A 113,537-nucleotide genomic window follows, 5' to 3' on the forward strand; every position below is an offset into this window, starting at 1 on the left:
ACGGAGAAGGACCGCTCCCACGAGACATCGTCGTCCGGTGACGGGGAGCGGGGGTATGGCGGTTCTGAGTCCGGTGAGGAGGAGCCGGGCTACGGTGATTCCCAGCCCGGTGAGGAGGAGCCCGGCTACGGTGACTCCCAGCCCGGCAATGAGGAGCCCGGCTACGGTGACGGCCCCGAGGAGGACTGCGGGGGCTACGGCGACACGTGCGGCGGCGAGACGACCCCGCCTCCCGGCGGGCACACGTCCCCGCCTCCGGGACATCACACCCCGTCCCCGCCCGTTGGTCACTCCACCCCGCCTCCGCATCACGGTGAGCACCCGCCCCCGCCGCCCGGCGGGAACCGGCCGGAGCTGCCGCAGACCGGTAGTGGGGCTCTGCTCGCCGCCTCGGGGGCCAGCGCCGTGCTGATCACCGCGGGCGCCCTGCTGTACCGACGAGGTCGCGCCGCCTCCCGTCGCTGACGCCGCCGAGCGCCGGACGCCTCGCACGCGCCCGGCGCTCGTGCCGGTCCTCGGACCCGCAGGCCGAGCCCGGCGGCCACGGCACGGGACACGACCGACAGGCCGTACGGGTCGGCCGCACCACCAGCGGTCGTACATCAGCGGCTGCTCACTCTTCCGTCGTCGGTCGTTCCGGCCGACGCGTGCGGTGTGTGCGGTACCTCGGGGAGGCCGGTCGGGGATGGTGGGAACGGCGGGGGCGGCGCCGGGCGGTGGCGGGGGACGCAGCCGACCGACGAACCGGGATCTGCGGACGGGACTTTCGGTCACCTCGGCGACCGGATGGACGTCGATCCCGGCTCTGCCGAGCGAGCGCACGGCACCCAGGGTTCCGTGATGAAAGGGATTTCGGTCGATGCGCAGGAGTGCGGCGGGGCGCGGGTGTCGAGCTGCGACACGTCTCCTTCCTTCGGTTGCTTCACCGGTGCGGGCCGTCGGGACACTCGAAAGCCGTAACGGCGGTGGCGTGATTCCTTTTCCTGTGACTTTCATATGACTCAGTGTCAGCAATGCGCGTGCGCATCGGTGACAGCACGAGAGCGGAGACAAGGAGCAGGCATGGCCCCACAGCAGCGACGCGCCCGGTCCCGGCGGTTGGCCGTCGTCGCGGTGGCGGTCGCGGTGTCGGCGGCGCTGGCGTCCGGTCCCGGATTCGCCGCGGACGTGGGGGTGGCGCGGGTCGCCGGTCCTCCCGCTCCCACGCCGAGCGTCCCCGTCACCGCCGGACCGGAGGCCCCTGCGGGACCGGCACCGGCCATGACCCCCGCGAGCACCCCGGCACCGACGGCGAGCCCGGGCGTGACGGCGACTTCGGCTCCGACCCCGTCTCCGACCGCGACCGGTACCCCGGCGCCGGCGCCGACCGCGAGGTCCGGCCCCGCCTTCGGCGCCTACCTCGACTACGGTCCGCTGGGCGTGGCCCGGATGGCCCAGCTCAGCGGCTGGCTGGGCGGCACCGAACTGCGCGTCGGCCACACCTACCTGCCGGGCGACCGGTGGAGCAACATCGAGGGCCGCCCCGGCTTCCTCGACGTGTGGACCCACTGGCGGGCCGAGAAGGACGACCGGATGCTCGTCCTCAACGTCCCCATGCTGGAGCGCAACGAGGAGGGCGTACCCGACGCCGAGGTGCGACAGCTGCTGCGGCAGGGCGCGGCGGGCCGGTTCGACCACCACTTCCGCGCTCTGGCCGAGCGGCTGGTGGAGGCCGACGCGCCGGACACGGTGATCGTGCTCGGCTGGGAGATGAACGGCATCACCTACACCCACCGCTGCGGGCCGGACCCGCAGGCCTGGAAGACGTACTGGAAGCGGATCGTCACCACCATGCGGGCCGTGCCGGGCCAGAGGTTCAGGTTCGACTTCGCGCCGAGCCGTGGCCGGGACGCCGTGCCCTGGACCGAGTGCTATCCGGGGGACGACACCGTCGACATCATCGGAATGGACTCCTACGACCAACCGAGCGGGCTCTCCTTCGACGAACAGGTGACCGAGCCCTACGGACTCCAGGCACACGTGGACTTCGCCAGAAGCCACGGCAAGCCCGTCTCCTATCCGGAATGGGGTCTTTTCCGCAACGGTGACAACGCCGAGTACATGCGGCGCATGCTCGCCTGGATGGACGAGCACGAACCGCTGTACCACACGGTCACCGACTACTGCCCGCACGGTGTGTGGCAGTGCTCGGAGAACCCCGAGGCCTCGGCGGTCTACCGCGCGGTCCTCTCCGGCCGCACCGGCGGACCGGCGGCCGGGCCGACGGCCACGGTCCCGGCCGCACCGGCGACTTCCGGGCCCTCGACCGCGCCCTCGACCGCGCCCACGACCGGGCCGGCCCCGCAGCCCATGGTGGACTGCTCGCCGCTGGACCTCGGCGACTGGGCCGAGTACTGGATGGGCGGCAAGCCGTGCGTGCGCCTGAACCGGTGGCTGCGCGGCTCCTGAGTCGTCCCCGCGGAGCGCCCCCGCCGGCGGCAGGCCCACGTCAGGACCTGCCGCCACCGGCACGTTCCCGCCGGCCCCGCTCGTCGCCCCGGTCCGGATGTTCCCGCCGTTCCTCCCAGCGGCGCACCAGCTCCTTGCCCCGCCGTCGCGCGGCCACGTTCCACACCGCCGCCGACAGCAGCGGGGCGGTGCGCCGGCGGGCAAGCAGCAGCCGCTGGTTGACGACCGGTTCCGGCCGCCAGTGGTGCTTGTACGGCTCGTTGCCGCGCAGCAGGCTCAGGGTGCCGCGCGTCTCGTGCCGGGTGTGCTCCGCGCAGGCGTCGAGCAGCATCACCGCCACGTCCGCCTTGTGTTCGCGCAGCCGCGGGTGGGCGCCGTAGAGGTAGCCGCCGGCCAGGCGGCGCGAGAGCAGGGTGAGGTCGACGGCCACCACGTCGTCGTCGAGGCGGAACTCGGTGACCACCGCGTCCCCGGAGCGCACCATCGGGCCCACCGAGCGCACCAGGTGCTCGCAGAACCGGTCGCGCAGGTGCTCGTCGGTCACCTTGCGGCCCTGCCACTGCAGCCGGTGCAGCTCCAGCAGCCGCCGCAGCGCCGAGTCCACCCCGTCCGGGCGGACCACCTCGCGCCGCACACCGAGCGCGGTCAGCCGGCGCAGCTTGGCGCGCACCCGCTGCGCCTTCGCCGACGGCAGCCGCGCCACCAGCTCGTCCATCGGCACGGCGGGCAGCTCCAGGCACACCGAGTCGCTCACCCGGCGCCGCGGCCCGCTCCAGCGCTCGTAGACCCGCTCGACCGCGCCGCCCGGCCGGACCTCGCGGAAGTCGATCAGCGCGGTGCGGGCGGCCGCGGCGAGCGCCTCGGTGAGCGCGGCGACGGCCGTCTCGCCCCGCTCGTCGTCGACCAGGACGTCCCCGTAGTCGGAGATCGCCCCGCCGAGCGGCACCAGGGCGGGCAGCGGGCGGCGTACGGCCATCAGCGGGGCGACGGCGAGGAGGTCGTCGCCGGAGCGCACCACCAGCAGCCGCAGCCGGCCGCGCCCGCCGTAGGACAGCCACCACGAGTGCAGCCACGGGTGGCTCTGGAACGGGGTGGCCGTCGCGCACCGCCGGTACAGGCGCGCCCAGGCGGGTGCCAGGGCGGCGAAGTCCCGCTCGTCGGTGACGACTTCGGTGAGGTGTGCCGGCTTCACGGCGTTCCGTGGGCGTCGGCGGCGAGTGCCGGGCTCGGCACGGTGGCCGGTCTGCCCGGCTCCGGCCTGCTCCCCCTCGGCCGCACCAGCAGGAACAGACCGCCCAGCAGGCCGCCCGCGCTCGCGCCGACCAGCCCGGTCAGCGCGGGGGACGCCGAGGACGGTTCGGTGGGCTTCACCGCGCGGGCGAAGGGCTCGAGTTCGACGTTGGTGGTGGCCTTCGCCCCGGCGGCGTGCCGGGTCAGCGCGCGCGACACCGCGTTGGCCATGTCGGCGGCCAGGCCGGCGCGCGAGGAGGTCGCGGTGATCGACACCATCGGCGCGTCGGGCGAGGTCGCCGTGCGCACCGCGCCCTGGAGCGTCCGCACCGGTACGCCCGCCCACACCTGTGCGTCCCCGAGCACCGCGAGCTGGGTGGCGACCCGGCCGTAGGCCTGCGCGAAGCCGAGCGCGGACGCCGGGTCGGACTTCTCGGTGGGGACGGCGACGACGTACGCCGTGGCGCTGTACACGGGCGGCTTCAGGGCGCCGTAGGCACCGCCGAGGAGGCCGCCGGCGAGGGCGCCGACGGCGAGCAGGGACCACGGCGGGAGCCTCCTGGCGCGGCCCAGGGCGCCGGCTCGGCGGTGCGGGCGGGTGGGGTTGTCGGTCATGAGGAAGGCACTCCCTGAGGTGACGGGGCGGACGAGGGGGAGGGCAGGGGCCGGCGGGCCACCGTGGCCGCGTACACGTCCATGAGCCGGGCGGCGCTGCGGGTGATGTCGTAGTGGCGGGCGGCCTCGGGCGTGGTGCGCGGGCCGGCGGCGCGGGTCTCGGCGAGTGCCCGCACGAAGGCCCCGGGGCCGCCGGCGACGCGCCGGGCGGTGGGCGCGGTGTGCGCGGGGAGGTCCTCGATCGCCGGGCAGGACGCGTACAGCACCGGCAGTCCCGAGGCGAGGGCCTCGACGGCGGCCAGGCCGAACGCCTCCTCCGGCGAGGGGGAGGCGAGCACGTCCATCGCGCAGACGAGGGAAGGCAGGTCGGGGCCGGGGCTGCCGTCCGGGACGCAGGGCCGTTCGCCGGTGAACAGGACCCGGTCGGCGACGCCGGCCTCGTGCGCGGTGCGGCGCAGCGCGCTCTCCTCGGGGCCGCCGCCGACCAGCAGCAGGTAGTGGTCGGCCGGGAGCGCGGCGAGGGCGGTGACCAGGACGTCGAAGCGTTTGCCCGGGTGCAGGCGCCCGATACCGCCGACGACCCGGGCGTGGTCGGGCAGGCCCAGACGGCGGCGGGTGCGGTGGCGCCGGACCGGGTCGAAGCGGAACCGGGCCAGATCGATGCCGTTGGGGACGACCTCGATCCGGTCGGCCGGGACACCCCAGCGCCGCAGGCGTTCGGCGACCGTGGGGGAGACGGCGACCGTGGTGCGGCCCAGCCGCTCCCCGGCCAGGTACAGGGCGCGGACGCCCGGGGTGAGCGGGCGGCCCTCCATCTGGGAGTCGCCCAGGGAGTGTTCGGTGGCGACGACGGCGCGCACCCCGGCGAGCCGGGCGGCGAGGCGGCCGTAGAGGCAGGCGCGGTAGAGGTGGGTGTGGACGAGGTCGTAGCGGCCGGAGCGGACGATCCGGACCAGGCGGGGCAGGGCGGCCAGGTCGCGGTTGCCGGCCATGCCGAGGTGGACGACGCGCACCCCGTCCGCGGTCAGCCCGTCGGCCACCGGACCCGGGTCGGTCAGCGTCACGACGTCGCAGTCGACGGGCAGGTGGCGCAGCAGCAGCCGCAGTTGCTGCTCGGCGCCGCCGACCCCGAGCCCCGTGATGACGTGCAGCGCCCTCATCGCAGGCCTGCCACGGGACGGCGGCGCAGCCGGTGCAGCCGGTGCTTGAGGAACAGCCGGGCGGCGGTGTCGTTCTGCCCGACGTGGACGCGCGGCAGGGCGTGCGGGCCGGTCAGCGGGCCTGGGTCGATCGCGCAGGCGTACGCGTACCCGGCGTCCCGTACGGCGTCCACGGCGCGCCGGTCGACCGTCCCGTACGGGTAGCAGAAACCCGCGACGTCGGTGCCGAGCAGCTCGGCGAGCGCGGCGCGGCTGCCGGCGGTCTCGGCCTCCAGGGTGAGGCCGTCCGCCCGGGTGAGGTCGACGTGGGTCAGGCCGTGCGAGCCGATCTCGACGCCCTCGGCGGCGGCCTCGCGGATGCCGTCGGCGGTCAGCAGCGGTCTGCGCGGGCCGAGCGGGTCCCAGGCGTTGTCGCCGCCGAGCCGGTCGGGCAGCACGAAGAGGGTCGCGGTGCAGCCGTGCCGGCGCAGCACGGGCAGGGCGCCGGTGAGGAAGTCGGCGTAGCCGTCGTCGAAGGTCAGGCCGGCCAGGCCGCGGCCCTCGCCCCGCGCGCGGGCGGCGAGCAGCTCGGCCAGCGAGACGCCTCGCAGGCCCCACCGCGCCAGCAGGGTCAGTTGCCGGTCCAGCCGCTCGGGCGTGACCACGATGCGGTACGGGTCGTCGGAGCAGTCGCCCACGGAGTGGTACATCGCCACCCAGGGGGCGGGGCCGGTTGCGGTGTCAACGGGAACGGACATGCGGGAGCCTTCGGGTCGCGGAACGAACGGATCGGAGTGCGGAGGCGATGCCCCGGGCGCCCAGCGCCCGGCCCAGCAGGAAGAAGACGGCGGTCACGGTGAGCGACCCGGCGGCCAGCCCCGCCGCGGGGTCGCCGAAGCGGCCCCCGGTGAAGGCCCCGGCGGGGGCCGCGACCAGCGCGGCCAGTACCGGCCGGCTCAACTCGTGCACGACGCTCGGGACATGGAGCGGGACGCTGCGCGGCAGGCGGTGCGCGCCCCGCCGCGGGCGTGAGCCGGCCGGTCCGCCCGCGGTGCCGGCCAGCAGCACCAGGGCGGTGACGGTGATGCCGGCCGCGTTGGCGGCGGCGATCCCGTACACCCCCCAGGGCGCCACGCACAGCGCGCCCAGCCCGGAGGTCGTGAGGATCCCGACGGCCATCGCGCCGACCGGGTACCAGGAGGCGCGGCCCGTCGAGAAGTAGGAGCGGGCCAGCACCCCGACCAGCGTCTGCCCGAGCAGCCCGAGCGCGTACACCCGCATCACGCCCGCCGTCACCGCCGTGTCCCCCGCGGTGAACGCGCCCCGCTGGAAGAACAGTTCGATCATCTGCGGCGCGCAGGCGACGACCGCCGCCGCGCCGAGCAGCACCACGCACGCGGCCAGCGCCAGGTCCTGCTGCACCCGGTGGCGGGCCCGCTCGGTGTCGCCCTCGGCCAGCGCCCGCGCGACCACCGGGAAGGTGACCGTGCACACCATCACCGACAGGATCATCGGCATCTGCGCGACCTTCTGGGCGTAGTTCAGGTGCGAGATCGCCCCCGACGGCAGCTGCGAGGCGAGGAACCGCTCGACCAGGACCTGCGACTGCCGGCACAGCGCGAACAGCAGCACGGTCGCCACCACGGCCCCGCCCAGCGGCTGCGGCTCCTCGACGGCGTCGCCCACCGGCCGTGCCCCGTGTCTGCGCAACTGCTGCCACAGCGAGGGAAGTTGCACGGCCACCATCAGAAAGCCGCCGACCGCGACCCCGACCGCCGCCGACCGCACTCCCCAGTGTCCGCCGAGCACGAACATCCCCGTGACGATCCCGGTGTTGTACGCCACGTAGATCGCGGCCGGTGCCACGAACCGCCGGTGCGCGCGCAGGGCCGCGCTGCAGTACCCGGCGAGCCCGAAGCTCACCACGCAGGTCGCGGTGAGCCGGGTGCAGTCGACGGCGAGCCCGGGGTCGGGCAGGCCGGGCGCGAGGACGCCGACCAACTGCGGGGCGAGCGCCGCCACGAGGACGCCGACCGCCACGAACGCCAGCGACAGCCGCGGGAGCGTCCCGGCGACCAGGGCGCGCACCGGGTCGCCGCCGACCCCCTGGGCCCGCCGGGCCAGGGCCAGGCTGAACGCCGGGATCAGCGCGAACGCCAGCCCGTCCTCGATGAGCAGCGTGGCCGCGAACTCCGGCACCGTCCACGCGACGAGGAAGGCGTCGGTGTCCCGGCCCGCCCCGAACAGCCGGGCCAGCGCCTGGTCGCGGACCAGCCCGAGCAGCGACCCGGCCACCGACAGGACGGCGGTGACCAGGGCGGCACGGGCCAGGAACCCACCGGACGCCCGTGATTCCCGCGGTTCCCGCGACTCCAGGGGCGGCTTTCCGGCCGTCTCCCCGGGCCGCGCGGCGGGCCGGGCCGGCGGTACGGCCGTGCCGTCGGCCGCTTCGCCGTCCGCCCGCGGGGACCGGGAAGGCGTCACCGTCATCGCCCGAGCGCCTCCTCGCGCCCACCGCTCCCGAGCGCTTCCGCGCGCCCCTCGCGCCCGGCCCGCCCTTCGGCCCCGCGGGCCTGCTCGTCCCCGGCCAGCGCCCACCAGGCCGCGAGCCCCAGCACCACCGCCGTCAGCACCGTCGAGGGCCCGCCGATGTCGGCGTACAGGAAGTCGGTGAGCTGCCAGACGAGCAGGCCGCAGGCGACGAGGGCGCAGTCGAGGCCGCCCGCGCGACGGGTGCGGACCAGCCTCCGCAGCGCGCACACCAGCAGGGCCAGCCAGCTGCCCGCCAGGGCGAGCAGCCCGATCAGGCCCTGCTCGCCCAGGACCAGCAGGTACATGTTGTGCGGGGACAGCAGCGGCTGCTTGCGGAAGGCGGCGCCGGCGCCCTCGGTGTCGCTGCCGGCGGACAGCGCCAGCGAGGCGTGCGCGTCCCGGTGCTCGGGGAAACCCTTCAACCCGACTCCGGTCAGGGGTTGTTCGCGCCACATGCCGGCGGCCGCCGCCCACATCGTGTACCGGTCGGTGACCGACTGGTCGGGGGCGTCCGCGACCTGCGTGATGCTGCCGATGCGCTCCTGGAGCATCGCCGTACCGACGCCGAGGCCGCCGACCAGGACCACGCCCGCCGCCACCGCCACCGCGCCGGCCTTCAGCGCCCGCCGCGGCCCGGCCAGCACCAGCTGCGCCGAGCAGGTCACCGCCGTCGCGATCCACGCACCCCGGCTGAAGGACAGCGCGAGCGGCAGCAGCAGTCCGAGGGCGCAGGCGGTGGCGACCGCCCGCTGCCGCGCCGGGGACCGGCCCAGGGCCAGGCCGACCGCGCAGACCAGCCCGAAGGACACGACCGTCGCCATGCCCATCACGTCCTGCGCCCCGAAGGTGCCGACCGCCCGGATCTCCTCGCCCTGGTAGGAGGCCCCCGTCCCGGTGACGTACTGGTGCACGCCGACCGCGCCCTGCCAGCCCGCGAGAGCCACGAACGACCAGGCCAGCAGCCGGAAGTCGGACCGGTCGCGGATCAGCAGCAGTACCGCCGCCGGGACCAGGACGAACACCTGGAGATAGCGGCCGAGGCCCCCGATCCCCGCGCCCGGCGAGGACGCCCCCATCGCGGCGAGCGCGAGCCCGGCCACCGGCAGCCCCAGCACCACGGCCGCGGTACGGGACAGCGGGCGCCGCCGCTGCCGCAGCAGCCGGACCGCGCAGAACAGCACGACGAGCGCGGAGCACGCGTCGGCCGGTCCCGCGCCGCCCTCGCCACCGGGGGAGACCGGCAGCGCGAGCAGGGCCACCACGGCGACGACGGGCAGCACCGGCGACAGCGTCCGGGCACGGGGCGGGGGCGGGGCGAGGGTCATCGGACGGTTTCAGCTCCCGGTCGGTCGCACGAGGGCGGCCGCGGTGCGCAGCAGGATGCAGACGTCCTGCCACAGCGACCAGTTGTCGATGTAGGCGTTGTCGAACCGGGCCCGGTCCTCGATGGAGGTGTCACCGCGCAGCCCGTGGATCTGGGCGAGGCCGGTGATGCCGGTCCGCATCCGGTGCCGGGCCGCGTAACCGGGGTAGGTCTGGCTGAACTGGGCTACGAAGTAAGGGCGTTCGGGGCGCGGACCGACCAGGCTCATGTCGCCCCGCAGCACGTTCCACAGCTGGAGCAGTTCGTCCAGCGAGGTCTCGCGCAGGAAGCGGCAGAACGGGCTCATCCGCACCTCTCCCGCCACGCTCCACCTGGTCGCCGACTCGTGCTCGTCCACCGGGCGGTGGGTGCGGAACTTCAGCAGGGTGAACGGGCGGCCGTCCCGGCCGATGCGCTCCTGCCGGAACACCACGCCCGGCCCGCCGGTCAGCCGCAGCACCGTCGCGAACACCAGCAGCAGCGGGCCGACCAGCAGCAGCAGCGTCCCCGACACCGCGATGTCCAGCAGCCGCTTGCCGAGACCGCCGCCGCGCCCGCTGCCCATGTCCAGCCGTCGGCAGGGGAACCCGGCGAGCTGTTCGCGGGTCGCGTACGACGGGGTGTCGGCGTCGACCTCCCACACGGTGCAGCCCGACTCGGCGAGCGCCCGCAGCAGGGGACCCTGCGCGGTGCGCGCCGAGGGGTGGACGCACAGCACCTCGCGGACGCCGTTCTGGATGAGAGCCCGCTGCACCTCCTGACCGGTGGTCAGCACGGGCAGCCCGTCGGTCCCGTCGGGACGGCCGGGGTGTTCGGCGACGATGCCGACCGGCCGTACCCCGTAGCGGGGGTGGCGCAGCACGGCGGTGGCCACCCGCTGCGCGGTGGCCACCGGACCGACGACCAGGGCGGCGCGCGGGCGGCGCAGCAGCGCCCGGCGGCGGCGCAGATGGACGACGGCCCGACCGGTGCAGCCGGCCAGGGCCTGCGCGGCGAACCCGAGTGCCAGCGTTCGCGCGGACAGCGCGTGCGCCGGAGCGTACGCCGCCACGAGCGCCCCCAGCGTGAGCCAGGCCACCGCGATCCGCCCGCACACGGCGGGCAGTTCGTCCAGGATCCCGGCCACCGGCCGTGAGCGGTGGGGGCGCAGCAGCACCGTGGCCGCCACCAGCGCGGCGACGAGCAGCGGACGGCGTTGCGCCCCGGTCAGGGCCAGGGCGCCCGCCAGCGCGGCGAGACCGTCGGCGAGCAACAGGGGCAGTGGCGAGAGCGGCCGGGCGGCGGGCCGCCCGGCCGGGAACCGGAATCCCGCCGCGCTCTCGCGCCGCGGCATGACCGAGACGTGGGCGAACCCGGGCGGGGGGACGGTGCTTTCCGCAGCCAGCGGGGGGACGGTGCTTTCCGCAGTCACGAGTGGATGGACTCCCTGCACTCGGTGGGCACGACCCGCGCCGGGTGACCGGCGGCGGACGGCTGCCGGCCGAGCAGGTCGCGGTACACGTCCGCGACCTGCTCGGCCGTGCGCCGCACGTCGTGCGTGGACAGGACGTAACGGCGCCCCTGACGGCCGAGGGACTCCCGCAGCAGCGGGTCGAGCAGCAGACCGGTGACCGCCCGGGCCAGCGCGGCGGCGTCCTGCGGGGCGACCAGGCAGCGAGGCGTGAGCGCGGCCGGCAGGCTCTCGCGGGCACCGTCCACATCGGTCACCACCACCGGCCGCCCGCACGCCAGCGCCTCCAGCGGGGCCAGCGCCATGCCCTCCCAGCGCGAGGGCAGCACCACCAGGTCGGCGGCCTGGTACCAGGGGACCGCATCGGGGACGGACCCCGCGAACAGCACCGACCCCGGGGCGCGGGAGCGCAGCGCGTCGTGGTCCGGACCGTCGCCGACCAGGGCGAGCCGGGCCCCCGGCACCCCGGCCGCGACGGCGTCCCACGCGTCCAGCAGCACGTCCTGCCCCTTCTGCCGGCACAGCCGCCCCACGCACACCACGAGCGGGGCGGCCGGGTCGGTGTCCGGCAGGAGCGCGGCGCGCACGGCGCCGACGGGGGCCGGGTGGAAGCGCCGGGGATCGATGCCGTTGGGGACGACCACCCACCGCCCGGCGATGCCGGCCCGCACCCCGGTCGCCCGCTCCGCCTCGCTCACGCACACCAGCCGGTCGGTCCAGCGCGCCCCGAACCGCTCCCACCCGAGGGCCAGCGCGGCGGTGGTCCCGCCGACCGCCTCGAACGACCAGGCGTGCGGCTGGAACACGGTCGGGAGCCGCCCCCGTACGGCGAGCCGCCCGGCGAGCCCGGCCTTGGCGCTGTGCGCGTGCACCAGGTCGGGCCGCACCGCGTCGAGCACCCGTGCGAGCCGCCGCACCTCGCCGGGCAGCGAGGGCCCCGGTGCCCGCGACGCCTCCCACCCCCGCACGTCCGCGCCCAGGGACCGCAGGTCCTCGGCGAGGGCGCCGGCGGGGCAGGCGACGGCGACGCGCAGTCCGGCGGCGAGCTGGGCGCGCGCCAGGTCCGTCACGACGCGGGCGACCCCGCCGTCCACAGGTTGGGTGAGGTGCAGGACCCGCGGTCCGACGTCGGGTTCTGGCTGGTGCATCGCGCGGTTTCCTCGCTCACGGTGGCGCTCGGGACGGGCGGGAACGCGCCTACTGCTTCCGTGTGCCGACGGCGACGAAGAGCCCGCCGGCCCACGCCGCGCCCCGCTGGGGAACGAGCCGGAAGGCCGGCTGGTCACCGCCGCGCCGCAAACCCGCTCGCAGATCGAACACATCGGAGTCCTGACCGGGAGTGCGGGCGTACGCCGGGACACGCGCCGCCGGAGCCGCCCCCGGCCCGCTGATCGCGGAGTTCGGCAGATCGTCAGATGGGTCGACCGGGCCCGACGGTGCCGAGGCGCCCCGCGCGCCGGTCGAGAGCATGAGCGAATCACCCGAACGGCCGCAGTCCCCGTCGTGGACGACCACGAGACACCCGGTCTCCGGGACGGCCTGTGCGGGAGCGGCCGGGGCGCCGTCCGGGGCCCGGCGGGAGGCGAGGGCGACGACTCCCACCGTCGCGCGGCGCGGCAGCGAACCCGGGAAATGGCGCATGACCGGCGTGCCCTTTCAGAAAAGGTGCGATGTGGTTGGCGACAGGCGTGCGGGGGCGAACCGCCACTCTAGTCAGGAACGTGATGAATCAGGAAAAGTCGGTCACCTGTGTCTGGGGCGTGAAGACCGGCGCGGGGCCACTTCACCCGTTCGGAGGCAAAACCCCGGGCAGTGTCACGCGTTGACACACCGCCGGGCATCCCCGCCCGGGTGTATGTGTCAAAACCCCAAGGAGCACCTCTCCATGTCGCGTATCGCGAAGGGCCTGGTCCTGACCTCCGTTGCCGCCGCGGCCGTCGCCGGCGCCTCCGGCATCGCCGCCGCCGACAGTGGCGCCGAAGCGGTCGCCGCGCACTCCCCGGGCGTGCTGTCGGGCAACGTCGTCCAGCTGCCCGTCCACATCCCGGTCAACGTCTGCGGCAACACCGTCAACGTGATCGGCCTGCTGAACCCGGCGTTCGGCAACACCTGCGTCAACGACTGACGTCACCTCGACCGAGGTCACGACGTGTACGACGTCACACGGCTGCCCTTCCCCGGAAGGGCGGCCGTTCGCGTTGTCCGGCCACGTGGGCGAGCCTCGTCCTCGGTCTCGCCGCCCCCGCGCCCCGGCCGCCGGCACGGCCGTGACGCTCCCGGCCCTGCCGGTCACGCCGTCCGCGCCGCCGGCACCGGTGTCGCCGCCCACCCCGGAGGCATCGGTGCCCGCCGCCTGACGACCCCTCCTCCTTTTCCGCACCCCGGCGCTCGGGCGGGCCCGCGCCGGGGTGCGGAATTCTTCCGCCTCCGGGGTTTCCGCCGTCGCCGCACGTCGTTAGGCACGGCGTCAGAATCACCCCTGGTGACCCGAGTCGCCGGGGCGCCGAAGAAAGGTCCCCGATGAAGTCCCTGAAGGCTGCCGCCGTCGTTGCCGGATCCCTGGTGATCGCGGGTGCCGCCGCACCGGCATTCGCGAACGACACCGCCGACCTCACCCCCACCAGCCTCAACGGCGCCGTCAACACGCTCACCAAGGGCCCCGTCGACGTGATGCCGCTGAAGCACCAGTCGAACGCGCTCGACACGGAGAACGAGAACTCACCCCTCAGCACGATCAAGGACGCGACCACCGCGCTCAACGCCCCCGGCTCGCTCCTCGGCGGCCTGCCCCTGCGAGGCTGACGTACCGCCCGCAGGCCTTGCCGACGGCCGGTCCCGGTACGAACGGGACCGGCCGTGCGCGCTGTTCGAGACGGGCCGGCCGCAGCGTCCCTCGTTCGTGTGGAGCACTCGCCCGGTGTCCTCCGCCCGGGTGACAACCGTCGGGGCAGGCCCCGGGGAGGCCTTAGGGTCGCGCGGTGACCTCAACCTCCGGCGCGATCCGCCCCTTTCCCGTCGCCGACCTCGGGACCCTCGTCATGATGCCGTGGAGCGGCGAGGCCGCGGACGGCCGTGCGATGCCCTACCTCCTCGCCTGTTCCCTCGGCAACGGTCCCGGCGGCCCCGAGGGCGCGACGGCCGCTGTCGAGCGGCTGCTGGACCACAGTGGCCTGCCGGTCGGCGACATCACCGACGGCACCCAGCGGCCGAGCCTGCCCGTCAGCATGCTGGTCGTGGCCGGCCAGGCCGTCGTGACCATGCCATGGCTCAAGACCCAGTGCACGGTGCGGCCGGAGTGGCTCGAAGCGGTGGCCGAGCGCGGCTTCGCCTACTTCCTCTTCACCACCCGCCCCTGGCCCGGTGACGTGCCCGGTGCGACGGTCGCGCCCGAGGCGCTGAACGCGTTCGCGGGCGACGAGGAGACCTTGAAGGCGGCCGCGCACATCATCCTGCCCGCCCGGAGCCTGCGCGCCTGACGACGGGGACCGCCGGCCCCCGCGACGGCTGTCCGCACGGTACGACGGCTGCCCGGCCCCCGCGACGGCTGCCCGCACGGTACGACGGCTGCCGGTCCGCACGGTCGCGGGGACCCGTGGGAGCGCCGGCAGCGCCGGCCCGCCCCGGAGAACAGCCCGCACGACCCGCCACCGGATCGGCGGACGGTCCGGCCGTCCCGCGGTCGCACTACTGCGGCATCCGGGTGATTCGTGAACTGGTGCCGTTTTCCGGCTCGTTACCCGGTACGCAGGCCACCGCCCCGTCCAGAACTCCGAAAGGGCCCGTACCGAGATGAAGTCGACCACCCGAGGAACCCTCGCCGCCGTGCTCACCTGTGTGGCGGCCACGGCCGGCGCCGTCTCCGCGACCCCCGCCGCCGCGGTCGGCACCGTCCCCGTCCCCGTCCCGCTGGACGGCGTCGAGAAGTCCCTCCACGTGGAACTGCCCCGGATCGGCGGCGAGGTCCCGCTGCCGTCGCCGGGCGCCCCCGAAGGCCCGCGGTACGTCGAGGGCCGCCTCGTCCCGGAGCGGGTCCTCCCGCAACTGCCGGTCTCCGCCGGGCTTCCCGGGCTGAACACGCGCACGCCGCTGCCGGAGGTCCTCGGCGACGGGTTCCACCACGTCGGCGTCGACGCCCCCGCCTCCGACCTGCGCGCCCTGGGCCCCGGCCTGGCCCTGGACGCCCCGCTCACCGCCCCCGACCCCGACCGGTTCGGCCTGCCGGGCCTCCAGCTGCCGCGGGCCGGCGTGCTCACCCCGGTCCTGCAGACGGTGCCGGGCGCCGACCTCGGACTCGGCCGGGCCCTGTAGCCGGCCCGCCCGGCCGGCTCCCCGCTGAGCGCCGGACCCGACCACAGGCCCGGCCCCCGCCGTCCGGGCCTGTGGTCTTTCCCGGTCCGCACGGTGACCCCGCGGGCCGCCGGACGGTTACCGCTGGTGGACAACGCAACCGGACGAGGAGCACACATGGTCGTCAGCGTGGACGGAACCGCCGCCATGACCACGGTCCCGGCACAGACGCCGAGACGCACGACACGCAGGGACGCGCTGCGCGGACTGTTCGCCGCGGCCGCGGCCCTCGCGCTCACCCCGCTCGTCGCCGCCTCGCGGCCCGCCCGCCGTCGGGACGGCCCCGGGTCCGCGGAAGCCGCCTTCGACGAGACCTACCTCGGGCGCCACCTGCGCGGCCGGCTCGTCCCGCCGGCCGGCGCCGGCCGCTGGGAGATCACCGTCGACGGCCGCCCGCTGCACCTCATGCGCCGCGCCGACGGCACCTGGCTGAGCATGGTCGACCACTACCGCTCGTACGCCAGTCCGCTGGACGCGGCCCGCGCCGCCGTCGACGAACTGGGCCCCGGACAGATGCTGCGGGCCACCGCCGCCACCGGCCGTCACACACACCTGGGGGGACACCATGGCCTACATCCGTAGGGACGTCAGCACGCTCACCGCCGACGAGCGCCGACGCTTCGTCAGAGCCCTGCTGAAGCTGAAACGCCGTGGCGAGTACGACGAGTTCGTGCGCATGCACATCGACCACTACGTCTCCGACGGCGAGGGCGGCCTGCGAACGGCCCACATGGCGCCGTCCTTCCTGCCCTGGCACCGCCGGTTCCTGCTGGACCTGGAGAACGCGCTGCGCCGCGTCGATCCCTCGGTGACGGTGCCGTACTGGGACTGGACGCGGGACCGCACGGCGACCTCCGTGCCCTGGACCGCCGACCTCCTCGGCGGCAACGGGCGGCGCTCCGACCGCCAGGTGACGACGGGGCCGTTCGCCTACGCGACGGGCAACTGGACGATCAGGGAGAACGTCACCGACGTGGAGTTCCTCACCCGCGACATCGGCCGGGCCCGCGACCCCATCGCACTGCCGACGAGGGCCGACGTCGAGCGGGCGCTGAAGGACCCGGTCTACGACGTCTCCCCCTGGGACTCGACGGTCACCCGCGGCTTCCGCAACAAGCTGGAGGGCTGGGGGACCGGCCGGGGCAGCACCGCCTGGCTCAACCACAACCGGGTGCACCGGTGGGTGGGCGGGGCCATGGTCGGCGGGGCGTCCGTCAACGACCCGGTGTTCTGGCTGCACCACGCCTTCGTCGACCTGCTGTGGACCCGCTGGCAGCGACGGCACCGCGAACACCGCTACCTGCCCGCCCGGCCACCGCTGCCGGGCAGCGCCCAGCACGACCGGGTCGTCGCCCGGCACCAGACGCTGCCCCCGTGGGACGTCACCCCCGACCAGCTGGAGGACGCGGGACGGATCTACCGGTACGCCTGAGCCCGCCCCGCGGACGGGGCTGACGCCGGGGGAGGTGCGGGGAGCCCAAAAAGCCCGGAAGCGGGCGGCGCGGGGAAGCGGGCGGCGCGGGACGGCTATGGAGGAACCGCGGGAACCGCGGGAACCGTGGAGAACCGTGGAGAACCGTGAGAAAGGGGAGAGCCCCGGCGCTCGAGGTGCCGGGGCTCTCCCGCGAGGTGCTGCGGGACGACGTCAGCCGCCGTAGCCACCTGCGTCGCCACCACTGTGGTGCTCGCCGCCCTTGTCGTCGCCGCCCTTGTGCTCACCCTTGCCGTGGTCGCTGATGTTGGCGCAGGTGTTGCCGAAGGCCGGGTTGAGCAGGCCGATGACGTTGACGGTGTTGCCGCACAGGTTGACCGGCACGTGGATCGGTGCCTGGACGACGTTGCCGGACAGGACGCCCGGCGAGCCCACGGCCGCACCCTGCGCGCCCGCGTCCGCCATGGCCAGGCCGGCTCCGCCGGCCATCATGGCGCCGGCGCCGACGGCGACAGCGGCTGCCTTCGCGATGCGAGACATCACGTTCTCCTTAGTGATTCGGTTCGCACGGCAGCAGATCGCGCCGCCGCACTCCCCGTTCAACGCCGGCTTCCCGGGCAGGTCACGGCGGCACCCGCCGGATCACCCTTGTCGCACACGCGCGGGAGCGCGCGCCTCAGCCGGCGCCCCGGTGCGCGGTCACGAAGTCGGTCAGGGTGGCGATGGACTGGAGGCTGTCCAGGCTGAGGTCCAGCGCGGCGACGTCGACGCCGAACCGGGCGTCGACCGCGCCCAGCAGCGCCACCCCGGCCAGCGAGGTCAGGCCGATCTCCGGGCCGAACAGGTCGGTGTCGGCGGGGAGCCCGGCGACCAGGGCGGCGTCCAGGCGGGCGGCCTCCGCGATCATCGAGCGGAGTTCCCGCTCCACCGCCGCGGGGTCCGTGGAGGAGGTGTGGGCGTCCGTCACGCGTCGGCGTCCTTTCGGGGGGAGACATGCAGCCAGGCGGGGGGTTTCGGCAGCTCGCCGCCGCCGTCCAGGGAACGGGCCAGCACCGCCCCGGCGTCGCGGTCGTCGTCGTCCTCGGTACGGCGCAGACCCGCCTGGCGGAGCAGGATCCGCATCTCCAGGTTGGCGTCCGTCGGCCGCAGTGTCACCCGGAACTCCCCGGCACCGGATTCCCGCGCCCGCCCCATCAGCCAGAACAGGAACGCCGCGGCGGCACCCCGGCCGGCGACCCGGCAGGAGAGCGCCAGCAGCGGCACCGACCAGGAGCCGGGGGCGGTCCGGTCGACGAGGGCGGCGCCGATGACGCCGTACGCCCCGAAACGGTCGGACATGCGGGCGGTGTACAGCTCGTGCCCGTCCGTGGCGGCCAGCGCGCGCAACCGGTCGGGGGTCAGGCCGGAGGAGTTCAGACGGTGGGTGCGCGCGGCGAGTTCCAGCGCCCGCGGGACCTCGTCCAGGGTGGCCGGGCCCACCGTGAGGCGCATGTCGCACCAGCGCAGGAACTCCTCGCGGGTGCCCTGGAAGCGCTCGCCCTCGGCCCGGCGGGTCTCCTCGGTGCGGTAGCGGCGGACCCGCTCCCGCGACTCGGGGGTGACGTCGCGGTCCTCGAAGGCCGCGAGCAGCGCGGGGACCTCGCCGGGGTCGAGGGTGCGCACGCCCGGCAGCAGCGCCTCCACCTCCGCGCGCTCGTAGGGGGAGTCGTCGACCAGGACCAGCGCCTCCACGGCGATCCCGAGATCCTTCGCGATCCGCCGCAGCGACTCGCTCTTGTCCTGCCAGGACACCTGCGGGGCCAGGAAGCGCTCCCTCAGTTCCGGCACGGCGCCCATCCGGTCGAGGACGGCGGGCGCGCTGCGGCTCGCCAGGCTGCTGAGCACGCCGCGGGCCGCCAGCGCGTCGATCGCGGCCAGCATCTCGGCCCGGGGGACGGGCAGTTCGTCGGTGGGGGTCTCCACCGCGATCTCGTCCCACAGGGTGCCGTCCAGGTCCCAGACGACGCACTTGATCCGGTCGGGGTCGTAACCGGTCGGGTCGGGCGCCCCCGGCGCACCGGTCATCGGGGGTCCTCCTCCGGAAGGCGCAGCTTCATCGTCAGGGTGGCGGGGTCGAAGCCGAACTTGCGGTAGACGGTGCGCATCGGGACGTTGCCGACGTGGACGCGGCCGACGACTTCCGTGATGCCGTTCGCCAGGCAGAACTCCAGGCCCTCGGTGAGGAGGAGTTCGGCCACGTCGGCGCGGTTGTCCAGGGGCGCGACCGCGAGGGACCGGAAGTTGGCGTAGCGGTCGCCGGTCATCTGGTTCTGGTTGATGCTCACCCAGCACCAGCCGACCACCTCCCCGTCCGGCCGGTGGGCGACGATCATGCCCTCCCTGGACTTCTCCATGGAACGGCCCACGCGGGACGCGTGCCGGGCGGGGTCGTCCACGGCGTCCTCGCCGAAGGAGATGCGGGCGATCTCGGCCTCGAACTCACCGATGGCCGGCAGGTCGCCCTCGTCGGCCTGACGGGTCAGGCAGGGCCGCGCCCGCTGTTCGAGGGCGGCGCGGGCCGCGGGGTCGGGACGGTGCCAGCCGGGCTGCTGGGGGTGGGAGGGCACGGGAGCGGGGGTGGGCGCCTGCGCCTGAGCCGGGGTCTGCGCCTGGGCAGGTGCCGGTGCCGGGGGCTGCATCGGTGCGGTGGCGGGTGCCGGTGGTGCGGTGGGGGTCGTGGTTTCGGGTTCGTCCGCCGGGACCAGGCGGCCGGGGCGGAAGGGGCCCTCACCACACCGGGGGCAGCCGTCGGCGCGCAGGGCGGCGACCGACGTCCAGCGGGCACCGGGTCCGACACGGAGCTTCGTGCCGCAGGCCACGCACTCGTACTCGCGCTGCCGGGTCCGCTTGTCGCCCGTGTAGAGGGGACCCTCGTAGGCGCCCTGCCGGGAGGCCGTCGAGGTGGTGGTCAGCAGGTGCTGGAAGAAGCCGACCCCGCCGAGGATGCCGCTGCCCTCGTACTCGTTGAAGTTGCGGATGTAGCCGTTGGTGACCAGGCCGAGCGCCATGATCTCGCGCTGGACCTCGAGCATCTCGTCCGGGCTCTTGCCGCCGAAGGAGAAGAAGACGCTGTGCGCGGGGCCGAGGCGCAGGCCCTCCACGGCGCGCGACAGGAACAGCCGGGCGCCCTCCGGCGTGTACGGCGGGTCGGTCATCGCCACGTCGAAGCCGCCGTGCAGCTCGGCGGGGAGCGGCTCGCGCAGGTCGTGCTCGACCGTCTCGACACGGGTGCCCAGTCCCGCGGACACCTTCCGGACGTAGGCGAGGATCTCGGGGGAGATGTCGACGACGGTCACGCGCTCGACGATCGGGGCGCCGAGGACGTCCCCGACGACGGCGACCGCCAGTGAGACGAGGTCGTCGTCCCCGACCAGCAGCAGGGATCCGCCGGGCAGCGCGCCCGCCGCGAGCAGTGCGAGGACGCGGCGCACCTTGGTCTCGGGCGTGCAGTGGGACTGGTCGATCGCCATGTCGGCGGCGGGACCGGACTCCATCAGGGCGCGCAGCCGTCGTACGGCCTCGTCCAGGACGGACGGGATCACCAGCTCGCGGCCCTCGCAGGTGCCGCAGGTCGCGTCGAGCGTGAGGTCCATGCCCAGCTCGGCCACCAGGTCCAGGCCGGCCGGGGTCAGCCGGGAGGGGCGCTCCTTGGTGAGCAGATCGCGGCGGCGCAGTTCGTTCCCCAGCGCGGCGACGATCGGGACGGGCAGGCCGGTGGCCCGGCTGATGTCCTTCGTGGAGGCGGGTGCCAGGCGGCGCAGGGCTCGCAGCACGGAGCGCACTCCGGGCGGGCCCTCCTGAAGCCTGACGGCGTCCGCGACTTCCGTGAGCACTCGATCGGCGGGGATGCTCCGGCGGTGTCGAGGCGCGTTTTTCACAAAGCTGCTCCGGGCGGGCTGATGGAATCCAGGACTGTCGAGTATACGGGCTGGCGCGGCGTCGACCGGACCCGGCTGCCGCGCCGATGATGCGGAAAGGGAAAAGGGAAACAGGAAATCTCCTTTCCGGGTTCCTGGATAATTGTTCCGCCGGTATTCGGAAGGCGGGGAGGGGGGAGGCGTCACCGCCCTTGACAGCGTGCGTGCGCGAGCCGTAGAGCGCCCCGGATGCTAGGCTGGGCCCCGTCGGGCGCCGGTTTTCGGCCTCGGCGTCTTCCTCTTCGGACGCGCGGACCAGCGCACCTCTATGTGAAAGGAGACGGGGGCAGCGGATCGCGACCCCCGGTTCCCCATGACCAACTCCGCCAGCCTCGCCACCGAGGGTATAAACGTCGATGATTTGTGCTCCTACGCCGTAGACGTGTGGGTGAGCGACCACAGCATCCTGACCGATGAGGAGCGCCTCCTCCAGGTGTTGCGCACGGCCGCCGAAAAAGGAAACGCCCAGGTGCTCGGCGAGTCCTCGCACGTTTTCCCCAATGGTGCGGTCACTGCGATTCTGCTGCTTTCGGCATCCCACCTGAGCATTCACACCTGGCCGGAATTCAGCCTGGCCAACGTCGACCTGCTGGCCTATGGCCGGCTGAACGGCGAACGGATGATGCAGAGCGTGGAACTCGGTCTTTCGCCGACGAAGATCAATGTCACGCGCATGTTGCGTGCGGTGCACTGACCCAGGGGTGACGTGATCCGTGACGCCGTGATTCCGATTACCCGGTGCTTCGCTTTCCCTCCTGCATCGATTTCACGGCGCACCGATTTCCCGCCGAACTGACGTCACAGCCACCCCGAGAGGGAGTCGACGAACGCGTCGAACCGGTCCCGGTGGATCGCGTGCGGCGCGCCGGGCACGGTACGCACCTCGAAGCCCCGCCGCGCGAGTTCCGCCCGCGCCCGCGCGCTGACGAGCGTGCTCGGGTCCGACACCTGGACCAGCGAGGGGACGACGGCCTTCTCCGGGGTGTGGTCGGCGAGGCGGTGGGCGGACAGGGCGAGGGCCGTGCTCTCGTCCCAGGCGTCGAGGGCCTGCCGCTCGACCGCGATCCGCGCACCGCCCTCGGCGCCGTCCCGTGGGCGGGAGAAACTCGTCAGCAGGTCCGGAGAACGCTTGAACAGCGTGAAGAACGCCGGGTCCAGCCCGCCCTCCGACCCGCTCAGCCGCCAGGCCGGCTCCGAGTAGACGGCGCGGGCCGGAGCCAGTTCCTCCACCGCCAGGGCCAGGGCCAGCGCCCCCAGCGAATGGCCCAGCGCCAGTTCCGGGTGACGCGGGAGCGTGTCCACGAGGTCCTCGGCGAAGAGCGCGGGCGTGTACGCCCCGCGCCCACTGGCGCCGTGACCCCGCAGATCCACCGCGAGCACGCGGTAGCCCCGCCCGGTGAGGACCGGCGCCAGCTCGTACCAGGTGCGGTGGTCGGTCATGATGCCGTGGACGAGGACGGCGAGACGGTCGCCCGTCCCCCACTCCCGTGTGTGCAGACGCATTCGGCTGCTTTCCCTCGTGGTCGTGTGCGGCGGGCAGGAATCCGGGCCGTGGACGTACCGGCGGGTCGGCGGATTGACGGACCGGCGGGTCGGCGGATCGGCGGAAAGGGCTGAGGAGTCGTGGCAGTGGCGGAGCACGAGGTGCTGGTGTGGTGGGCTCGGACGGGTGACGCCCGCCCCGCGCTCCTCGGCCTGCTCGACGCCGTCGAGCGCGCCCGCCACCAGGCCACCGTCCGGCCGGCCGACAAGGCGCGCTTCCTGGTCGGATGCGCGCTCAGCCGCGTCGCCCTCGGCGGGCTTCTCGGCGTGCCTCCCGCCGACGTCCCCCTGCGCCGCGTGTGCCCGCGCTGCGGCGGGCCGCACGGCAAGGTGGGGCTGACGGTGCCGGAGCGGTCGCCGTACGCGGACGTCGACTTCTCCGTCACCCACAGCGGGGAGGTGGTCGGGGTCGCGGTCTGCCGGGGGGCCGCCGTGGGGCTCGACGTGGAGGACGACGGCATCGCTCTCGACGTGGACGCGGCGGCGCGCACCGCGCTCGGTGACGGCGAACTGAGGGCCCTGTACGCCGGCCCGCCCGCCGCGCGCCGTGCCGCCTTCCTGCGCACCTGGACCCGCAAGGAGGCAGTGCTGAAGGCGCTCGGCGTGGGCCTCCACGGGCCCTTGCGGGAGCTGGAGTTGTCCGCACCGGACGCCGCACCGACCGTCCTCGGCTGGCCCGGGCGGCTCGGCCGGCGTCCCGAGGTGAGCCTGGCGGACCTGACGGTCACGGGGACGCACACGGCGGCCGTCGCGGTACTGGCGGGGGGCGGCGTGCGGGTGGCCGTACAGGCGGATCCCGTCCTTTGACACCGGTCCTCCGACGGCAGCCCACTCCGGGCGCGCATCAGGGGTGGAGCAGGACGAGTGTGATGGTGGGCAAGAACGTGCCTACGCCGCTGAGCAGCCAGTAGTTCTGAGCGGCCAGTGAGGTCCGGCGGGCGAGGGTGCTGTTGACGGTCCACCACAGCAGCATGTAGAGACCGACCACGGGCGCGATGATCACCAGCCAGAGGGCCATGCCGTCGTTCTCCGTCGGCTCCGGGGCGTACCGGCTCGCTGCCAGGAACCACAGCAACCAGATCGGCACCACCCCCGGGATGCCGAGCAGCAGGTTGGCGCCCAGGGCCGTCGGCCACCGTCCGGTCATCTTTCCCCCTTCCGTCTTCCCCGTGAGCGAACGTGGGGACAGTACAGCGTGGGTCGGCGGGGCTTCGTAGCGTCCGGCGAAACGCGCTGCGAACAGCAAAAAGCCCTCCCCGGGGGGAGGGCGGAGACGGGCACCCCCGGCAGGACTCGAACCTGCGGCCGAACGCTCGGAAGGCGCTTGGCGAGATCACCGGAGCACGCCCTCTGAACTGGCGTTCTTCGGCTGACGACCGCGGACGCGCGGCGCCTTCGACACGCATTCGGCAGAGGGGTGGACGACGCGTGTCGGCTGAGGCCGCACGCCCGGGGTATCCGCATGAACATGCTTGCTCTGACTGGCCACCGCTCGTACCACGCCGCAACGACCGTGTGGGCCTTCGTCGTTGCCATCCTCATCGTGCTGGTGGCTGGTTGGTACATCCGACGCCGAAGGTAGGCGCGACCCCCGCAGACCTGCTTGCCCGGGTCCCGCAGGCCGCTACGGACGGTTGACCGGGATGTCGACAGCTACGCCTACAGCCCCCGCGGCGTGCGCGTCCTCGCGCAGTCGACGGAACCGGTCGCCCGGCCCTACCGCTTCGCCGACAACTACCAGGACTCCACCTGCCGTCCGGGGCGCACGACGTCGCGGCGTCGATTCCGGACGCTCGGCGGTCTTGCGGGTAGCAGGGCCGGGCGGCGCCGCCCGGCGGGGCCTGACCGGACTTCCACCCGCAGGATTTGATGATTCCGCAGCGAAGGCAGACGATAGAACCATAGTGACCTCGCAACTGTGGAGGTATGACTATGTTCAGACGATTCACTGCCTCGGCGATGGTGATTGCCGCCGGGATCGGCGGCGGGCTGATCGCACCGTCGGCCGCCAACGCCCAGGACTACGGGCCCAACACCTGCAGACAGGGATATGTCTGGCGGGTCGCGCGTGCCGGCGACCTCGTGTGCGTCACACCGCAGACGCGTACGAACACCGCCAACGACAACGCTCTGGCCCCCGGCCGGACCCTCCCGAACGGCTACTGCAAGCAGGGCTATGTCTGGCGTGAGGCATGGGGCTCCGGAGACCTCACCTGCGTGACCCCGCAGACCCGCGCGCAAGCGCGATACGACAACGGTCAGGCCGATGACCGGCGGTTGGCGGTACGGCTGTGGATCAATTCGGAAAGCGGCACTCTCAAGGTCAGCGGTGACCACTTCAACATAAACAGCCCGGTCCGCATCGTGTTCTCCGGCGCGGTCAACAGGTCCTGGACGGTCACTGCCACCAGGCACTCCGGACACGCCGGCGGGAGCTTCGGCTTCGTCCCCGGCTTCACCGGACCGTGCGCTCCCGGAAACCCGAACTCCCGCGTTCACGCGGTCGATCTGACGTCGGGCCGAAGCACGGCCAGCGTCCCGTTCGTCTACTGCGTCAGGATCGACTGAAATCCGTTCGGAGCCGGGTGCTTGCCGCTCCCTGGGTGAGCCTCGGGTCCGTTCGCTGCGCGGCTTCATGGGGGCGGGAGGAGAGCGGGACTCCCTGACCGCTTGATCAGCAGGAAAACCACTCAGCGGGGTGCGGCCGCTGCGCTCGCTGCCGCGGTCCTTCCGCCTGGTGCCGGTACCGCCCTCGCCGACACCCCGGTCCCCCTCCTCCGAGGTCGTTCCCGGTGTCCCCCCGTGCCCCCGTGCCCCCGTGCCCCTCCGGCCCTGGCGGTTCGACACACCCGGCCAGATGCTGCCGCCCGAGGCGCGCACGCCCAGGGCCAAGGAGGACGCCGTCGAGCCGCGGGACGTGATGCAGGGGACGTACGGCCTCATCGAGTGCGTGCCGCCTTGGTGATGCCGTCGCCGAGGCGGCGTGCAGCAAGCAGGCCGGGCCCTGCCGACGGCAGGTCGAGCAACGGTCGGAGCGGAAGGTGGACGGGAAGCGGGTCCGCGGCCGACTGCGAGGCCGTCCAGGCCTTCCGGGAACGGCACAAGACCAAGCCTGCGAGCGGTCTCGCCGGGCCCGTCACCTGGGCGCAGACGATGCTCGTATCGGCCAAGGAGACTCCCCGTGTCGGCCAAGGAGGCTCCCCGTGCGAAAAGCGCGGTCCCGTCCGGAAGTACCGGGTCGCCTGCGGCGATCTCGACCGGCGGGTGACCTGGGTGCAGAAGGGCAGTGAGGCGATCTTCGCGCCGGTGCCGATGTGCAGAGGGAAGCAGGAATACGCCACCCGGCACTTCCACGCCAACGCCGCCTGGCTGACCCCGTGGGCCATGGCCCGCAACCTGCTGCGAGCCACCGGCGCCCTGGCCTCGGCCTTCCGCACCAAAGCCACCACCGCCACACCGCGCGCCCACCTCGTCCGCGTTCCCGCCCAGATCGCCCGCTCCGCCCGGCGCATGATCCTGCGCCTACCGCAGCGATGGCACTGGCAGCACGCCTGGACACAGCTGTTCTGCACCGTCCACGCCCCCCCCGGGCCGGCCAGAGGTCACTGAACTGCCCGCGCCGCCAAGGTCCGATCGGAGCGGAACCGTGAAAATCCGGGCAGACCGGTTGATGCCCCTTGCTCGCATCCAGTCACACCCCCAAGACCCGACCCTCGAAGCCTCAAGAGATCACTTCACGAGCCGACCGGTGGATCGAGGCCAAGCACGACGTTGGAGCCATGATCTTCGAGGCTCACGCCAAAATGGCTCCGTGGCTCCGTGGAGCCGGTCGCCCTACCGTGATGTGCCTCTTCTCTGACATCGGGCGGCTGCATGCTGTGCGCGCGGCACGGGCGTCGGGCGGACTGGAGCGGGGCGGAGGCAGGAGCGCAGGCCCGGCCGGGGGCCGTGCCGCGCACGGGGAGCGGAACGATGACGGGTGCCTGATGAAGGAGGGAAGGTTTCATCCCGCTGGGATGAGGTGCTGCCCGATGGGCCGGGAACAGCGTGCCGGTGCTGCCGGCCCGCTCACGCCCGGTGCGTCGAGGGGCAGCTGCCCGGCCTGAGGCGGCGCCTGGAGGCCGCGGGTGACCTCCAGGCGCCGCCCGCCACGGGCTGAGGCTTCCCGCCGAGAGCTTCGACGCGTATTCGGCCGGGGCACCCGCGAGAGCCCGGTGACAGCCGGACGGCCCCGGACCTTCCCCGTGATCGTCGGGGGAGTGTCCGGGGATTCGTCGTTCCGGGTGAAACATGCTCTGGCCAGCAAAAATGCCCTCCCAGGGGGAGGGCGGAGACTTGCGCCCCCGGCAGGACTCGAACCTGCGGCCAAGCGCTTAGAAGGCGCCTGCTCTATCCACTGAGCTACGGGGGCCGGTTGTGGTGGCCTCGTACCAGGTGCCCGGGTGCGGGCGGATCCGTGACGTTGCCGGGGACAAGGATAGGGCTCCCGGTTCCTTGTCCTGCGCGCTTCGCCTCCGTGGCTCGATGTGGAGGTTCAGTGAAGCGGTCCTGATAATCGCAGGCAGGTGCGAATCGTGCACCGCTTTTGGCGCCTGGGGCGCCGGGTGTTGTGCACTCGTTATGCCTGCACTGCGCCTCTGTCCCGGTCGTACCTTCCGTCCCTTGTGTCCCATCGGCGCGCAGGCATGTCTATGTGCTTCATAAATCCCCCGAAATTAGGCATTCTTCGCATGTGGTGACCTTGGACGTACGGCCTCAGCTGCTCAACGCACTCTCCGCCCTGCGCGAACGTGTCGCCGCCGCACGCTTCCCGCTGCCCCTGGCGGGGGCGCCACGCGCGCGTGCCAACCGTGACGAACTCCTCGCCCAGCTCGACGACTATCTGGTGCCCCGGCTGAGACAGCCCGAAGCGCCCTTGCTGGCCGTCGTGGGCGGATCCACCGGCGCGGGCAAGTCGACCCTCGTCAACTCCCTGGTGGGGCGACGGGTCAGCGAGGCGGGAGTGCTGCGGCCGACGACTCGGACGCCGGTGCTGGTGTGCCACCCGGAGGACCATCACTGGTTCAGCGGCATGCGGGTGCTGCCCGACCTCACGCGCGTGTGGGTGCCCCATCAGGAGCCCGCGGACGACCTGTTGCTGCCAGGCGAGGACGGCAGACGCCTGCTGCGCGTCGAGACCGCGGAGACCCTTCCGCCCGGCCTCGCCCTCCTGGACGCCCCCGACGTCGACTCCCTGGTCGCCGACAACCGCGTCCTGGCAGCCGAACTCATCTGCGCCGCCGACATCTGGGTCATGGTCACCACGGCCGCACGGTACGCCGACGCCGTGCCCTGGCATCTCCTGCGCACCGCCAAGGAGTACAACGCGACGCTCGTGAGCGTCCTCGACCGCGTACCCCACCAGGTCGTCTCCGAGGTGTCCCGCCAGTACGGTGCCCTGCTCACCAAGGCCGGCCTGGGTCACGTACCGCGCTTCACCGTGCCCGAACTGCCCGAGTCCGCCTGGGGCGGAGGACTGCTTCCGGCCACAGCGGTGGCACCGTTGCGCACCTGGCTCATCCATCACGCACAGGACCGGGCCGCCCGCCACGACGTGATGGCCCGCACGGCGTACGGCGTCCTCGACTCGCTCAATTCCCGGATGCCCGAACTGGCCGGCGCCGCGGCCGCGCAGTACGCGGCCGCACTGCGGCTCACCTCGGCCGTCGACGGGGCGTACGACAGCGAATACACGCGCGTGCGAGGCCGGTTGCAGAGCGGCGCCGTGCTCGCGGGTGACGCCCTCAAGCGCTGGCGGGCCTTCCCGCTGGACTGCACCGCCGGGGAGCTGCTCGACGCCCTCGTGGAGAGCCTGGCCGCGCTCATGCTGTGCGCCGTCACCGCGGCCGACGAGCGGGTCGACGAGGCCTGGCGCCGTGAACCGGCCGCGGGCGCCCCGGAACTGCTCGACCGCGACACCTCCCTGGAGACCGCCGAACACCGCATCGGCATGGCCGTACGGCGCTGGCGGCGCGAGTTGGAGGAGTACGCCGAGGACGAGGTGCGCCACCTCGAACGCGGTGCCGCACCCGACCCCGAACTCGTCGCGGCCCTCGTCGCCACCGTCCTGCTGGGCGGCCGCAGGGCCCGCTCGGCGGGCGAGGGGCTCGCCGAGCGGATCGGCGCCCACGGCGCGCTGCGGCTGCGCGACCGGGGCGGGCGGCTGCTCACCGAACACCTCGACCGTGTCATGCACAACGAACGAGAGCGCCGGCTCGCCCCGCTCGACGGACTCGACGTCCACGCCGAACCCCAGGCCGAACTCATTGCCGCGCTGTCCGTACTGCAGAAGGAGAGGTGACCGGTGACCGCCGTCACGAACCAGGACCACACCGACCACACGGGCCGCACGGATCACGCGGGCCGCACGGATCACGCGGATCACGCGGAACTCACCGAGTGCGAGGGGCACGAGGGGCGGTCGATGCAGGCGGGATGTGAGGGGGGCGCGAGCCCGTCGCGAGCCGGCGGCGGGGGAGAGGCGCGGGAACGGGAGCGGCAGCCTGAGCGGGTCGAGGGAGACGGTGCCACGTCCTCGCGCGGTCGGGAGGACTTCCGGGACCACCAGGGCACCCGGGACGCGCAGGCGGGCGAGCGGGAACGCTCGGCGCGAGTGACCGACGCCGGCGGTTCCGCGAGCGGGGCCTGCGCCGAACGATCCGCTCACGCACTCGACGACGTGCATCCGTCGGGCGGGACCGAAGGGCGGCCCGCCCCGGGCACGGCTCAGGGGGAGCGCCCCGCTGAGGCGGCGGGAGAGACTCCCTCCGCCGGTGCGGCCGTAGCAGCCGCGTCCGAGGACAGGAGCGAAGGCGGCCCTTCCTCGAAGGCGGTGGAGGGCGGCTCCTCGACGCCCGTCGACGCGGACGACCGTCCGGCACGCGCGCACGAGACCGGCGACTCCTCGCACGACCGGTCCAGGGCCGAAGCCGTCCCTCACACGCGTGTGCGGGACAGGTCGCGGGGCGAGGACGGTCCCGCGCGTGGGCGCCAGGACAGCCCCGCGCGCGTGCCGGACGGCGAACGCTCCCGACGCTCGTCCGGCACCGGCCGCCCCGCGCACCCGCCGGAGACCGAGGCTCCCGTACGCGGCCAGGACATCCGGGGAAGGGACCGTGGCGCACACCCCCCGCAGGAGGACCCCGGTTCCGGTGAACCCTGGGGCGACGGTCTCATCGCGCGTCGCGTGAACGAGGCCACCGCCGCCGAACAGGCCGCCGCGGCCCTGGAGGTCCGGTCCGGCAACTCCCAGGCCGCCGCGGCCCCCCTGGCCTACGACGGCCACCTGCGCTCCCGCCTCGACGCGCTGCGGGAACTGGTGGGACTCTCCCGCGCGCGGCTCGACAACAGGACGCTCTCCGAGGCGGGCCGGGTTCTCGACGAGGCGGCTGCCCGGCGCAGGCTCTCCGGACAGCACACCGTGGTCGCCATCGCCGGGGCCACCGGCAGCGGCAAGTCCCAGTTGTTCAACGCCCTCGCCGGGGTGACCATCTCGGAGACGGGCGTACGGCGGCCCACCACCGCCGCCCCCATCGCGTGCAGTTGGAGCGACGGTGCGGCGACCCTGATCGACCGGCTCGGCATCCCGGGCCGGCTGCGCCGCCGCCCGGTGCAGAGCGCGGACGCGGAGGCCCAGCTGCGCGGACTCGTCCTGGTGGACCTGCCCGACCACGACTCGGCCGCCGTGCAGCACCGTGAGCAGGTCGACCGGGTCCTGGCCCTCGTGGACGCCGTCATCTGGGTCGTCGACCCGGAGAAGTACGCCGACGCCGTGCTCCACGAGCGCTACCTGCGGCCCATGGCGGGGCACGCGGAGGTCATGTTCGTCGTCCTGAACCAGATCGACCGACTGCCGGGCGAGGCAGCCGAGATGGTCCTCGACGACCTGCGGCGGCTGCTGGACGAGGACGGCGTCGCCCTCGGCGAGTACGGCGAACCGGGCGCGACCGTCCTCGCGCTGTCCGCGCTGACCGGCGACGGCATCGGGGAACTACGGGAACTGCTCGGTCAGTTCGTCGCGGAGCGCGGTGCCGCGGCGCGGCGCATCTCGGCCGATGTCGACGCCGCAGGTTGGCAGCTGCGGCCCGTCTACGCGACGACGCGGCGCGCCGGCCTGAGCGAGGAGGCGCGGGACGACTTCGCCGCCCGCCTCGCGGACGCGGTGGGCGCCACGGCCGCGGGCGAGGCCGCCGAACGCGCCTGGCTGCGCAACGCCAACCGCGCGTGCGGGACGCCGTGGCTGAGGCTGTGGCGGTGGTACCAGGACCGCAGCGATCCCCCCACCGGCAGCGTCCGGGTCCGCTCGCAGGCCGACGAGGAGGCCACCGCGCGGCAGCGCGTGGAGCAGGCGGTGCGTACGGTGTCGGAGCGGGCCTCGGCGGGGTTGCCCGCGCCGTGGGCGCAGGCGGTACGGGAGGCCGCCGTACGCGGTGCGCAGGGGCTGTCCGAGGCGCTGGACGAGCTGACCGCGCGGGCCGGGGTGCCGCAGGGGCGCCCGCCGCGGCCGGGCTGGTGGCCGGTGGCCGTGCTGGCGCAGGCCTCCATGACGGTCCTCCAGGTCCTCGGCGGCCTGTGGCTGGTCGGCCAGATCGCCGGGTTCATGTCGCCGAACCTGGGGGTGCCGGTGCTGTTGATGGTGGCCGGCATCATCGGCGGCCCGCTGGTGGAGTGGAGCTGCCGGATCGCGGCCCGCGGCCCCGCACGCAGATACGGCCAGGACGCGGAACGGCGCCTGCGCGAGGCCGCCGCCGGGTGCGGCAGAGCGAGGGTCCTGGACCCCGTGGCCGCCGAGCTGTTGCGCTACCGGGAGGTACGGGAGCAGTACGGCAGGGTGATGGGCGCACAGGCGCTGGCCAGGTGAGAAGGGGACGTGCGGGCGCGGTCCGGGGTGTCGGTCCGGGGCGGTGCGACGCGGATCCCCCGTCCGGGTGACGGCTTTTTCCACAGGCGGGTGGTGATCCACAGCGCTCGGCGGGCCCGCCCCGGCGGAGGCAGTCTGGTGTCGCGGCGATCGTGGCGAAGCGGTCGTGGCGTCGGTGGCGGTGAGCGGCTCGGGGCGTGTGCCCCGCGGCCGCCGCCGCCCCGGCAGACGCAGCCGTACGGGGCGGGCCCGTACGCGTATCCGCCCGGCGTCGACGCCCGGGTGAGGGAGGGGTCCTCGATGAACGAGACGATGGTCTGCGCGGTGGGGAACGTGGCGACGCAGCCGGTCTACCGGGAGCTGTCGGCGGGGCCGTCGGCGCGGTTCCGGCTGGCGGTGACCTCGCGCTACTGGGACCGGGAGAAGAACACCTGGGCCGACGGCCACACCAACTTCTTCACGGTGTGGGCCAACCGGCAGCTGGCGACGAACGTGGTCGCGTCGCTGAACGTGGGTGAAGCGGTGATCGTGCAGGGCCGGCTGAAGGTGCGCGCGGAAGCGCGCGAGGGCCAGAACTGGACATCGGCCGACATCGACGCCGTGGCGATCGGCCACGACCTCGCCCGCGGCACCTCGGCCTTCCGCCGCGCGGCCAGGTTGGAGCCGGCCGCCGTGGTCGCGGCGGCCGGCGCACCCGGGCAGCCGGAACCCGACTGGCGGACCCGGGCGGGGCAGTCCCCGGTGGAGCCGGAATCACCGCGGCGACGCGAGCCGGCGGCCGTGACCTGATGTCAGGGAGCGTGCCGGTACGACCGATCAGCGGCTTATCGACGGATACTGGCCGAAGTGGCGGGTTGATTTGTCGATAAGCCCTGCTCGGTCACGATCTTGGGGATAACGATTCCGAGTCGGATCACGCATCGGACGACCTGACCGGGAAGGCCGGTACGCCCGCCTCTCTAGGATGCCGAACGTGGCTCACGGGGCTTCTGATTCTGCTGGTGGGACCCGTCCCCCCACGTCAACGGGTCCTGCTGGAAGGGAAATTACGTGATTTCTTCGTTCTCCGCGCCGCTCGGGCGCGGACGGGGCGCGGTACGCCTCGCGGCAGGGACGCTCGTGTACGGGCTCGCCGCCGCCGGGGTCCTCGCCGCCGCGGGCCCGGCCGCCGCCGAGACCGCGGCGCAGCCCCAGGGCGGAGCGACGGCGACGATAGGCGGCCTCAAGACGTACGGAGCCGCCGTGCTGCGCGACGAGAGCGGGGACCAGGAGGTCTCGGCCGGCCTGTTCGAGATGTCCGTCGAGGGCGGCGGCACCCTCCAGACCTACTGCGTCGACCTCCACAACCCCACGCAGAAGGACGCCAAGTACCAGGAGGCTCCCTGGAGCGGCACCTCACTGGCCGTCAACAAGGACGCCGGCCGCATCCGCTGGATCCTGCAGAACTCTTACCCCCAGGTCAACAACCTGGCGGCGCTGGCCAAGAAGGCCGGTATCGCCGGGGGCCTCACCGAGCAGGACGCGGCGGCCGGCACCCAGGTGGCGATCTGGCGCTACTCGGACGGCGCGGACGTCGAGGCCGTCGACCCGCAGGCCGAACGGCTCGCGGACCACCTCCAGAAAGCCGCCCGTGCCGTGGCGGAACCCCAGGCCTCACTGACCCTCGACGGTGCCGCGGTCTCCGGACGCCCGGGCGAACTGCTCGGCCCGGTCACCGTTCGGACCGGTGCGAGCGCCGTGACGGTGTCACCGCCGCTGGACTCGGCCACCACCGGCGTCCGGATCGTCGGCAAGGACGGCGAGCCCGTCACCTCCGCGCAGGACGGCAGCGAGCTGTTCTTCGACGTGCCCGCCGACACCGCGGCCGGCGCCGCGGAGCTGACCGTCCAGGCCTCCACCACCGTCCCCGTCGGCCGCGCCTTCACCTCCGAGAGCCGCAGCCAGACCCAGATCCTGGCCGGCTCCAGCGAGTCGACCGTCTCCGCGACGGCGTCCGCGACCTGGGCCGGGACAGGCGCCGTACCGGCCCTTTCCGCGGCGAAGAACTGCACGGAGAACGGCGTCGATCTCACCGCGGCCAACCAGGGCGACCAGGCCTTCACCTTCGAACTGATGGGTGTGCGACACAGCATCCCCGCCGGCACGTCCAGGACGGTGACGATCCCCCTCCAGGAGGATCAGGCCTACGACTTCACCATCACGGGCCCGCAGGGCACCGAGAGCCGCTTCACCGGCGTCCTCGACTGCCGCACCAGAGCCGCCGAGTCCGGCTTGACCACCCAGACGCTCGCCGAACCGAGTCCGGCCACGGTGGGCGGCACCGCCTCCTCGGGTACCGACCTCGCCCAGACGGGCGGCTCCGACCTCACCCCCCTGATCGCGGGCACCGCGATCGGCCTGGTCGTCATCGGCGGCACGGTCCTGGTCCTCGTGGGCCGCAAGGAGAACGACGCGCGGGGCTGACCGACACCCACCGCGACACCCGCGGCCCCCTCGGGGGGCCTGCCGGTGCGGATCCCTGTCCCTGCCGGCGGACGAGGCTCCAGCCGAAGGCGACCCGTGACGACGTGTTCCGGGCCGTCCCCGGGCCCTCCGGCGTGCCCCGGAGTCACCCGATGGCGACCGACCGGGGTGGGGTGACGACCGGCCGGGACGGGGACGACGGCCGACCGGGACGGAGCAGACACCACCGTCCACGGCGAAACCCCAGGTCAGGGCCTCATGATCAAGCGGGTTTCCCCCCAGGGGTGGCCGTCCGGCAAGATGGGGTGTATCTGCCCACTGCCAGAATTCAAGCTGCCGGACGGTTTCTCTTGGCTGAGTACATCTACACCATGCGCAAGACGCGCAAGGCGCACGGCGACAAGGTCATCCTTGACGACGTGACGCTGAGCTTCCTGCCCGGCGCGAAGATCGGTGTGGTCGGTCCGAACGGTGCCGGTAAGTCCACCGTTCTCAAGATCATGGCCGGGCTGGAGCAGCCGTCCAACGGCGACGCGTTCCTGTCGCCCGGCTACTCCGTCGGGATGCTGCTGCAGGAGCCGCCGCTCGACGAGTCCAAGACGGTCCTGGAGAACGTGCAGGACGGCGCCGCCGAGATCATGGGCAAGCTCAAGCGCTTCAACGAGGTCGCCGAGCTGATGGCGACCGACTACTCGGACGCGCTCATGGAGGAGATGGGCAAGCTCCAGGACGACCTGGACCACGCCAACGCGTGGGACCTGGACGCCCAGTTGGAGCAGGCCATGGACGCCCTGGGCTGCCCGCCCGGCGACTGGCCGGTCACCAACCTCTCCGGTGGTGAGAAGCGCCGCGTCGCGCTGTGCAAGCTGCTGATCGAGGCCCCCGACCTGCTGCTGCTCGACGAGCCCACCAACCACCTGGACGCCGAGTCCGTGCAGTGGCTGGAGCAGCACCTCGCGAAGTACGCGGGCACCGTCGTCGCCGTCACCCACGACAGGTACTTCCTGGACAACGTGGCCGGCTGGATCCTCGAGCTGGACCGCGGCCGCGCCATCGGCTACGAGGGCAACTACTCCACCTACCTGGAGTCCAAGGCCTCCCGCCTCAAGGTCGAGGGCCAGAAGGACGCCAAGCGCGCCAAGCGGCTCAAGGAGGAGCTGGAGTGGGTGCGGTCCAACGCCAAGGGGCGTCAGGCCAAGTCCAAGGCGCGTCTGGCGCGCTACGAGGAGATGGCCGCCGAGGCCGACAAGATGCGGAAGCTGGACTTCGAGGAGATCCAGATCCCGCCGGGCCCGCGTCTGGGCAACGTCGTCGTCGAGGTCAACAACCTCAGCAAGGCCTTCGGTGAGAAGGTCCTCATCGACGACCTCTCCTTCACACTGCCGCGCAACGGCATCGTCGGCGTCATCGGCCCGAACGGCGCCGGCAAGACCACCCTCTTCAAGATGATCCAGGGCCTGGAGGAGCCGGACTCCGGCTCGATCAGGGTCGGCGACACCGTCAAGATCTCGTACGTCGACCAGAGCCGCGAGAGCATCGACCCGAAGAAGTCGCTGTGGGCCGTCGTCTCGGACGAGCTGGACTACATCAACGTCGGCCAGGTCGAGATGCCCTCGCGGGCGTACGTCTCCGCCTTCGGCTTCAAGGGCCCGGACCAGCAGAAGCCGGCCGGCGTCCTGTCCGGCGGTGAGCGCAACCGTCTGAACCTCGCGCTCACCCTCAAGCAGGGCGGCAACCTGCTGCTCCTCGACGAGCCGACCAACGACCTCGACGTCGAGACCCTGTCCTCCCTCGAGAACGCGCTGCTCGAATTCCCGGGTGCGGCCGTGGTCGTCTCCCACGACCGGTGGTTCCTGGACCGGGTCGCCACGCACATCCTCGCCTACGAGGGTGACTCCAAGTGGTTCTGGTTCGAGGGCAACTACGAGTCGTACGAGAAGAACAAGATCGAGCGGCTCGGTCCGGACGCGGCCCGTCCGCACCGCGCCACCTACAAGAAGCTGACCCGGGGCTGATCTTTCTTGCGGCACATCTACCGCTGCCCGCTGCGCTGGGCGGACATGGACGCGTACGGCCACGTCAACAACGTGGTGTTCCTCCGTTACCTGGAGGAAGCCCGTATCGACTTCCTGTTCCGCCCGGAGAAGGACTTCCAGCAGGGGTCCGTGGTGGCGCGCCACGAGATCGACTACAAGCGGCAGCTCGTCCACCGGCACCGGCCCGTGGACATCGAACTGTGGATCACACAGATACGCGCCGCGTCCTTCACCATCGCCTACGAGGTGAAGGACGGCGACCAGGTCTACGTCAGCGCGTCGACGGTGATCGTGCCGTTCGACTTCGCGACGCAGCGACCGCGCCGGATCACCGCCGAGGAGCGCGAGTTCCTCGAGGAGTACCGGGACGACGACAAGGAGGCCGTCGCCGCATGACGGTGCTCCACCTCGCCGACGAGGGGGAGGCGGCGGACCTCGCGGCCTTCCTCTCCCGGCTGCTCCACTACGACCGCGCGGCGGCGGTCCGGCTCCAGGCGGCCGGTACCGCGCTGGCCGTCTTCGGACGGCCGCCGTCCTTCGAGGTCCTCGCGGTCCGGGCGGTCCGGCTGGCGAAGCCGTACGAGAAGGGCCTCGACGTCACGCTGGACGTGACCGTGTCCGCGGGGGAGCTGCTGGAGAGCGTCGACGAGACGGCGGCCACGGCCGCCGTGCCCGCCGCGGTGACCGGGCCGCCCTGGGCGGGCGTGCTGCCGCCCCGCGGCGGCTGGGAGCCGCTGGCGGGCCTTCCGGCGCCGGACGGGTTGCGCGCGATGGTCGGCGCGGCGGTCGCTGAGTTCCGCCGTCGTACCGAGGAGCTGCCGGCCGAGCGGCGCACGCGCGCCGAACTCGACCGGATCGGGCGGGAGATCTGGTCCCGGACGGTCGGGGACACCGGCCTGCCCGTGCGCGCGGTGCACGCGGCCCAGTCCCTGGGCTTCCTGCGGCCGGCCACCACGGCCCGGGACACCGGGCTCTACTCCTCGGGGGCGTGGCTGCGACTGCGGACGCCGTACGGCTCGATCGCGGTACGGCGGGCGGGGCTCGGCGGCCTGGGCCTCAGCGTGCGCTGAGCGGCCGTACGCCCCGGCCCCACCTCACGCACGTCGGGCCCCTCGCACGTCGGGCCCCGTACGCCGGCCCCCGCACGCCGGTTCAGTCCGCGGTGTTCACCATGGACGCCGCCGCGTACGTCAGGTAGTTCCACAGCGTCTGCTCGTGCTCCTCGGACAGTCCCAGCTCGTCCACCGCGTCCCGCATGTGCCTGAGCCAGGCGTCGTGCGCGGCCCGGTCCACGGTGAAGGGCACGTGCCGCATCCGCAGACGGGGGTGGCCGCGGTTCTCGCTGTACGTCGTGGGGCCGCCCCAGTACTGGATCAGGAACAGCGTGAGCCGCTCCTCGGCCGGGCCCAGGTCCTCCTCGGGGTACATGGGCCGCAGGAGCGGGTCCTCGGCCACTCCCTCGTAGAAACGGTGGACCAGCCGGCGGAAGGTGTCCTCCCCGCCGACCTGCTCGTAGAAGGTCTGCTCCTGAAGCGTGCCGCGCCGAATCTCTTTCACGCCCCCATGGTCTCAGACCCGGGGACCGAGTACTCCGGTCCTAGGACCTCCGGCACGGGACCTCCGGGCCGGCCGGGCGTGGGCGCTCGCCCCGTGGACTTCCGCGCCGCACAGTGGACGTATGGCAGCGCATGCGCTCGGCAAGGAGCTGGAGGAGCTCGCCGCCTTGGAGCGGGCGGCGTTGGTGCGGGAGATCGAGGCGAGCGGAGCCTTCGCCGCCGATCCGGCCTGGCGGGAGGCCTTCGCCGTCGTACCCCGCCATCTCTTCGTGCCGTACTACTACGCCGGCGGCGCGGGCGGGTACGAGCGGCGCTGGGGTGAGAGCGCCGATCCACGGGCCCGCGAGCGGTGGGTGCGCGGCGCGTACGAGGACGTGCCGCTGGCCACCCGGCTGCGGGACGGCGAGCTCCTCTCCTCGAGCAGCCAGCCCTCGCTGATGGCCGAGATGCTGGCCGAGCTGCGGGTGCGGGAGGGGGACCGGGTGCTGGAGATCGGTGCCGGCACGGGATACAACGCGGCGCTGCTGTCGTACCGGCTCGGGGACGAGCGGGTCACCACCGTGGACCTCGATCCGGAGATCACCGAGTCCGCCCGGCGGCATCTCGCCGAGGCCGGCTACCGGCCGACCGTCGTCACCGGCGACGGCGCCCGCGGGGTTCCCGAACGCGCGCCCTTCGACCGGATCGTCGCGACCTGCGAACTGGCGTCGGTCCCACGGGCGTGGGTCGCCCAGTGCCGTCCCGGTGGCCGCATCCTGACCCCGTTGGCCACCGGGCTGCTCGCGCTGACGGTGGGAGAGACCGGGCAGGCCGAGGGGAACTTCCTGTACACCCCCGCCTACTTCGTCCCGCTGCGCGGCACCGCGCGGCCCGTGCCGGAGCCGGTCGCCCTCGGCGGGGTGCCGCCGGGGGTCAGGGAGAACGAGCTGTTCCGCTTCCTGCTGGCCCTCACCCGGGAGACCCTCGACCCCCAGGAGGCGTACGCGCTGTGGGAGCGCGAGGGCAGGCCCGGACGGCACCGGTACGGCGTCACCGTGGGCGGCGAGCAGATGTGGGCGTGGCTGGACGACCCGGAGGGACCGTACGCCTGGCCCCTCCCGGGATCGTCGGGCCCCAGCCTCGTCGGGACCTGACCCTCGTCGGGCCCCAGCCTCGTCGGGACCTGACCCTCTCGGGACCTGACCCGCCGGGACCTCAGCCCCGCCGGATCGTGATCGTCGTCCACGCGCCGACGTGGACGCGGTCGCCGTCCTGGAGGGGGACGGGCACGAAGGGCTGGATCGGCTCGTCGGAGCCGTTGACGGTGGTGCCGTTCGTCGAGTTCTGGTCGACGACCGCCCAGCTGCCGTCGGGCTGCTGCACCAGCACCGCGTGCTGGTGCGAGACGCCCGGGTCCTCCGGCGGCACCGACAGGTCGATGTCGGGGGTCTCACCGGTGGAGTGCCGGCGGCGGCCGATGGTGATCTGGTTGCCGTCGAGCGTGCGCTGCTGCTCGGGGGAGTAGGCGGGCAGGTTCAGGCCCGCGGCCTCCGGTCCCGAGCGGTGCATCATCGCCATGAAGTACTCGCGGTCCGGGCCTATCGTCGCCGTCCAGGTCTCCGGCTGCTGCGGGAAGGCCTGGCCGGGCGGGGGCGGGGCCTGGTGGCCGCCGGGCTGGGGGTAGCCGTAGCCGCCGCCCTGGTTGCCGCCGGGACCGGTGTGGGACGGCGGGGAGAGCACCCAGTCGTCGTCACCGCCGCCGAAGGGCGGGCCGGAAGGCTGCTGCGGCCGTCCGGTTCCCTGCGGGTAACCGGACGGGGCCTGCGGGCCGCCGGGCGGCTGGAAGGCCTGCGGGGCGCGTCCCCCGGGGCCGCCGTGACCACCCGGACCGCCGTGACCACCCGGACCGCCCGGCTGCGGCGGACCGCCGTAGCCGCCGCCCCGGCCGGAGGGCTCGCGTGCGAAGGGGTCGGAGGACGGGTTCGCGGGGCCGGGGCGGCGTCCGAAGGCGTCGCCGGGGGCACCCGAGGGGTCACGCCCGTAGGCGCCCGCGGGCGACCCGCCGCCGGGGCCGTTGGCCGGGCCACCCGGCGTGCCGCCAGGACCCTGTCCCTGTCCCTGCCCGTGCCCCTGCCCGTGTCCCTGCCCCTGCCCCTGAGGTCCGCCGGGCGGACCACCGAACGGCCGACCGCCGCCGGGGCCACCGGGGCCGCCGGGCGCCCCCGGTCCGCCGGCACCGCCGGAACCACCCGGCCCACCCTGGCCGCCCTGCTCATGCCCGAAGGGCCGGCCGCCCCCCTGGCCCGGAGGCCGTGAGGGGTCGCCGCCGAACGGCGGGCCCGGCGGGATCGGCTCGGCGGGACGGTTCACCTGGGACGGACGGGAGCTCTGGTAGTCGAACGCGTCGCTCCCGCCGAAGGACGGGGGCGGCGGCTGGAACCGCGCGTCCGGACCTGCTCCGGGACCACCGAACGGTCGACCGCCGCCGGGGCCGCCGGGCCCCCCCGGTCCGCCGGCACCGCCGGGTCCGCCCGGACCACCGGGACCGGGCCCACCGGGACCCGGCGTGCGCGGGGCGGCGGGCGTGTACGAGGTCGCCGTGTTGGTCAGGAAGTTCCACCGGCATTCCTCGCAGAACGGCGCGCCGCCCTCACGGGGCGTGCGGCACTGCGGGCACAGCTCCGGCTCGGCGTTCGGCCCCGCGGACAGGTGCCGGTTGTCGGGACGGCCACCGGCGCCCGGCGGGGGCGGCGGGAAGCCGTAGCCCCCGCCGGCCGGCGGCGGGGGAGGGGGCGGAGGTACGGCACCGGCCATGCGGTGACCGCAGACCTCGCACCAGTCGTCGGAACCCGACTGGTGTCCGTTCGGGCAGGTCGGCATGTCGGCGCGTCCCCCTTTCCTTCGGTGTTCCGCTAGCGTCCGCTAGGTCACTTCTTTACACGAACAGTCTTTGTGGACCTGGTCTCGAGGGTCATCTCGTCGGCCTCCGCGACCTTCGCCTTCAATCGCACAGTACCTGTCGGCGCGTCGACCACGTCCACCACCTTCGCAAGCAGTTTCGCAGTATCCGCGTTCCCGGACGCGCTCGCGAGCTGAACGGCCCGGCCCAGTTTGGCCGTTGCTCCATCCATATCGCCCGCTTTGCGAAGGTCCAGCCCCTGCTGGATGGCCTGGGCCAGTTCGGCCTGCCCGGTGTAGTGGGCGACCTGCGGGTTGATCGAGGTGGAGGCCGTCATGTCGTCGGTCCACACGGCCCGTACGAGGCCCTGCGCGCCCAGGTTCCGCACCGTGCCCCCGGGCTCCGGGATCACCAGGGAGACGCGCGCGGCCAGCATCTCCTGGCCGACGCCGGCCGCCGGGACCTCGACGCACACGTGGTAGTCGCGGGACTCGTCGCCCCAGGAACCGGTGGGGTAGTCGCCGGAACGCGGGCCCGACTCGGTGCGCCTGCCGGTCAGTTCCGCGACCGTCGGCGCGACCTGCTTGACGAACCGGACGGCCGCGCCGGCCGGGGTCCACAGCCGCAGGGCGACGTCCGCGACCTCCTTGCCCATGGCCGTCTCCATCATCCGCGTGAAGTCGGCGGCGAGCCCGGCCGGGTCGGCGACGATGTCGGCGGTGCCGAGCAGGGCGGAGGAGATGCCTGTGACTTCTTTCACTTCCCAGTCGGTGCCCACGCCGCGCGCGTCACAGGTGAACCGGCCCGCGCAGGAGTCCAGCGCGGCCTTGAGGTCCTCGGGCGACTCGTGTTCGTTGCGGCCGTCGGTGAGCAGGATGCCGTGCCGGATGGCGACGTCGGCGCCGGACAGCAGCCGGTCGGCCAGCCGCAGCCAGGTGCCGATGGCCGTGCCGCCGCCCGCGCTGAGCCGGCGCAGGGCCTGCTTGGCCTGCTCGCGGGTGGCGGGGTCGGCCACCGCGAGGCGTCCGCCGCCCGGATAGACCTCCGTGGCCACGTGCGTGCCGCCGATCACCGAGAAGTGCACGCCGTCGCGGAGCGTGTCGATGGCGGCGGCCGTCGCGTCGCGCGCGTTGCGCATCTTGGCCGACGGGTAGTCCATCGAACCGGAGCAGTCGACCATGATCGCCACGGCGGCGGACGGGCCCTCGCCCGGCGCGTACAGGTGCGGTGCCGTGACCCCGGTGCCGACGGTGCCGCCGCCGGTGGCGGTCACCGTCACGATCGCGTTGACCTCGCGGCCGCCCTCCGGCAGGTAGGCGTTCTGGTAGACGTCCACCGCGAACCGCGGCACGTTCGACTTCGAGAAATTGGCCATGCCTTTTCCCTCCCCCTCGGAAACTCCCACGGCGTGTGGGGTGACGACGCGGACGGACCGGTCCCCTCCGGTCCGCCACTGCTTCCCCGAGCGCCGGCCGACCCGCGTCCACGGGCCGGCCGGCGCTCCGTCCGTGCGTGGCCTCAGACCGATCCTGCCCCCTGCGCGGGGGCGGGGAACGGCACGACGGCCACTGTTACGTTGTCGTGGCCCCCGCCGTCCAGGGCGTGACCGACGAGCACCCGGGCGGCGTGCAGCGGGCGGGCGGCGGCGTCCGCGGGGAGCGCCTCGGCCATCTCCCCGGCCCCTTCGGCGTAGTTCCACAGGCCATCGGTGCACACGATCACCACGCCCGGCCGGTCCGGCTTGAACGCGGCGGTGTGCGGCTCCAGTTCGTAGGCGTCGGCGCCGAGCCAGCCGGTGATCGCGTGGGCGCGCTCGTCGGCGTAGGCCTCGGCCTCGTTCATCAGGCCCGCGGAGACCATCTGGGCGGCCCAGGAGTCGTCCTCGGTTAGCCTGGCGGGCGGTGCGCCGCTGTCCTGCGGAACCCAGTAGACGCGGCTGTCGCCGACCCAGCCGACGACCAGCAGACCTGCGGTGACGACCGCGCCGACGAGGGTGCAGGCGGGGGCGTTCTGGTGCGGGGCGTGCTCGCGGGCCGTGGCCGGCTCCTCGGCGAGCGCGTTGACCGCGTGCGAGGCGGCCACGATCGCCTCGTGCATGGCCTGTTGCGGGTGCGTGCCCTGCGGCAGGGCCGCCAGCAGGGTCCGTCCGGCGGTCTGTGCCGCGGCGTGCGAGGCGTCGTCGGGGCGGGTCGCGGAGGAGACGCCGTCGCAGACGACCGCCACCAGCGCGGGGCCGCCGTCGGGCAGCGTCGTGCGGCCGACGGTGAAGGAGTCCTCGTTGCGGTGGTGGCGCAGGCCGCGGTCGCTGACGGCGGCGACCGGGCCCGACTCCTGCTCCATGTGGTCGCGTTCACGCGGCTGGGCGTGCCCGCAGTTCTCGCAGTACCCGTCGTCGTCCACCCGGCCCGCCCGGCAGGCCACGCACACCTTGGCGACGGCCAGCCGCGGGTCCGGCGCCTGGAGGGGGTACTCCTCCGGCTCGGAGGGCCGGTCGAACCGGACCCCGGGGGCGGGAACGACGGGGGCGGCGGCGGTCGGCGCCACCGGCCCGCCCGCCGGCACACGAGCCGCCGCGACGGGCGCCGTGACGGGCGCGGTGACGGGTGTCGGCGGGGCCGCGGGTGGGACGGCCGGCGGCTGCGGGACGGCCGGCGGCGGCGCACCGGCCGTACCCGGCGGCGGGCCGTCGGCGTCCCGCGGGGCCGGTCCGTCCGCCGCGCTCATGGTGAGCGTCGGAGTGTCCTGCGGGCGTGCCGGTACGGCGGACAGGCCGTATCCGCACGCACCGCAGAAACGGTCACCCGCGTCGATCGGCTCCGCACAGCTCGGACACGTGGGCAGGGAGGCCTGCCCGGGGATCTGGGACATCAACTACACCCACGTCCGGGGGCGGTAACGATTGGCACGTTCCACCAGGTCGATCCTCTCCTCGGCACCGGTCGCCAGCCGGGCCAGCATGCGGTACGAACGCTCCAGTCCGAAGCGCAGTCCCCGCTCGTCCAGGTCACTGCCGAGCAGCGCCCGCCGGTCGCCGGGTCCGGTGCTGCCCCGGCCACCGGAGAGTACCCAGTCCAGCGCGCAGCCGAGGACTTCGGTGGACAGCTGCTCCCGGCGCGTCGGATCCAGTCCGTAGGCGTCCAGCGCCTCGACCTGCGCCGCCGCGGCGGCGAGGTCCTCCTGGAAGGGTACGTCGGCTGCGGCCGCCGCCCGCTGCCGCAGCCGGGCGCGGACGGCCGCGACGCGGGCGGCGGTGTAGTGGATGGAGGACTCCGGCACCGACTCCAGCGTCCGCACGGCGCTTCGGCGGTCGCCCGCCGCGAGCTGGACGCGGGCCAGGCCGAACGCGGCGCTCACGAAGCCCGGGTCGGTCGACCACACGAGGCGGTAGTACTCGGCGGCGTTGTCCAGCTGACCCAGCACCTCCGCGCACAGGCCGAGCGCCAGCTTCGGCGCCGGCTCGCCGGGGAAGGCGTCGTAGATCGCGTCGAAGGCGAGCGCGGCGCCCGCCCGGTCGCCGGTGACCAGTGAGGCCACGCCCCGGTACCAGACGACCCGCCAGTCGTCGGGCCGTTCGTCCTCCAGCTCGGCCAGCGACCTCAGGGCGGCCTCGAAGTCGCCGTTCTCCAGCCGGGCGCGGATCTCCCGCAGCCGGCTCTCCACCGACGGGGCCGGCGCGGCCGCGAGGGCGGTGATCAGCTCGGTGGGCGCGGAGGCCAGCAGACCGGTGAGGAAACCGGCGTTGGGGTCGGAGGGGTCGACGTGCGGGACCGGCAGGGCGAGTCCGGCGGCGGGCGCGGGGACGGGGCTGACCAGCCCCGCCGCGGCGCTGCCGGCCCCGGCAGGCGCGGTACCGGCAGGCACGGCCCCGGCAGGCACGGTACCGGCCGGGGCGGCGCCGGGCAGGCGGGGCGAGGGCACGAGCCCGGCCGCGCCGGTTCCGCTCGTCGGCGTGCCGCCCGGGCCGGCCGCCCGGCCCGGGCCCCGTCGTGACGCGACGGCCCGGGTCCCCAGCCGTGACACCTCCGCGTCCAGCTTCGGGAACAACTCCGTGTCCGTGACCCGCACCTCGGGGCCGAACAGGGTGGACAGCGCGGGCCGGGACCGTCCCGACTGCAGCGAGACGACCTCGCGCAGCACACCGGTCAGCTGCTCGGCCATCTCCTGGGCGGAGGTGAACCGGCGGGCCGGGTCGGGGTCGGTGGCGCGGACCAGGAACCGGTAGAAGGACTCGTACCGGTGGAAGACCTCGATGGAGTCGGGGTCGGGCAGACAGTCCACGAAGGCCGTGGTGTAGCCCTGGAAGTCGAAGGTGAGCACCGCCAGGGTGCGGCCGACCGTGTAGAGGTCGCTCGCCACCGACGGGCCGACCTCCGCCACCTCCGGCGCCTGGTAGCCGACCGTGCCGTAGATGGCCGACTCGTCGTCGTCCGCCCTGCGCACGGCGCCCATGTCGATGAGCTTGAGCTGGTCCTCGGTCTGGATGGCGTTGTCGACCTTGAAGTCGCAGTACAGCAGGTTGCGGCCGTGCAGGTGGCCGAGGGCTTCCAGGGCCTCGATGCCGAAGGCGCAGGCCTGCTCCACCGGCAGCGGGTCGCGCCTGCCGTCCGGGGTGCGGCGGGCGTTGGCGATCTCCTTGAGGGACTTGCCGCCGACGTACTCCATGACGATGTACCCGTCCAGCGATCCGGTCCGCTGGTCGAGGTGTTCGACGAAGTTGTAGATCCGCACGATGTTGGCGTGCTCGATCTCGGCCAGGAAGCGCCGCTCGGAGATCGCCGCCGCCATCGCGTCCTGGTCGCCGGTGTCCAGCAGGCCCTTGAGGACCACCCAGCGGTCGGAGACCGCCCGGTCGACGGCGAGGTAGACCCAGCCGAGGCCGCCGTGCGCCAGACAGCCCACGACCTCGTACTGGCCGTGCACGACGTCGCCGGCCCCCAGCTTGGGGACGAAGGAGTACGGGTGGCCGCACTTGGTGCAGAAGCCCTCCGTGCGGCCCTCGCGCTCACCGCGCGCCCGGCCCACCGGCGCGCCGCAGTCGGCGCGCGAGCAGAACCGCTTGCGCTCGGGCACCTCCGGGTCGTCGAGGACCATCGCGCGCGGGTCGGGGCGCGGCACCTGCGGCACCGCGACCAGCCCCGCCCCGAGGCGGGCCCGCCCGGACGAACCGGACGTGGAACCGGAGCCGCGCACCGACACCGAACGGCCGCCGGCCGCGCCCGACAGCGACCGCGAGAGCCGCCCGGACACCGAGCGGCGCGACTTCGACGACTGCGAGGAGGTGCGCGCACTGCGCGCGCTGGAGCGTGAACCGCCGCCGCCCGTCGAGCCCCTGCCGCTGCGGGTCATGCCGGTCGGGGGTGAACCGACCAGGCCTTTCCCGGAGGGGGGACCCCCGGACGCGACGACGGGGGCCAGGCCGCAGGTGTCGCAGTACAGCTCGCCGCCGCCCACGTCCTCGTACGAGCCCTCGCAGCCCGGTCGTTGGCACGTCTGCCCTGACTGACTCATGACCTCTGCTCCCCCCTGTGGTCCTCGGGGCCGCCCTGCTCGGGCACGCGCGGCGCGGCCAGCAGTTCTGCGGCCGTCCGCTGGTAGCGCAGGACGGCCTGTTCGGCGACGCGCAGATCGCAGGGCGCGCTCCACAGCATCCGCCGGGCCGCGTCGTAGCGTTCGATGAGGAACGGTTCCTCGGCGAGCCCGTGCCGGGCGACCTTCGCCTTGTACGCGTCGAGCCGGCCGCGCAGTTCCGCGCGGACCGCGAGCGGCGCGGTGACCGCCGTCAACGACTCTCGGGCACGCAGCAGTTCGTCCTCCGCCTTGCGCTCCAGGGACTCCAGGAGCGGGGACAGACGGTGCCACTGGGCGTGCCGGCGGTACTCGGCCGCCGTCGCCAACTGCTCCTGGAGCACGGTCGGCGGGCCGCTGACGACCGGCACCTCGGTGGCGGCGATCTTCGCGAGCACCTCGCCGCGCGCGGTCCGCGCCTCGGCGAGGGTCCGGTCCGCGCGACTGAGCACGTCCCGCAGCCGTACCAGCCGCTGCTCAGCGTCCTGGCGCACCGTCAGGACGGCGTCGATCTCCCGGCGCACGTCCTCCAGGGCGCGCGCCTCGCGGTCGTACACCGTGGTGTCGGGGCGTCCGCCGCCCGGCGCCGAACTGCCCTGCGCGGGCACCCAGAACGCCAGCGGGTCGGAGATCACCCGTTCGCGCAGCGAGGTCAGGGTGCGGGTGATGCGCTCCAGGTCGTCGCCCGCCGGATGCTCGCCGGGGCGCACGCCCACGGAGTGCGCGAGCTGCCGGGTGCGCTGGAGTTCCGCGGCCAGTAGATCTATCCGGGCGGGCAGCGCGGACCACACCGCGTCGGCGGCGACGACCAGGTCCAGCGAGGACGCGTACAGCTCGTTCATCCGGTCGACGAGGGTGGCCAGTGAGAAGCTCTCGCTGAGCCTGCCGGTGCCGGTCAGGGCCGGCGCGTTCGCCGTGGCGGCGGCCGGGCCGGCGACCGTGACGGACTCGCCGCGCAGCAGCTCCGTCAGCTCCGCCAGGTCCTCACGGCTGGACCAGCGGCGCCGCGAGCGGACGTCCCGCGCGGAGCGCAACGCGCCGGTGTACGCGTCGAAGTACGTCCACAGCAGCGTGATCGACGCCTCCGCGGACGCCCAGCGCTCCTCGGTGACGCCGGTCAGCGCGGCGCCTTCGAGGAGTCTGCGGCCCGCGTGGTCCTGGAGGGCGAGGAGCGAGGTCTCGATCGCCTCGTGCTCCGCGCCGAGCCGCGCCAGCGCACGGTCGACCTCGTCCCGGTCCATCACCGGCCCGGGGGGTCCCGTGACGCCCATCGATCACCTCTCGTCGCTGTGTCCGTCTCCTGCTCGGTCCGCCGCCCGCCGCCCGTCCCGTCAACTCGTGCGCAGATACTGCGGCGCGGGCGGCATCGACGTCGACGAATCGGTACCCAGTGTCGCCGACAGCCAGTCGGCGTACGACCGCTGCCAGCCGTCCGCCCGGTACGCCACCAGGACCTGGTTGACGCGGCGCACCAGATCGTCCGCGTCCTTGTTCATCGCCACGCCGTAGTACTCGGTCGTGAACGCGGCGCCCTTGAGTTCCACCATCGGGTCCTGCGCGGCCTGGCTCGCCGCCAGCGCCCCGTCGGTGACGACGGCGTCGACCTCACCGAGCTGGAGCCTCACCAGGCAGTCCAGTTGGTTGGGGACGGTGGTGGAGATGTCGGCGGTCGCGGGCAGCTTCCCGGCCTTCACGTCGTCGGTCAGCCGGGTGTTGGCGGTCGAACCGGCCGCCGTGCAGATCCGCTTCCCCGCCAGCGTGCCGTCGTAGCCCGTGACGGTCGACGCCTTGGGGGCGAGCACCTGCTGGCCCGTCCTGAAGTACGGCGCGGAGAACGCGACGTCCTCGATCCGGTCGCAGGTGATCGTCATCGTGCGGACCACCATGTCGACCCGGCCCTCCTGGATGGCCGGGATGCGCTGGTTGGTCGGTATCGCCTTGAACTGGACGGCGTCGCGGTCGCCCAGGACGTCCTCGGCGATCCGCCGCACCAGGTCGATGTCGAAACCCTCCAGCGCGGCGCCCGTGGTGTTGGGGTCGCGGTAGCCCCAGCGGTAGCTGTTCTGGTCGACACCGACGATCAGCTTGCGCTTCTCGCCCGTACGGGCCTTGATCGCGGCGATCGTCGGACCGTCCGCGGCCGACGGCGCCAGCGTCTGCTTCTCGGGCGCCCGGCACGTCGAGTCCGCCGCATGGCCGGCCTCGGCGACGCCGGGGCCGCCGGTGCCGGTGCTGCCGTCGCCCTTCGACTGGGTCCAGGGCAGCACCAGCACGAACGCCAGGGCGAGGACGCAGACGACCGCCATCGCGCCCACCCCGCCCCAGCCCCGCAGACCGGCCCGCATCCGTCGAGCGCGCATCGTCACGCCCCCTCTCACCGGTACTCCGACAGCCTGCGGCCGATGCCGAGGACCGCGCCCGCCGCCGCCAGGACGGCGAGGACGGCCGCGCCCAGCGGCAGCCCGCCCATCGCGTCCAGGCCGTCGCCGGCCGCCTGCCTGAACTCGTGTTGCTCGTGGTCGAGCGCGCTCGCCAGGCTGGCGTCGACGCCGTCGAAGCACGCGCCGGTCGCGCCCTTCGTGCCGATCACCAGGGCCAGTGCCTGCTCGTAGTTGCCGTTGTCGTCCTGGGCGCGGGCCGCGGCGTGGCGCTTCTTCCACTCCGCCATGTTGCCCGCCGCCGTCGCGACCGGCTTCTCGCCGGCCCGGTCGTCGGCGAGCTTCGCCGCCGCCGCGAGGCCCTTGCCGAGGGTGGCCATCTCCTCGGTGAAGTCGTGGTCGTAGGCGTCGACCGTCGTGTCGCCGACCTTCACGGTCTCGGCGCCGCGGGCCACCAGGGTGAGGTTCTCGTTGCCGCGCGCCTTCAGCGAGGCGATACGGGCGTCGTGCAGGACGTCGAGGGAGCGTACGCCGTGGTCGTAGGAGTCGTTCAGCCCCGCGCGGGCCACGCTGTGACCGACGACCAGCCACAGCAGTACGACGGCGGAGGCCGCGGACGCCGCGACCAGGCCGTGGTTCAGCACCCGGTTCGTACGGCGGTAGTCGCGGTGCTGTGCCCAGGCGAGGGCGGCCAGCGCGAGGACGCCGAGGGCGATCGCCGCCCACGGGTACGGCTTCGCCGCCGCGTAGTCGTCCTGGAGGCGCTGGTTCTCCCTCTGGTAGAGGTCCTCGGCGGCCGGGAGCATCTCGTCCTGCATCTTCTGGTTGGCGTAGCGCAGGTACGCGCCGCCCACCGGGAAGCCCTGCCGGTTGTAGGTGCGGGCGCGCTCGACGAGGCCCTTGTACTCGGGGAGCAGGGTGTTGAGCTTCGTGATCGCCGTGGTGGAGGGGGAACCGGCGTCGGAGTTGTTCGCCGCGGTGACGAGCTTCGCGGCGGCCGTGTCGATGTCGTCCTCGTAGCGCTCGCGTGACGCTGCGCTCTCCTGGCCGCCCGCCAGGAAGCCGCCGGCCGCGGCCGTGTTGGCGTCGGCGAGCGAACGATAGATGTCCGCCGCGGCCGAACTGAGCGGCTGGCTCTTGTGCAGCACGTCGTCGGCGGCGGCCGCGCGGTCGCTCGTCTGCCAGGCGGTGACGGCGCCGAAGGCGACGACGAGGAGGGCGAGGACGGCGCCGATCGCACGGAGCCTGCCCGGCTCGGTGGTCGCGGCGGAACGCAACCGGTCGACACCCTCGGCGAATGCCGTCCGGCGGCCGGGCGGTGCCGCCGTGCCGGTTGTCGGCGGGTTTGCCACGTTTCCTGACCTCCCCCATGGTCAACTGTCCGCGCCAGTATCGCCGCTCGGCGCGGTGCGGCGCACCGGGCTGCGCCGGATCCTGATCGGATCGCGGCCGCCCGCTCCGCGAGTGAACACGTTGCGGGCGGGTGTTCGGTTCCGGGACGGGGCCGGCGCGGTTCGTCTGCGGCCGGTCGCGCGGTCCCCCGCGCTCCTGGGTGTCTGCCGTCACGTGTGCGGGAAGGGCCGGCTCCGCTGCGGGCCGACGCGGGTCGTGTGCGGCCGGTCGCGCGGTCCCCCGGGCTCCTGAAGGGCGACTGTCGCGTGTGGGGGAGGGGCGGGTCCGCCTGCCGCGGGCGTGCGGGCCGTCGGACCCGGCTCGCGGCGGCGGTCGGCTTCAGCGGCCGCCTGCCGCGGGCCGTCGGGAGACCCCGCACCGGTCAGTCCTCGAAGCACGCGCGGAGCCTCGCCTGCGCGGCGAGGCCCGCTTCCAGTCTGTCCAGGCCCAGCAACGCGGCTCCCATTACCGGGCGTTGCCGCACCACCCTCGGGACCGCCTTCGGCGCTCCGGCGGCCAGCCGTTCGCCGATGCCGTCGTCGAGCCGGCGGTGGCCCGCCGTGAGGACTCCGCCGCCCAGGAGCACCGGGGTCTCCTCCGCCAGGAGGTCCAGGCGGGTCAGGGCGACCGCGGCCATGCCGGCGACCTCCGCCGCCAGGCGGTCGACGACCGCGCGGGCCACCGCGTCACCGTCGGCGGCCGTCGCGAAGAGGACCGGGGTCAGCTCGTGGCGGCGGGACGCGGGGACGCGCTCCAGGTGGAGGGACTCGATGAGGGCGTACATCGTGGGCAGGCCGAAGTGGGCCGGGAGGGTGCGTGTCAGGGCGGTGGCGGGACCCCGGCCGTCCTCGGCCCGGGCCGCGTGCCACACGGCCTCCTCCGCGAGGGCCCACCCGCCGCCCCAGTCACCGGAGATCCGGCCGAGCGCCGGGAAACGGGCGGTGCGGCCGTCGGGGCGCATGCCGACGCAGTTGATGCCGGCGCCGCAGACGACGGCCACGCCCCGCGGCTCGGCGACGCCCGCCCGCAGGATCGCGAAGGTGTCGTTGCGGACCTCGACGGTCTTGCCCCAGGACCGCTCGTGCAGTGCCGCCGCCAACTGTTCCTCCTCGACGGGCAGGTCGGCGCCTGCGAGGCAGGCCGAGACGTGCGCCACCGAGGTGACGCCCGCGGCGGCGTACGCGCGCGTGACGGCCTCCGCGAGGGCGTCCACGGCGGGGCCCACGCCCACCACGGGCGGCCGGAAGCCGCCGCCGCGGGCCGTGGCGAGCACCTCCCCGTCGGCCGCCACGACCGCCACGTCGGTCTTGCTGTTGCCCGCGTCGACGGCGAGGACGCTCGCGCTCAGGCCCACGCCAGGTACTCCCGGTTGTGCGCGACGAGTTCGTCGGCCAGCCGTTCGGCGTACGCGTACTGGCCGATCAGGGGATGGGCGAGGAGGGCCCGGAAGACGCGGTCGCGGCCGCCGCGCAGCGCCGCGTCCAGGGCGAGGTCCTCGTAGGCGGTGACGTTCGCCGTCAGGCCCGCGTACAGCGGGTCCAGCGGCGCCACCGGCAGCGGGCGGGCGCCCTCGGGGCCGACCGCGGCCTGGACCTCGATCACCGCGTCGTCGGGCAGGAAGGGCAGCGTGCCGTCGTTGCGGGTGTTCACCACCTGGTGGGGGCTGCCGGAGCCGGTGAGCAGCGCGGCCGCCAGGTCCACGGCCGCCTCGGAGTAGTGGGCGCCGCCCCGCTTGGCGAGCAGCGCCGGCTTCTCGTCCAGCGCCGGATCGCCGTACATCTTCAGCAGCTCCCGCTCCATGGCCGCCACCTCGGCGGCCCGCGAGGGCTTGGTGCGCAGTTCGCGCACGACCTCGTCGTGGGCGTAGTAGTAGCGCAGGTAGTACGACGGGACCACGCCGAGCCGGTCCAGCAGGGGGCGCGGCAGGCGCAGGTCGGCGGCGATCGCGTCGCCGTGGCCGGCCAGCAGCGCGGGCAGGACGTCCTCGCCCCCGGGGCCGCCGAGGCGCACTCCCGTCTCCCAGGTGAGGTGGTTGAGACCCACGTGGTCGAGGTGGACCTCGGACGCGGCGACCCCCAGCAGGCCGGCGAACCTGCGCTGGAGGCCGATGGCCACGTTGCACAGCCCGACCGCCCGGTGCCCGGCCCGCAGCAGGGCGCGGGTGACGATGCCGACCGGGTTGGTGAAGTCGATGATCCAGGCGCGGGGGTTGGCGCGGCGGACCCGGTCGGCGATGTCGAGGACCACGGGGACCGTGCGCAGCGCCTTGGCCAGGCCGCCGGCGCCGGTCGTCTCCTGGCCGACGCAGCCGCACTCCAGGGGCCAGGTCTCGTCCTGCTCGCGGGCGGCCTGACCGCCGACGCGGAGCTGGAGCAGGACCGCGTCGGCGCCGTCGACGCCCGCCGCCAGGTCGGCGGTGGTGACGATGCGGCCGGGATGGCCCTGCCGGGCGAAGATGCGCCGGGCGAGTCCGCCGACCGGCTCCAGCCGCTCGGCCGCCGGGTCGACGAGGACCAGCTCCTCGACCGGCAGGGTGTCCCGCAGGCGGGCGAAGCCGTCGATCAGTTCTGGCGTGTAGGTCGAACCTCCGCCTACCACGGTGAGTTTCATGTCCGGCCTAGCCCTTCGCTCCGGTCGGGGTGACGCCCGCGGTGATCGTGACGCCCGCGGTGATCGTGGCAGCCGGGGTGATCGTGGCAGCCGGGGTGATCGTGGCGGCCGTGGCGGCCGTGGCGGCCGTGGCGGCCGGGGCGGCCGGGGCGGAAGCCGCTCTCCGGGTCGCTCTCCTGGCCTCTTCGGGGACGCGTGCGGGCATGACGGGGCCTCCCTGGGACGGACGGGGCGAAAGGGGACGAGGGTCGGTCAGCGTGAGGTGTCGAACACGTCGTCGCGGGTGGCCGCCAGCGCGCTCTCCAGCGCGCCGCGCAGCACCGGCCGTTCGGTGACCTCGCCGACGACGAGCTTCGGCCGGGACGCGGCCAGTTCCTCCAGCTCGGCCTGGACGAGGGCGCGCAGCGCCTCGCCGCCGGCGGTCAGACAGGCGCCGCCGAGGACGACGAGTTCGGGGTCGAGGACGGAGACGAGGGAGGCGAGACCGGTCGCGAGCCGGGTCGCGTAGACGCCCAGCAGTTCCCGCAGCGGGCCGTCGTCCTCGGCGGCGGCCCGTGCGACGAGGGCGGCGGCGGTCTCGGCGTACGGGCCCGGGGGAATGCCGGTGACGCCCAGTTCGCGGGCCAGTTCCGGCAGGGCCTGGGAGCCGGCGAGCTCCTGGTAGCCGCCGCTGTTGGCCTTGGTGACCTGTCGGACCAGGGGCGCGCCCGGCACGGGCAGGAAGCCGATCTCGCCTGCGCCGCCGGTCCGGCCGCGGTGCAGCCGGCCGCCGAGGACGAGGGCGGCGCCGAGGCCCTCCTCGTTCCACAGCAGCACGAAGTCCTCGTGCCCGCGGGCCGCGCCGAGCCGCTGTTCGGCCACGGCCACCAGGTTGACGTCGTTCTCGTACTCCACCGGCATCGGCAGGGCCGCTGCGAGCTCGTCGAGCAGCGTGGGCGAGTGCCAGCCCGGCAGGTGGGAGGCGTAGCGCAGCCGGCCGGTGGTGGGGTCGAAGGCCCCCGGCGTGGCGACGACCAGCCGCCGCACGTCGTCCCGGGCGAGCCCGGCGGCCTTCACCGCGCCGTCCAACGCCTCGGTGACCTGCCGTACGACGGACCCCGCGCCCCTTCTGCCCGGCGTGGGCACCTCGTACGTGCCCACCGTGCGGCCGGTGAGGTCGGCGACGGCGGCCAGGACGCGCTCGGGGGTGACGTCGAGGCCGGCGGCGTGACCGGCGGCCGGGTTCACCCCGTACAGCCGGGCGCCCGGTCCCGGCCGGCCCTGCGTGGTGCCGGTGGCCAGGACCAGCCCCGCCGCCTCCAGACGGGCCAGGAGCTGGGAGGCGGTCGGCTTGGACAGGCCGGTGAGCTTGCCGATCCGGGTGCGGGACAGCGGGCCGTGGGCCAGCAGCAGGTCCAGGGCGGCGCGGTCGTTCATGGCACGCAGGACGCGCGGCGTGCCCGGCGTTCCGGCGGTTCCTGCCACGGGGCCGCACCTGCCTCTCCCGGTCGCCCGGCTTCTCGGTGGTCCGGCAGGGAGGGCCACCTGGAGCCCTGCTCCCCTCACACCGATCACTGTTAGGAAAGTTTCCTGTTCTATGCGGGGAAGGTAAGCCCGATGTCCGGGGGCGTCAAGGGGGAGGCGGAGGGGCGCGACGGAGGAGTGGAGTGCCGGGGGCCGGGGGCCGGGACGGGACACGCAGGAACGCCCGCCCCCTCACGGGACGGGCGCTGGGGAACCCGCGTTACTTCGGCGCCCCCGGCGGTGCCAGGGGCGTCAGCGGGGAGGCTGCCGCCGCCTGCGGGGAAGCCGGGTTGGAGTACGCCGACGGGGCGGCGACACCGGCCGTCGGGTCGTTGTCCGGGTCCTGCTCCGGCGGGACCGTGGCGCCGCCGACGATGCGGATGTCCGCCGCGTCGAACGCGCGCTTGATCCGCCAGCGCAGCTCGCGCTCGACGGTCAGGGACTTGCCGGGCATCGTCTTCGCGGAGACGCGGACCACCATCGAGTCGATCAGGACGCTGTCCAGGCCGAGCACCTCGATCGGGCTCCACAGGAGCTCGTTCCAGGGCTCCTCCTTGTTCATCTTCTCGGCGACCTCGACGAGGGTGGACCGGACGCGGTCCAGGTCCTCGGACGCCTTGACCGTGACGTCCACCCCGGCCGTCGCCCAGCCCTGCGAGAGGTTGCCGATCCGCTTGACCTCGCCGTTGCGGACGTACCAGATCTCGCCGTTGTCGCCGCGCAGCTTGGTCACGCGCAGGCCGACCTCGATGACCTCGCCGGAGGCGACGCCCGCGTCGATCTGGTCGCCGACGCCGTACTGGTCCTCGAGGATCATGAACACGCCGGACAGGAAGTCCGTGACCAGGTTGCGGGCGCCGAAACCGATCGCGACACCCGCGACACCGGCGGACGCCAGCAGCGGGGCCAGGTCGATCTCGAAGGCGCCGAGGACCATCAGGGCGGCGGTGCCGAGGATGAGGAAGCTCGCCACCGACCGCAGCACCGAGCCGATCGCCTGCGACCGCTGCCGGCGCCGCTCGACGTTGACCAGCAGACCGCCCAACCCCGTGCCGTCGCCCGCCTGGACCGTGCGGTTCATCCGGTCGATGAACTTGGTGATGGCCCGCCGCACCACCATGCGCAGCACCGCGGCGATCACCAGGATCAGCAGGACCCGCAGGCCGATCGCGAGCCAGGTCGACCAGTTCTCCTCGACCCAGCTGGCGGCGTTCGTCGCGCCCTCCTGGGCGTCCTGCAGGCTCGGGACGATCACGGAGGTCGGCGACTCCGAGGGGGCCGGCGACGGTGACGGACCGGCGGCCCTCAGGGCGGCGGACAAGGACACGACAGGTACCTCCAGGTGCGGCACTGCTCCCTCCGGCGCGGCGGTCAAGGTGGTCCAGGTCACGAAAAGGTCACCGGCGGGGCAGGACCACCACACTAACGGGGCATTGTGTGTGCTTCGGCGGGATGTCCGAAGGAGAGGCCGTGTTCCCCCGCGCTCGAACAGGTCGGGGCGCGGGGGATGCATCCGGGTGTGGTCGAAAACACTCCCGGCCCGTTACCGGGACATGGTGGCGCGTCCACCAGGCAAGAGGGGACACTGACCTCAGTTCGTCCCGGCGCGAGCCACGCGCCGCCGACGCCCAAGGAGGCATCCGTGCCGCATGTCCTGGTCCTGAACGCGTCGTACGAGCCCCTCGGCGTCGTACCGCTCCGCCGCGCGCTCGTCCTCGTCCTGGAGAACAAGGCTGTCTCCCTGGAGGAGTCCGGCGCCTTCCTGCACAGCGCGACCGTCACAGTCCCCGCACCCAGCGTGGTCCGGCTCAAGCGATTCGTCCGGGTTCCCTACCGGGGGCCCGTTCCGCTCACCCGCCGGGCGCTCTTCGCCCGCGACGGGGGCCGGTGCATGTACTGCGGTGGCGTCGCAACCAGCGTCGACCACGTCATCCCGCGCAGCCGCGGGGGCAAGCACGTCTGGGACAACGTCGTGGCGTCCTGCCGGCGCTGCAACCACGTCAAGGCCGACCGCCACCTCGTCGAGATCGGCTGGCGACTGCGGCACAAACCCGCCCCGCCCACCGGTCTGGCCTGGCGCATCATCGGGACCGGCCACCGGGACCCGCGCTGGCTGCCGTACCTGCAGCCGTACGGCGCGGACGACGCCCTGGCCCGGATCGACGGCATCTCCGCCTGACCGATCCGGGCTTTTGCATGCCCCGTGGCACCGATGCGCCACGGGGCCCGCCGGGCCGGGCCCCGCGCCGGTCAGCGCGGTGCGGTCTCCCGGCGGGTGCCGCGCGCCGCGAACAGGGCCGTGCCCAGCGCGAACGCCGTGCCGGCCGCCGCCCACGACCACGGCCGGTCGCCCGGCTGCACCGGCCAGGCCCACACCGTGACCGCCCGGCCGGCCACACCGGCCGACGCCGGGATCACCGCGCCGACGTAGCCGAGGACCGGCAGCCAGCTCAGGCGGGCACCGAGCACGACCGCCGCGGCGGCCGTGACGCCGGTGCAGCCCAGCAGATTGCGGAGCAGGGGAGCGGGGCCGAGGGCCGGGCCGGCGTCGAGGACGGTGAGCGCCAGCAGCGCGCCCGCGAGCGCGGCCGGGCCGAGCAGGTGGGCCAGCCGGCGAGGCCACCAGGGGCGTACCGCCGTCCGGTCCAGCTCGTCGAAGGGGGTGGACAGGCTCACGCCGATCACCGCGGCGGCCAGCGCCGGGACCACGGCGACCAGGGCCCCCACCCGAGCCGGACCGGGGGCGGCGCCGCCCGTCCGCAGTGCCGCCCACCCGGCGAGGGCGACCGTCCCGGCGAGCACGGCCGGGGCCCAGGACAGGCCGCGGGAGCGGGCGTACAGCAGGGCTCCGGTCACAGCGCGGGCACCCCGTCCGGATCGCAGTCGCCCGCCGTGGCGAAGTACTCCGTCAGCCAGGCGCGGCGCTCGTCCGCGGCCATCGACGCGAGGCGCGCACGGGCGGTCCGTCGCTCGCGGAGCCCGGCGCGGGCGGCCTCGTCGCCATGTGCGTCCAGTGCGTCGAAGTGCTCCTGCGCGGGCTTCGGCGCGAGGAGGTTCGCCACGGCGTCGTCCGCGCGGCTCACCCGCGGGTCCGACGGCCCCTCGCAGTCGCCGCGGCCCTGGAGCGCCGCCACGGCCTCCCACGCGTACTGCTCCGGATCGGTCAGCCGGCCCCTTGCGAAAGTCCGGCCCATCGGCGTCAGCATGGGCAGCTCCGCCTCCTCGGGGCGGGGCGCTCCCGGCCGGTCCTCGAACCGGACCGGCAGGTTCCGTACGCCTTCCAGTCGGCCGGTGACACCCGAGAGGGCGGTCCTGACCTGCGGCAACAGGTCTCCGTAGCGGGCGTTCACGCAGATCTGCGGAGTGGTCGAGGTGTCACAGACCTGGCGGTCGCCGACCGGATCGGTGCGCCACAGCCCGGCACCGCCCTGCACCAGCAACGTGCCCGCCGCCGTCGCCGCCACGAGCGGCAGCAGGGCCGTGTACCGGCGCCGCGCCGCGTACGCCAGGACGGCGGCCGCCGCGAGGCCTGCCGCCCACACCGCCGCGGCCACGGACTGCCACACCACCGGAACCAGGCCCTCCGGGACGGGGAGCGCCGGGTTCAGCCGGCGGCCGGCGCCGGTGCCCGCCCGCGACGCCAGGCCCAGCGCGACATACCCGCCCACCGCCAGCAGCGGCGCCGCCGGCCGCCGGGGGACCAGCCGCCCCACCACCTGGCCGGCCACCGCGGCGGCCGCCACCGCCACCGCGTCCGTCGGCAGCAGCTCCAGGCCGGGCCCGTCCCCCCGGGCGTACGGCCAGGTCGCCAGCAGCGCCCCGGCCGCCGCCGTCAGGTACCCGGCCGTCGTCCACCCGGCCACCGGCAGCGCCGACGCGAGGAACCGCGCCAGCGGCCCGCGCGCGGCCGTCCCCCACAATTCCTCCGTACGCCGCCGGCGCTCCCGCCCGCCCTGCCGGCAGCCCGCCGTCGCGGCCAGCGGCAGGACCACCAGCAGGACGCCGTGCAGTTCGGCGCGGGTCTCGGCCCAGCCGCCCTGCCAGCGGTCCGCCGCCGCGGCCAGCAGCCCGGCGGCCGTCACGAGGACCGCCAGTCCCGCCCAGGGGGCGAACCCGCGCAGCGTCTCGGCGCGCAACGGGTGCACGCGGACCGGCGCGCGCCCCGGTGCCGTGAGCGTGCGGCTCATCGCGCCGCCCCTTCCCGGAGCGCGGGGCGGGCGCGGTGGGCCCGCAGCGCCGCCGTGTAGCCGCGCTCGATCGGGTTGTCGCCCACTCCGTCGCCCGTGCCGTCCTCGCCCAGCGCGCTCAGTGACCCGGGCGTGCCGCGGTAGGCGACCCGGCCCGCGTCGAGCAGGGTGACCTCCGTGCAGGCGGCGGCCACGTCCTCCACCAGGTGTGTCGAGACGATCACCGTGGCGGAGGCGCCCAGTCCGCGCAGCAGCGCCCGGAACTCCACCCGCTGCTCGGGGTCCAGGCCCGCGGTGGGCTCGTCCAGGAGCAGCACGTCGGGGTCGTTGACGAGGGCCTGCGCGATGCCGAGCCGGCGGATCATGCCACCGGACAGCGTCCGCACCTTCGCGTCGACACGGCCGCCGAGGCCGACCCGTTCGACGGCCCTCTCGACGGCGGCCGGGGTGTCGGCGACGGGCACCTCCTTCAGCCAGGCCACGTACGCGACGAACTCGCGGACCGTGAAACCCGGGTAGTACCCGAACTCCTGGGGGAGGTAGCCCAGTCGGCGGCGGACCGGGCCGCGCCGCCCGGCCTCGCCGACGTCCTCGCCGAGGATCTCCACCCGCCCCTCGGCGGGCGGCGCGACCGTGGCCAGCACCCGGATCAGCGAGGTCTTCCCGGCGCCGTTCGGCCCGAGCAGGCCGTGCACCCCCCGGCCCAGGGTGAGGTCCACCCCGTCGAGGGCGACGGTCCGGCGGTGCCGGACACGCAGTCCGGTCACTCGTATCGTGCTCAAGGGATCTCCATCGGGCGGACGGGCAGAGGTGTGCCGGTCGGTGGGTGGGCGGGCGTGGGGCGGGGTGGCCAGCCGGCGGGTGCGGGTGCGGGTGCGGGCGTGGGTGTGCCGGGGTGGCCGGTCGGTGGCCGGATGTGCGTCGGGGTGTGCCGGGGTGGCCGGTCCGTGACCGGACGTGCGTCAGGGCGTCCGGTCGTAGGCGGAACGGCGGGCGGCCAGCGCGGCGGCGGAGAGCACCGCCGCGGCCGCCCACGCGCCCTGGGCGAGAGGGCCGTCGAGGACGACGGTGAGCTGTTCGGCCAGCCGGTCCGGCGGGGCGCCGGACGGCGAGGCCGCCGCCGGTGCGAGCACCGCGCACAGCCAGCCCCCGCCGGTCACCGCCGCGCCGGTCCGGGAACCGACGTACCCGGCCAGGGCCAGCGAGGCCAGCGTCAGCGCGAGCCCCGGCAGCAGCCAGGCCGCCGCGCCCGGCGCACCCGAGCCGGGCAGCAGCAGCCCGGCCAGCGTCAGCACCGGCAGGCAGACCAGCAGTACGGCGGCCGTCCGGGTCAGCAGCAGCCGCAGCCCGCCGGCGGGTGAGGCCGCGGCGATCTCGTGCACCGGGTCGGCGTGCGGCCCGTACGACAGGGCCACCCCGAGGACCGGCACGACCGGCGCGAGGGCCAGCAGCAACGGCCGCGCCCCGGTCACCCCGGCCCCGTACGCCAATCCGACCGCCCCCAGCGCCACGGCCACCACGGCGACGGACCAGGCGCCCCGCACGGCGGGGCCCGCCGCCCACAGGACGCGGGCGAGGCGGGGGACGCGGACCGGCGCGGGTTCGGCGCTCGCCGCCCGGCGGGAGGAGCGGCCGGTGCGGCGCGCGGCGAGGCGGCCGACGGTGCGCGACGACCAGAGGCGGGCGCGGGGGAAGGCGGCTGCGGGAGCGGGCCGCGCGGGAGCGGGCGGCGGTGGCGTGGCCCCGCTCGCCGGCGCCGGTGCCGGTGCCGTGCCGGGGGCGGCTGCCGGTGCGGGGTTCAAGGCCTCTCGGAGCACCGCCCCCCGTACCTGCTCCAGAACGGCCCCCGCGGCACCCTCCCGTACCGCGCGGGACACGCGGGTCGCGCAGGCCGTGCAGTGCTCCAGGTGCCGCTCCAGGGACCAGGCGTCGGACTCCGGGAGGGTGCCGTCGGCGTAGCGGGCGGCCAGGGCGTCGGTCGCGTGCCGTCGGGTGGGGTTCATGCCGGGCCTCCCGCCGGAGTCGGGTGCAACTGGGCGAGTGCCGCGCGCAGTTCGGCACGGGCGCGCATGGCGCGGGTCTTGACGGTGCCCTCGGGGATGCCGAGCAGCCGGGCGGCCTCGCGGGTGGTGAGCCCGTCGACGACGGTCGCGCGCAGCACCTCCCGCAGCTCGGGCGGGATCCGGTCGAGGGCGGTGCCGACGTCGCCGAACTCCAGCCCCGCCAGCACCCGCTCCTCCGCGGACGGCAGGGCCGCCGCCGGTGCCCGCTCCACCCGCTCGGTGTCCATCGGCGCCGTCTCGATCCGCGCGGAGCGCTCCTGCGCCCGTCGCGCGTCGACCAGCCGCCGGGCGGCGATGGTCCACAGCCAGCCACCGGCCTCGCCGCCGCGGTGTCCGGCCGCCGACCGCCACACGGTCACGAACGTGTCCTGCACCACCTCCCGCACCACCTCGGGATCGGCGCAGCGCCGGGTGAGCCGCGCGTGCAGCCAGCCGGCGTGCCGGTCGTACAGGGTGGCCAGGGCGCCGGCGTCCCCGTCGGCGACGGACCGCAGCAGCGCGGCGTCCGTGCCGTCCTCACCGTGGCCCCTCATGGGGCGGAACAGTCTCACACCTTGTTTGTCGGTCGGCCCGGTACCGACGGTTCACGCCGGAACCCGCACGGCGCGCGGTCTGCCGTAATCGCCCCACATTGGGGAGAATGTCAGGGTGAGAAATGTGACGAGATGCGTGTTGCCCGATACGGGGACGTCTGCCGCCGCGCCCACTGGGTAGGGCTTTTGCGGTAACCCGCGAACACCGCCGGACACCGTCGGGCACCGCCAGACACCGTCCGACGCTGTCGAGCGCCGTACGACGACGCCGCGCACCCCGTACGACGGCGCCGTCCCCGAACAAGGAGGCCATCGTGGTCGCACCGGCACACCAGCTGCTCCCGGACCGTTCCAAACGCCCGGCGGCGCCGTCCGCCTACACCGAGGAACCCCACCTGTACGCGTGCAGCGCGGAGGGCGCCCGTACCGAGGCCCCGCTGACCAGCGAGCCCCCGCTGCCCGACGCCGAGCCCCTCACCAGTGAACCGCCGCTCGCCGCCGCGGACCCCGACTTCACGAGGCCGTAGATGACCGCACCCCTCGGAGAGGACCTCACCCGGCTCGCCGCGCTGCACGGCGTCGCCGTCTCCTACCGGCCCTCCCCGGACCGCACGGTCACCGCCTCCGCCGCCGCCGTCACCCGCGCCCTGGCCGCCCTCGGCGTGGACGCGGGCACCCCGGAGGCGACCCGTGCCGCGCTGGCCGACCGGGAACGCGAACTGGCCGGACGGCTGCTGCCGCCGACCGTGGTCCGCTGGAGCGGCGGCGCCGAGCCGGACGCCCTCGCCGCCCTTCCCGAAGGCACCCGCCTGCTGGTCGAGACCGAGCGGGGCGAGACCCAGGCCTGCCTCGACCGGCTCCCGCCGGGCGTCCACACGATGATCGCGACCGCGCCCGACGGCCGCACCGCCCGCGCCCACCTGGTCGTGGCCCCGCCCCGGCTGCCCACGCCCGCCGGACGCTCGTACGGCCTCCTCGTCCAGCTCTACTCCCTGCTGTCCGACCGCTCCTGGGGCATGGGCGACCTCGGGGACCTCGCCGAGCTGGCCGGCTGGGCCGGGCGGGCGCTCGGTGCCGGATTCGTGCAGGTCAACCCGCTGCACGCGGCCGTCCCCGGCACCCCCACCGACCCCTCCCCGTACCGGCCCTCCTCCCGCCGCTTCCCCGACCCGGTGCACCTGCGGATCGAGGACGTCCCCGAGTTCGCGTACGTCACCGACCCCGAGCGGCTGCGGGGGCTGCGAGGACTGCGGGAGAACGCCGCGCGGCTGCGGGAGACCGTCCTCGACAAGGGGGCGCTGATCGACCGGGACGCCGTGTGGGAGCTGAAGCGGGAGGCGCTGGAGCTGATCGCCGCCGTACCGCTCGGGCCGGGCCGGCGCGCGGCCTACTGCGACTTCCTCGCCCGCGAGGGGCAGTCCCTGGAGGACCACGCCACCTGGTGCGCGCTGGCCGAGGTGCACGGCTCCGACTGGCACCGCTGGCCGCGGGGGCTGCGCGACCCGCGCTCCGCCGAGACCGCCCGGGCCCGGCTGGAACTGATGGACCGCGTCGACTTCCACTCCCGTCTCGCCTGGCTCACCGACGCCCAGCTCACCGCCGCCCAGCGCGTCGCGCGGGAGGCCGGCATGCCCCTCGGGATCGTGCACGACCTCGCGGTCGGCGTGCACCCCGGCGGCGCCGACGCCTGGGCCCAGCAGGACCACCTCGCGGCCGGCATGTCGGTAGGCGCGCCCCCGGACGCCTTCAACGCCCGCGGCCAGGACTGGGGCCTGCCCCCGTGGCGTCCCGACCGCCTCGCCGAGTCCGGCTACGCCCCGTACCGCCGCCTCCTGCGCGCCCTCTTCCGCTACGCCGGCGCCCTGCGCATCGACCACGTGATGGGGCTGTTCCGGCTCTGGTGGGTCCCCCAGGGCGAGCCGCCCACCGAGGGCACCTACGTCCGCTACGACGCCGAGGCCATGCTCGCCGTGCTGGTCCTGGAGGCGTCCCGGGCCGGCGCGGTGGTGATCGGCGAGGACCTCGGCACCGTGGAGCCCGGCGTGCGCGAGGCCCTGCGCGAACGCGGGGTGCTCGGCACCTCCGTCCTGTGGTTCGAACGAGACTGGGAGGGCGACGGCCGCCCGCTGCCCCCCGGCCACTGGCGCGCCGACTGCCTCGCCACCGCCACCACCCACGACCTGCCCTCCACCGCCGCCCGCCTCACCGGCGAACACGTCGAACTCCGCCACCGGCTCGACCTGCTGGCCCGCCCGCTGGAGGAGGAACGCGCGGAGGCCGCCGCCGACACCGGCGAGTGGCTCGACCTGCTGTCCCGGCTCGACCTGCTCCAGGGCACCGGCGGAGGCGGCGACACCTCCTCGGAGGAGGCCGAGATCCAGGCCCTCCACCGGTTCCTGCTGCGCACCCCCGCCCGCATGATCGGCGTCTGGCTCCCGGACGCCGTCGGTGACCGCCGCCCGCAGAACCTTCCCGGCACCTGGGACCAGTACCCGAACTGGCGCCTGCCGGTCGCGGACGCCGACGGCCGGCCCATCACGCTGGAGGAACTGTCGGCGTCCCCGCGCCTGCACGCGCTGATGGAGGTGCTGCGGGAGGAGGCCGACGGGTGAGGGCGGCGAGTGAGCCGACGGGTGGGGGCGATGCGTGGGCAGCCGGGTGGAGGCTACGTGCGGGGCGGGCGCGGGGGTGCGACGCGTGGGGGCGGGCGCGTGGGGTGGCCGTGCGTGGTGTCCGTGCCTCGTGCGCCACCTCATACGGCACCCCGGACGCGCGCGTCCGAACCCCGTTCGCTAACTTGGCACCGTGGACAAGAAGAACGCCCTGCGCGCCGGCGCCCTGGCTGCCGGTACGACGCTGATGATGCTGCTCATGTCGTCCCCCGCGCTCGCGCTGACCCGCGACGACGGCGACGACCCCGGTCCGGGCCTCAGCGTCATCGAGACGCTCGGCCTCTACGTGCTGGCTCCGCTCGCCCTGTTCGCGGCCATCACCGGCCTGGTGTGGGTGCTGGACCGGTCGAAGGACCGCGGCGACACCACCAGCTCCAACATCACCGTGAAGGGCGACGCTGCCAAGGCTGCCAAGGCCGGCTGACCCTTCCCCCGGCACACCTCTCGAGGGCGCCGTCCCCGCCGTCCGTACGCGCACACCGCCGTACGACGCCGGAGACGGCGCCCTCGCGCGTCGTACGGCCACCGCGCGCCGACCGTCCACGACTTTTACGACGTTCACGACGTCCACGGGTGCGGCGCGGTGAGCCGCCGCGCCTTCCACGGTGCCTACTGCTGTGACCGGCATTGTTCACCGGTCGCTGAACTGCGAGCAATAGTCTCATCGTGTGATTGACCACGGATTTTTCGACCGGACCGGACGGCGCGTCACCCTACGGGAGGTGGGCGACGAGAACTGGCGTGCAGTCGCTGACATCGTGCCTCTCGACGAGCAGCGAAGCTATGTCCCCGCCATGGCAGCCCGCTATCTCTTGTTGTCGATGCGTGAGGACAGTTGGAACTCGCTGGCTGTCTACGCCGACGACGTGGTCGTCGGACACGTCATGTGGGGTCTGGACGAGGACGGCTCGCACTGGATCGGGGGAATGCTGATCGATGGCACCGAGCAGGGCAAGGGCCTCGGCCGCGCCCTTCTGCTGACCATGAGGGGCTGGTTGGCGGCGCAGGAGGACTGCTGGACGATCCGGCTGGCGTATCAGCCGGACAACACCGCCGCCGGACGGCTCTACACATCGCTGGGTTTCGTGCCGACGGGAGCGGTCGATGGTGACGAGGTCATCGCCGAGTTGGCACCAAGCCAGGTCGGTAATGGCTGAGAGATGACGGGGACGGCTCACCGGGCCCGGTCATGCTGCGGCTGAGTGGGGTGTCCGCCCCAGCGGATGCCCTTCTCGCTGCGGATACGAGCACGCTCGCGGCGTTGGGCAGCCAGAATGTCGGGGTGGCGGGCGTTGGCGTTGCGCCAGTGCAGGTAGGCGTGCGGGGCACGGGTCTGGACGGGGTGGTTCAGATGGTGGGAGTTGGCCAGGGCGAACTGCAGCAGCGGTCCGAAGTGGGCCCCGATGGGGCCGGCCCAGGAGGCATTGGTCGGGGTGAAGCACAGCTCCACCTTGTTTTTCTTCGCCCAGGCGCGGATCTTGGTGCCCTTGTGCCACGTCGCGGACCGTGTCCTCCTCGGCTTGGACCAGTTGTGCGATGACTGGCACGCGGTTCCCGCCGACCGAGGCCAGCAGCATCATCGCCCGCCGGTAGCGCACCGAGTTGGTGCTGCCTCGGCGCACGATCTGCTGCAGCCGCTGCCCCTCCTGATCGGTCAGCCTGCGGATTCGAACGGGCTCCGCCACCACGCCTCCACCTGTAGGACGGCCTGTCGGCTCACATCCAACCGGCCCCACACCCACCAACGCGAACCGCAACCCGGTGAACCATCGCGGTCAGAGCACTACGGATGCGGTGCGGTGAGGTACCGCTGCACGGTCGGTGCCAACCAAGCCACGGCCTCCTGCCGGGTCAGCGCCGCCTCCGTCTCTTCGGCCGGCTCACCCTCGCCCTCGACACCCTCCCCTCCCGCTTCCGTCACCTCCTCGTCATCCCGCAGTACGAGGTCGAGAGGGTCCTGGAGCGGCGGGCGGTCGAGGCGGGGGCGGAGTTCCGGTACGAGACCGAGGTGACCGGGCTGGCCCAGGACGCGGACGGGGTGACGGTCGAGGTCCGGACCTCCGCCGGTGGCACCGGCACGCTCCGCGCCGAATACGTCGTCGGCGCCGACGGCATGCGCAGCGCTGTACGGAACGCCCTCGGGCTCCCCTTCCCCGGCCGCTCCGTCATCCGCTCGGTCGTCCTGGCCGACGTCCGTCTCGCCGAGGAACCCGAGACGCTGCTCACCGTCAACGCCGTCGGCGACGCCTTCGCCTTCCTCGCGCCCTTCGGCGACGGCTACCACCGGGTGATCGCCTGGAACCGGGCCCGCGACGTCCCCGACACCGAGCCCCTCGGCCTCGACGAGGTCAAGGAGGTCACCCGGTTGGCCCTCGGCCGTGACTTCGGGATGTACGACGCCCGCTGGGTGTCCCGCTTCCACAGCGACGAACGCCAGGCGCCCGCCTACCGCGTCGGGCGCGTCCTCCTCGCCGGGGACGCCGCGCACGTGCACACCCCGGCCGGCGGGCAGGGCATGAACACCGGTCTCCAGGACGCGGCCAACCTGAGCTGGAAGCTCGCCCAGGTGGTCGACGGACACGCGGCCGCCGGCCTCCTCGACACCTACCAGGCCGAACGCCACCCCGTCGGCAGGTCGGTCCTCCGCAGCAGCGGCGGCATCGTCCGCCTCGCCATGGCCAAGCGCCCCTGGGCCCTGGCCCTGCGTGCCGCGTTGACCACGTTCCTGAACCACGTCGGTCCCGCCCGGCGCGGGGCGGTCGGCCAGGTCACCGGCGTCGGCTACCGCTACCCGGCCCCGCGCGGCGCCCACCGCCTGACCGGAGCGCGCGTCCCCGACGTCATCTTCGCGGACGGCAGCCGCCTGTACGAGGCCCAGCGCGGCGGCCGTTTCGTCCTCGTCACCCCGCCGGGCGCCCACGACGCCCACGGCGGACCGGACATGCCCCGCGAGGACCGCCTGGCGGTGCGGCACTGGGCGAGCGACCGGCGCACGGCACTGCTGGTGCGGCCCGACGGGTACGTCGCCTGGGCGGCCGACGACGCGTGCCCGGCGGCGATCGGGGCGGCACTCGCGACGCACGTCGGCTGAACCTCCTGCCGCCTGCCGCCTGCCGTCTGATGTCCGCCGCCCGCCATCCGCCGTCCGCGACTACCGTTCCGTCGCGAGCAGCAGTTCCCTCAGCAGGTCGGCCAGCTGGCCGGCCCGTCCGGCGTCCAGGGCCGCGGTCAGGGCCTCCGTCTGGACGGCGAGACCCGCGCCCACCGCCTCCTCGACCAGTGCCAGGCCCTGTTCGGTGAGGGTCACCCGCAGACCCCGGCGGTCGTGCGGGTCGGGGGAGCGGCGCAGGAGCCCGGCCCCTTCCAGCTTGTCGAGGCGGCCGGTCATGCCGCCGGTGGTGAGCATCAGCGTCGCCGACAGCTGGCGGGGCGAGAGGGTGTACGGCTCGCCGGAGCGGCGCAGGGTGGCCAGCACGTCGAACTCGCCGCGCGAGATCCCGAGGCCCGCGTAGGCCTTCTCCATGCGGTCGCCCATCGCGCGGGCGAGCCGGGAGACGCGGCCGAAGACCTCCATGGCGGTGGTGTCGAGGTCGGGCCGTTCGGCCGCCCACTGCTCGACGATCGCGTCGACCGGATCCCTGCGCTGTCCACTCATGCGGGGAGTATCCGCCCGCTTCCGGTCGGCCGCAAGAAAGTAGCTTGACGGCAAGTTGCTTAGCATTAAGCTAATTACCGTCAAGCCGCTTTCCTTGAGAGGGGTGCCGGTCATGAACCGGGCCGCGACCGTCCTGCTCACCGCCCTCGCCCCCATCTCCTGGGGCACCACCTACGCCGTCACCACCGAGTTCCTGCCGGCCGACCGCCCGCTGTTCACCTCCCTCATGCGCGCCCTGCCCGCGGGCCTGTTGCTGCTCGCCCTCGTCCGGGTGCTGCCCCACGGCGTCTGGTGGGGCAGGGCGGCGGCGCTCGGCGCCCTCAACATCGGCGCGTTCTTCCCGCTCCTGTTCCTCGCCGCGTACCGGATGCCGGGCGGCATGGCGGCCGTCGTCGGCTCGGCGGGACCGCTGTTCGTCATCGGGTTCTCGGCACTGCTGCTCGGGCAGCGGCCCGCCGCCCGCACCCTGCTGACCGGGGTCGTGGCCGCGTTCGGGGTCAGTCTGGTCGTGCTGAGGGCGACCGGAGGACTGGACGCGATCGGGCTGTCGGCGGCGGTCGCCTCCACGGTCTCGATGTCGGCCGGTCTCGTCCTGGCCAAGAGGTGGGGCAGCCCCGAGGGGGTCGGCCCGCTGGCGCTCGCGGGCTGGCAGCTGACCGTCGGCGGCCTGCTCGTCGCACCCCTCGCCCTCCTCGTCGAGGGTGCCCCGCCCGTCCTGGACGCCCCGGCCGTCGGCGGCTACCTCTACCTGGCGCTGGCGGGCACGGCGGTCGCGTACTGGCTGTGGTTCCGCGGGATCGGCCGGCTCAGCGCCACCCAGGTCACCTTCCTCGCGCCGCTCTCCCCGCTGACCGCGGCCGTGGTCGGCTGGGCGGCCCTCGGGGAGACGCTGACGGCCGTGCAGCTGGCCGGCATGGCACTGGCGTTCGGCGCGACCGTGGCCGGCCAGCTCGGCCCGCGCCGGACGGCGACCGCAGTGACCGCCCCCACCCCCGCCCCCGCGACCTCCACCACTCCCGTGGCCCCCACCCCCGCCCCCGCCCTCGCGGCCCCCGCCCCCGCCACTCCCGTGACCCCCACCCCCACCCCCGCCGTCGGCGCGGTCCGCCCGGAAGGTTCCCCGCAGGCACGGGAGAAGGTCGTCGCCCGACGCGGTGCCTCCGTGGAAGGATGACGCAACCGACACATTCACGAGGAGATGACCGCGTGCCTGGCACAAACCTGACTCGCGAAGAGGCGCAGCAGCGGGCGAAGCTGCTCGCCGTTGACTCGTACGAGATCGATCTCGACCTGTCCGGTGCGCAGGAGGGCGGGACCTACCGGTCCGTGACCACGGTGCGCTTCGACGTCGCGGAGGAGGGCGCCGAGTCCTTCATCGACCTGGTGGCGCCGACCGTCCACGAGGTGACGCTCAACGGGGACCGGCTCGACCCGGCCGAGGTGTTCGCCGACTCCAGGATCGCCCTGCCCGACCTGCCGGCGGGCCGCAACATCCTGCGCGTCGTCGCCGACTGCGCCTACACCAACACCGGTGAGGGGCTGCACCGGTTCGTCGACCCGGTCGACGAGCAGGCCTACCTGTACACGCAGTTCGAGGTGCCGGACGCCCGCCGCGTCTTCGCCTCGTTCGAGCAGCCCGACCTCAAGGCGACCTTCCAGTTCACGGTGAAGGCGCCGAGCGGCTGGACCGTCATCTCCAACTCGCCGACGCCGGAACCCAAGGACGACATCTGGGTGTTCGAGCCGACCCCGCGGATCTCCACGTACATCACCGCGCTGATCGTCGGCCCGTACCACTCCGTGCACAGCGTGTACGAGAAGGACGGCCAGAGCGTGCCCCTCGGCATCTACTGCCGTCCCTCGCTCGCCGAGTTCCTCGACTCGGACGCGATCTTCGAGGTCACCCGGCAGGGCTTCGACTGGTTCCAGGAGAAGTTCGACTACGCGTACCCGTTCGGGAAGTACGACCAGCTGTTCGTACCGGAGTTCAACGCGGGCGCGATGGAGAACGCGGGCGCGGTGACCATCCGCGACCAGTACGTCTTCCGGTCCAAGGTGACCGACGCGGCGTACGAGGTGCGGGCCGAGACGATCCTGCACGAGCTGGCCCACATGTGGTTCGGCGACCTGGTCACCATGGAGTGGTGGAACGACCTGTGGCTGAACGAGTCGTTCGCCACCTACACCTCCATCGCCTGCCAGGCGTACGCCCCGGACAGCCGCTGGCCGCACTCCTGGACGACGTTTGCCAATTCCATGAAGACCTGGGCCTACCGGCAGGACCAGCTGCCGTCGACCCACCCGATCATGGCCGAGATCCGCGACCTGGACGACGTCCTCGTCAACTTCGACGGCATCACCTACGCCAAGGGCGCGTCCGTCCTGAAGCAGCTCGTGGCGTACGTCGGCACGGACGCGTTCTTCGCGGGCGTGCAGGCCTACTTCAAGCGGCACGCGTTCGGCAACACCCGGCTGTCCGACCTGCTGGGCGCGCTGGAGGAGACCTCCGGCCGTGACCTGGGCACCTGGTCGCAGAAGTGGCTGCAGACCGCCGGCATCAACGTCCTGCGCCCCGAGATCGAGACCGACGCCGACGGCGTCATCACCTCCTTCGCCGTCCGCCAGGAGGCCCCCGCCCTGCCCGCCGGCGCCAAGGGCGAGCCGACCCTGCGGCCGCACCGCATCGCCGTCGGCTTCTACGACCTGGACGGTTCAGAAGGCGGGAGCGGCAAGCTGGTGCGCGGCGAGCGCGTCGAGCTGGACGTGGACGGCGAGCTGACCGCCGTACCGCAGCTGGTCGGCAAGCGCAGGCCGGACGTCGTACTGCTCAACGACGACGACCTGTCGTACGCCAAGGTCCGCCTCGACGAGCAGTCCCTCGCGTTCGTCACCGAGCACCTCGGCGACTTCGAGGCGTCCCTGCCGCGCGCCCTGTGCTGGGCGTCCGCCTGGGACATGACGCGCGACGCCGAACTGCCCACCCGCGACTACCTGTCCCTGGTGCTGTCCGGCATCGGCAAGGAGTCCGACATCGGTGTCGTGCAGTCCCTGCACCGCCAGGTCAAGCTCGCCATCGACCTGTACGCCGACCCGGCCGCACGCGAGGCGCTGCTGGCCCGCTGGACCGACGCCACGCTGGCGCACCTGCGGACCGCCGAGGCGGGCGGCGACCACCAGCTGGCGTGGGCGCGCGCGTTCGCGGCCACCGCCCGCACGCCGGAGCAGCTGGACCTCCTGGAGGCGCTGCTGGAGGGCACGCAGACGATCGAGGGTCTCGCCGTCGACACCGAGCTGCGCTGGACGTTCGTGGAGCGCCTCGCGGCGGTCGGCCGGTTCGACGAGGCGGAGATCGCCGGCGAGTACGAGCGCGACCGGACCGCCGCCGGCGAGCGGCACGCGGCGACCGCCCGTGCCGCCCGCCCCACGGCGGAGGCCAAGGCGGAGGCGTGGGCGTCGGTCGTCGAGTCCGACAAGCTGCCCAACGCCGTCCAGGAGGCCGTCATCGGCGGCTTCGTGCAGACCGACCAGCGCGAGCTGCTGGCGCCGTACACGGACCGGTACTTCGACGCCGTCAAGGACGTCTGGGACTCGCGTTCGCACGAGATCGCCCAGCAGATCGTGACCGGTCTCTACCCGGCCGTCCAGGTGTCCGAGGAGACCCTGCGCAAGACCGACGCCTGGCTGACCTCGGCCGAGCCGAACGCGGCCCTGCGCCGCCTCGTCTCCGAGGCCCGCTCGGGCGTGGAGCGCGCCCTGAAGGCCCAGACGGCCGACGCGCGGTAGCAGCCGTCGTCCGTACGGTCCGTACGGTGGTGAGGGGCGCCCGGTGTCCGGCCGGGCGCCCCTCACCGTGCCGGGGGCGTGCACAGGGGCAGGGGCGGGGGCGGGTCGGGACCGTGACGGCCGTACACCGGATCACGACCTCCGCGGCCCCGGAAGGCGGGATGTGCGCGACGTCCCGTACCGCGACGGCAGCGCGACGTCCGGAACCCGCCGGTGGGACGTCCCGCGGCGCGTGAACCTGGAAGGCGTGACCACCACGACCCGGACCACCACGACCCGGACCACCACGACCCGGACCACCACGACCCGGACCACCACGACCCGGACCTTCACGGTCCGCCCCATCGCCCCCGGCGTGCTGGCGGAACTCCGCGCCACCGACGACGCCGGACGCCCCACGGCCGCGTTCACCGACGACGAGGGCGGCGCCCCGCTGCGCTGCTGCCTGCGCCACAGCACGCCGGGGGAGCGGATCGCCCTCGTCTCCTACGCACCTCTGCGCCGCCGGGCCGCCGAGACGGGCACCGACCCCGGGGCGTACGACGAACAGGGCCCCGTCTTCGTCCACGCCGACCCGTGCCCGGGACCGGACCGGGCCGGCGGGGCCCTGCCCTTCACGAACGCGCACCGCACGGTCCGCCGCTACTGCGCCGAGGGCCGCATCCTCGGCGGCCGGCTCGTCGCGGAACCCTCGCCGGAGGCGTTCGAGCGGGCCCTGCGGGAAGCGTTCGACGACCCGGCCGTGGCGCTCGTCCACGTCCGGGCCGTCGAGTACGGCTGCTACCTCTACGAGGCCACCGCAGAGGCCACCGCAGAGGCCACCGCAGAGGCCACCGCAGAGGCCACCGAAGGGGTCACCGAACAGGTGACCCGAGAGGTCACCGGGGGCTGACTAGCCCTTCAGCTCCTCCGCCACCAGCTCCGCGATCTGCACCGCGTTCAGGGCCGCGCCCTTGCGCAGGTTGTCGTTGGAGACGAACAGGGCCAGGCCGTTGTCCACGGTCTCGTCCCGGCGGATGCGGCCCACGTACGACGCGTCCTTGCCTGCCGCCTGGAGCGGGGTCGGGATGTCGGTGAGGACGACACCCTCGGCGTCCGCGAGCAGCTCGGTGGCGCGCTCGGCGCTGATCGGGCGCGCGAAACGGGCGTTGACCTGGAGGGAGTGGCCGGAGAACACCGGGACGCGCACGCAGGTGCCGGAGACCTTCAGCTCGGGGATCTCCAGGATCTTGCGGGACTCGTTGCGGAGCTTCTGCTCCTCGTCCGTCTCGTTCAGGCCGTCGTCCACGATCGAGCCCGCGAGCGGTACGACGTTGAAGGCGATGGGCCGCTTGTACACCTGCGGCTCCGGGTAGTCGACGGCCTCGCCGTCGTGGGTGAGCCGGTCGGCGTCGGCGACGACCTTCTGCGCCTGGCCGTGCAGCTCCGCGACGCCCGCGACACCGGAGCCGGACACCGCCTGGTAGGTGGCGACGACCAGCGCCTCCAGGCCCGCCTCGGCGTGCAGCGGCTTGAGGACCGGCATCGCGGCCATCGTGGTGCAGTTCGGGTTGGCGATGATGCCCTTGGGACGGTTCGCGACCGCGTGCGGGTTCACCTCGGAGACGACCAGCGGCACGTCGGGGTCGCGGCGCCAGGCCGAGGAGTTGTCGATCACGACCGCGCCCTGCGAGGCGACCTTCTCGGCCAGCGCCTTCGAGGTCGCGCCGCCGGCGGAGAACAGCACGATGTCGAGGCCGGAGTAGTCGGCGGTCGCCGCGTCCTCGACCGTCACGCCGTCCAGCTCGGTGCCCGCGGAACGGGCCGAGGCGAACAGCCGCAGCTCCGTGACCGGGAAGTCACGCTCCTTGAGGATCCTGCGCATGACCGTGCCGACCTGACCGGTGGCTCCGACGATTCCGACCCTCACGGCGACTCCCTCTGTCTGTGCTTCTGCGTGCATGGTGCCTGGCCGAGGCTTTTCCATGATGCGGCCGACATGGGCCCGCCTGTCCAATCCTTTGACCGCCATGCCCGAGGACTGGGACACCCCGCACCCCCGCACGGTTCCGGAACTCCCGTCCACACACCCGCTGAGCTGGAGGAATTCGCTCCGCCCGGGCCTCCCGCCGCAAGCTGTGCTGTCGTGTGCGGCGGTGTGACGTACGCCTCCGAACGATTTCCGGGCGCCGCGCCGAACGTTTCCGCGCGCCGTGGCGTCGTAGGGGTGACACGGGGAGGGGAGGGGTGTCCGTGCTGCGCAGAACGGCCCGCCGCGGACCGGGGGAGGACACCGGGCACGGTGACCCGCTGGACGCGGCGCAGGAACGCCGGGTGCGGGCGGTGCTCGCGCTGGGCGGGGTGCCGCAGGCGGACCTGCCGGACGGGGTGCAGCAGGTCCGCCTGCGGCTGCTGGAGCGGGCCGCCAAGGGGCACGACGCTCCGCGGGACGTCTCGGCGTGGGCGGCCGTCGTCGCCTCCAACCTCGCCATGGACTGGCACCGGGCCAAGCGCCGTCAGGAGCGCCTCGGGGAGCGGCTGGCGTCCCTGCGCCCGCACGAGCACCCCTCCGGCGAGGACACCAGCGTGCTCTCCCTCGCCGTCGCGCAGGGCCTGGACGACCTGCCCGACGCCCAGCGCCAGGTGGTCGTCCTGCGGTTCTACGCCGACCTGCCGGTGCGCTCGATAGCCGAGGAGCTGGGCGTCCCGGAGGGCACCGTCAAGAGCCGCCTGCACACGGCGGTCCGGGCCCTGCGCGCCCGCCTGCACGAGGACGAGGTGGTGTGACATGACCGCCGCACACGAATCCGGGACCCACGACGACGGCCGGGAGGCACGTGACCACTGGGAAGCCGGGGACGACCGCGAGATTCGGGGCGGGCACGAGGGCCGCGAGGGTCGGGGCGGGCACCACAGTCGGGGCGGCCACGACGGCCAGGACGGTCACGACAGTCGGGGCGGTGACGGCCCTTCCGGACTTCCCGGCGGGGTGGACGGCATGGACCCGCTGATGGCGGCCATCCTGGACGTGCCGCTGTCCGGGGACGCACGGACCGATCCCCTCCTCGTGGCCCGGCACCGCGCCGCCGCGGCCGACGTGGCGCTCCTGCGCGAGCAGCTCGGCGTCCTCGCCGAAGCCCTCACCCGGCCACCGGTGGCGGCGCCTGCCCTGCGACCGGTGGCGGCGCCCGTCCGGCGGTCGGCACCCGTCCCGCTCCGGCCGGCCCGCCGGCGCCTCCCCCCGGCCCTGCGGACGGTCGGGCTGGCGGCGGCCGGTGCGCTGGTCGTCGGCAGCGGGTGGCTGCTCGTCCAGGTGAACGGGGGAGCGAGCGACATCGCCTCGTCCGGCGCCGACAAGTCGGCCGCCGACGAGAAGGCCGCCGCGTCCGGCGCCGCCGGCGATCCCCTCGGCGACCCCGGCTACCTCGCCTGCGCCCGGCTGGTGGCCGAGGGCGACGTGACGGACGTCGTCCCGGTGCGCGGCACCTCCCGCGAGCGGGTCACCCTGCGCGTGACCCGCTCCTACAAGCCCGGGGCCGCGACCCGGGAGGAGGTCGACTTCGTGGTGGAGCGGGACGTGGACCCGCCGGCCGCCGAGGGCGATCACGTCCTGGCCGGCTTCCCGCGGGGGTCCGCCTCCCCCGACGTGTGGATCGTCGGCGAGGCCGAGATCGCCGCCGGACGCGCGGCGCTGGCCCGCGCGCTGCCCGAGGCGGACGGCGCGGCCTGCGAATGAGTGAGGGGCGGGCGCCCGACCGGACGCCCGCCCCACCACATCGTTCAGCGGCTCAGTCGCTCACCGCACTGCCGAGCCCCTGAGGTACCGCCTTACTGCGTGACCTTCTCGATGACCACGCTGCCGAGGCCCGCGACGGTGCCGCGCGCGTTCACCAGCTGGACCTGGCCGAAGAAGGACCGGCCCGCCGGCGCGGGGGCGGCGGCGGTGACGGTCGCGGAGACCGTCGCCGAGGCGCCCGTGGCCAGCTTCACCGGCGTCGACTCGTCGACGCCGACCGTGCCGAGCGAGGACGAGTAGAACACGTCCAGGTAGTCGTACGCGGTGGTGCCGGCCGGCACCGAGTAACCCGCGACCTCGATGGTGTACGTCCCGGCGGCGGGCGACGGGATGGACACCGCCTCCTCGGAGTCACCGTCGGCCTGCTGCGCGACCTGGTTGCCGGCCGCGTCGTACACGGCCAGGTCGAGGTCGGCGGAGGCGTCGGAGACACCGCCGATGGAGACGTCCAGGGACTCGGCGCCCGCGGGCACCTCGACCGTGGTCGTCTGGTTCTCGTGGTCCGCGATGGTCGGGCGGGCCGCCTTGGACGAGCCGAGCGGGCCGCCCTTCAGCTTGCCGTCGATGGCGGCGAAGTTGTTCGTCACCTTCCAGGAGACGGCGGCCGGGGTGCCGACCTTCGCCTCGGGCACGGTCACGGTCGCCGGGTCGAAGGCCGCGCCGTACACGGTGACGTCCAGCTTGTACGGGTTGTCGAGCAGCGGCGACGTGCGGCGCGACTCGACCTCGATCTCCCAGACGCCGGGCTGCGGGTCGGCGTAGGAACGCGTGTCCGGCTTGCAGCCGTTGCCGTCGAGGTAGTTGTTGTAGCAGTAGACCGTGGCGCTGTCCTCGACGGCGACACCGTAGGGGTGGATCGAGATGAACCGGGTCTGGCTCTTGTCCTTCAGCCCGCTCATCGCGACCTCCAGCGACGTCGCGCCCTCGGGCACGGTCAGGAAGTAGTGCTGCGAGCTGTTGCGCTGCACGGTGTTCTTCGCGGAGAACGTGTGCGCCACCGGCGTCGAGACGACGACCGTGTTCAGGACCTGCTTGTCGATGCCCTCGGTCCGCGGGTCGTCGACCTCGAGGATCGCGCTCTTGATGCCGGCGGACTTCGGGGCGGCCTGGACCTTGACGGTCACCGGCTGGTTCAGCGGCAGCCTCACCTCGTCCGAACCGAGGATCTTGAAGGTGCCCGCCGCGTTGTTCTCGAGGTGCAGCTCGTGGCGGATCGCCTTGTCGGCGCCGGTCGTACGGGTGATGGTGACGTCGTACGTCTTCTTCTGACCGGCCTTCAGACCACCCTCGCGGTCGTAGATGCCGGTGCCGAAGCCGGGCGTCTTCAGGGCGAAGTCGATCGCGGTGTCGACCGGGGCCTTGACCGCGTACTCGTGGGCGGTGGCGCCGTCCTCGATGGAGTCCCAGGCGTCCACGATGTTGATGGCGCCCGCGCCCTCCTCGTAGGCCTGGAGGCCCTTGACGTGGTCGGCGGTCGAGGTCAGCGCCGTGCGCAGGGTGGCGGGCGTCAGCTCGATGCCCTTCTGCTTCGCGGCGCTCAGCAGCAGCGCGGAGGCGCCGGCGGCCTGCGGGGAGGCCATCGAGGTGCCCTGGAGCATCGCGTAGCCGGCCGGCAGCGTGTATCCGGACTCGGCGACCGGGGCGCCCGGCAGCCAGGTCTGGATGGTGTTGATGGCGGCGCCCGGCGCGACGAGGGTCGGCGCGAAGCCGCCGTCCTCACGCGGGCCGCGCGAGGAGAACGGCAGCAGCGCGTACTTCTTCTTCACCTGCGAGCCGTAGTTGGCGGCCCAGGTCTCCTTGGAGATGGCCGCGCCGACCGAGATGACCTTGTCGGCCAGGGCGGGGTCGCCGATCGTGTTGGCGCCGGGGCCCTCGTTGCCCGCCGAGATGACGAGCTGGACGCCGTAGGTGTCGATGAGGCGGGTGTACAGCTCGGCGCGCGCGTTGTTGCCGTCGTTCAGCGCCGGGAGGCCGCCGATGGACATGTTGACGATGTCGACGCCGCGGTTCACGACCAGGTCGATCATGCCCTCGGTGAGCGCCACGTTGGTGCAGCCGCCGCTCCAGGAGCAGGCGCGGGAGGAGACGACCTTGGCACCGGGGGCGGCGCCGTCCATCTTCCCGCCGAACAGGCCGTTGGCCGCGGTGATGCCGGCGACGTGGGTGCCGTGCTCGGACTCGATGACGCCGACGTTGACGAAGTCGGCCTTCTTGCCGACCCAGTCGCCGCCGTACGGGTCGGTGGGCACGTCCTTGCGGATCTCGACGACGAACGGCTGCCGCTCGACGACGTCGGTGGCCGGGTCGTCGGTACCGAAGTAGCCGACCTGGTGGCCGTCCTTGTACGGCTTCATCGGCGCGTCGTCGGTGAAGTCGAAGTTGTTGTTCAGGTCGACGCGGACGGTGCCGGCGGCCGGGTCGTAGAGCAGGCCCCAGACGTCGGTGGTGTCGCCGTCCCGGTTGGCGTCGCCCTTGGCGTCGCCGCCGGCGGTGACCGACTCGCGGAACAGGTTGACCTGGTAGCCGCCCTCGGGCGCCTTCCAGGACGCGCCGCCGTAGGTGAAGGCCGGGCCGCTGACGGGGTTGGTCATCCGGCGCCAGGTGCCGTCGCTGTCGACGATCGGGTCGGTCGCGGTGACCCAGTCGACGATCTTGCGCTCACCGGTGGTGGTCTTCTGGAGCGCGGGGTGCCCGAGGTCCACGCCGGAGTCCAGCACGCCGATGGTGACGCCACGGCCGTCCGCCTTCGGGTGGTCGTCCACGAAGTCGACGGCGCCCGTCTCGAAGGACGGGTTGTACGGGTTCTCGGCGGGCGTCTTCTTGTTCGGCGCGGGATACGTCTTCGCGCTCGCGGTGGCGCCCGCGCCCTTCGCGGTGTCGGCGCTCGGCGTCGGGTCGTCGAGGGCGATCTCCTGCCGCAGGTCGATCGCGTGCACCGAGGACAGCTCGGCCGCGGCGGCGATGGCCGCGTCCGCCTTGGCGGTCGGGACGGTGGCGCGGACGTAGCCGAGCTTGTCGTAGGACCGGCCGACGGAACCGCCCTTGACCGCGTCCAGCTCGTCGGCGACCTGCTCGGTCTTCCCGGGCGAGGTGGCGACCATCAGGGTGACGTTCTTGTCGCCGGCGGCCTTGGCATCGGCGAGGACGTCGGCGTCGTCGGAGCCCAGCTTGTCGGCGGCGGACTTCACGCCCGGGTCGGCGGCCGGGGCCTGGTCGGCGGAGAAGGCCAGGGGTATCGGTCCGGCCGCGGACAGCGCGGCCACCAGACCGGCGGCCACGGCTATCCGGACCGCGCGTCTCGCGCCCGGTATCGGTTCGCGCTGGGGGGTGTGGGTCATCGGCATCCCTTGGAGGTAAAGGAACGAGCGTCACGCGACCGGGCCGTTCCTGCCTGATCGCGGTCGCCGGAATGTGATCCCGGACGATCGCACAGCCTTGTCCAAGGGGCAGATGTTTGGGGAGAGTTGACCGAATCGATATGGATGTATGGGGAAAACCCTCTACGAGTCACCTGTGCAAGGGCTTTCGGCCGTCCGGATGTCGACGGCCGGGCGACTGCCGGGTGATGGCGGGGGCGCGGGGGCGTTGAGGTGGGGCTGCGGGTGCCGGCGTGGCGTGGCGCGGGCGGCGGGGTGTGGGCCTCGGTGATCACGGGTACCCCCGGCTTCGTCCGGGCCACCGGGCCCCGGCGGATCTCCGTCGCGGGAGGGCCATCCCCGACCGGCCCTCTCGCGACGGCCCTCGGCACTCCCGGCACCCCCGCCGCGCCGCCCCTGCGCCGGTCCGCGCCCGGATACTCACCTGCCAACCCCGACCCGGACCGCTAACGTCCAGGTGTGCGAGAGAAGTTGAGGGTGGCGGCCTACGCCGTGTGCGTCCGGGACGGACAACTGCTGCTGGCACGCTCGCCCACGCCCGACGGCACCTCGGAGTGGGTGCTGCCCGGTGGCGGCATGGAGCACGGCGAGGACCCGCACGACACGGTGGTGCGGGAGCTGGCGGAGGAGACCGGCTACCGCGTCGAGGTGACCGGCCTGCTCGGCGTGGACTCCTCCCGCCGCACCGTCCCCCGCAGGAACCTGCGCGGCCCCGTCGACCACCACGGGGTGCGCATCGTCTACGAGGCCCGGGTGACCGGCGGTGAACTCCGCAACGAGATCGGCGGTTCGACCGACCTGGCCGCCTGGCACGACCTGTCGGCCGTACCGGAGCTGACCCGGATACGGCTGGTCGACGTGGCGCTGAGGCTGTGGCGCGAGCGGCCCGCGAACGGACGGGTGCCGACCTGAGGCCATGAGGCGGGGCCGCCGGCTCGTACCCGACGGCCCCGCCTCCTCCTCCCGGTACCGCGGCAGTACCGTCCCGGTCCGTCGCTACCGTGGCAGTACCACGACGTACGCCGCCGGATCACGGTCCCCCGACGCCATCAGGGCCGTCCGCACCACCGTCGCCTGCTGCTCCATCCCGTCCCGGAGCTTCCTCGGCGTGAGGTGCACGACCGTGATGCCCAGCCGCTCCAGGTGCTCCCGCTTGCGGGCGTACTCCGACCACAGGGCGTCCTCGTCCTGGCGCGGTGCCCGCGTGTCCAGTTCCACCGCCACCGCCTGCTGCGGCCAGTACGCGTCCAGGCCCCCCAGGTGCGGGCCGCCCGGCAGCCGCAGGTCCACGTTCCACACCGGGTCCGGCAGGCCGAACTCCCGCACCATCGTGTAGAGGCGGTCCTCGGCGATCGCCCGTCCCTCGGCCAGCAGCGAGTCCACCGCGTCCACCACGTGCGGCCGGCCCAGCAGCTTGGCCTGGTCCAACTCCCTGACGATCGCGGCCGGTTCGCAGTGGCCGGCGCGCACCGCCTCCGACAGCAGCCGCCGTACCGCCGCCGCGTCCGTCAGCTGTGACAGCGCGTCCGCCAGGGCGCGCGGCACCGGTGCCACCGGCACCCCGGTGGCCTCCTCGGGGGTCGGCAGGGCCGCGGCGCGCAGGACGTGCGCGCAGCCCGTCGAGCGCAGCCGGCGCAGCCGGGGCACCAGGACGTCGATGCGGTCCAGGGAGAGCAGCGCGGGCGCGGAGGCGAAGCCGTGCAGGGTGAGCGCGGCCAGCCCCGTGATCATCGCCTCGCGGTACACGGGCCGGTGCGGCTGCCTCGGTTCCGGCTGGGCCGGCACTGCGGGCGCCGTCACCTCGCGGGCCGCGTACAGCAGCACCGCGTGCAGCCGCTCCTCGCCGGTCGGCGGCCCCTGGTGGAGCAGGTAGACGCCCGGCAGGAACTGCTGCCAGGGGCCGCCGGACCGGCACTGCGCGCTCATCTCGCCCGGTGACACACCGAGCGAGCGAAGCTGGGCCGTGGTCAGTACGCGCCGCTGCGCGTCGGGGAGGTGACGCGCGGGGCGGGCGGCGGCCGGGGTGAGGGGGGTGTTGTGGTTCATGACCCCGAGATTCCCGTTCCCGATCCCTCCTGTAACCGTTGTTACGAGCTCGTCGACAAACCTGGACGAGATCGCCCTAAAGGACGGGTGTTCGGATGCCGAGTAGGAGCCGAAAACCCCTGGTCCATTTGGTGGAGGCCAGGGGTTACGGTTCCGATTGACTGAATTCCGTAACGGTCACCGTCCGCCGGAGTTCAGGCCAAAGGTCGGGCGGATGCCGGGCCCGGTCGGGCGGACACCGGGCCCGGTCGGGCGCTGTCGGCCGGGCAGTGGTTCTCGGCCGGGGCGGCGGCCGCCGGTCGGACCGCCGCCGTCAGTGAGGTCTGCCGCTGGCAGCGGGGTCCGCCGATGCCGGCCGGACCGGTGCCGTCAGAAGACGTCGGCCGGACCGCCGCCGTCAGAAGGCGCCGGATCCGCCCGCCGCGTCGCACGCCTGCCCGCGCAGCCCCCGCGCCAGGTCGTCGCGCGCCTCCAGCACCAGCCGCCGCAGGGCGGGCGGCGCCGACTCGTGCGCCGCGAGCCACGCGTCCGTCGCCGCCAGCGTCTGCGGGGAGTCCAGCAGCGCCGGGAACAGGCCCTTGACCACGTGCATCGCGATCTGGATGGACCGCTGCTCCCAGATCCGCCCGATCACCGCGAAGTACTTCTCCGCGTACGGGGCGAGCAGTTCGCGCTGCGAGGGCTGCTGGAAGCCCGCGATGGTCGCCTCGACCAGCGCGTTGGACAGCGCGTCCGACTCGACGAGCTGCACCCAGGCCTGCGCCTTGACCTCCGCGGACGGCCGGGCGGCCAGGCAGCGCACCTGGTGCCGCTTGCCCGACGCGGTGTCGTCGCGGGCCAGCTCCGCCGCCAGCACGCCCTCGTCGGCACGGCCGTGCGCGGCCAGCGGCTCCAGGAAGGCCCAGCGCAGCTCCTGGTCCACCTCGAGACCGTCGACCTCCGCCGACCCCTCCAACAGCTGCTGCAGCAGGTCGAGGTCGGCCGGCCCGGACGCCACCGACGCGAGGAACCGCGCCCACGCCAGCTGGTGCTCGCTGCCCGGCTCCGCCGACCGCAGCTCCGCCAGCGCGCCCTCGGCGAGCAGCCGCTCGCCGGCCGGCCGCCAGTCGGGCGCCGCGTAGTGCGCCAGCGCCGAGTCCGCCCAGGCGTGCAGCATCTGGAGCACGCCGATGTCGGTCTCGCGCCCGGCGAACCGCAGCACCAGGTCCACGAAGTCCCGCGCGGGCAGCAACGCGTCCCGCGTCATGTTCCACAGCGCCGACCAGCACAGCGCGCGGGCCAGCGGGTCGCTCAGGTCGCCCAGGGACTCCCGCAGCGCCGCCAGCGAGGTCTCGTCGAACCGGATCTTGCAGTACGTCAGGTCCTCGTCGTTGACCAGGACCAGCTCCGGCGCCTGTGCGCCCGCCAGCTCCGACACGATCGTCCGCGGCCCCTCGACGTCGGCCTCCGCGCGCGCGTAGCGCACCAGACGCCCGTCGACCCGCCGGTACAGGCCGATCGCCACCCGGTGCGGCCGCAGCTCCGGGTGCGACTCCGCCGCGTCCTGGAGCACCGCCAGCTCCTCGACGCTGCCCCCGGCGTCCAGCAGCACCTGCGGGGTGAGCGAGTTGACCCCGGCCGTCTGCAGCCAGGACCGCGCCCACCCGGCCATGTCCCGGCCGCTGGTCTCGCCGAGCACCGACAGCAGGTCGCCGAGGCGGGTGTTGCCGTAGGCGTGCCGCTTGAAGTAGCGGCGGGCGCCCTCCAGGAACGCGTCCTGCCCGACGTACGCCACCAGCTGCTTGAGCACCGAGGCGCCCTTGGCGTAGGTGATGCCGTCGAAGTTGAGCTTGGCGTCCTGGAGGTCGCGGATGTCCGCGGTGACCGGGTGGGTGGAGGGCAGCTGGTCGGCCCGGTACGCCCACGCCTTGCGGCGGTTGGCGAAGGTGATCCAGCCGTCGGTGAAGCGGGTCGCGCCGACCAGCGAGAAGGAGCCCATGAAGTCCGCGAACGACTCCTTCAGCCACAGGTCGTCCCACCACTGCATGGTGACCAGGTCGCCGAACCACATGTGCGCCATCTCGTGCAGGATCACGTTGGCCCGCGCCTCGTACGACGCCCGCGTCACCTTCCCCCGGAAGATGTACTCCTCCCGGAAGGTCACCAGCCCCGGGTTCTCCATCGCGCCCAGGTTGTACTCGGGCACGAACGCCTGGTCGTACTTCCCGAAGGGGTACGGGTAGTCGAAGTGGTCGTGGAAGAAGTCCAGGCCCTGCTTGGTGACCAGGAACACGTCGTCGGCGTCGAAGTGGGGCGCGAGCCCCTTGCGGCACAGGGCGCCGAGCGGGATCTCCAGCGTCGTGCCGTCGCCCAGCTCGCGCGTGTAGGAGTCCGTCACGTAGTGGTACGGGCCCGCCACCACGCAGGTGATGTACGTCGAGATCGGCCTGGTCTCGGCGAACCGCCACACGCCGTCGGTGAGCTCGCCGGCGCCGTTGCCCCACACCACCCACTCCTTCGGCGCCCGCACCTCGAAGCGGAACGGCGCCTTGAGGTCGGGCTGCTCGAAGTTCGCGAAGACGCGGCGCGCGTCGGCCGGCTCGTACTGCGTGTAGAGGTAGACCTCGCCGTCCTCGGGGTCGACGAAGCGGTGCAGGCCCTCGCCGGTGCGCGAGTAGGCGCACCGGGCGTCGACGACCAGTTCGTTCTCGGCGGCGAGGTCGTCCAGCCGGATCCGGGTGCCGTCGAAGACCTCGCCGGGATCGAGGTCGCGGCCGTTGAGGGAGACGGCCGTCACGCTCGGCGCGATCAGGTCCGCGAAGCTGGACGCGCCGGGCTCGGTGCAGCGGAAGCGGATGGTGGTGACCGAGCGGAAGGTGCGCGGCTCACCGCTCCCGTCACCGGCCGTCCGGCCGCCCCCGTCGCCGGTCGCCGACCGCACGTCGAGGGACACGTCGTACCCGTCGACGGACAGCAGGGCGGCCCGCTCCCGGGCCTCGTCACGGGACAGGTTCTCACCGGGCACGGGCGGTACTCCCTCGATGCGTCTGCGCAATGGCTGTGGACAGCACCGATCCTGCCATGTGCCCCTGACGGCGTCAGCGGGGAATGACCCGCGCGTGCCGTGGCGTTCACCGGGGAAACGCTTCCTCCCGAGGAGAGACATGTCGCAGAAGACCCCCGTCGACTTCTGGTTCGACCCGCTGTGCCCCTGGGCCTGGATGACCTCCCGCTGGGTGCTGGAAGTGGAGAAGGTCCGTGACATAGAGGTCCGCTGGCACGTGATGAGCCTGGCCGTGCTCAACGAGGACAAGCTCGACGAGCTGCCCGAGGAGTACCGGGACATGCTCGCCACCAAGGCCTGGAAGCCCGTCCGGGTGGTGACCGCCGCCTGGCAGAAGCGCGGCGCCGAGGTGCTCGGCCCGCTCTACACCGCGCTCGGCACCCGCTTCCACAACAACGGCGAGGGACCGACCCTGGAGGCCATCGCCGGCGCTCTCGAGGACGCCGGACTGCCCGCCGACCTCATCGAGTACGCCGAGCAGGAGAACTTCGAGTTCGACGCCGAGCTGCGCGCCTCCCACAAGGAGGGCATCGACAAGGTCGGCCAGGACGTCGGCACCCCCGTCATCGCCGTGCCCGGCGCCGACGGCGAGCAGATCGCCTTCTTCGGCCCCGTCGTCACCCCCGCCCCGAAGGGCGAGGAGGCCGCACGGCTGTGGGACGGCACCCTGGCGGTCGCCTCCGTGCCCGGCTTCTACGAGATCAAGCGGTCCCGCACCAAGGACCCCGACTTCAGCAACCTGTAGAGCCCGGCCCACCGCGGTGCCCCCGCGAGCCGTGCTCGCGGGGGCACCGCGGTCCTCGGGACGGAGATCGGCACCTCGGTGCCGCACTCGATCCGCAGCCGCAACCACCGGCTCGGCGGCAAGGACGACCACCCCGTGGCCGAGACGGCGGGCGACGTCCGCACCGCGATCCCCCTCGGCGCCGTCACCGTCGCCCGCGGCGGCCGGCCCTCCGGCAGCCCCCTGTCCGTCGGCGACGGCCCTCGCGGCACCGGCCCGCCCGCGAACGGGCCCAGGACCCCTACGACGAGAGCGGCGCCGTCCCCTGCCTCCTGCGGCCCCGCCGAGCGGATCGAAGGCTTGCCCCGAGGGCTCGGAGCCGGTCGGACCGGGCGCGGCCCCGGTCCCGGTCCCGCTAAGGCCGTCGCAGCAGCCCCCGGTCCAGCGCCACCACCACCGCGCGGGTCCGGTCGTTGACGTCAAGCTTGGCGAACAGGCGCAGCAGATGCGTCTTCACGGTGGCCTCCGTGATGACCAGCCGCCTGCCGATCTCGGCGTTGGTCAGCCCGTCCGCCACCGCGTTCAGCACCTCGCTCTCCCGCGCGGTCAGCGGGTCGTGCGCCGGGCGCCGCAGCCGGGCGACCAGCTTCTCCGCCACTCGGGGCGCCAGCACCGTCTCCCCGCGCGCCGCCGCCCGGATCGCGTCGACGAGCTGCTCGCGCGTGGTGTCCTTCAGCAGGTAGCCGATGGCCCCGGCCTCCACCCCGCGCTCGATCTCCGCGTCGGTGTCGTACGTCGTCAGGATCAGCACCCGGGTGCGCGGATACCGGGCGACGATCTCGGTGGTGGTCGCCACCCCGTCCAGCACCGGCATCCGCAGGTCGACGAGGGCCACGTCCGGGTCGTACCGCTCGACGAGGGAGAGGGCGGCCCGCCCGTCGCCCGCCTCGCCGACGATCTCGATGCCGGCCTCGCCGGTCAGCAGCGCGATCACGCCCGCCCGCATCACCGTGTGGTCGTCGACCACGACCACGCGCAGTCCCGCCCCGCTCATGCCGTCCCCTCCGTGCCCCCGGCGAGGGGGACCGTCGCCAGGATCCTCGTCCCGTCGCCGACCGAACTGGTGACCGTCAGCCGCCCGCCCAGCTCCGCCAGCCGCTTGCGCATCCCGTCCAGGCCGAACCCGGTGGAGTCCTCCACCACGAACCCGGCGCCGTCGTCGGTGATCTCCAGCTCCACCCCGTACGGCAGCCGGGCCAGGACCACCCCGACCGTGGAGGCACGGGCGTGTTTGCGCACGTTGGCCAGCGACTCCTGCGTGCAGCGCAGCAGCGCGATCCGGGTCTGCTGGTCGCACTCGGGGTCCGCCAGATCGGCGTCCACGGTGAGTCCGGTGTCCTCGGCGAACCGGTCCAGCACCCGGCGCAGCGTACCGGCCACCGACCCCGCCGCCGTCTGCCCCGGGCTCCCGCCCGAGCTCACCAGCTCCCGGGCCTCCGCGAGGTTCTCGCGGGCCGTCGACTCGATCGACCGCAACTGCCGGGCGCTGCGGTCCGGATCGGCCGCCAGGCCCGCCCGTGCCGCCTCCGCGAGGACCACGATGGAGGCGAAGCCCTGCGCGAGGGTGTCGTGGATCTCCCGCGCCAGCCGCTCCCGTTCGTCGGCCGCGCCCTGCCTCTGGTGCGCCGCCGACAGCTGGGCCTGCGCCCGCTCCAACTCTTCTATGAGGCGGGCCCGTTCGGTGCTCTGCTCGACCACCGAGTGCGCCCACAGGCCGATCAGCACCCCGACCGCGACGACGATCAGGGTGGACACGGCCGTCTCGCCGAGGAACTCCGCCGACCAGCCCGACCGCAGCCAACTGCCCAGCAGCGTGGTGAAGGTGGCGAGCCCGAGGAACCCCATGGAGATCCTCGGGGTCCGCCCGAACATCCAGTAGTGCGGCAGCGTCACCATGAACAACGCCGCGTAGCTGGTGCGCAGGTACGCCAGCCCGCCCAGCGCGATCGCCAGCACGGCGAGGTAGCCGTGCGGGCGGACGACCCGGTTGCCGGGGGAGCGGTCGAGGAGCGCGTAGCCGAGCACCACGCAGCCCAGCAGGCCGAGCGCCCCGTACATCTCCCCGCCGGGCCGGCCCATCGCGACGATCCCGGAGGCCATCGCGGCGAACAGCACCCAGCACACCGTGTTCCAGCGGCGCAGGGACGTGGCCCAGAAGGTGTCGGCGGAGGGGCCGGTCAGCACGGTCATACCGGTCAACGTACGTCGACCGCCGACCGCTTCGGAGCCGTTCGCTCCCGCGCGGCCGGTGCCGCGGGCCGTACCGGCCACCAGGTGCGTTCGCCGAGCAGCAGCATCGCCGACGGCAGCACCAGGATCCGTACGACGAAGGCGTCCAGCAGGACGGCCGCGGCGAGGACGAAGCCGATCTGCTTCATCTCGATGATGTGCAGGAAGACGAAGCTCACGAACACCGTGGTCATCACGACCGCCGCGCTGGTCACCACGCTCGCCGAGCTGCGGATCCCGTCGAGCACCGCCTGCCGGGTCGGGGTGCCGTCGAGGACGGCCTCGCGGATCCGGCTGACCACGAACACCTGGTAGTCCATGGACAGGCCGAACAGGATCACGAACAGGAACAGCGGGACGCGCGAGCCGATCGACCCGGTGGAGGTGAAGTCGAGGAGACCCTGGGCCCACGTCCCCTGGAAGACGAGGACGAGCAGGCCGAGCGAGGCCGCCGCCGACAGCAGGTTCAGTACGACACCGATCAGGCCGAGGACGACCGAGCGGAACGCGTAGAGCGTCATCAGGAACGTGACCAGGAGCAACGCCCCGAGCACCAGCGGGAGTCTGCTGTTCTGGTGGGCCGGATGGTCGGTGTAGCGGGCCACGTCACCGCTGACGCCGTACTCGGCGCCGGGGACCCGGCCGACCGTGGCGGGCAGGTGGGTGTCCCGCAGACGGTCGAGGGAGGCGTAGGCCTCGTCGGAGTTGCCGAGGTGCGGCACGTCCAGTTCGAGGGTGCTCGTGCGGTGGTCGGCCGAGGTGCGCAGCCGGGACGTACCGGTGAACAGCGCGTCGGCGTCGGCCCGTTCGGCCAGCTCGCGCAGGGCACCGGTGACCTGGGCGGCACGGGAGGCGTCCGCCCGGACCACCACCTGGTGGGTGACGCGCCGCTCGGGGAACGTGTCGTTGAGCCGGTCGTACACCCGCATCGCGGGGATGTCGCGGGAGTGCGTGTCGCGGCTCATCTCCGTGATGTGCAGCCCGGCCAGCGGGACGACGAGCGCGAGCAGGGCGAGGACGGACACGCACAGGGTGGCCAGCGGATGCCGGGCGGCGGGACGCAGCAGCGCCGTCCAGAGGCGGCCGCCGCCGGTGGCACGGGTGCGCCGGGCCGGCTTCCCGCGTGCGGACCGCCGCTCCGCTCGGCGCTCGGCCCGCCGGCCCAGCACGGTCAGCAGCGCGGGCAGCGCGGTCAGGGAGCTGGCCACGGCGACCAGGACGACCACGACGGTGCCGGTGGCGAGCGAGGAGAAGATGACGTCCGACGCCAGGTAGAGGGTGGCCGTGGAGGCGACGACCGCGAGACCGGAGACCACGACGGCCCGTCCGGAGGTGGCCGCCGCCAGCTCCACCAGCGCCTCGGTGCTCAGGCGGCCCCCGCCGCGGACCCGCTCCTCGCGCTCCCGCTTCAGGTGGAACAGCGTGTAGTCGACGCCGACGGCGAGACCGATCATCAGGATGACGTGGGTGCCGACGCCCGCGTCGGGGGAGAGGTGCGAGGCCACCATCGACAGGCCGACGGCCGCGGCGATCGAGGACAGCGCCAGCAGCAGCGGTACGGCCGCCATGGTGAGCGAGCCGAAGACGACCAGCAGGGTGAGCAGGGTGACCGGCAGGGTGATCTTCTCGGAGAGGGCCAGGTCGGCGCTCCGCTGGGCGTCGACCCCCTTGCTGATGGAGGGACTTCCGGTCTCCTCCAGGAGCAGGCCCGGGTGGAGCTTCTGAACGGCGGCCGTCTGCGCGGTCAGCGCGTCGACCTTGTCCTTGGCGTCCCGTTCCTCGCCCTTCAGCGCGATCTCGACCATCAGGGTCCGGCCGTCGGCGGAACGGACGGGCCCGGCGACGTCCGCCACGTCCGGAAGCCGTTCCATGCGGGTGGTGAGGTCCCGCACGGCCGCCGCCGAGGCCCGCTCGTCCAGGGCGCCCGACCGGGCGGAGACCAGCACCTGCTCGGTGGACCTGCGCTCCAGCAGGCCCTCGGCGGCCAGGGCCTCGGCGCGGCCGGCCTCGCCGACCCGGTAGTCGGCGGTCCGGGCGTTGTTCGTGCCGACGGCGCTGCCGACGCCCAGGCACAAGGCCACGAACAGCAGCCAGCCGAGCAGCGCCCGCCAGGGGTGTCGGGCGCTGCTCCGTGCCGTGCGCACAGTGAGTGAGTTCATGCCCCGAAGCCTGGCCGGCGGGGGCGGCCGGCCGGCAGAGGTGACCGGTGGAACCTGCCGTCCACCGATCGGTTGACCCGGGAGAGCCCGGGGGAGGGGAAAACCCCCGCGAGTCACGTCCTCGCGGGGGTCTCCTTCCTTCCGCCCGCCGCCGTGAAAGGTGAGAAGACGATCACGAGGCGGGACGCGGGGCGGCGCCCTACGGTGCGAGCAGCAGCACGTCGACACGGGACTTCGCGGCCAGGTAACGGCGCTGGACGTCCTGCCAGTCGACGACCTGCCACATCGCCTCGACGAAGTCGGCCTTCTGGTTGCGGTACTGGAGGTAGAAGGCGTGCTCCCAGGCGTCGAAGACGAGGATCGGCACGGAACCCTGGCCGACGTTGCCCTGGTGGTCGTAGACCTGCTCGACGATCAGACGGCCGCCGAGCGGCTCGAAGGCGAGGACGCCCCAGCCGGAGCCCTGGGTGGTCGCGGCGGCCTTGGACAACTGGGCCTTGAAGCCGGCGAAGGAGCCGAAGGACTCGGTGATCGCGTCCGCCAGCTCGCCCACCCCGTCCACCGCGAGGGGCTCACCGCCGCCCTCGCCGGTCATGTTCTGCCAGTAGACCGAGTGCAGGATGTGCCCGGAGAGGTGGAACGCCAGGCTCTTCTCCAGCCCGTTGACCGAGCCCCACAGCTCCTTGTCCCGCGCCTCCGCGAGCTGCTCCAGCGTGTCGTTGGCGCCCTTCACGTAGGCGGCGTGGTGCTTGTCGTGGTGCAGCTCGATGATCTCGGGGCTGATCACGGGGGCGAGCGCGGAGTAGTCGTACGGCAGGTCGGGCAGCGTGTAGACGGGCATGGCGGGGTTCCCCTCCGAACCTTATTGCAATGAGGTTGCAAGTGTAGGTTAGCAACAACAAGGCGGCCGGGGTGAGCAGGTGACAGGCCGTGGGCAAGGAGAAGGCCCCCACGTGTCGCTCACGCGGGGGCCCTGCGCCTGACGGCCGTCTCAGGCCTTGGCGCGTGTCCGCTGCCAGGCGTATCCGCCGAGTGCCAGGGCCGCCGTCATCGCGCCCGTCGAGTACAGCTGCACCCGGGTGCCGGGCTCCCGCGCCATCAGGACGAAGATCGCAGCCATCCCGGCCAGCGCGACCCACGTCAGCACCGGGAACGCCCACATCCGCACCACCAGCCGCGCGCCCTCGCGCTCCAGCCGTCGGCGCAGCCGCAGCTGCGACACCGCGATGAAGACCCACACCACGAGGATCACCGCCCCGATCATGTTCAGCAGCCAGGAGAAGACGTCGTCGGGCCGCCAGTAGCTCAGCAGCACACAGCCGAACCCGAACACGCACGACACCAGCACGGCCGTGCGCGGGACCCCGCCCGACACCCGGCCCAGCGCCTTCGGGCCCTGTCCCCGCTCCACCAGCGAGTAGGCGATCCGCGAGGCGCCGTAGATGTTGGCGTTCATCGCGCTCAGCAGCGCGACCAGCACGACGACGTTCATGAGCTGACCGGCGCCCGGAATGCCCAGCTGGTCGAGCGCGGCGACATACGGGCCCTTCTCCACGACGGCCTCCGAGTCCCACGGGACGAGGGTGACGACGACCGCCATCGAGCCGACGTAGAACAGCGCGATGCGCCACATCGCCGTACGGACCGCGCTCGCCACGCCCCTGACCGGGTCCTTCGACTCGGCCGCCGCGATGGTGACGGTCTCCAGACCGCCGTACGCGAACACCGAGGCCAGCAGACCGACCACCAGGCCCTCGCCGCCGTGGGGCAGGAACTCCGTCAGGTGCGAGGTGCCGGGGGAGTCGGTGCCGGGCAGGACGCCGGCGATCGCCAGTACGCCCAGCACCAGGAACAGGCTGATCGCGCCGACCTTCAGCGCCGCGAACCAGAACTCGAACTCGCCGAAGTTCTTCACGGCGGCCAGGTTCGCCCCGCAGAACACCACCATGAACAGCGCCACCCACGCCCACTCGGGCGTGCCCGGCAGCCAGCCGGTGACGATCTTCGCCGCGCCGATGCCCTCCAGTCCGACGGCGGTGCACAGCAGGACCCAGAAGGACCAGCCCGCCGTGAAGCCCGCCCAGGGGCCGATGGCCCGCTCGGCGTGCGCCGAGAAGGAGCCGGACGACGGATACGCGGCCGACATCTCGCCCAGCATCCGCATCACCAACATGACGAGGAGGCCGGAGAGGGTGTAGGCGAGGACGATCGACGGACCGGCGGCGGCGATGCCCGCGCCGGAGCCGACGAAGAGGCCCGCGCCGATGACACCGCCGAGGGCGATCATCGACAGATGGCGCTGCTTGAGGCCGTGCGAGAGGGAGACGTCGTCCGACTCCGGGGGAGTCGTGACCGTGGTGCTGGGCATGGGCGCGGCTCGTCCAATGCGTGAGAGGGCGAAAACGCCCACAGTCTGGGCAGGACGTCCGCTCGGACGGACGGCCTGCCCAATATCCGGACACCTCCGGCACGCGCCGTGCCGACGCCGCTACGGGCGTGCCGCGCCCGGCGTCGCCTTCCAGAGCCCGGTCGGGGTACCCCGCGCCGGAGGCCGGGAAAGCCGCCGACCGCCGCCCGTCCGACCGCCGCCCGTCCGACGGTCGCGTTTGGCGAGACCCTACAGACGCCCGCCGCCCGCCCCGCGTTGCCGCCGCCACGGCACCTCAGTGACCAGGGTCACGCCGTGCCGCGTGTAACCGGCCGTCTTTGTCCGGAGCCCACCAAGACGCCGCTCGCCCGTTTGTCGACGGCTGACGGTGATCGGGCCGAGTCCGCTGGGATAGCGTCACGGTGTCCCCGACCGCACCTATCTCCGCGGAGATTCCATGAGCACCGCCGCCGCCACCCCCGTCAGCCCCGGACGGGTCCTCGCCGACCTCATCCCGGCCTCCCGTGTCCGGGACGTCGCGCTCGTGCTCGGCGGCGCCGCGCTCACCGGCCTCGCGGCCCAGATCGCGGTCCCCGTGCCCGGCTCCCCGGTGCCGGTGACCGGCCAGACGTTCGCCGCCCTGCTGGTCGGCACCACCCTGGGCGCCCGGCGCGGCTTCCTCTCCCTCGCCCTCTACGCCCTGGTCGGCGTCGCGGGCGTCCCGTGGTTCGCGGAGGGCGGGTCCGGCGCCGCCGCGGTCTCCTTCGGATACGTCCTCGGCATGGTCCTCGCCTCGACGGTGGTCGGCGCCCTGGCCCGCCGCGGCGCCGACCGCTCGGTCCTGCGCATGGCGGGCGCGGTGCTGGTGGGCGAGGCGGTCATCTACGCCGTCGGCGTGCCCTACCTCGCCTACGCCGCCGACATCTCCGCCTCCGCCGCGATCGCGGCCGGCCTCACCCCCTTCCTGATCGGCGACGCCCTCAAGGCCGTCCTGGCGATGGGTCTGCTGCCCACCGCCTGGAAGCTCGTCAAGCGCTAGGCGGAACAGCCCCGCACGGGGCATCCGCCACAGGAGGCCCGCCCGGTCGCACCGCGAGGTGAACCGGGCGGGCCTCCTCCGTGTCCGGGCGGTGCGGCCTCACCCCTGCCGGGGCTTCGGCCGTCGCCGGGACCGCCACAGCCCGGCGGCACCCGCCGGGAACGGCCGAGGCACGGTCCGGGACGTGGGCCGGCCGCCGAGCCGCCGCCAAGCCCTCCCTGTCCTTGAGGCGACCTGATGGAGACCCGGCGGCCCCCGGAGCGCGACGCCCACCAGGGCGAGGACCACCGCAAGATCCGCGACGGCTGCGGCTGGCGGCGGGACACGGAAAAGGGGCCCGCGGGTACGGGCCCCTCCACCGATGCGGACCGCGGCCCGCGCCCCGAGGGGCGACCGGCCGGCCGGGACTACACCTCGGTCCGCGCCTCGTCCTGTGCCTCGTCCCGCGCCTTCAGCCGCTGCTTGAGGAAGGCGATGGCGAGGACGACCGCGGCGACGAGCAGCGACAGCAGCACGGTCTGACGGCCGTCGTGCTCGGTGTCGGTCAGCATGTAGCCGAGGACGAACACGATGAGCGCGGCCGTGGCCCAGGTCAGGTAGGGGTACAGCCACATCCGCACGACCAGCTTCTCCGGCGCCTCGGCCTGGATGATCTTCCGCATCCGCAGCTGCGAGAAGCAGATCACCAGCCACACGAACAGGGCGACCGCGCCGCTGGAGTTGACGAGGAAGAGGAAGACGGAGTCCGGGAACTTGTAGTTGAAGAAGACGGCGACGAACCCGAACACCACGGAGGCGATGATCGCGGCCATCGGCACACCGCGCGAGGTGGTCCGCGCGAACGCCTTCGGCGCGTCCCCGCGCTCACCGAGCGAGAAGGCCATGCGGGAGGCCGTGTAGAGCCCGGAGTTCAGGCAGGACAGCACCGAGGTCAGCACGATGAAGTTCATGATCTGACCGGCGTGCGCGATGCCGAGCGAGTCCAGGGCGGCGACGTAGGAGCCCTGCTCCTTGATGGAGGGGTCGTTCCACGGCAGCAGGGTGACCACGACGAAGATCGACCCGAGGTAGAAGACGGCGATGCGCCAGATGATGCTGTTGGTGGACTTCGTGACCGCCCGCTGCGGGTCCTCCGACTCACCGGCGGCCAGCGTCGCGATCTCGCTGCCCATGAAGGAGAAGACGACGAGCAGGACGCCGGTGAGGATGGCGCCGGGCCCGTTGGGCAGGAAGCCGCCGTGGTCGACGAGGTTGCCGACGCCCGCCTTGTCGCTGTCGACGCCGGGCAGCACGCCGAACACGGCGAGCCCGCCGACCACGATGAAGGCGCCGATGGCGACGACCTTGATACCGGCGAACCAGAACTCGAACTCGCCGTAGGAACCGACGGAGACGAGGTTGGTGGCGGTCAGCACCACCATCACGATGAGCGCCCACCCCCACTGCGGGACGGCCGGGATCCACGACTCGAGGATCGCCGCGCCGGCGGTGGCCTCGACGGCCAGCACGACGACCCAGAAGAACCAGTACAGCCAGCCGATGGAGAAACCGGCCCAGGGGCCGAGCGCGCGGTCGGCGTGCGCGGAGAAGGAACCCGAGGTCGGGTTGGCCGCGGACATCTCACCCAGCATCCGCATCACCAGCACCACGAGCGTGCCGACGAGCGCGTAGGAGAGGAGGATGCCGGGCCCGGCGGTGGCGATGCCGGAGCTTGATCCGACGAACAGTCCGGCCCCGATGACTCCGCCGATGGCGATCATCGACAGGTGACGGTTCTTGAGGCCCGCCTGGAGACCGGAGCGGGGCTCTCCGGGATCTTCTGGGCCGTTTCCGGTCTTCGTCAGGGTCGGCTGCGAAGTCATGGGACGGATTTCCTTTGCGCCGCGTGAGGGGAACTCCCGTACGAGCGGTGTACGGGCCGTACAGGGGCGTACGAGCCGGTCCAGTGAATCCGAGGTGAATGAATTCGGGAACCTTTGATTCCGGATTGTTACTTGAGGTTTCCCTGAGCTTCTATTGCATTGCTCACACTTTTCCGGCGAGACACCCGGCGCTGCCACCCGGCCGCGCCCGTGTCACACTCGTGCCATGCGCGTGTATCTCGGCTCGGACCATGCCGGCTTCGAACTCAAGAACCACCTCGTCGAATGGCTGAAGGAGGCGGGTCACGAACCGGTCGACTGCGGCCCGCACATCTACGACGCCCAGGACGACTACCCGCCCTTCTGCCTGCGCGCGGCCGAGCGGACCGCCGCCGACCCCGACGCCCTCGGCATCGTCATCGGCGGCTCCGGGAACGGCGAGCAGATCGCCGCGAACAAGGTGAAGGGCGTCCGAGCCGCCCTCGCGTGGAGCGAGGAGACGGCCTCACTCGGCCGCCAGCACAACAACGCCAACGTCGTCGCGGTGGGCGCCCGCATGCACACCCGGGACGAGGCGACGAAGTTCGTCGAGACCTTCCTGGCCACCCCCTTCTCCGGCGACGAACGTCACATCCGCCGCATCGACATGCTGGCGGCCTACGAGACGACCTCGGAACTCCCCCCGATCCCGCCCCACCACCCGCAGGCCTGAGCGCACGACGGCCGGCTCCGGCGGAGTGATCCGTCGCCGGGGCCCGGGCCGTGACCCCTGCGGGCCCCGGGCCGAGTCGGGCCCCGGGCCGAGTCGGACTTCCCGTCGGGCAGAGTCGGACTTCCTGCCGGACCGAGTCGGGCGGGTGGGCGACGAGGAACGACCGAGAGGACCCCACCGTGCCGGAAGGGCACACCATCCACCGCCTGGCCCAGGACTACGCCCGTTTCGTCGCGAGCGCGCCGCGGGTGACCAGTCCCCAGGGCAAGTTCTCCGACGCCGCCGCCCTGCTCGCCGGCACGGAACTCACCCGCACCGATGCCCACGGCAAGCACCTCTTCCTGGGCTTCGCCGGGGACAACTGGGTCCACATCCACCTGGGCCTCTTCGGCAAGGTCGCCTTCGGCGACACCGACCCGGGCACTCCCGCGCCCCCGCCCACGGACACCGTCCGTCTCCGCCTCGCCGGTCCCACCGGCTACGTCGACCTGCGCGGCCCCACGACCTGCGCCCTGATCACGGACGCGGAGAAGCGGGCGATACACGACCGCCTGGGCCCGGACCCCCTGCGCGCGGACGCCGACCCGGAGCGGGCGTACCGCCGCGTCTCCCGCAGCCGTACGACGATCGCCGCCCTCCTCATGGACCAGAAGGTCGTCGCGGGCGTCGGCAACGTCTACCGCGCCGAGGTCCTCTTCCGCCACGGCATCGACCCCTACCGCGCCGGCAGGGACATCACCCCCGCCGAGTGGACGGCGATGTGGTCGGACCTGGTCGCCCTGATGCGCGAGGGCGTGCGCGACAACCGCATCGACACGGTCCGCCCGGAGCACACCCCGGAGGCGATGGGCCGCCCGCCCCGCGTCGACGACCACGGCGGCGAGGTCTACGTCTACCGCCGCACCCACCAGCCGTGCCACCTCTGCGGCGACACCGTCCGCACCGCCCCCCTCGCGGCCCGCAACCTCTTCTGGTGCCCCACCTGCCAGAAACCCTGACCGGGCCGCCCCGCACCCCGCCGGCGCCCCCGCCGACGCTGCCGTCCGCGTCCCCCGCGCCGGCCCGGCCCACGTCGGCGAGCCGGGGGCGACGCCGTCGAGATGCGCCGCCCCCGACTCCCGTACGGGCTGTGCCGCCCCAACTCCCGTACGGAAAAGGAGAGATCCGCCCCGCCCGTCGTACGGGAGCAGCCGTCTCCTTCCGTGTCCCCGGCCGGCCGCCAACTCCCGGCGTTCCAGGGGCAGAAGGCGTCCTCCACCTCCAGCACCACGTCAGCCGGAGCCCGGTGGGCCCGCGCCTTCAGCACGGCCCCGACGTCCACCGGCCGCACACAGGTATTCCCGCACGGTCCACCGGCCGTACCCGCAGGAAGTCCCGAACGGTCCGCCGCCTCGGTCGGCATGGATCAACGCCTACCAGTGCAATGCGGGACGAGCCGAGGGATTTCTCCCTCCTGGCGACGCGAGCGCTTTCCTTGGCGTTCACTGTGAAGTCGAGCCTCGGACGGGGGACAAGTGGGACCTCCCGTGCCAAGTGATGGGTTGGATGGATAGGGTCCCGAACTAATGGCAGCAGGACGACAGCGGCGCGCGGAAGCCGAGACGTTGACGGCCCGGTTGAAGCACCTGGTGCACCGGGTCCGCACCGGCCTGCGCAGAAGCGCCGTGGACTACTTCCGCGGGGACGGCTCGGACTGGATCGCGCTGGCCGGCCTGCTGCTCACCGTCCCGGTGATCGCGGCCACCACGCTCGCCGACCCGGTCTGGTGCTCACCGGCCGCCCTGGTCCTGCCGATCGTCGTCGGCGGCCTCGTGCTGCGTCCGGCGAGCCTGCTCGGCCTGTACGCGGCGGCGGCCACGGCCCTGATCGTGGAATCGGTGCGACTCGGCCCGTACACCGAGGGCCCGTCCCGGGTCACGCCGGGCGTCGTGCTGGTCGTCGCCGCCTGCGGTTTCGTCGGCCTGCTCATCGCCCAGTTCCGCAGCCGGGTCGGTGTGCCCTGGCGGCGCGGCGGCACCATGCTCTTCGACCTGCGCGAACGCATCCGGGTGCAGAGCAAGCTGCCGACGCTGCCGCGGGGCTGGCACCGCGAGATGGCGCTGCGGCCGGCCGGCGGCCAGTCGTTCTCCGGCGACTTCGTCGTCGCGGCCCGCACCAACGGCGGCCGCACCATGGAGGTCGTCCTCACGGACGTCTCCGGCAAGGGCATGGACGCGGGCTCGCGGGCCCTGCTGCTGTCCGGCGCCTTCGGCGGCCTGCTCGGCTCCCTGCCCCCGCACGCCTTCCTCCCGGCCGCCAACGGCTACCTCCTCCGCCAGGACTGGGACGAGGGCTTCGCCACCTCCATCCACCTAGTCCTCGACCTCGACTCCGGCGACTACGAGCTGTACTCCGCGGGTCATCCGCCGGGCCTCCAGCTCAGCGCGGGCAGCGGCCGCTGGGAGGAGAAGGCCGCGGAGGGCCCGCTGCTCGGCGTGTACGAGGGCGCCCAGTTCGACCCGGTGAAGGGCTCGCTGCGCCCCGGCGACGTGCTGATGCTGTTCACCGACGGCCTGGTGGAGACCTCCGACCGCGACATCGTCGAGGGCATCGACCGCCTCACCGGCGAGGCCGACCGCTATGTCGCCGGCGGCTTCCAGGGAGCTGCCTGGCACCTGATCGAGGCCGTCGCCAAGGACGTCAACGACGACCGCGCCCTGCTCCTGGTCTGCCGCGAGGGCCCGACGGCCCAGGCGGCCTCGCTGCTGTAGACCCGGGCGGCCGAGCTGCTGTAGAAGAACCCTCATGCTCACCATCCCCGAGGTCGAGGCCCTCGCCCGCGCGGCCCACGAGGGCCAGACCGACAAGGCGGGCCGCCCCTACGCCGAGCACCTCCAGGCCGTCGCGGAGGGCGTACGGTCCCGGGGCGGCGACCCCGACCAGATCGCGGCGGCCTGGCTGCACGACGCCGTCGAGGACGACGCCCTCTCCGAGGCCTGGCTGCGCGGAGCGGCCCTGAGCGACCGCACGAAGGACATCGTGGGGGCGGTCACCAAGCGGGCGGGGGAGACTCCGGAGGCGTACGCGGAGCGCATCCTCGCCACCCCGGGCGCGCTGCTGGTGAAGGAGTCCGACCTGGCGCACAACGCCGACCCGGCCCGGCTGGCCGTCCTGGCCGAACCGACCCGCACCCGCCTGACCGAGAAGTACGCCCGCATGCGCGCGCTCCTCGGCCTCGGGAACGGCCGGGCCCTTCCCAGGACTCCCTGAGCCTGCCTGATCCTGCCTGATCAGGCCGGAGGAAGACCTCAGGCGTCGACCTTCTCCCGCTCCCGCTCCCGCGCCGGCGGCCGCGCCGGGACGCGGGCCTGCTCGGCAGCGGTGGCGTCCCGCTTGAACGCCCAGTCCATCTTCGGCTCCATCACACCCCGGAACGCCCACCGGACGGGCTTGGTGCACAGCAGGGTGACGGCGGCGGCGACGGCCACGGTGACGGCGATCTCGCCGAGCGGCCGGTGCAGCCAGTCGGGCTCGAACAGGCCGCGGTAGTCCGCGCCCTTGATCAGGAAGCCGTGCAGCAGATAGCCGTAGAGCGTGCCCGCGCCGAGCGTCGTGAACCACGTCGTGCGCCCCGGCACCCAGGAGAAGAAGCAGGCGGTCAGCAGCAGCGAGCAGCCGAACAGCGCGAGCTGCATGACGGGTCCCACCCACCACGGCACGCCCAGCTCCTGGGCGGAGGCGCGGTGGTAGAGCCACCCGGTGTCCATCCGCGGCACCGCCCACCAGGAGAAGACCAGCGCGAAGGCGGACACCGGCACGGCCGCGATCCGCACCGGCCAGTTGCGCACCATCCGGAAGTGCTCGGGCCGCAGGCACAGGCCCAGAACGAAGTAGGGCAGGAACTGCAGGACGCGCTGGAGGTCGAGGCTGCCGCTGATGCCCGGTGCGGCGGACGCCAGGAGGGCGATGCCCAGGGCCACCGGCAGCGGATGGCGGATCGTCTTCCAGACCGGCGTGGTCAGCCGCCAGATGAACAGCGCGCACAGGAACCACGTCAGGTAGTACGGGTCGAGGAGCGTGACGGCGGCCTGCGGGTCGTGGTCGACGACCCGCTTGAACAGCGGATAGGCGGTCTCGAAGACGATGTACGGCACGACGACACCGGTCACCAGGCGCTTCAGCCGGGCCGGACTGCCGTCGAAGCTCCGCGAGAAGTGGCCGGAGACGAGGATGAACGCCGGCATGTGGAACGCGTACACGAACTGGTAGGTGGCTTGAAGTACGCGGCTGTCGCCCTTCAGCGGCTCCCAGGAGTGACCGATGGCGACCAGCACGATCGCCAGGTACTTGGCGTTGTCGAAGAACGCGTCACGCTGCTTCGACCGTCTGTCCGGGGACGACCGGTGCTGATCCTTCTCGTTCGGGGTTGAGCTGGGACTCGGCACGAGAGACGAAGCGGCGTGGAACATCTGAGGCACCCTAGCGTTGTCCGTGGCGGTCCGTAAAACCTTCCTCGTCATCACGATCTCATTCCTCGCGATTTCCAGCTGGTTCCAACTGGCCACCCACTTTGGTGCCTTGTATGTCACGATTCATCCCGACTAAAAGGTGCACAACGGGCGGTTGTGGGATGTCGTCGAAGATCATGTGCCCGCAATTCGAATTACCTGCGGGCCAGTTGTGAATTCGTATGCGGACTGCGTCCGTGAATTGTCCTGCGGCAAGGCCTCACGGGCGGTGCGAAGTGATCTGGCGTGCACAGGTGTGACCGAGGATGCGTCAGCGGCCGCATAGGGAGGCCGTGTTGGTGGCACGATGGTCTCTGGCGGGGTGCGCGGGTCGCGTCCCCGGGCCGGGAGTGCGGACCGACCGAGGATGTGTGATCAGTTGTGGCCATTTCACTGTCAGTGGTGCTGCTGTTGGCGATCGTGCTGGTCGTCCTGATCAGAGGCGGGTCGATCAAGGCGGGGCCCGCCGTCGTCGCGATCCTCTTCGGCTTCTTCCTCGCCTCGACGGGCATGGCCCCGTCGATCAACCGCTTCCTCGACTCCCTCGCCGAAACGATCAACTCGATCAGCTTCTAGGAAGGCCCGGCGGCTTCCAGGAGGGGCCCGCGGCTGCCGGGAGGGAGCAGCGGCTTCCGCGCCGTTCCCGCGCGAGGGGCGGTGACGGGAGGTCCGGTCCGGTCCGGGAGAACAGCGGGGGCCGGACGGAAGGACGACTTCCGACCGGCCCCGGGCCGTACAGAGCGGGCGACGGGAATCGAACCCGCGTAGCTAGTTTGGAAGACTAGGGCTCTACCATTGAGCTACGCCCGCACACGTGGACCGCAGGTCGGTCGACCGCGGCGCCTCAGGCATCGTAGCGGGTCGGCGCCCCTCGTCGCACACCCTCCTCGCGCGCCGCACCCGGGGCCCGTCGGACCCTCGTGAACGCGGCGGCCGGGCGGCCTGCGGGCATGTACCCTACGTGTCGCACCAGACGGGGTGTGGCGCAGCTTGGTAGCGCGTCCGCTTTGGGAGCGGAAGGCCGTGGGTTCAAATCCCGCCACCCCGACTCATCCGCGTCATCCGCGCGCCGTCCTGCGCGATCGTGCCGGCGCCGCACCGGGGGATCGTCTTTTGGGCGGCCACAGCTGCTGCGGCTACTATGCAGACTGCGCGCCCGTGTGTCCCGGCCCACCGGCCTCGAGATCTCCCGGGCGCCGAGTCGCCGGACCTGTCAGGTTCCGGCGAAACCCGAGAAGTCAGCCACAAGGAGACCGAACCGTGAAGAGCGCCGTGGAGACCCTGAACCCGACTCGGGTTCGGCTCACTGTCGAGGTGCCCTTCGAGGAGCTCAAGGACAGCCTCGACGCGGCGTACAAGAAGATCAACCAGCAGGTCACGGTGAAGGGCTTCCGCAAGGGCAAGATCCCCGCCCGGATCATCGACCAGCGGTTCGGCCGCGGGGCCGTGCTGGAGGAGGCCGTCAACGACGCGCTTCCGAAGTTCTACACGGAGGCGGTCAACGGGGCCGAGCTGGACGTCCTCGGCCAGCCCGAGGTCGACATCACGGAGCTGAAGGACGGCGAGACGCTGAACTTCACCGCCGAGGTCGACATCCGCCCCGCCCTCGAGCTGCCGGAGGACTTCTCCTCCATCGAGGTCGAGGTCGACGCCGTCGAGGTCAGTGACGAGGACGTGGAGAAGTCCGTCGAGCAGCTCCGTGAGCGCTTCGCCTCCACCTCCCCGGTCGAGCGCGCCGCCGAGGACGGCGACGTCGTCACGGTCGACCTCGAGGCCAAGGTCGACGGCGAGGTCCTGGAGGACGGCGTCGCCGACGGCGTCTCCTACACGATCGGCTCGGGTGAGCTCCTCGAGGGCATCGACGACGCCGTGAAGGGCCTGGAGGCCGGTGGCGAGGCCACCTTCACCTCCGAGCTCAAGGGCGGCTCCGCGGCCGGCAAGGAGGCCGAGGTCACCGTCAAGGTCACCCAGGTCGCCGCCCGCGAACTGCCCGAGCTGGACGACGAGTTCGCGCAGCTCGCCTCCGAGTTCGACACGCTCGAGGAGCTGAGGGCGGACAGCCGCAAGCGCCTCGCGAACATGAAGCAGTACGACCAGGCCACCCAGGCCCAGGAGCGCGTCCTGGAGAAGCTCCTGGAACTCGTCGAGGTGCCCGTCCCCGAGAAGCTGCTCGAGGACGAGATCAACACCCGCAAGCACAACCTGGAGCACCACCAGCTCGGCCAGATGGGTCTGACCCTCGACAAGTACCTGGAGCTCCAGGGCAAGACCGCCGAGGAGTTCGAGGCCGAGACCCGCGAGGCCGCGGTCAAGGGCATCAAGACCCAGTTCGTCCTCGACGAGCTGGTCAAGCGCGAGAAGCTGAACGTGAACCAGGAGGAGCTGACCGAGCACCTCATGCGCCGCGCCGCCTCCTCCGGCATGTCCCCGGACCAGTTCGCGCAGGCGGTCGTCGAGGGCGGTCAGGTTCCGCTCCTCGTCGGTGAGGTCGCCCGCGGCAAGGCCCTGGCCGTGGTCGTCGAGTCCGCCACGGTGAAGGACACCAACGGCGAGGTCATCGACCTGGACGACGAGGACGAGGACGAGGGCACCGAGGAGGCCGCCGAGGCCACCACGGAGGACGCGGCCGAGTCCGCAGAGGACAAGCCCGAGGCCTGAGCCTCGCGCCGCCTCCGACGCGTGTACGACGGGCCCCGGGACACTTCGTCCCGGGGCCCGTCCCTCTTGCCGAGGGGGTGCGAGGCCCTGCCGGCGTGCGGATCCGCCGTACGCGCGACCGGCGGCGGGCGGCCCGCACCCGTCCACGATCCGCGCGACCCCGCCGGCGGCCCGGCTACGCCCCCGGCGAACACTCCCCTCTCCGGGATTCTCCGAAGGGACCCGCGCGTTAGGGTCCATGAATACGAGGGCAGGGGAGTCCCCGTTGCCCCCGGCAGTACACGTGAGACGGCCCGGACGCCGTCGACAAGACGAGCAGGTGGATACGTGACGAATCTGATGCCCTCCGCCGCCGGCGAGCCTTCCATCGGTGGTGGCCTCGGCGACCAGGTCTACAACCGGCTGCTCGGCGAGCGGATCATCTTCCTCGGCCAGCCGGTCGACGACGACATCGCCAACAAGATCACCGCACAGCTGCTGCTCCTTGCCGCCGACCCGGACAAGGACATCTTCCTCTACATCAACAGCCCCGGCGGCTCGATCACGGCCGGCATGGCGATCTACGACACCATGCAGTTCATCAAGAACGACGTGGTGACCATCGCCATGGGTCTCGCCGCCTCGATGGGCCAGTTCCTGCTCAGCGCCGGCACGCCCGGCAAGCGCTTCGCGCTGCCGAACGCCGAGATCCTGATCCACCAGCCCTCCGCCGGCCTGGCGGGCTCGGCCTCGGACATCAAGATCCACGCCGAGCGGCTGCTGCACACCAAGCGGCGCATGGCCGAGCTCACGGCCCAGCACACGGGCCAGACCATCGAGCAGATCACCCGGGACTCGGACCGCGACCGCTGGTTCGACGCCTTCGAGGCCAAGGAGTACGGCCTCATCGACGACGTCATCCCCACGGCCGCAGGCATGCCGGGCGGCGGCGGTACCGGGGCGGCCTAGTACGGGCTCGTCACGGCCCGGGGGCCCCGCGCCGACACCCGGCGCCCCCGAGGCCGTCAGCGCCCCTCTCAGCCCCCTCCACCCACCGCCCCAGCCCTCTTTCCAGGAGACACCGTGAACGACTTCCCCGGCAGCGGCCTCTACGCCCGCACCGAGGCCGAATACACCGGCCCCCGCGCCGAGTCCCGCTACGTCATCCCGCGCTTCGTCGAGCGCACCTCCCAGGGCATCCGCGAGTACGACCCGTACGCGAAGCTGTTCGAGGAGCGCGTGATCTTCCTCGGCGTGCAGATCGACGACGCCTCCGCCAACGACGTCATGGCGCAGCTGCTGTGCCTGGAGTCGATGGACCCCGACCGGGACATCTCGATCTACATCAACAGCCCCGGCGGCTCCTTCACGGCGCTGACCGCGATCTACGACACGATGCAGTTCGTGAAGCCCGACGTCCAGACGGTCTGCATGGGTCAGGCGGCCTCCGCCGCCGCGATCCTGCTGGCCGCCGGTACGCCCGGCAAGCGCATGGCGCTGCCGAACGCCCGCGTGCTGATCCACCAGCCGTACAGCGAGACCGGCCGCGGTCAGGTCTCCGACCTGGAGATCGCCGCGAACGAGATCCTGCGGATGCGCGGGCAGCTCGAGGACATGCTGGCCAAGCACTCCACCACGCCGATCGAGAAGATCCGCGAGGACATCGAGCGCGACAAGATCCTCACGGCCGAGGACGCGCTGGCGTACGGCCTGATCGACCAGATCATCTCGACCCGCAAGATGAACAACGCCGACCTGCGCTGACGCGGGCGGAGGAGTATCGTCTGCCGCCCCTTGGCATGGTGTGGCACGGTCCACGTGGAAGTGAACCGTGCCAAGGGGGGCCCGAACGTGGGGCCCGGCAAGGTACCGTCGACATAAGGCAGCACCAGGAGACGCTGGACTCGAAAGACGTCCAGTCGTTTCCCAGGCGAAGGGGAAGCACACCGTGGCACGCATCGGTGACGGCGGCGATCTGCTCAAGTGCTCGTTCTGCGGCAAGAGCCAGAAGCAGGTCAAGAAGCTCATCGCAGGGCCCGGTGTGTACATCTGCGACGAGTGCATCGACCTCTGCAACGAGATCATCGAGGAAGAGCTCGCGGAGACGAGCGAGGTCCGCTGGGAGGAACTCCCGAAGCCGCGCGAGATCTACGAGTTCCTCGAGGGCTACGTGGTGGGCCAGGAGCCGGCCAAGAAGGCCCTGTCGGTCGCGGTGTACAACCACTACAAGCGCGTCCAGGCCGGTGAGCACGGCGGCGGCCAGGGCCGTGAGGACGCCATCGAGCTGGCGAAGTCCAACATCCTCCTGCTGGGCCCCACGGGCTCCGGCAAGACCCTCCTCGCGCAGACCCTGGCGCGCATGCTGAACGTGCCGTTCGCGATCGCCGACGCCACGGCGCTCACCGAGGCCGGGTACGTGGGCGAGGACGTCGAGAACATCCTGCTCAAGCTGATCCAGGCCGCGGACTACGACGTCAAGAAGGCCGAGACCGGGATCATCTACATCGATGAGATCGACAAGGTCGCGCGCAAGAGCGAGAACCCCTCGATCACCCGCGACGTCTCGGGCGAGGGCGTCCAGCAGGCCCTGCTGAAGATCCTCGAGGGCACCACGGCCTCGGTCCCGCCGCAGGGCGGCCGCAAGCACCCGCACCAGGAGTTCATCCAGATCGACACGACGAACGTCCTGTTCATCGTGGGCGGTGCCTTCTCGGGCCTGGAGAAGATCATCGAGTCCCGGGCCGGCGCCAAGGGCATCGGCTTCGGCGCGACGATCCGCTCGAAGCGGGAGCTGGAGGCCAAGGACCAGTTCGAGGACGTCATGCCCGAGGACCTGGTCAAGTTCGGCATGATCCCCGAGTTCATCGGCCGCCTCCCCGTGATCACCTCGGTCCACAACCTGGACCGCGAGGCCCTGCTCCAGATCCTCGTCGAGCCGCGCAACGCGCTGGTGAAGCAGTACCAGCGCCTCTTCGAACTCGACGGCGTGGAACTGGACTTCGAGCGTGCGGCCCTGGAGGCCATCGCCGACCAGGCGATCCTGCGCCAGACCGGCGCGCGCGGCCTGCGCGCCATCATGGAGGAGGTCCTCCAGGCGGTCATGTACGAGGTCCCGTCCCGCAAGGACGTGGCCCGCGTGGTCATCACGGCGGACGTCGTGCTCTCCAACGTCAACCCGACCCTGATCCCGCGGGACGCCCGGGGCGGCCGGGGGCCGGGGGAGCAGAAGACGGCGTAGCGAGGGACGGACAAGACGCACGAAGGGGCCCCGGTCGAGCGACCGGGGCCCCTTCGTCGTGCGGCCGCGTGTGGCCGGGCGTCAGGCCTTGACGCGGATCTGCCCACGCAGCTTCGCGGTGAGGTCGACGGCGGTGGCCTTGTTGACGCCCGTGCCGGTGTTGTCGCCCGGCGAGACCATGGCGACCGTGCTGTAGTCGGCCCAGGCGCAGAACCAGTCGGTCGACTCCTTCTTGGTGAGCGCGTTGGTGCTCTTCGTCGACTGGCACTTGGCGACCGCGCCGTCGATCTCGACCTCCTCCGGCTCGCCGACCAGCTCGGCGTTCTGCATCGTGCCGGTGTCGCTGGTGGAGCTGTCCTTGACCTGCTTCTGGATGGAGGCGAAGAACTTGTCCAGGGTCGCCTGCGGGTCGGCGATCTCCCCGTAACCGCCCACCATCGTCATGCCCTTGGCGGTCAGCAGCTCGGACTGGCTGGGCAGCGTGGAGGGGTCCTCGGGGTCGTAGTTGCTCAGGTCCGCGGTCGACCACTGTCCGAGGACCGCCGTGCCGCCCTTGACGCCGCTCTTCTCCATGTCCTTCGCGTTGTCGGAGTCGCTGACCTGGTTGCCGTCGCCGACCCGCTTGTACTCGTCGAGCACCGTCGCGGGCGTCGTCAGCTTGTGCGCGCCGTCGTCCTCCAGACCGCCCGAGCCCGAGTTGCCGCCCAGGACGAGGGCCGCGCCGACGCCGACGACGGCGACCGCCGCGACCGCGCCGATGATGAGGCCGAGCTTCTTCTTGCCGCCACCCGGGGCCGGAGGCTGGGGGACGCCGTAGGGGGCCTGGCCGTACGGGGGCTGGCCGTAGGAGGGCTGCTGGCCGTAGGGCGGGGTGGGCGGCTGCTGGCCGTACGGGCCGGGCTGCTGGCCGTACGGCGGGGTCTGGGGCGGGGTGCCCTGCGGGGGCTGCTGGGGGTAGCCGTAGCCGGGCTGGGGAGCCTGCGGCGGCTGGCCGTACGGGCCCTGCTGGCCGTACGGGCCGGGCTGCTGAGGCTGCTGCCCGCCGTACGGGCCCGGCTGGTTGTAGCTCATGACGGGGTTCCCCTCCAGACGCTTATGCGATTTTCACATCTTGGCTCAATCCCGGTGCGGTCACGGCGGCGGGGGCCCCACCGTTACAGAACAAAGGCGTTTCGGGACGGCGCGGTGACACCCCTAAACTGGCCCCGTGACCGACAACGCTCAGCAGCAGCCCCCAGCGCCCACGACCGAACTGCCGACCCAGTACGCGCCGGCCGACGTAGAGGCGCCGCTGTACGAGCGCTGGGTCGAGCGGGGCTACTTCGAGGCCGACGCCAAGAGCGACAAGCCGCCGTTCACCGTCGTCATCCCGCCGCCGAACGTCACGGGCAGCCTGCACCTCGGCCACGCCTTCGAGCACACGCTCATCGACGCCCTGACCCGCCGCAAGCGCATGCAGGGCTTCGAGACGCTGTGGCAGCCCGGCATGGACCACGCCGGCATCGCGACCCAGAACGTCGTCGAGCGCGAGCTGGGCAAGGAGGGCAAGTCGCGGCACGACCTGGGCCGCGAGGCCTTCGTCGAGCGCGTCTGGCAGTGGAAGGGCGAGTCCGGCGGGCAGATCAGCGGCCAGATGCGCCGCCTCGGCGACGGCGTCGCCTGGTCCCGTGAGCGCTTCACCATGGACGAGGGCCTCTCCCAGGCCGTCCAGACCATCTTCAAGCGGCTCTACGACGACGAGCTGATCTACCGCGCCGAGCGCATCATCAACTGGTGTCCGCGCTGTCTGACCGCCATCTCGGACATCGAGGTCGAGTACCAGGACGACGACGGCGAACTCGTCTCCATGAAGTACGGCGAGGGCGACGAGACCATCGTCGTCGCCACCACCCGCGCGGAGACGATGCTCGGTGACACGGCCGTCGCCGTCCACCCCGACGACGAGCGCTACAAGCACCTGGTCGGCAAGCTCATCAAGCTGCCGCTCACCGAGCGTTCGATCCCCGTCGTCGCGGACACCCACGTCGACCCCGAGTTCGGCACGGGTGCCGTCAAGGTCACCCCCGCCCACGACCCGAACGACTTCGAGATCGGCCGGCGCCACGGCCTGCCGTCCCTCACGGTCATGGACGAGCACGCCGTCATCACGGCCCACGGCCCCTTCCAGGGACTGGACCGCCTGGAGGCCCGCTCCGCCATCGTCGCCGCGCTGCGCGCCGAGGGCCGGATCGTCGCCGAGAAGCGGCCGTACGTCCACAGCGTCGGCCACTGCTCGCGCTGCAAGACCACCGTCGAGCCCCGCCTGTCGATGCAGTGGTGGGTCAAGGTCGGTCCGCTGGCGAAGGCCGCCGGCGACGCCGTCCGCGACGGCCGCGTCAAGATCCACCCGCAGGAGATGGAGAAGCGGTACTTCGACTGGGTCGACAACCTCCACGACTGGTGCATCTCGCGGCAGTTGTGGTGGGGTCACCGCATCCCCGTCTGGTACGGCCCCGACGGCGAGGTCGTCTGCGTCGGCCCCGACGACGAGGCCCCCACCGGCGAGGGCTGGCACCAGGACACCGACGTCCTCGACACCTGGTTCTCCTCCGGCCTGTGGCCGTTCTCCACCCTCGGCTGGCCCGAACAGACCGAGTCGCTCGCGAAGTTCTACCCGAACTCCGTCCTGGTCACCGGCTACGACATCCTCTTCTTCTGGGTCGCCCGGATGATGATGTTCGGCCTGTACGCGATGGACGGCACCCCGCCGTTCCACACCATCGCCCTGCACGGCATGGTCCGCGACCAGTTCGGCAAGAAGATGTCCAAGTCCTTCGGCAACGCGGTCAACCCGCTGGACTGGATGGACAAGTACGGCTCCGACGCCCTCCGTTTCACCCTCGCCCGCGGCGCCAACCCGGGCGTCGACGTGCCCATCGGCGAGGACTGGGTCCAGGGCTCCCGCAACTTCGCCAACAAGATCTGGAACGCCACCCGCTTCGCGCTGATGAACGGCGCGACGGTCGAGGGCCCGCTGCCGGACGCCTCGAGGATGTCGGCGGCCGACCGCTGGATCCTGTCCCGCCTCAACTCGGTCGTCTCCGAGGTCGACGCGTTCTACGACGACTTCCAGTTCGCCAAGCTCTCCGACGCCCTCTTCCACTTCGCGTGGGACGAGGTCTTCGACTGGTACGTCGAGCTGTCCAAGACGACGTTCCAGGCGGGCGGCGAGGAGGCCGAGGTCAGCAAGCGCGTCCTCGGCGAGGTCCTCGACGTCACCCTGAAGCTGCTGCACCCGGTCGTCCCGTTCGTCACGGAGACCCTCTGGACGACGCTGACCGGCGGCGAGTCCGTCGTCATCGCCGACTGGCCGAAGGCCGTGTCCGTTCCCGGCGCCGACACGCCGGGCGGCTTCCGCGACGCCGACGCCGAGCGCGAGATCGAGACCCTCCAGTCGGTCATCACCGAGGTCCGCCGCTTCCGCGCCGACCAGGGCCTGCAGCCCGGCCAGCGGGTCCCGGCCCGCCTGGAGCTGGGCGGCACCGCGCTCGCCCCGCACGAGGCGGCCATCCGCCAGCTGCTGCGGCTCCAGCCGGAGGGCGAGGACTTCTCGGCGACGGCGACCCTGCCGGTCTCGGGCGCCACGGTCGCCCTCGACCTGTCCGGCACGATCGACGTGGCCGCGGAGCGCAAGCGGCTGGCGAAGGACCTGGCCGCCGCCGAGAAGGAGAAGGCCCAGGCCCAGGGCAAGCTCGGCAACGAGGCGTTCCTGGCCAAGGCGCCCGACAAGGTCGTCGACGGGATCCGCGCCCGGCTGGCGAAGGCGGACGAGGACATCGCCCGCATCCAGGCCCAGCTGGACCGGCTGCCGCAGGCGTAGGCACGCCCGCGCCCCGTGTCCCGAATGTCGGCGAAGGCCCCCGGAACGTACAGCTCCGGGGGCCTTCGCCGACGTCTGTCGGAGGTCGTCCGTAGACTGGCCCCGTGAGCGAGCTCCCCCCCAGCGGCAACGACGACGACCAGCCCGACGCCCTCGACTCCTTCGAGGAGATCATCGCGGCCGAGACCGACCGCGACCCGGACCTCGCGGTGATCGAGGCCGGCAGCCGCACCCTGCGCACCCTGGGCGGTCCGCCCGAGGCCGACGTGCCCGCCCGGCCCGCGGACCCCGAGGTCGACAAGGCCCTGCGCGAGGTCGAGGCGGAGCTGGCCACCCGCTGGGGCGAGACCAAGCTGGAGCCGTCCGTCGCCAGGATCGCCGCCCTGATGGACGTCCTGGGCGAACCGCAGCGGGCGTACCCCGCCATCCACATCACGGGGACGAACGGCAAGACCTCCACCGCCCGCATGATCGAGGCGCTCCTCGGCGCCTTCGACCTGCGCACCGGGCGGTACACCTCCCCGCACGTGCAGTCGATCACCGAGCGCGTCAGCCTCGACGGCGCCCCCGTCTCCGCCGAGCGGTTCATCGAGACGTACCACGACATCAAGCCGTACGTGGAGATGGTCGACGCGGCCCAGGAGTACCGGCTGTCCTTCTTCGAGGTGCTCACCGGCATGGCGTACGCCGCCTTCGCCGACGCCCCCGTGGACGTGGCCGTCGTGGAAGTGGGCATGGGCGGTTCCTGGGACGCCACCAACGTGATCGACGGGGACGTCGCCGTCGTCACCCCCATCGACCTCGACCACACCGACCGGCTCGGGGGGACGCCCGCCGAGATCGCCGCCGAGAAGGGCGGGATCATCAAGCGGGGCGCGACCGTGATCCTCGCCCAGCAGCCCGTCGACGCCGCCCAGGTCCTGCTGAAGAAGGCCGTCGAGGTGGACGCCACGGTGGCCCGCGAGGGCCTGGAGTTCGGGGTCGTCGCCCGGCAGGTCGCCGTCGGCGGGCAGCTGCTCACCCTGCGCGGCGTCGGCGGCGAGTACCCCGACGTGTACCTGCCGCTGCACGGCCCCTACCAGGCGCACAACGCGGCCGTGGCCCTCGCCGCCGTCGAGGCGTTCTTCGGCGTGGGCGCCCAGCGGCCCGAGCCACTGGACATCGACACCGTGCGCAAGGCCTTCGCGGCCGTGTCGGCACCGGGCCGCCTGGAGGTCGTCCGGCGGTCCCCGACCGTCGTGCTCGACGCCGCCCACAACCCGGCCGGCGCCCGCGCCACCGCCGAGGCGGTCGGCGAGGCCTTCGACTTCAGCCGGCTGATCGGCGTGGTCGGGGCCAGCGGCGACAAGAACGTGCGGGGGCTGCTCGAGGCCTTCGAGCCGATCTTCGCCGAGGTCGTCGTCACCCAGAACACCAGCCACCGCGCCATGGACGCGGACGAACTGGCCGCGATCGCCGTCGAGGTGTTCGGCGAGGAGCGCGTCCAGGTCGAGCCGCGGCTGCCCGACGCCCTGGAGGCGGCGATCACGCTCGCCGAGGAGGAGGGCGAGTTCGCCGGCGGCGGCGTCCTGGTCACCGGTTCCGTCATCACCGTCGGGGAAGCCCGGCTGCTCCTGGGGAAGGGCTGAGGTCCCACACCATGCGTACGCTCTGTTCCTCCACCCTGATCGGCGAGTTCTTCATCATCGGCTTCGCCGGTCTGGTCGCCATGAAGGACGCCGACCTCACCACGTCCACGGTGTGGACGGTGTGCGGCATCGCCATGTTCCTCTGCGTGCTGCTGTGCGGCGTGGTCACCCGGCCCGGGGGAGTCGCCCTCGGCTGGGCCCTCCAGGTTGCCCTCGTCCTCAGCGGCTTCGTCGTGCCGATGATGTTCATCCTCGGTCTGCTCTTCGGGGCCCTGTGGTGGGCGTCGGTGCACTACGGCCGCGAGATCGACGAGGCGAAGGCGAGGTTCGCCGCGCAGGCCGCCGGCTCCTCCTCGGACACCGCTGACGCTGTGTGACAGGGGCTCGGACACGCCCTGTAATCTCGTCCCACCGCACACCGGCAGCAGAAGGAGTCACCCCGTGAGCCAGCGCACCCTCGTCCTCCTCAAGCCCGACGCCGTCCGTCGTGGCCTGACCGGCGAGATCATCAGCCGCATCGAGCGCAAGGCCGGCTGGCAGATCACCGCGCTGGAACTGCGCACCCTGGACCAGGACACCCTGGAGCAGCACTACGGCGAGCACAAGGGCAAGCCCTTCTACGAGCCGCTGGTGGAGTTCATGTCCTCCGGACCGGTCGTCGCCCTGATCGTCGAGGGCGAGCGGGTCATCGAGGGCGTGCGCGCCCTGGCCGGCCCGACCGACCCGATCGCCGCCGCGCCGGGCTCCATCCGGGGCGACTTCGGCGTGATCGTCCGCGAGAACCTGATCCACGCCTCCGACTCCGAGGAGTCCGCCGAGCGCGAGGTGAAGATCTTCTTCCCCGGACGCGCCTGACCCGGACGCGCCTGACCCGGACGAGTCCGGCCCGGCAGCACCTGACGCAGGAGCACCTGACGTGGGAGCACCTGACGCGGGAGCGGCCGGACGAAACGAGCGAACCGGGCGGGTCGGAGCCGCCCGACGGCGCTCTCCGGCCCCGCCGGTCGCGGAGGTTTCGGAAATTTTTCTGAGGGTCCGTCACCCCGCCTCGTCGCCTGACCAGGGACGGCCGTACGATTTCGGCCGTCCCTCGGCATATGCGTGCCGATCGGGGGAACGCGTGCCCCCGATGGCCCGTCTCCACAAGCGGGGCGCCGCGGCATCTGCTGACAATGGCGAAGACCCTCGCGCGGTGTTCGTGCAGGCGCGTCTACGATGTAAGCCTTCACGTCACAGCGCCCACCTCGCCGACCTGAAAAGCCCTCACGAGCTCATGGGAAGGCCAGCCGAATCCTGATGGGGAACTCAATGTCGTTCATCGGCCGTGACATGGCTGTCGACCTCGGGACCGCCAACACGCTGGTGTACGTCAGGGGTCGCGGGATCGTCCTCAACGAGCCGTCCGTCGTCGCGATCAACACCAACACCGGTGGCATCCTCGCGGTCGGCTCCGAAGCGAAGAAGATGATCGGGCGGACCCCGGGCAACATCGTCGCCGTGCGTCCGCTGAAGGACGGTGTCATCGCCGACTTCGAGATCACCGAGCGGATGCTCCGCTACTTCATCCTGAAGATCCACAAGCGGCGGTATCTGGCCAGGCCGCGGGTCGTCGTCTGTGTGCCCTCGGGCATCACGGGCGTCGAGCGCCGCGCCGTCATCGAGGCGTCGACCCAGGCCGGCGCCCGGCAGGTGCACATCATCGAGGAGCCCATGGCCGCGGCCATCGGCTCCGGCCTGCCGGTCCACGAGGCCACCGGCAACATGGTGGTGGACATCGGCGGCGGCACCACGGAGGTCGCGGTCATCTCGCTCGGCGGCATCGTCACCGCCCAGTCCATCCGCGTCGCGGGAGACGAGCTGGACAACGCGATCATCCAGCACATCAAGAAGGAGTACAGCCTCCTCCTCGGTGAGCGGAGCGCCGAGCAGATCAAGATCACGATCGGTTCGGCGTACGAACTCGACTCCGACGAGCACACCGAAATCCGCGGCCGGGACCTCGTCTCCGGGCTGCCCAAGACCGTCGTCATCTCGGCCGCCGAAGTGCGCAAGGCGATCGAGGAACCCGTCAACGCGATCGTCGACGCCGTGAAGACCACCCTCGACAAGTGCCCGCCGGAGCTGTCCGGCGACATCATGGACCGCGGAATCGTCCTGACCGGCGGTGGAGCCCTGCTGCGCGGGCTGGACGAGCGGCTGCGCCGGGAGACCGGCATGCCCATCCACATCGCCGAGGACCCGCTGGACAGCGTGGCGCTCGGATCCGGCAAGTGCGTCGAGGAGTTCGAGGCGCTCCAGCAGGTTCTGGACGCGGCGCCGCGCAGATGACGTAACGCTTCGATTCCGCCGTACGGGATGATCGCCTCTCGTGCGGCGGATCGTTGATATCGAGGCATAGGATCCTCGAGAGCCACCAAGCGCCCCATACCGCACCCCGGATTCTGCCGGGGCCCAGCGAAATCCCGCATTCCCGCATTCCTATGAGGAAGGGCACGGCCGCCGCACGTGAGGGACACACGAGAGAGCCGGCTGCTCCTGGTGCTGCTGATCGCCGTCGCGTTCGCGCTGATCACGGTCGACATCCGCGGCGGAGAGGACTCCCCGGTCGACGGTGCCCGGCAGGCCGCGGCCGCGGCCTTCGGTCCGATCGAGGACGGGGTGGCGTCGGCGGTGGACCCCGTCGGCGACGCCGTCTCCGCCGTACGCGACTCCGGTGAGCGACACGACCGGCTCGCCGCGCTGGAGAAGGAGAACGCCGCCCTCAAGGCGAAACTCGGCAGCGACGACCGCAACCGCAGCCGCCTGGCGCAGCTCGACAAGATCCTCAAGACCGCCGGCGCCGGCCAGTACGGCATCAAGGGCGCCGAGGTCATCGCGATCGGAGCGGCCCAGGGCTTCTCCTGGACCGTCACCGTCGACGTCGGCGCGAACGACGGCATCCGACGCGACATGACGGTCCTGAACGGCGACGGGCTGGTCGGACGGGTCACCACCGTCGGGCCGAACACCGCCACCGTCCTGCTCGCCAGCGACCCCGACTTCACCGTCGGCACGCGCATGGAGGCCTCCGACGAACTGGGCTTCGCCTCCGGGCAGGGCGACCGCCCGCTGCGCGTCGAACTCCTCAACGGCAAGGCCGAGGTGAAGAAGGGCGACCGTCTGGTCACCTTCGGCTCGCAGGCCGACAAGCCGTTCGTACCCGGCGTGCCGGTCGGCGTGGTCTCCCGCGTCGATCCGTCCGGCGGCGACCTCACCCGCACCCTCTACGTCACGCCGTACGTCAGCTTCACCAAGCTCGACATCGTCGGCGTCGTCGTCGAGGCCCCGAAGAAGGACCCGCGCGACACCGTGCTGCCCACCAAGCCCAAGCCGGTCCCCACGCCGACGGTGACCGTCACGGTCACCCCGAACGCGAACGCACCCGTCGAAGGCCAGGAAGAGCAGTAGGAGCTGACTACCCCATGCGCGTCAACCGGATCCTGCTCTCCGTCCCGCTGATCGTCGTCGCCCTGGTGATCCAGGTGAGCGTCCTCGCCCGCCTGCACCTGCCCGGCGCCGTCCCCGACCTGCTCCTCCTCACCGTCCTGGGCCTCGCCCTGGTCTACGGCCACGTCGGCGGCGCCCTCATCGGCTTCGGCGCCGGACTGCTCGCCGACCTCGCCCCGCCCGCCGACCACGCCGCCGGCCGCTACGCCCTCGTGCTGTGCGTCATCGGCTACCTGGCCGGGCTCGTCAAGCCGGAGAACGGCCGCATCAAGTCGGCCACCGGCCCGATGCTCGTCGTGGTCGCCGCCGCGATCGGCTCCACCCTGCTCTACGCCGGTGTCGGCGCCCTCGTCGGCGACACCGCCGCCCGTCACGTCGGTCTGACCGGCCTGCTGTTCTCGGCGGCCCTGTACGACCTGCTGCTCGCCCCCTTCGTCGTGCCGGGCGTGATGTTCCTGGCCCGGCGCGCGGACAACGACCCGCTCGCCGAGACCAACGCCGCCGCCAAGACGCCCGACATCTCCTCCGGGTGGCTCTCCTCCGGCACCGGCTTGCGGATCGGCGGCCAGCGCGGCGGCCTG

General features: G+C 73.1%; 98 protein-coding genes, 4 tRNA genes and 2 pseudogenes (1 of these 104 running past the window's edge). 52 read left to right on the plus strand and 52 right to left on the minus strand.

Translation table 11 applies throughout. The features are described 5' to 3' along the window. Window positions 1–465 (plus strand): LPXTG cell wall anchor domain-containing protein (locus ACGFQC_RS01365; RefSeq protein ID WP_393287481.1); only part of this gene is annotated, 465 nt, incomplete at its 5' end. Window positions 466–696: 231 nt separating this feature from the next. Here ACGFQC_RS01365 and ACGFQC_RS01370 read toward each other — a convergent pair. Next, window positions 697–902: pseudogene (locus tag ACGFQC_RS01370) on the minus strand (ATP-grasp domain-containing protein); the annotation flags it as partial. A gap of 160 nt (window positions 903–1,062) precedes the next feature. Between ACGFQC_RS01370 and ACGFQC_RS01375 the strand changes: the two are divergent. Continuing rightward, a complete protein-coding gene (locus tag ACGFQC_RS01375; RefSeq protein ID WP_363088344.1) occupies window positions 1,063–2,448 on the plus strand; it encodes a glycosyl hydrolase in 1,386 nt (461 codons plus the stop codon). Window positions 2,449–2,488: 40 nt separating this feature from the next. Here ACGFQC_RS01375 and ACGFQC_RS01380 read toward each other — a convergent pair whose 3' ends face one another. From ACGFQC_RS01380 to ACGFQC_RS01420, 9 genes are read right to left on the minus strand one after another with little or no spacing between them, the layout of a single operon-like run. Further along, entirely contained in the window at window positions 2,489–3,640 is a 1,152-nt protein-coding gene (locus ACGFQC_RS01380) for a GNAT family N-acetyltransferase (RefSeq protein WP_363088343.1), read from the minus strand. Then, entirely contained in the window at window positions 3,637–4,293 is a 657-nt protein-coding gene (locus ACGFQC_RS01385) for a lipopolysaccharide biosynthesis protein (protein WP_363088342.1), read from the minus strand. The genes ACGFQC_RS01380 and ACGFQC_RS01385 overlap by 4 nt, the downstream gene beginning before the upstream one ends. Then, on the minus strand, window positions 4,290–5,453 hold the full coding sequence (locus ACGFQC_RS01390; protein ID WP_363088341.1) for a glycosyltransferase: 1,164 nt from the start codon (window positions 5,451–5,453) through the stop codon (window positions 4,290–4,292). The genes ACGFQC_RS01385 and ACGFQC_RS01390 overlap by 4 nt, the downstream gene beginning before the upstream one ends. Continuing rightward, complete coding sequence (locus tag ACGFQC_RS01395; RefSeq protein WP_363088340.1) at window positions 5,450–6,190, minus strand: polysaccharide deacetylase family protein; 741 nt, start codon at window positions 6,188–6,190, stop codon at window positions 5,450–5,452. Before ACGFQC_RS01395 ends, ACGFQC_RS01390 begins: the two co-directional genes overlap by 4 nt. Continuing rightward, window positions 6,174–7,922 (minus strand): lipid II flippase MurJ, encoded by a 1,749-nt coding sequence (murJ, locus tag ACGFQC_RS01400; RefSeq protein ID WP_363088339.1) that lies wholly within the window; start codon window positions 7,920–7,922, stop codon window positions 6,174–6,176. The genes ACGFQC_RS01395 and murJ overlap by 17 nt, the downstream gene beginning before the upstream one ends. Next, window positions 7,919–9,289: an O-antigen ligase family protein gene (locus tag ACGFQC_RS01405; protein WP_363088338.1), complete on the minus strand. Its 1,371-nt coding sequence runs from the start codon at window positions 9,287–9,289 to the stop codon at window positions 7,919–7,921. Before ACGFQC_RS01405 ends, murJ begins: the two co-directional genes overlap by 4 nt. A gap of 9 nt (window positions 9,290–9,298) precedes the next feature. Continuing rightward, entirely contained in the window at window positions 9,299–10,711 is a 1,413-nt protein-coding gene (locus tag ACGFQC_RS01410; RefSeq protein ID WP_393287812.1) for an exopolysaccharide biosynthesis polyprenyl glycosylphosphotransferase, read from the minus strand. Between the two features lie 23 nt (window positions 10,712–10,734). Beyond that, window positions 10,735–11,925, minus strand: coding sequence for a glycosyltransferase (locus tag ACGFQC_RS01415; protein WP_363088337.1), 1,191 nt, complete (start codon window positions 11,923–11,925; stop codon window positions 10,735–10,737). A 49-nt stretch (window positions 11,926–11,974) separates the two neighbouring features. Next, window positions 11,975–12,418 carry a hypothetical protein gene (locus ACGFQC_RS01420; RefSeq protein ID WP_363088336.1) on the minus strand — a complete coding sequence of 148 codons (444 nt, stop codon included), beginning with the start codon at window positions 12,416–12,418 and terminating at the stop codon, window positions 11,975–11,977. Between the two features lie 244 nt (window positions 12,419–12,662). Here ACGFQC_RS01420 and chpG point away from each other — a divergent pair, with 244 nt between their 5' ends. From chpG to ACGFQC_RS01450, 6 genes are all read left to right on the plus strand, one after another. Continuing rightward, complete coding sequence (gene chpG, locus ACGFQC_RS01425; RefSeq protein WP_363088335.1) at window positions 12,663–12,902, plus strand: chaplin ChpG; 240 nt, start codon at window positions 12,663–12,665, stop codon at window positions 12,900–12,902. A gap of 395 nt (window positions 12,903–13,297) precedes the next feature. Next, window positions 13,298–13,579, plus strand: a complete 282-nt coding sequence (locus ACGFQC_RS01430; protein ID WP_363088334.1) for a hypothetical protein — start codon at window positions 13,298–13,300, stop codon at window positions 13,577–13,579. A 176-nt stretch (window positions 13,580–13,755) separates the two neighbouring features. Then, on the plus strand, window positions 13,756–14,253 hold the full coding sequence (locus tag ACGFQC_RS01435) for a DUF5949 family protein (protein ID WP_363088333.1): 498 nt from the start codon (window positions 13,756–13,758) through the stop codon (window positions 14,251–14,253). A 313-nt stretch (window positions 14,254–14,566) separates the two neighbouring features. Continuing rightward, complete coding sequence (locus tag ACGFQC_RS01440) at window positions 14,567–15,085, plus strand: hypothetical protein (protein WP_363088332.1); 519 nt, start codon at window positions 14,567–14,569, stop codon at window positions 15,083–15,085. 156 nt (window positions 15,086–15,241) lie between these two features. Continuing rightward, window positions 15,242–15,706, plus strand: coding sequence for a tyrosinase family oxidase copper chaperone (locus ACGFQC_RS01445; protein ID WP_393287487.1), 465 nt, complete (start codon window positions 15,242–15,244; stop codon window positions 15,704–15,706). Beyond that, window positions 15,690–16,556 (plus strand): tyrosinase family protein, encoded by an 867-nt coding sequence (locus tag ACGFQC_RS01450; protein ID WP_363088331.1) that lies wholly within the window; start codon window positions 15,690–15,692, stop codon window positions 16,554–16,556. The genes ACGFQC_RS01445 and ACGFQC_RS01450 overlap by 17 nt, the downstream gene beginning before the upstream one ends. Before the next feature lie 213 nt (window positions 16,557–16,769). On the opposite strand, the gene ACGFQC_RS01455 is transcribed toward ACGFQC_RS01450, so the two are convergent. From ACGFQC_RS01455 to ACGFQC_RS01470, 4 genes are all read right to left on the minus strand, one after another. Next, the gene (locus tag ACGFQC_RS01455; protein ID WP_363088330.1) at window positions 16,770–17,096 is read right to left on the minus strand and encodes a chaplin; all 327 of its coding nucleotides are present in this window, start codon (window positions 17,094–17,096) and stop codon (window positions 16,770–16,772) included. A gap of 136 nt (window positions 17,097–17,232) precedes the next feature. Beyond that, window positions 17,233–17,523 carry a phosphopantetheine-binding protein gene (locus ACGFQC_RS01460; protein WP_363088329.1) on the minus strand — a complete coding sequence of 97 codons (291 nt, stop codon included), beginning with the start codon at window positions 17,521–17,523 and terminating at the stop codon, window positions 17,233–17,235. Beyond that, window positions 17,520–18,620, minus strand: a complete 1,101-nt coding sequence (locus ACGFQC_RS01465) for an HAD-IIIC family phosphatase (protein ID WP_363088328.1) — start codon at window positions 18,618–18,620, stop codon at window positions 17,520–17,522. Before ACGFQC_RS01465 ends, ACGFQC_RS01460 begins: the two co-directional genes overlap by 4 nt. Then, window positions 18,617–20,368: a GNAT family N-acetyltransferase gene (locus tag ACGFQC_RS01470; protein WP_363088327.1), complete on the minus strand. Its 1,752-nt coding sequence runs from the start codon at window positions 20,366–20,368 to the stop codon at window positions 18,617–18,619. Before ACGFQC_RS01470 ends, ACGFQC_RS01465 begins: the two co-directional genes overlap by 4 nt. 457 nt (window positions 20,369–20,825) lie before the next feature. Between ACGFQC_RS01470 and ACGFQC_RS01475 the strand changes: the two genes are divergently transcribed. Continuing rightward, window positions 20,826–21,206 carry an S-adenosylmethionine decarboxylase gene (locus ACGFQC_RS01475; RefSeq protein ID WP_363088326.1) on the plus strand — a complete coding sequence of 127 codons (381 nt, stop codon included), beginning with the start codon at window positions 20,826–20,828 and terminating at the stop codon, window positions 21,204–21,206. Window positions 21,207–21,310: 104 nt separating this feature from the next. On the opposite strand, the gene ACGFQC_RS01480 is transcribed toward ACGFQC_RS01475, so the two are convergent. Then, on the minus strand, window positions 21,311–22,015 hold the full coding sequence (locus tag ACGFQC_RS01480; RefSeq protein WP_363088325.1) for an alpha/beta hydrolase: 705 nt from the start codon (window positions 22,013–22,015) through the stop codon (window positions 21,311–21,313). A gap of 126 nt (window positions 22,016–22,141) precedes the next feature. On the opposite strand from ACGFQC_RS01480, the gene ACGFQC_RS01485 reads away from it, so the two are divergent. Next, window positions 22,142–22,861 carry a 4'-phosphopantetheinyl transferase superfamily protein gene (locus ACGFQC_RS01485; protein ID WP_363088324.1) on the plus strand — a complete coding sequence of 240 codons (720 nt, stop codon included), beginning with the start codon at window positions 22,142–22,144 and terminating at the stop codon, window positions 22,859–22,861. A gap of 37 nt (window positions 22,862–22,898) precedes the next feature. Here ACGFQC_RS01485 and ACGFQC_RS01490 read toward each other — a convergent pair whose 3' ends face one another. Then, the gene (locus ACGFQC_RS01490; protein ID WP_363088323.1) at window positions 22,899–23,201 is read right to left on the minus strand and encodes a hypothetical protein; all 303 of its coding nucleotides are present in this window, start codon (window positions 23,199–23,201) and stop codon (window positions 22,899–22,901) included. Window positions 23,202–23,335: 134 nt separating this feature from the next. After that, window positions 23,336–23,403, minus strand: a tRNA-Gly gene (locus ACGFQC_RS01495). 610 nt (window positions 23,404–24,013) lie between these two features. Between ACGFQC_RS01495 and ACGFQC_RS01500 the strand changes: the two genes are divergently transcribed. The 3 genes from ACGFQC_RS01500 to ACGFQC_RS01510 all read left to right on the plus strand — a co-directional run bounded on the left by ACGFQC_RS01500 (window position 24,014) and on the right by ACGFQC_RS01510 (window position 25,663). Further along, window positions 24,014–24,622: a hypothetical protein gene (locus ACGFQC_RS01500; protein WP_363088322.1), complete on the plus strand. Its 609-nt coding sequence runs from the start codon at window positions 24,014–24,016 to the stop codon at window positions 24,620–24,622. A 250-nt stretch (window positions 24,623–24,872) separates the two neighbouring features. Beyond that, complete coding sequence (locus ACGFQC_RS01505; RefSeq protein ID WP_363088321.1) at window positions 24,873–25,019, plus strand: hypothetical protein; 147 nt, start codon at window positions 24,873–24,875, stop codon at window positions 25,017–25,019. Window positions 25,020–25,327: 308 nt separating this feature from the next. After that, window positions 25,328–25,663, plus strand: a complete 336-nt coding sequence (locus ACGFQC_RS01510) for a hypothetical protein (protein ID WP_363088320.1) — start codon at window positions 25,328–25,330, stop codon at window positions 25,661–25,663. A 729-nt stretch (window positions 25,664–26,392) separates the two neighbouring features. Here the strand turns inward: ACGFQC_RS01510 and ACGFQC_RS01515 are convergent. Next, window positions 26,393–26,465, minus strand: a tRNA-Arg gene (locus ACGFQC_RS01515). A 321-nt stretch (window positions 26,466–26,786) separates the two neighbouring features. Here ACGFQC_RS01515 and ACGFQC_RS01520 point away from each other — a divergent pair. The 7 genes from ACGFQC_RS01520 to ACGFQC_RS01550 all read left to right on the plus strand — a co-directional run bounded on the left by ACGFQC_RS01520 (window position 26,787) and on the right by ACGFQC_RS01550 (window position 36,522). Continuing rightward, window positions 26,787–28,394: a dynamin family protein gene (locus ACGFQC_RS01520; protein ID WP_363088319.1), complete on the plus strand. Its 1,608-nt coding sequence runs from the start codon at window positions 26,787–26,789 to the stop codon at window positions 28,392–28,394. A gap of 885 nt (window positions 28,395–29,279) precedes the next feature. Then, window positions 29,280–30,953: a YfjP family GTPase gene (locus ACGFQC_RS01525; protein ID WP_363088318.1), complete on the plus strand. Its 1,674-nt coding sequence runs from the start codon at window positions 29,280–29,282 to the stop codon at window positions 30,951–30,953. 300 nt (window positions 30,954–31,253) lie between these two features. Beyond that, complete coding sequence (locus tag ACGFQC_RS01530; RefSeq protein WP_363088317.1) at window positions 31,254–31,742, plus strand: single-stranded DNA-binding protein; 489 nt, start codon at window positions 31,254–31,256, stop codon at window positions 31,740–31,742. Window positions 31,743–32,003: 261 nt separating this feature from the next. Beyond that, entirely contained in the window at window positions 32,004–33,416 is a 1,413-nt protein-coding gene (locus tag ACGFQC_RS01535; RefSeq protein ID WP_363088316.1) for a TQXA domain-containing protein, read from the plus strand. Window positions 33,417–33,766: 350 nt separating this feature from the next. Next, a complete protein-coding gene (gene ettA, locus ACGFQC_RS01540) occupies window positions 33,767–35,431 on the plus strand; it encodes an energy-dependent translational throttle protein EttA (protein WP_363088315.1) in 1,665 nt (554 codons plus the stop codon). Window positions 35,432–35,437: 6 nt separating this feature from the next. Further along, entirely contained in the window at window positions 35,438–35,848 is a 411-nt protein-coding gene (locus tag ACGFQC_RS01545; protein WP_363088314.1) for a thioesterase family protein, read from the plus strand. Beyond that, window positions 35,845–36,522, plus strand: coding sequence for a hypothetical protein (locus tag ACGFQC_RS01550; RefSeq protein WP_363088313.1), 678 nt, complete (start codon window positions 35,845–35,847; stop codon window positions 36,520–36,522). The genes ACGFQC_RS01545 and ACGFQC_RS01550 overlap by 4 nt, the downstream gene beginning before the upstream one ends. A gap of 82 nt (window positions 36,523–36,604) precedes the next feature. Here ACGFQC_RS01550 and ACGFQC_RS01555 read toward each other — a convergent pair whose 3' ends face one another. Continuing rightward, window positions 36,605–37,009: a globin gene (locus ACGFQC_RS01555; RefSeq protein ID WP_363088312.1), complete on the minus strand. Its 405-nt coding sequence runs from the start codon at window positions 37,007–37,009 to the stop codon at window positions 36,605–36,607. 121 nt (window positions 37,010–37,130) lie between these two features. On the opposite strand from ACGFQC_RS01555, the gene ACGFQC_RS01560 reads away from it, so the two are divergent. Then, window positions 37,131–38,141: a methyltransferase domain-containing protein gene (locus ACGFQC_RS01560; protein WP_363088311.1), complete on the plus strand. Its 1,011-nt coding sequence runs from the start codon at window positions 37,131–37,133 to the stop codon at window positions 38,139–38,141. 61 nt (window positions 38,142–38,202) lie between these two features. On the opposite strand, the gene ACGFQC_RS01565 is transcribed toward ACGFQC_RS01560, so the two are convergent. The 12 genes from ACGFQC_RS01565 to ACGFQC_RS01620 all read right to left on the minus strand — a co-directional run bounded on the left by ACGFQC_RS01565 (window position 38,203) and on the right by ACGFQC_RS01620 (window position 54,661). Then, the gene (locus tag ACGFQC_RS01565; RefSeq protein WP_363088310.1) at window positions 38,203–39,867 is read right to left on the minus strand and encodes an FHA domain-containing protein; all 1,665 of its coding nucleotides are present in this window, start codon (window positions 39,865–39,867) and stop codon (window positions 38,203–38,205) included. Between the two features lie 47 nt (window positions 39,868–39,914). Next, on the minus strand, window positions 39,915–41,261 hold the full coding sequence (locus ACGFQC_RS01570; protein ID WP_363088309.1) for a VWA domain-containing protein: 1,347 nt from the start codon (window positions 41,259–41,261) through the stop codon (window positions 39,915–39,917). Window positions 41,262–41,404: 143 nt separating this feature from the next. Further along, on the minus strand, window positions 41,405–42,754 hold the full coding sequence (locus ACGFQC_RS01575) for a protein phosphatase 2C domain-containing protein (protein ID WP_363088308.1): 1,350 nt from the start codon (window positions 42,752–42,754) through the stop codon (window positions 41,405–41,407). 3 nt (window positions 42,755–42,757) lie between these two features. Then, a complete protein-coding gene (locus ACGFQC_RS01580) occupies window positions 42,758–45,394 on the minus strand; it encodes a tetratricopeptide repeat protein (RefSeq protein ID WP_363088307.1) in 2,637 nt (878 codons plus the stop codon). Next, the gene (locus ACGFQC_RS01585) at window positions 45,391–46,722 is read right to left on the minus strand and encodes a hypothetical protein (RefSeq protein WP_363088306.1); all 1,332 of its coding nucleotides are present in this window, start codon (window positions 46,720–46,722) and stop codon (window positions 45,391–45,393) included. Before ACGFQC_RS01585 ends, ACGFQC_RS01580 begins: the two co-directional genes overlap by 4 nt. Before the next feature lie 60 nt (window positions 46,723–46,782). Then, window positions 46,783–47,811 (minus strand): glutamate ABC transporter substrate-binding protein, encoded by a 1,029-nt coding sequence (locus ACGFQC_RS01590; RefSeq protein WP_363088305.1) that lies wholly within the window; start codon window positions 47,809–47,811, stop codon window positions 46,783–46,785. 14 nt (window positions 47,812–47,825) lie between these two features. Then, window positions 47,826–49,181 carry a hypothetical protein gene (locus ACGFQC_RS01595; protein ID WP_363088304.1) on the minus strand — a complete coding sequence of 452 codons (1,356 nt, stop codon included), beginning with the start codon at window positions 49,179–49,181 and terminating at the stop codon, window positions 47,826–47,828. A gap of 422 nt (window positions 49,182–49,603) precedes the next feature. Further along, window positions 49,604–50,575 carry a BadF/BadG/BcrA/BcrD ATPase family protein gene (locus ACGFQC_RS01600; RefSeq protein WP_363088303.1) on the minus strand — a complete coding sequence of 324 codons (972 nt, stop codon included), beginning with the start codon at window positions 50,573–50,575 and terminating at the stop codon, window positions 49,604–49,606. Further along, window positions 50,566–51,831 (minus strand): 6-phospho-beta-glucosidase, encoded by a 1,266-nt coding sequence (locus ACGFQC_RS01605; protein WP_363088302.1) that lies wholly within the window; start codon window positions 51,829–51,831, stop codon window positions 50,566–50,568. The genes ACGFQC_RS01600 and ACGFQC_RS01605 overlap by 10 nt, the downstream gene beginning before the upstream one ends. Before the next feature lie 7 nt (window positions 51,832–51,838). After that, a complete protein-coding gene (locus ACGFQC_RS01610) occupies window positions 51,839–52,036 on the minus strand; it encodes a hypothetical protein (RefSeq protein ID WP_363088301.1) in 198 nt (65 codons plus the stop codon). A gap of 47 nt (window positions 52,037–52,083) precedes the next feature. Next, the gene (locus ACGFQC_RS01615) at window positions 52,084–53,295 is read right to left on the minus strand and encodes an ROK family transcriptional regulator (protein ID WP_363088300.1); all 1,212 of its coding nucleotides are present in this window, start codon (window positions 53,293–53,295) and stop codon (window positions 52,084–52,086) included. Window positions 53,296–53,554: 259 nt separating this feature from the next. After that, window positions 53,555–54,661, minus strand: a complete 1,107-nt coding sequence (locus ACGFQC_RS01620) for a mechanosensitive ion channel family protein (RefSeq protein ID WP_363088299.1) — start codon at window positions 54,659–54,661, stop codon at window positions 53,555–53,557. 315 nt (window positions 54,662–54,976) lie between these two features. On the opposite strand from ACGFQC_RS01620, the gene ACGFQC_RS01625 reads away from it, so the two are divergent. After that, window positions 54,977–55,513, plus strand: a complete 537-nt coding sequence (locus ACGFQC_RS01625) for an HNH endonuclease (RefSeq protein WP_067244152.1) — start codon at window positions 54,977–54,979, stop codon at window positions 55,511–55,513. A 71-nt stretch (window positions 55,514–55,584) separates the two neighbouring features. On the opposite strand, the gene ACGFQC_RS01630 is transcribed toward ACGFQC_RS01625, so the two are convergent. From ACGFQC_RS01630 to ACGFQC_RS01650, 5 genes are all read right to left on the minus strand, one after another. Beyond that, complete coding sequence (locus ACGFQC_RS01630; protein WP_363088298.1) at window positions 55,585–56,190, minus strand: hypothetical protein; 606 nt, start codon at window positions 56,188–56,190, stop codon at window positions 55,585–55,587. Then, on the minus strand, window positions 56,187–57,521 hold the full coding sequence (locus tag ACGFQC_RS01635; RefSeq protein ID WP_363088297.1) for a hypothetical protein: 1,335 nt from the start codon (window positions 57,519–57,521) through the stop codon (window positions 56,187–56,189). The genes ACGFQC_RS01630 and ACGFQC_RS01635 overlap by 4 nt, the downstream gene beginning before the upstream one ends. Beyond that, the gene (locus tag ACGFQC_RS01640) at window positions 57,518–58,303 is read right to left on the minus strand and encodes an ABC transporter ATP-binding protein (protein WP_363088296.1); all 786 of its coding nucleotides are present in this window, start codon (window positions 58,301–58,303) and stop codon (window positions 57,518–57,520) included. The genes ACGFQC_RS01635 and ACGFQC_RS01640 overlap by 4 nt, the downstream gene beginning before the upstream one ends. A 180-nt stretch (window positions 58,304–58,483) precedes the next feature. Then, a complete protein-coding gene (locus tag ACGFQC_RS01645) occupies window positions 58,484–59,524 on the minus strand; it encodes a zf-HC2 domain-containing protein (protein WP_363088295.1) in 1,041 nt (346 codons plus the stop codon). Further along, a complete protein-coding gene (locus ACGFQC_RS01650; protein WP_363088294.1) occupies window positions 59,521–60,117 on the minus strand; it encodes an RNA polymerase sigma factor in 597 nt (198 codons plus the stop codon). The genes ACGFQC_RS01645 and ACGFQC_RS01650 overlap by 4 nt, the downstream gene beginning before the upstream one ends. Before the next feature lie 314 nt (window positions 60,118–60,431). Here ACGFQC_RS01650 and ACGFQC_RS01655 point away from each other — a divergent pair, with 314 nt between their 5' ends. The 4 genes from ACGFQC_RS01655 to ACGFQC_RS01670 all read left to right on the plus strand — a co-directional run bounded on the left by ACGFQC_RS01655 (window position 60,432) and on the right by ACGFQC_RS01670 (window position 63,946). After that, complete coding sequence (locus tag ACGFQC_RS01655) at window positions 60,432–60,644, plus strand: hypothetical protein (protein ID WP_363088293.1); 213 nt, start codon at window positions 60,432–60,434, stop codon at window positions 60,642–60,644. Further along, complete coding sequence (gene malQ / locus ACGFQC_RS01660) at window positions 60,645–62,729, plus strand: 4-alpha-glucanotransferase (protein WP_363088292.1); 2,085 nt, start codon at window positions 60,645–60,647, stop codon at window positions 62,727–62,729. It abuts the gene before it with no gap. A gap of 193 nt (window positions 62,730–62,922) precedes the next feature. Then, window positions 62,923–63,213 carry a hypothetical protein gene (locus ACGFQC_RS01665; protein ID WP_363088291.1) on the plus strand — a complete coding sequence of 97 codons (291 nt, stop codon included), beginning with the start codon at window positions 62,923–62,925 and terminating at the stop codon, window positions 63,211–63,213. A gap of 244 nt (window positions 63,214–63,457) precedes the next feature. Then, window positions 63,458–63,946: a GNAT family N-acetyltransferase gene (locus ACGFQC_RS01670; protein ID WP_363088290.1), complete on the plus strand. Its 489-nt coding sequence runs from the start codon at window positions 63,458–63,460 to the stop codon at window positions 63,944–63,946. A gap of 17 nt (window positions 63,947–63,963) precedes the next feature. On the opposite strand, the pseudogene ACGFQC_RS01675 reads toward ACGFQC_RS01670, so the two are convergent. Then, window positions 63,964–64,474: pseudogene (locus ACGFQC_RS01675) on the minus strand (hypothetical protein). Between the two features lie 104 nt (window positions 64,475–64,578). On the opposite strand from ACGFQC_RS01675, the gene ACGFQC_RS01680 reads away from it, so the two are divergent. Continuing rightward, entirely contained in the window at window positions 64,579–65,880 is a 1,302-nt protein-coding gene (locus tag ACGFQC_RS01680; protein ID WP_363088289.1) for an FAD-dependent monooxygenase, read from the plus strand. Window positions 65,881–65,940: 60 nt separating this feature from the next. Here ACGFQC_RS01680 and ACGFQC_RS01685 read toward each other — a convergent pair whose 3' ends face one another. Further along, window positions 65,941–66,444 carry a MarR family transcriptional regulator gene (locus ACGFQC_RS01685; protein ID WP_363088288.1) on the minus strand — a complete coding sequence of 168 codons (504 nt, stop codon included), beginning with the start codon at window positions 66,442–66,444 and terminating at the stop codon, window positions 65,941–65,943. Window positions 66,445–66,556: 112 nt separating this feature from the next. Between ACGFQC_RS01685 and ACGFQC_RS01690 the strand changes: the two genes are divergently transcribed. From ACGFQC_RS01690 to ACGFQC_RS01700, 3 genes are all read left to right on the plus strand, one after another. After that, the gene (locus ACGFQC_RS01690; RefSeq protein ID WP_363088287.1) at window positions 66,557–67,618 is read left to right on the plus strand and encodes an EamA family transporter; all 1,062 of its coding nucleotides are present in this window, start codon (window positions 66,557–66,559) and stop codon (window positions 67,616–67,618) included. A gap of 32 nt (window positions 67,619–67,650) precedes the next feature. Then, on the plus strand, window positions 67,651–70,227 hold the full coding sequence (gene pepN / locus ACGFQC_RS01695) for an aminopeptidase N (RefSeq protein WP_363088286.1): 2,577 nt from the start codon (window positions 67,651–67,653) through the stop codon (window positions 70,225–70,227). Window positions 70,228–70,570: 343 nt separating this feature from the next. After that, window positions 70,571–71,119, plus strand: a complete 549-nt coding sequence (locus tag ACGFQC_RS01700; RefSeq protein WP_363088359.1) for a DUF1203 domain-containing protein — start codon at window positions 70,571–70,573, stop codon at window positions 71,117–71,119. Here ACGFQC_RS01700 and ACGFQC_RS01705 read toward each other — a convergent pair whose 3' ends face one another. Continuing rightward, window positions 71,120–72,136: an aspartate-semialdehyde dehydrogenase gene (locus ACGFQC_RS01705; RefSeq protein ID WP_363088285.1), complete on the minus strand. Its 1,017-nt coding sequence runs from the start codon at window positions 72,134–72,136 to the stop codon at window positions 71,120–71,122. A gap of 323 nt (window positions 72,137–72,459) precedes the next feature. Here ACGFQC_RS01705 and ACGFQC_RS01710 point away from each other — a divergent pair, with 323 nt between their 5' ends. Further along, a complete protein-coding gene (locus ACGFQC_RS01710; protein WP_393287509.1) occupies window positions 72,460–72,993 on the plus strand; it encodes an RNA polymerase sigma factor in 534 nt (177 codons plus the stop codon). A gap of 1 nt (window position 72,994) precedes the next feature. After that, complete coding sequence (locus ACGFQC_RS01715; protein ID WP_363088283.1) at window positions 72,995–73,942, plus strand: hypothetical protein; 948 nt, start codon at window positions 72,995–72,997, stop codon at window positions 73,940–73,942. Between the two features lie 92 nt (window positions 73,943–74,034). On the opposite strand, the gene ACGFQC_RS01720 is transcribed toward ACGFQC_RS01715, so the two are convergent. Then, the gene (locus ACGFQC_RS01720) at window positions 74,035–77,340 is read right to left on the minus strand and encodes a S8 family serine peptidase (RefSeq protein ID WP_363088282.1); all 3,306 of its coding nucleotides are present in this window, start codon (window positions 77,338–77,340) and stop codon (window positions 74,035–74,037) included. Between the two features lie 498 nt (window positions 77,341–77,838). Here ACGFQC_RS01720 and ACGFQC_RS01725 point away from each other — a divergent pair, with 498 nt between their 5' ends. Further along, window positions 77,839–78,291, plus strand: coding sequence for an NUDIX hydrolase (locus ACGFQC_RS01725; RefSeq protein WP_363088281.1), 453 nt, complete (start codon window positions 77,839–77,841; stop codon window positions 78,289–78,291). Window positions 78,292–78,375: 84 nt separating this feature from the next. Here ACGFQC_RS01725 and ACGFQC_RS01730 read toward each other — a convergent pair whose 3' ends face one another. Next, a complete protein-coding gene (locus ACGFQC_RS01730) occupies window positions 78,376–79,425 on the minus strand; it encodes a hypothetical protein (RefSeq protein WP_363088280.1) in 1,050 nt (349 codons plus the stop codon). A 397-nt stretch (window positions 79,426–79,822) separates the two neighbouring features. Continuing rightward, window positions 79,823–82,429: an aminopeptidase N gene (gene pepN / locus ACGFQC_RS01735; protein ID WP_363088279.1), complete on the minus strand. Its 2,607-nt coding sequence runs from the start codon at window positions 82,427–82,429 to the stop codon at window positions 79,823–79,825. A 139-nt stretch (window positions 82,430–82,568) separates the two neighbouring features. On the opposite strand from pepN (ACGFQC_RS01735), the gene ACGFQC_RS01740 reads away from it, so the two are divergent. Then, window positions 82,569–83,213, plus strand: a complete 645-nt coding sequence (locus tag ACGFQC_RS01740) for a DsbA family protein (protein WP_363088278.1) — start codon at window positions 82,569–82,571, stop codon at window positions 83,211–83,213. 394 nt (window positions 83,214–83,607) lie between these two features. Here the strand turns inward: ACGFQC_RS01740 and ACGFQC_RS01745 are convergent, their stop codons facing one another. From ACGFQC_RS01745 to ACGFQC_RS01765, 5 genes are all read right to left on the minus strand, one after another. After that, complete coding sequence (locus ACGFQC_RS01745; protein ID WP_363088277.1) at window positions 83,608–84,246, minus strand: response regulator transcription factor; 639 nt, start codon at window positions 84,244–84,246, stop codon at window positions 83,608–83,610. Beyond that, window positions 84,243–85,442, minus strand: a complete 1,200-nt coding sequence (locus ACGFQC_RS01750; RefSeq protein WP_363088276.1) for a sensor histidine kinase — start codon at window positions 85,440–85,442, stop codon at window positions 84,243–84,245. Before ACGFQC_RS01750 ends, ACGFQC_RS01745 begins: the two co-directional genes overlap by 4 nt. 5 nt (window positions 85,443–85,447) lie before the next feature. After that, window positions 85,448–87,640 (minus strand): MMPL family transporter, encoded by a 2,193-nt coding sequence (locus ACGFQC_RS01755; protein ID WP_363088274.1) that lies wholly within the window; start codon window positions 87,638–87,640, stop codon window positions 85,448–85,450. Window positions 87,641–87,839: 199 nt separating this feature from the next. Beyond that, complete coding sequence (locus ACGFQC_RS01760) at window positions 87,840–88,481, minus strand: superoxide dismutase (protein ID WP_363088273.1); 642 nt, start codon at window positions 88,479–88,481, stop codon at window positions 87,840–87,842. A gap of 150 nt (window positions 88,482–88,631) precedes the next feature. Then, window positions 88,632–90,008 (minus strand): amino acid permease, encoded by a 1,377-nt coding sequence (locus tag ACGFQC_RS01765; RefSeq protein WP_363088272.1) that lies wholly within the window; start codon window positions 90,006–90,008, stop codon window positions 88,632–88,634. 457 nt (window positions 90,009–90,465) lie between these two features. On the opposite strand from ACGFQC_RS01765, the gene ACGFQC_RS01770 reads away from it, so the two are divergent. Continuing rightward, window positions 90,466–91,047, plus strand: coding sequence for a biotin transporter BioY (locus ACGFQC_RS01770; protein ID WP_363088271.1), 582 nt, complete (start codon window positions 90,466–90,468; stop codon window positions 91,045–91,047). A 407-nt stretch (window positions 91,048–91,454) separates the two neighbouring features. Here the strand turns inward: ACGFQC_RS01770 and ACGFQC_RS01775 are convergent, their stop codons facing one another. Next, window positions 91,455–92,909, minus strand: a complete 1,455-nt coding sequence (locus tag ACGFQC_RS01775) for an amino acid permease (protein WP_363088270.1) — start codon at window positions 92,907–92,909, stop codon at window positions 91,455–91,457. 226 nt (window positions 92,910–93,135) lie between these two features. On the opposite strand from ACGFQC_RS01775, the gene ACGFQC_RS01780 reads away from it, so the two are divergent. Together ACGFQC_RS01780 and ACGFQC_RS01785 are read left to right on the plus strand one after the other, a co-directional pair. Next, on the plus strand, window positions 93,136–93,621 hold the full coding sequence (locus ACGFQC_RS01780) for a ribose-5-phosphate isomerase (protein ID WP_363088269.1): 486 nt from the start codon (window positions 93,136–93,138) through the stop codon (window positions 93,619–93,621). Between the two features lie 179 nt (window positions 93,622–93,800). Then, window positions 93,801–94,619: a DNA-formamidopyrimidine glycosylase family protein gene (locus ACGFQC_RS01785; protein WP_363088268.1), complete on the plus strand. Its 819-nt coding sequence runs from the start codon at window positions 93,801–93,803 to the stop codon at window positions 94,617–94,619. On the opposite strand, the gene ACGFQC_RS01790 is transcribed toward ACGFQC_RS01785, so the two are convergent. Beyond that, on the minus strand, window positions 94,514–95,023 hold the full coding sequence (locus ACGFQC_RS01790; protein WP_393287517.1) for a sterol carrier protein domain-containing protein: 510 nt from the start codon (window positions 95,021–95,023) through the stop codon (window positions 94,514–94,516). The genes ACGFQC_RS01785 and ACGFQC_RS01790 overlap by 106 nt on opposite strands. A gap of 163 nt (window positions 95,024–95,186) precedes the next feature. Between ACGFQC_RS01790 and ACGFQC_RS01795 the strand changes: the two genes are divergently transcribed. Beyond that, complete coding sequence (locus ACGFQC_RS01795; RefSeq protein WP_363088267.1) at window positions 95,187–96,371, plus strand: PP2C family protein-serine/threonine phosphatase; 1,185 nt, start codon at window positions 95,187–95,189, stop codon at window positions 96,369–96,371. Between the two features lie 34 nt (window positions 96,372–96,405). After that, window positions 96,406–96,870 carry an HD domain-containing protein gene (locus ACGFQC_RS01800; RefSeq protein ID WP_363088266.1) on the plus strand — a complete coding sequence of 155 codons (465 nt, stop codon included), beginning with the start codon at window positions 96,406–96,408 and terminating at the stop codon, window positions 96,868–96,870. Window positions 96,871–96,908: 38 nt separating this feature from the next. Here the strand turns inward: ACGFQC_RS01800 and ACGFQC_RS01805 are convergent, their stop codons facing one another. Continuing rightward, window positions 96,909–98,069, minus strand: coding sequence for an acyltransferase family protein (locus tag ACGFQC_RS01805; protein ID WP_363088265.1), 1,161 nt, complete (start codon window positions 98,067–98,069; stop codon window positions 96,909–96,911). A gap of 420 nt (window positions 98,070–98,489) precedes the next feature. Here ACGFQC_RS01805 and ACGFQC_RS01810 point away from each other — a divergent pair, with 420 nt between their 5' ends. Beyond that, on the plus strand, window positions 98,490–98,684 hold the full coding sequence (locus ACGFQC_RS01810) for a hypothetical protein (RefSeq protein WP_363088264.1): 195 nt from the start codon (window positions 98,490–98,492) through the stop codon (window positions 98,682–98,684). 163 nt (window positions 98,685–98,847) lie between these two features. Here ACGFQC_RS01810 and ACGFQC_RS01815 read toward each other — a convergent pair. After that, window positions 98,848–98,918, minus strand: a tRNA-Gly gene (locus ACGFQC_RS01815). A gap of 164 nt (window positions 98,919–99,082) precedes the next feature. On the opposite strand from ACGFQC_RS01815, the gene ACGFQC_RS01820 reads away from it, so the two are divergent. The 5 genes from ACGFQC_RS01820 (at window position 99,083) to clpX (ending at window position 103,983) form a co-directional block, all read left to right on the plus strand. Next, window positions 99,083–99,156, plus strand: a tRNA-Pro gene (locus ACGFQC_RS01820). Between the two features lie 212 nt (window positions 99,157–99,368). After that, on the plus strand, window positions 99,369–100,766 hold the full coding sequence (gene tig / locus ACGFQC_RS01825; RefSeq protein WP_363088263.1) for a trigger factor: 1,398 nt from the start codon (window positions 99,369–99,371) through the stop codon (window positions 100,764–100,766). A gap of 339 nt (window positions 100,767–101,105) precedes the next feature. Continuing rightward, window positions 101,106–101,714, plus strand: coding sequence for an ATP-dependent Clp protease proteolytic subunit (locus ACGFQC_RS01830; protein ID WP_363088358.1), 609 nt, complete (start codon window positions 101,106–101,108; stop codon window positions 101,712–101,714). 114 nt (window positions 101,715–101,828) lie between these two features. Next, a complete protein-coding gene (locus ACGFQC_RS01835; RefSeq protein ID WP_363088262.1) occupies window positions 101,829–102,509 on the plus strand; it encodes an ATP-dependent Clp protease proteolytic subunit in 681 nt (226 codons plus the stop codon). A gap of 184 nt (window positions 102,510–102,693) precedes the next feature. After that, the gene (clpX, locus tag ACGFQC_RS01840) at window positions 102,694–103,983 is read left to right on the plus strand and encodes an ATP-dependent Clp protease ATP-binding subunit ClpX (protein ID WP_363088261.1); all 1,290 of its coding nucleotides are present in this window, start codon (window positions 102,694–102,696) and stop codon (window positions 103,981–103,983) included. Between the two features lie 81 nt (window positions 103,984–104,064). On the opposite strand, the gene ACGFQC_RS01845 is transcribed toward clpX, so the two are convergent. Beyond that, window positions 104,065–105,054: a hypothetical protein gene (locus ACGFQC_RS01845; RefSeq protein WP_363088260.1), complete on the minus strand. Its 990-nt coding sequence runs from the start codon at window positions 105,052–105,054 to the stop codon at window positions 104,065–104,067. Between the two features lie 136 nt (window positions 105,055–105,190). Between ACGFQC_RS01845 and ACGFQC_RS01850 the strand changes: the two genes are divergently transcribed. The 7 genes from ACGFQC_RS01850 to mreD form a co-directional block, all read left to right on the plus strand. Further along, window positions 105,191–107,842: a valine--tRNA ligase gene (locus ACGFQC_RS01850; RefSeq protein ID WP_363088259.1), complete on the plus strand. Its 2,652-nt coding sequence runs from the start codon at window positions 105,191–105,193 to the stop codon at window positions 107,840–107,842. A 104-nt stretch (window positions 107,843–107,946) separates the two neighbouring features. Further along, window positions 107,947–109,470, plus strand: a complete 1,524-nt coding sequence (locus ACGFQC_RS01855; protein WP_363088258.1) for a folylpolyglutamate synthase/dihydrofolate synthase family protein — start codon at window positions 107,947–107,949, stop codon at window positions 109,468–109,470. An 11-nt stretch (window positions 109,471–109,481) separates the two neighbouring features. Further along, window positions 109,482–109,847: a DUF4233 domain-containing protein gene (locus tag ACGFQC_RS01860; RefSeq protein WP_363088257.1), complete on the plus strand. Its 366-nt coding sequence runs from the start codon at window positions 109,482–109,484 to the stop codon at window positions 109,845–109,847. A gap of 64 nt (window positions 109,848–109,911) precedes the next feature. Then, on the plus strand, window positions 109,912–110,325 hold the full coding sequence (gene ndk, locus ACGFQC_RS01865; protein WP_363088256.1) for a nucleoside-diphosphate kinase: 414 nt from the start codon (window positions 109,912–109,914) through the stop codon (window positions 110,323–110,325). Between the two features lie 453 nt (window positions 110,326–110,778). Further along, window positions 110,779–111,798: a rod shape-determining protein gene (locus ACGFQC_RS01870; RefSeq protein WP_363088255.1), complete on the plus strand. Its 1,020-nt coding sequence runs from the start codon at window positions 110,779–110,781 to the stop codon at window positions 111,796–111,798. Window positions 111,799–111,975: 177 nt separating this feature from the next. Beyond that, a complete protein-coding gene (mreC, locus tag ACGFQC_RS01875; RefSeq protein WP_363088254.1) occupies window positions 111,976–112,917 on the plus strand; it encodes a rod shape-determining protein MreC in 942 nt (313 codons plus the stop codon). Between the two features lie 14 nt (window positions 112,918–112,931). Next, window positions 112,932–113,537 carry the 5' portion of a rod shape-determining protein MreD gene (mreD, locus tag ACGFQC_RS01880; protein WP_363088253.1) on the plus strand. It continues 66 nt past the right edge of the window, so only the first 606 of its 672 coding nucleotides appear in the window; its start codon is at window positions 112,932–112,934; its stop codon lies off the right edge, out of view.

The organism is Streptomyces sp. NPDC048734, assembly GCF_043198675.1.
Classification (GTDB): domain Bacteria; phylum Actinomycetota; class Actinomycetes; order Streptomycetales; family Streptomycetaceae; genus Streptomyces.

What these genes read in the sequence shown, in the direction of transcription:
- ACGFQC_RS01375 (WP_363088344.1), top strand. Translation starts at nt 1,063, where the DNA reads ATGGCCCCACAGCAGCGACGCGCCCGGTCCCGGCGGTTGGCCGTCGTC.
- ACGFQC_RS01385 (WP_363088342.1), bottom strand. Translation starts at nt 4,293, where the DNA reads ATGACCGACAACCCCACCCGCCCGCACCGCCGAGCCGGCGCCCTGGGC.
- ACGFQC_RS01390 (WP_363088341.1), bottom strand. Translation starts at nt 5,453, where the DNA reads ATGAGGGCGCTGCACGTCATCACGGGGCTCGGGGTCGGCGGCGCCGAG.
- ACGFQC_RS01395 (WP_363088340.1), bottom strand. Translation starts at nt 6,190, where the DNA reads ATGTCCGTTCCCGTTGACACCGCAACCGGCCCCGCCCCCTGGGTGGCG.
- murJ (WP_363088339.1), bottom strand. Translation starts at nt 7,922, where the DNA reads ATGACGGTGACGCCTTCCCGGTCCCCGCGGGCGGACGGCGAAGCGGCC.
- ACGFQC_RS01405 (WP_363088338.1), bottom strand. Translation starts at nt 9,289, where the DNA reads ATGACCCTCGCCCCGCCCCCGCCCCGTGCCCGGACGCTGTCGCCGGTG.
- ACGFQC_RS01415 (WP_363088337.1), bottom strand. Translation starts at nt 11,925, where the DNA reads ATGCACCAGCCAGAACCCGACGTCGGACCGCGGGTCCTGCACCTCACC.
- ACGFQC_RS01420 (WP_363088336.1), bottom strand. Translation starts at nt 12,418, where the DNA reads ATGCGCCATTTCCCGGGTTCGCTGCCGCGCCGCGCGACGGTGGGAGTC.
- chpG (WP_363088335.1), top strand. Translation starts at nt 12,663, where the DNA reads ATGTCGCGTATCGCGAAGGGCCTGGTCCTGACCTCCGTTGCCGCCGCG.
- ACGFQC_RS01430 (WP_363088334.1), top strand. Translation starts at nt 13,298, where the DNA reads ATGAAGTCCCTGAAGGCTGCCGCCGTCGTTGCCGGATCCCTGGTGATC.
- ACGFQC_RS01440 (WP_363088332.1), top strand. Translation starts at nt 14,567, where the DNA reads ATGAAGTCGACCACCCGAGGAACCCTCGCCGCCGTGCTCACCTGTGTG.
- ACGFQC_RS01445 (WP_393287487.1), top strand. Translation starts at nt 15,242, where the DNA reads ATGGTCGTCAGCGTGGACGGAACCGCCGCCATGACCACGGTCCCGGCA.
- ACGFQC_RS01450 (WP_363088331.1), top strand. Translation starts at nt 15,690, where the DNA reads ATGGCCTACATCCGTAGGGACGTCAGCACGCTCACCGCCGACGAGCGC.
- ACGFQC_RS01455 (WP_363088330.1), bottom strand. Translation starts at nt 17,096, where the DNA reads ATGTCTCGCATCGCGAAGGCAGCCGCTGTCGCCGTCGGCGCCGGCGCC.
- ACGFQC_RS01465 (WP_363088328.1), bottom strand. Translation starts at nt 18,620, where the DNA reads ATGACCGGTGCGCCGGGGGCGCCCGACCCGACCGGTTACGACCCCGAC.
- ACGFQC_RS01475 (WP_363088326.1), top strand. Translation starts at nt 20,826, where the DNA reads ATGACCAACTCCGCCAGCCTCGCCACCGAGGGTATAAACGTCGATGAT.
- ACGFQC_RS01480 (WP_363088325.1), bottom strand. Translation starts at nt 22,015, where the DNA reads ATGCGTCTGCACACACGGGAGTGGGGGACGGGCGACCGTCTCGCCGTC.
- ACGFQC_RS01490 (WP_363088323.1), bottom strand. Translation starts at nt 23,201, where the DNA reads ATGACCGGACGGTGGCCGACGGCCCTGGGCGCCAACCTGCTGCTCGGC.
- ACGFQC_RS01500 (WP_363088322.1), top strand. Translation starts at nt 24,014, where the DNA reads ATGGTGATTGCCGCCGGGATCGGCGGCGGGCTGATCGCACCGTCGGCC.
- ACGFQC_RS01530 (WP_363088317.1), top strand. Translation starts at nt 31,254, where the DNA reads ATGAACGAGACGATGGTCTGCGCGGTGGGGAACGTGGCGACGCAGCCG.
- ACGFQC_RS01550 (WP_363088313.1), top strand. Translation starts at nt 35,845, where the DNA reads ATGACGGTGCTCCACCTCGCCGACGAGGGGGAGGCGGCGGACCTCGCG.
- ACGFQC_RS01560 (WP_363088311.1), top strand. Translation starts at nt 37,131, where the DNA reads ATGGCAGCGCATGCGCTCGGCAAGGAGCTGGAGGAGCTCGCCGCCTTG.
- ACGFQC_RS01565 (WP_363088310.1), bottom strand. Translation starts at nt 39,867, where the DNA reads ATGCCGACCTGCCCGAACGGACACCAGTCGGGTTCCGACGACTGGTGC.
- ACGFQC_RS01570 (WP_363088309.1), bottom strand. Translation starts at nt 41,261, where the DNA reads ATGGCCAATTTCTCGAAGTCGAACGTGCCGCGGTTCGCGGTGGACGTC.
- ACGFQC_RS01575 (WP_363088308.1), bottom strand. Translation starts at nt 42,754, where the DNA reads ATGTCCCAGATCCCCGGGCAGGCCTCCCTGCCCACGTGTCCGAGCTGT.
- ACGFQC_RS01580 (WP_363088307.1), bottom strand. Translation starts at nt 45,394, where the DNA reads ATGAGTCAGTCAGGGCAGACGTGCCAACGACCGGGCTGCGAGGGCTCG.
- ACGFQC_RS01585 (WP_363088306.1), bottom strand. Translation starts at nt 46,722, where the DNA reads ATGGGCGTCACGGGACCCCCCGGGCCGGTGATGGACCGGGACGAGGTC.
- ACGFQC_RS01590 (WP_363088305.1), bottom strand. Translation starts at nt 47,811, where the DNA reads ATGCGCGCTCGACGGATGCGGGCCGGTCTGCGGGGCTGGGGCGGGGTG.
- ACGFQC_RS01605 (WP_363088302.1), bottom strand. Translation starts at nt 51,831, where the DNA reads ATGAAACTCACCGTGGTAGGCGGAGGTTCGACCTACACGCCAGAACTG.
- ACGFQC_RS01610 (WP_363088301.1), bottom strand. Translation starts at nt 52,036, where the DNA reads ATGCCCGCACGCGTCCCCGAAGAGGCCAGGAGAGCGACCCGGAGAGCG.
- ACGFQC_RS01635 (WP_363088297.1), bottom strand. Translation starts at nt 57,521, where the DNA reads ATGAGCCGCACGCTCACGGCACCGGGGCGCGCGCCGGTCCGCGTGCAC.
- ACGFQC_RS01645 (WP_363088295.1), bottom strand. Translation starts at nt 59,524, where the DNA reads ATGAACCCCACCCGACGGCACGCGACCGACGCCCTGGCCGCCCGCTAC.
- ACGFQC_RS01650 (WP_363088294.1), bottom strand. Translation starts at nt 60,117, where the DNA reads ATGAGGGGCCACGGTGAGGACGGCACGGACGCCGCGCTGCTGCGGTCC.
- malQ (WP_363088292.1), top strand. Translation starts at nt 60,645, where the DNA reads ATGACCGCACCCCTCGGAGAGGACCTCACCCGGCTCGCCGCGCTGCAC.
- ACGFQC_RS01680 (WP_363088289.1), top strand. Translation starts at nt 64,579, where the DNA reads ATGCGGTGCGGTGAGGTACCGCTGCACGGTCGGTGCCAACCAAGCCAC.
- ACGFQC_RS01685 (WP_363088288.1), bottom strand. Translation starts at nt 66,444, where the DNA reads ATGAGTGGACAGCGCAGGGATCCGGTCGACGCGATCGTCGAGCAGTGG.
- ACGFQC_RS01690 (WP_363088287.1), top strand. Translation starts at nt 66,557, where the DNA reads ATGAACCGGGCCGCGACCGTCCTGCTCACCGCCCTCGCCCCCATCTCC.
- ACGFQC_RS01715 (WP_363088283.1), top strand. Translation starts at nt 72,995, where the DNA reads ATGACCGCCGCACACGAATCCGGGACCCACGACGACGGCCGGGAGGCA.
- ACGFQC_RS01720 (WP_363088282.1), bottom strand. Translation starts at nt 77,340, where the DNA reads ATGACCCACACCCCCCAGCGCGAACCGATACCGGGCGCGAGACGCGCG.
- ACGFQC_RS01730 (WP_363088280.1), bottom strand. Translation starts at nt 79,425, where the DNA reads ATGAACCACAACACCCCCCTCACCCCGGCCGCCGCCCGCCCCGCGCGT.
- ACGFQC_RS01740 (WP_363088278.1), top strand. Translation starts at nt 82,569, where the DNA reads ATGTCGCAGAAGACCCCCGTCGACTTCTGGTTCGACCCGCTGTGCCCC.
- ACGFQC_RS01745 (WP_363088277.1), bottom strand. Translation starts at nt 84,246, where the DNA reads ATGAGCGGGGCGGGACTGCGCGTGGTCGTGGTCGACGACCACACGGTG.
- ACGFQC_RS01750 (WP_363088276.1), bottom strand. Translation starts at nt 85,442, where the DNA reads ATGACCGTGCTGACCGGCCCCTCCGCCGACACCTTCTGGGCCACGTCC.
- ACGFQC_RS01755 (WP_363088274.1), bottom strand. Translation starts at nt 87,640, where the DNA reads ATGAACTCACTCACTGTGCGCACGGCACGGAGCAGCGCCCGACACCCC.
- ACGFQC_RS01760 (WP_363088273.1), bottom strand. Translation starts at nt 88,481, where the DNA reads ATGCCCGTCTACACGCTGCCCGACCTGCCGTACGACTACTCCGCGCTC.
- ACGFQC_RS01765 (WP_363088272.1), bottom strand. Translation starts at nt 90,008, where the DNA reads ATGCCCAGCACCACGGTCACGACTCCCCCGGAGTCGGACGACGTCTCC.
- ACGFQC_RS01770 (WP_363088271.1), top strand. Translation starts at nt 90,466, where the DNA reads ATGAGCACCGCCGCCGCCACCCCCGTCAGCCCCGGACGGGTCCTCGCC.
- ACGFQC_RS01775 (WP_363088270.1), bottom strand. Translation starts at nt 92,909, where the DNA reads ATGACTTCGCAGCCGACCCTGACGAAGACCGGAAACGGCCCAGAAGAT.
- ACGFQC_RS01780 (WP_363088269.1), top strand. Translation starts at nt 93,136, where the DNA reads ATGCGCGTGTATCTCGGCTCGGACCATGCCGGCTTCGAACTCAAGAAC.
- ACGFQC_RS01790 (WP_393287517.1), bottom strand. Translation starts at nt 95,023, where the DNA reads ATGCCGACCGAGGCGGCGGACCGTTCGGGACTTCCTGCGGGTACGGCC.
- ACGFQC_RS01795 (WP_363088267.1), top strand. Translation starts at nt 95,187, where the DNA reads ATGGCAGCAGGACGACAGCGGCGCGCGGAAGCCGAGACGTTGACGGCC.
- ACGFQC_RS01800 (WP_363088266.1), top strand. Translation starts at nt 96,406, where the DNA reads ATGCTCACCATCCCCGAGGTCGAGGCCCTCGCCCGCGCGGCCCACGAG.
- ACGFQC_RS01805 (WP_363088265.1), bottom strand. Translation starts at nt 98,069, where the DNA reads ATGTTCCACGCCGCTTCGTCTCTCGTGCCGAGTCCCAGCTCAACCCCG.
- ACGFQC_RS01830 (WP_363088358.1), top strand. Translation starts at nt 101,106, where the DNA reads ATGCCCTCCGCCGCCGGCGAGCCTTCCATCGGTGGTGGCCTCGGCGAC.
- ACGFQC_RS01845 (WP_363088260.1), bottom strand. Translation starts at nt 105,054, where the DNA reads ATGAGCTACAACCAGCCGGGCCCGTACGGCGGGCAGCAGCCTCAGCAG.
- ACGFQC_RS01860 (WP_363088257.1), top strand. Translation starts at nt 109,482, where the DNA reads ATGCGTACGCTCTGTTCCTCCACCCTGATCGGCGAGTTCTTCATCATC.
- ACGFQC_RS01870 (WP_363088255.1), top strand. Translation starts at nt 110,779, where the DNA reads ATGTCGTTCATCGGCCGTGACATGGCTGTCGACCTCGGGACCGCCAAC.